Raw genomic sequence first — 115,343 nt, forward strand, 5'->3', positions numbered from 1 at the left:
GGATTGCAGCGAGGTGCGCTCGGCCGGATCGTCGGTCATGGCTGCAGCCATGGCGCCATAGGGGATGTTCACCCCCGTGTAGAAGATCATCAGCACCGTATAGGCGACGAAGCAGTAGATCGCCGTGCCGGGCTCGCCCAGGTTCGGCGTGGCGAAGGTCAGCACCGCCGAGGCGCCGAACGGCAGGGCCAGCCAGACCAGCCAGGGCCGGAACTGACCCCAGCGGCTGCGCGTGCGATCGGCCACCGCGCCCATCACCGGATCCAGCACGGCGTCGAACACCCGCACGACCAGGAACAGGGTCCCGACCAGGGCCGGCGCCAGGCCCACGACGTCGGTGTAGTAGAAGGCGATGAAGTTGACGATCGTCTGGAAGACGAGATTGCTGGCCGCGTCGCCCAGGCCGTAGCCCAGCTTCTCGACCAGCGACAACCGGCCGCTCCCGGCGGCGCCTGCCTGGCTCATCGTCCCTCCCCGTCCGGCGCTCTCGGCCGGTTTCATTCGCTATGGCCGATCCAAGCGGCCCGGCTCAAGTCTCGTCGAAGGTCTGGTAGTCAAAGCCCGCGAAATCGGCGGGCGCCCGGCGGCCGGTCAGGTCCTGGGCGCACATGCCCACGAAGGCGCCGGTGAAGTTGGCCCCCTCGCCCTTGCCGGCCTCGTCCGACAGAACCGAGGTGTCGAGCTCGGGCCCGATGCGATGCCAGGGACCGTCCTCCAGCGCCCAGCTGAAGACCAGGCGCTCGTGATCGACCTCGACCTTCAGGCGGACGGGCTGGTGCCGCGGCAGCGGGACCCGCGCGCCCTCCAGCGGGAAGGTGTTGGTCAGCGACAGGTCGCCGGCGCAGGACATCAGGCCCAGGTGCTTGCCCGCCACCTCGTCCCACGAGACGTAGAGATAGTGGTGCTTGTGACCGTTGTAGTAGGCGACCAGGCCCGCCATCTGCTGGAAGCTGTCGGGCTCGAACGCCAGGCTTGTTTCAGCGACGTAGACGAACTCGGTCTGGCGGCGCGCCACCAGGGCCTGGCTGAACAGGCCGCCGAGAGCCTCACGCCCCCGCAGCCGCAGAAAGCCTGGGCGCTCGGTCAGCGAAAACACCTCGTCGGGGTCAGGCGTGCGCAGCCATTGGAAGTCCGGATCCAGCGGCCGGTCCGCCAAGAAGGCGTAGGCCTTTCGCTCGCCCCGGGCCTTGGGCGCCCTCGCCTCTCCCCCGACCGCGCGCAGCCAGCCGTCGTCGCTCCAGGCGCAGCGGGTGAGCGCGCTCTCGCGGCCCATGGGACTGCGGCGCAGTCCAGGGATCGGACGGCTGCACAGGTGCATGACCACGGGCGATCCGTCCGGCGCGGTCGTCAGGCTGCCGTGACCCAGGCGTTGCAGCGCCGCGTCGGCGTCCAGGCGCGCCGAGATCATCGGACCGCGCGGGTCGACCGCGTAGGGGCCACCGATCTCGTGCGAGCGCGCCATGGTGACGGCGTGATCGTAGCCGGTGCCGCCCTCGGCGACCATCAGGTGATACCAGCCGTCGCGGCGGTAGAGGTGCGGACCTTCGGTCAGGCCCAGGGCGCTGCCGGCGAAGATGTTGCGGATGGGACCGACAAGATTCTCCGCGGCGGGATCGTATTCCTGGAGCAGCACGCCGCCGAACGAAGTGCGGTCGGGCCGGTGGTCCCAGACCATGTTGAGCAGCCACTTGCGGCCGTCCTCGTCGTGGAACAGCGAGGGGTCGAAGCCGCTGCTGTTCAGATAGACGCGCGGGCTCCAGTCGCCGTCGACCGTCTCGCAGGTGGTGACGTAGTTGTGGGTGTCCTTGAACACCCCGTCGAACCGCGTGACGACGGTGTAGACCAGCCAGAACCTGCCGTCGGCGTAGGACAGGCACGGCGCCCACACCCCGCAGCTGTCGGGAACGCCGCGCATATCGAGAAGATCGGGCCGGTTCAGCGGCCGAGCGACCAGGCGCCAGGACTTCAGGTCGCGCGAGTGGAAGATCTGCACGCCCGGGAACCACTCGAAGGTCGAGGTGGCGGTGTAGTAGTCGTCGCCGACCCGCACGATGCTGGGGTCGGGATTGAAGCCGCGCAGGGCCAGTTCGCTGGTCATGGCGAATGCGGTGCTTTCGGAAAATCTGGAAAAAAGAGGCGGCCGCGACGCGCGCGGCCGCCTTGGGAAGGCCGCCGGCCCGCGACAGGCCGGCGGTAGGAAGGTCGATCAGAAATAGACGCCGGCCCGGACGCCGTAGAAGGCGGGCGCGTTGAAGGCGTAGCCGGTGACGAAGTCGTTGCCGTTGCGGCGATTGAACGTCGCGTAGGTCTCGCCGGTCACGTTCGTGCCGTAGGCCTCGGCGTACCATTTCTTGTCGCCGGGGGCGTAGCGCAGCGACAGGTCGACCGTGGCGTAGGCCTTCTGCTTGTCGCCGTTGTTGCAGACCTGGCCGCCGCCGGCCGCGATCGAGGCGTAGCAGTCGACGTTCCACAGCGAGAGGAAGTAGCTGCTGGAATAGTTCACCTGGGCCCAGGGCGTGATCGTCGCCCCCGAGGCCAGGTGGAAGTCGTGGCTGTAGGACAGGTTGGCTGTGAGCTTCGGGGCGAACGGCAGCTTGTTGCCCTTCAACGCCGTGATCGGCGCGCAGCCGGCCTGGCGATCGCCGCAGGCCAGGGCGTCGGTCAGGATGAACGGCAGACGGCTGGTGTCGATGTCCTCGACCTCGTTGGCCAGCATGGTGGTGACGAAGCCGCTGAAGCGGTCGTTGGGCGTGGGGGCCCAGCTGAACTCCACCTCGATCCCGCCGATCCCGGCCGAGGCCAGGTTGATCGGCACCAGCTCGGTCATGTTCTGCATGGCCGGGGTGTCGAACAGCGGCTGGGCGCAGCTGGCGATCTGCTGCTGGGTCGGGTTGTTGCGCAGGGTGACCGGATCGAACACCGTCTGGCTGAAGATCGGCACGCCGCCCAGGCCCGGCACGAAGCTCTCCACGAAGCCGTCGCCGTCGAAATCGCCGAAGGTGTAGGGGCAGAACTGGTCGCCGAAGTCGACCAGGATGGCCTCCTGCTTGTCCTTGTAGTCCATGTAGAAGGCGCTCGCGGCCACCTGGGCCGGGCCGCCGCCCAGCTCGAAGCGCTGCTTCCAGCCGACCTCGTAGCTGGTCAGCTTCTCCGGATCGAGCACCGGCGTGTAGACCTGATACGAACGGGCCTGGAAGTAGGTGTCCTGGAAGGTGCCCGACTTGTAGCCCGTGGCGACGGTTCCATAGAGGTAGGTCTTGTCGTTCGGCTCGTACGACAGCGTCAGGCTGTAGTCGGTGTTGGACCATTCGTGGTCGTTGAAGAACAGGCGGTCGAACGGCGCGGCGGTGACGCCGTTGATCGCCGCGATCTGGGCGCCGGCCGTGCCAGGGGCGGCCGGGAAGCCGGTGATGCGCGAGATGCCCTGGTAGGTGGTGTTCCTGCCCGAGCGGTAGTCGGCGTCTGAGATGCCGTTGGCGACCAGATAGTACGGCACGCCGAAACGGGCCTGGGCGCCGTCGCCGGGGAAGGCGTCGTAGCGGCTGCCGCCGTGGTCGGTCTTGCGGTCCTTGGAGTTGCGCACCCCCAGCTTGAGCTTCAGCTGGTCGGTGACGTCCCAGTCCACCGTGCCGTAGAAGGCCTCGGACTTGGCCACGCGGCTGGGCTGCCAGAAGTCGATCAGGCCGTCGGCCACCAGCGGCAGGTCGATCCACAGGTTCCGCTCGGTGTCTTCCTTGAAGTTGAAGTAGCCGAGCACCCACTGCACGGGGCTGTCGTAGGTGGAGGTCAGCTGCAGTTCGTGGCTGCGCGAGATGGTGTGGAACGGACGGTCCCAGAAGTACTGCTGGTCGGTGCCCGGCGCGGTCGATGGCCGGTAGCGCGAGACGCCCGAGTCCAGGTCGATGACCATCTCGTGCTCATAGTCCGTATGGCCGTAGGTGTACTTGGCCTCGACGGCGCCGGCGAACTCGTACTTCACCTCGCCTCTCAGGGACTCGATGGTCATGTCGGTGAGATTGGGCGTCGACAGCCAGGCCTCGTACTCGTGGCCGCGCACGGTCAGCGGGGCGGCCGGCGACTTGGACTGGTAGTTCTCGTATGTCAGCAGGATCGAGCCTTGCTCGACCGGCTTGAACAGGGCCGACAGGCGCACGGCCTTGTGGTCGACGCTGCCCGCGCCCTTCGACTTCGAGGCCGGATCGCCCAGGTTCAGATAGGGGTTCTGGGCCGGCGTGGCGCCGTTGCGGGTGTCCAGGTGCAGGTCGTAATAGGTGTCGCGCTTCTGAGCGAAGGCGGTGGCGCGCAGGGCGATCTTGTCGCCCACGGGGATGTTGATCGCGCCGCGGATCATGCGGTCGTCATAGTTGCCGTACTGGCCCTCGACCTTGCCGCTGAACTCCTCGAGCTTGGGGCGCGAGACGATGACGTTGATGGCCCCGACGGTCGAGTTGCGGCCAAACAGCGTGCCTTGCGGGCCGCGCAGCACCTCCACCCGGTCGACGTCGAACAGCAGGTTCCAGGCCGCCTGCGGGCGCGACATGTAGACCCCGTCGACATGGAAGCCGACGTTGGGATCGCCCTGCTCGGTGAAGTTTGAGTTGCCGATGCCGCGCATGCTCATCTGCAGCGCGCCCATGCCCAGGGTCGACTGGTCCTGGACCTTTAGGTTGGGCACCAGCTTGTCGAGCTGCAGGGCGCTGGTGATGCCCTGCTTCTCCAGGGTGGCGGCGGTGACGGCGGTGATGGCCACCGGCGTCGTCATCAGCTGGGTCTCGCGCTTGGTGGCCGTGACCACGACCTCTTCCAGGGCAGCTTCGGGCTCCGCCGCCTGCCGAGCGTAAGCGCCAGCGGCGCTGAAGGTGGCCAGGGCCGAGACGCCCATCATCAAGGCGCGCCGAGCGCGCCGGTCGAACCGGATCATGTTTCCTCCCGCGCAGAGCCTTGGCGGCCCCGCTCCCCTTCGTGCGCTCTGAACGGCGCGTTGCGTTAGCGCTAACATTCATGCGGCTGCGTTAGCGCTAACGCAAGTGGTTTCTTCGACGGGATGGACGAAATTTTCGGGTAGCAGGTTTCAAGGCGCCGCGGCGGACTCGCGCACGACCAGCGAGAACTCGGCGCTGACGCTGGCGGGCGGCGGCGAGCCCCCGGCCCGTCGGGCGCGCACATGCCCCAGCAACAGCTCGATGGCCGCGCGGGCCATGTCGCCGATCGGCTGGCGGATCGTGGTCAACTCGGGCCAGCTGGTGGTGGCCAGCAGGCTGTCGTCGAAACCGACCACCGACACGTCGCCGGGCACGTCCAGCCCCCGGCGATGAGCGATCGACATCACGGCCGAGGCCATGTCGTCATTGGCCGCGAAGATCGCCGTCGGACGCTCGTCCGCGTCGAGCAGGCCGATCGCCGCGCCGATGCCCGAGCGGTAGGAGTAGTCGCCCTCGGCCACGGCGTGCGGCGACAGGCCGGCGTCGGACAAGGCGTCACGGAAACCGGCGAGGCGCCGCTGGGCGGCCAGTTGCCCCGCATCGCCGGTGACGAAGGCGATCCGGCGGTGCCCCAGAGCCAGCAGGTGCTCGGTCATGGTGCGGGCGGCGGCGTAGTCGTCGAGCCGGACGGCCAGCACGCCCTTGTCCTGCCGAGCGGTGGCCACGGCCACCACCGGCTTGCCGGCCTTGGCCAGCAGGTCCAACGCGCGGTCGGAATCGCACAGCGGCGGCGGCAGCACCACGCCGTCGACCCCCTCCTCCGCCAGTCTGGCCACAGCGGCGTCGATCGCCTCGGGGCTGTCGCAACGGTGCAGCAGCAGATGGTCGCCGGTGCGGCTGATCTCGTCCATGACGCCGATCAGGAACTCGCTGAGATAGGCGCCGCTGGGGTTGGTGTAGAGCAGCCCGATCCGCGTCACCGCGGCCGAGGCCAGGCCCCGGGCCGCGGGGCTGGGCGCATAGTTCATCTCGCGGATGATCTCGCCGATCCGAGCCCGCGTCTCTTCACTGACGCGCCCCTCGCCGTTGATGACGCGCGAGACGGTCATGATCGACACGCCCGCGCGGGCGGCAACGTCGGCGATGGTCACGCCCTGCAGGCGACGACGCTGCGGTTTTTCCGGCGCACGGCTCATATCCCGCCATCGCGGGGAAATCGCATGAGCGCAAGCGCCAAGTGCACGCGCTACTGACCGCCGCCGGCCCGATGGCCACCCCGGAAGGGATGCTTTGTGAAGTATTCATAAAGTTTCGGCGCGCCCCGGCCATGGCTGCGTCCCTTGAGATCAGGGGCATATCCCAGCCTCTGTTCAGGGCCTGTGGTCGATGAAAACGCTATCGTTCAAAACCAAGCTTCTCGCGTCCTCGGTGGCGCTCATCTCCTTGCTGGGCGCAGGCCAGGCCTTGGCCGAGGACGCGCCTGCCTCCTCCACGGCCGACGCTGCGGAAGTGGCCACGGTGACCGTAGTCGCCACCCGCAACGACGCCATGCGCACCCAGATGGCCAGCGACAACGCCGTCAGCGTGATGTCGGCCGACGACCTGGAGCACACCGCCGTGCACAACGTCGCCGAGGCCCTGGCCCTGCTGCCCGGCATCAGCGTCCAGAACACCGGCAACTCGTTCTTCGGCGGCGTCGACGGCGCCTCGCGCGGCGAAGGCATGTTCGTGGGCGTGCGCGGCATGAATTCGGAATTCACCCTGGCGCTGATCAACGGCGTCAACGTGGCCCAGGGCATGCCCTATTCGCGCCAGGTGCAGCTGTCGCTGCTGCCGCCCTCGGGCCTGAAGACCATCGTGGTCAACAAGAACTCGACCGCCGACATGGACGGCGACGCCATCGGCGGCACCATCGACTTCATCACGCCCTCGGCCTTCAGCTTCCGCGACGGCTACGCCTCGCTGTCGGTCGCCGGCCGCGTCGAGAGCCGCGCCCGCGACTATGACGAGGACGGCCTGGGCGGCGGGGTCAGCGGCGAATTCGCCAAGCGCTTCGGCTCCAGCGATCAGTTCGGCGTCTATGTCAGCGCCTTCTACGACAAGCGCACCTTCGCCAACTCGATGGTAGCAGCCCTGATGAACGCCCAGAACGACGGCGGCTGGGCCTATCTGCATTCGGCCACCAACTCGGCGGAGGGAACGAACCCGGCCGGCATGGACAAGGAGGCCAACCTGGCCCTGACCGGCCTGAACGTCGGCGTCTCCACCGGCTACACCAAGCGCTACGGCGGCAACTTCTCGCTCGACTGGCGTCCGGACGACAGCCTGGACGTCTATCTGCGCGGCTCCTACGCCGTGGCCGAGACCCAGCAGAACTCGACCCTGAACCAGTTCGTGCAGAACCGCGCGCGGGTCTTCAACGCCGCCACCGGCCTCTACGACCTGAACCTGACCAACTCGTCGGTGCGGATGTGGTACACGACCAATCCCGAAGACGCCGACCTCAGCACCGTGACCCTGGGCGGCGTGAAGCGCCTGGGCGCCTGGACCCTGTCGCCGTCGGTGTTCTACTCGTACGGCGGCAACGACCGGCCCGACCACATCGAGGCCTCGGTGCGCAACAACCAGTCGGACAACTACAACACCGGCTCGGTGCTGCCCTACAGCGGCCTGTTCATCGGCTACGACAAGAACGGCTATCCCATGCCGCTCCTGACCCAGGCCCAGCGCGACCTGATCAACAATTCGGGCAGCGCCCTGCTGGCGCGCCGGGCCGGCCAGCTGACCGAGCAGTTCTCCAACCAGCAGAAGGTCGGCGGCCGTTTCGACGCCCAGTATGACCTGGCCGACGGCGCCCTCTCCTACGTCAAGGCCGGCGCCAAGTTCGTCACCAGCCATCGCCGCGTCAGCAGCCACGACTGGACCAACGACCACTTCGCCAACATCGTGGGCCGTCCGGGCGTGACGTGGAACGACCTGGGCCTGGTCTCAGGCTACTTCGACTCCGTCTATCCGGGGCTCTACGACATCCGCGCGCCGAAGGTGAACCACGACCGGCTGCTCGAACTGTTCCGCCAGAACTTCAACGCCAGCGCCGCGGCCGCCGACCTCTGCTACCGCAACTGCAACACGCTGAAGGGCGACGAGAGCGTCTCGGCCGCCTACGTGACCGGCAAGTGGGACCTGGGGGCCTTCGAGGTCATTCCGGGCCTGCGCTTCGAGCACACCGAGATCGAGAACACCTACTGGAACAACGACGACAAGGCCAAGCGCTTCGAGTCCAACTCGACCAAGTACGACGAGTGGCTGCCCAGCCTGTTCGTCAACTACCGCCCGACTGACGAGGCGGTCTATCGCGCCTCGATCACCCGGTCCTACATGCGCCCGGCGCTCGTACAGCTGGGCGGGGCCGAGACGACCTCGCGGGGTGACAACTCGATCACCGTCACGCGCGGCAATCCCGACCTGAAGACGCTGAAGTCGTGGAACTTCGACGCCTCGGCCGAATGGCGCAGCAGCATCGGCGGCTACGCGATGGTCGGCGCCTACTACAAGCGCCTGTCGGACTACATGTACGACAACGGCTCGACCACGGTGAACGGCGGCGAGGCCGCGGGCGGCACCCAGTACAACGGCGAGACCTTCGACCGCGTGACCATCGTCTCGCCGACAAATGGCGGCGGCGGCTATGTCCGGGGCCTGGAGATCCAGCTCTATCAGAAGTTCGACATGCTGCCGGGCTGGCTGTCGGGCTTCGGCGCCGGCGCCAACTACACCCGCCAGTGGACCGAAGTGGACATCGGCGACGGCGAGAAGAAGCGGATGCAGAACGCGCCGGACGAGCTGGCCAACGTCAAGCTGAACTATGCCTGGCGCAATTTCACGATCGACCTGAACTGGAACTATGCCGGCGAGACGGTCATGGCCTACAACCGCGTGGCCGGCCTCGACTACTGGACCCGTCCGACCCGGCGCACCGACCTGCATGCCGGCTATGACTTCGGCAACGGCGTCAGCGTCGACCTTTCGGTCTCGAACCTGTTCAAGAACTACAGCTACTGGTCCCACGTGGGTAAGGACAGCCTGGCCATCTCGGACGTGGTCAACTCGGGGCGCACGAGCCTGCTGACGCTGAAGTACGCCTTCTAAGCGTCGGCAAAGGCCCGGGTCGCCCTCCCCTTGCGACCCGGGCTGTTTGCTTCGGTTCTAGAAAATCGAACGCAGGCTGACGACCGCCCGTCGGCCGGAGTCCACCACGTCGGACAGGGCCGTGCTGTCGCGGCCGACATGGGCCCAATAGCTGTACTCGCCAGTGAGATTGGTCATGATCAGGTCCAGCCGCGTGCGATCGTCAAACCGCCACCGGACACGGGCGTCCAGGCGCGCCGCGGGGCGGACCCACAGATTGTCCCAGTCGCCCGCCGCGCCCAGCACATCATAGGCCGACAGATAGGCGCCGGTGTAGTTCAGGCTCAGATAGACGGAAGCTCGGCCCCGGCTGTAGGCGAGCTCGGCGTTACCCAGCCAGTTCGGCGCATTCAGCATGGGCTGGGACCGCCCGAGCGCTTCCCCAAGATCGACCCTCGACCATTGCCGGCTGAGATTGACGTCGAGGCTGGCCCGCCCGCCTAGGGCGAAGAGGTCGCCCAGGGGCTGAAACCACTCGGCCTCCAGCCCCCGTGTCACGCCATCGCCGCCATTTCGCGGCATGAGCACGCGAACGGCGCCGTCCTCCTGGGGCGTGGCGCCGACGTCCAGGTCCGAGCCGCTTTCGTAGAGGTAGTGGTCGATCCGCTTGGCGTAGGCCGACAGGCTGACGGCCCCGCCGCCCGGCAGCCAGCGCTGGTGCGACAGATCCAGGTTCCAGGCGTCTGCGCTCTCAAGATCCGGATTGCCACGGGTGATCGTCGTCACCCCGTCCAGCGTTTCGGTGCGCGTCCCTCCGCCCAGTTGCATGAAGGCCGGGCGGCTGTAGGAGCGCCAGGCGGCCGCCCGCCAGATCCCGCGATCACCCTGGCGGTAGGACAGGTTCAGGCTGGGCAGAAGCTTGGCGTAACGGCTGCGGCTGGCGCCCCAGGCGCCCGGCGCTTCGCCGCCCGTGACTTCCGGCATGACCCAGAACCGGTTGTCGATCCGCGTGCGCTCGCCCCGCAGGCCAAGCTGGATCTCCCAGGCCCCGGCGGCATGCGTCGCCATGGCGTAGACAGCCTGCACCGTCTCGCTGCCCGACTGGCTGTTGCAGTTGAGATTGTTGACGTGGAGCGCGCCGCAGCTGTCGAAGCTTTCGGCCGTGCGATGGGCCTCGAACAACGCCTCCAGCCGGTCGTGATCGACCCGGGGGATCGACCAGTCATAGAGGCCCGGAAAGACCTGGGCGTAGGTTCCGCGCGTAATCCCCAGCGCGTCCCAGGTCAGGCCGGCGGTCTGGTAGATGTCGGCGAAGAAGGCGTTGGTCCAGTTGCGGTCGGTCAGGTCCCGATCGCTGCGGGTGATCTTCGCGCCCACCCGAAGGCTGCGCCAGTTTCCCTGTGTCGGCAGGAAGGTCAGGCCGAAACCGGCGCCATAACGCAGCTGCTCGCTGAACTGCTCCGTGCGCTGGCCGGCCCGGCGCGCCAGCAGGGTCGGCCCTGCCGCGTTGAGATCAGCGAACACGCTCTGTGGCCACAGTGGGACAGGCAGGCCGTCGCGGTAGGTCACCGTCACGCCGCCGAACGCCCGGGGAGCCTGTCCGATGTTGTAGCCATCGGCCTGATTGATCCAGGCCGACGCCTCCAGGTGATCCGGGCGCGCGCTTTGCCCATGACTGGCGAAGAGATAGGGCGCCAGGCGCCAGCGGCCGGAAACCGCCTCGGCGGCCAGGCTCAGGGTCGACAGCGAAACCTCGTCGGGATTGGTCTCGTACCAGACCCGTGTCGACAGATCCCGCACCGACAGCCGGTAGAGGCCCGCGCCGTCTGCGATCCAGCTTTGCGGTCCGCCGACCACCTGGCTGAAGGTCGAGTTCTGCTCGGTCCGCGCCTGGGCATGGGTCGCGCTCAGCCGGATGTCGAAACCCGGCGCCGCGCGCCAGTCTAACGCCAGGGCATAGTTGCGCAGCCGGCTGCCTCCGCTGGACACTCCGACATTCATGCTGGTCTGGACGAGGTTGTCCTGCGGGCGGCTTGGATCGACCGGGCCGCCGGCCGCGGAGCTCGACACGCGGTAGGCCCAGCCTCCGTCGTTCTGCGCGGCCATGACCCCGGCCAATTCGGAATTGACGAAGCCTCGGTTCTCGTAGGCGGCGGCCACATAGAGGCCGAACCGGTCGCCGGCCCCGAAGCGGCGGCCATGCTCGATCCGGGCGCTGTCGCCAACGCCCGACCTGCCGTAGTCACGCGCACGGGCTTCCACCCGGCCGCCGACGGTGATCGCGGTCCACGGCGCCCGCGCGGTGTCCGCGGGTCCAGGTGTGCGGAAGTCCAGCGCCGCGCCGATGAAATCGCCGTCCATGTCGGCCCGACCGGTCTTGTGCACCACCACGGTCTCGAAGGCCCCCGGGGGCAGCAGGTTCAGCTGGATCCCGCGCGAGTAAGGCAGGCCCTGGGCCACCGAGACGCCGTTGATCATGCTGAGATTGTACTCGGCGTTCAGTCCCCGATAGGCCGCATACAGCCCCTCGCCGCGCGACGCGGAGTCGATGCCGCCGATGAAGGAGCGCCCCGTGTTGATCACCGTCATGCCCGGCAGGTCGCCCAGGGCTTCCGACAGGTTCTGCGCCGCACCCCGCTCCATGTCGTCCCGCGTCAGCCGACGGACCGGCGCGGTCTCGGCCAGATCGGCCGCGATGCGGCGCTCGACGTCGTCGGTCTTCCAGCGCGCGCCGGTAACCAGCACCGGCGCGAGTTCGGCGGGCGACGACTCGGCGGGGGGCTTCACAGGCTGGGGCGGACGCGGTCGCGCGATGATGACGAAGGTCCGCTCGTCAACCCGGCGCGCCTCGAAGCCGGTCTCGGATAGCGCCAGGTCGAAGGCGCTGCGGACCTCGATCCGGCCGGTAACGGGGCGGCTCCGGCGTCCCTCCAGACTCTGGGCCGAGAACAGGACCTGGACCCGCCCCTGCCGCGCCAGCTCGCGCAGGGCCAGAGCCAGGGACTGGGCGGGAACGTCGAAACTCTGGACCGCGCCGGCGGCCTGGGCCGCCGAAGACGGAAGGGCCGCGATCACGGCCGCGCCGCCCAGAACTCGTAGAAAAGCGTGACGGCCGCCACGGCCCATCTGAGACGATCCGTGAAAGAGCTCCGCGACTGCGGGGCTTCTAGGGGGCGGCTGCAATGGAATGATGACATCGGCCACGACTAATTTGGCGGCCTGTCGACAGGCCCGCGTCTCTTGATTAGAGGCGTGAGCGAGTTCGGATGTTTGACGGCGTCGCCCCATCGATGACAGCTTCCCGCAAGCCTGCCGATCCGGCCGCCGAGATCATGGCCGAGCTTGTCGAGCGCTTCGACGCGCGCCTGCGCCGATACCTCGGCCGCTTCCTCGTCGGCCCCGACGTGGAGGACGCCTTGCAGGACATCTATCTAAGGCTGACCCGCCTGGCGGCGGGCGTGCCGCCTCCCAGCTTCAACGCCACCTATGTGTTCAAGACCGCCGACAGCGTGGTGCGCGACCTGCGCCGACGCCGGCTGGGCCGGGGCGGCGACCGCCACGTCGAGCTTCCCGACGACCTAGCGCACGATGCGCCCTCTCCGTTCGACGAGGTTCGCTGGCAGCAGAACGCCGACCTGCTGCGCCGCGCCATCGCGTCCCTGACCCGCGAGCAGCGGATGGTTCTGATGATGCACCGGGTAGAAGGACTGACATTGGTCGAGATCGCCGAACGGCAGCGCATCCCGCTGCGGACGACCCAGCGCCTGCTGGCCGACGCGCTCGGCCGCTGCCGGCACAGGCTCAAGGATTGTGGATGGTTCGAGAAGTGACCCCGTTCCGCCCGCCCGCGCGGGACGCCGAGGCCGACGCCTTCGTCGCCGCCCGCCTGGGCGAGGAGCAAGGCGGTAACGCCGCGCCACGCCTGGAGGTGGGCCAGATCGCGGACGTCTGGGACGCGCTCGGGCAGCTCGAGGCCGAGGACTTCGCCGTCGAGGAGGCCCGGCCGAGCGTCCAGCACTTCGTGAGCCGCCGCGCCTGGATCACCGGCGGCGCGATCGCCGCAGGCTTGGCGGCGGGCGGCGTGCTGGTATGGCGCGGACAGCCGGTCGTCTACGAGACCGCCGTGGGCGAACGACGGACGCTCGCCCTGCCCGATGGATCGCGGGTAACGCTCAATACCGCCACCCGCCTGTCGGCGCGCTTCGGCGGCGGCCGGCGGCAGATCGTGCTGGAACGGGGCGAAGCGTTCTTCGACGTAGCCCACGACCAGGGCGCGCCGTTTGACGTGCTGAGCGACGGCGCCCGCGTCCGCGTCACCGGCACGCGCTTCAACGTCTATCGCCAGGCCGGCTTCACCGAGGTCGTTCTGCTGCAAGGCGGCGTCGAAGTGGGCCCGGCGAACGGCCCGCAGGCCTATCCGGCTACGCGGCTCCGCGCGGGCCAGTCCGTGCGGGTCTCGCCCGAAGGACAGACGGACCCGGTCGTCGCGGCCCAAGCCGGGCGGATCGACGATTGGCGTCAGGGGCGGGTCAGCTTCAACCGCACCCCCCTCGCCGTCGCTTGCGCCGAGATGAACCGCTACAGCCGCACGCCCCTGCACATCCGGACGCCCGCGCTCGAAAGCCTCGAGATAGACGGCGTGTTCGAGGCGGGCGACACCGCGGCGTTCGCCAAGGCCATGGCTCGGCTGCACGGCGTGTCGGTCAGGTCCGACGACGGCGCGCTGATCCTCTCGCGGCGATCCTGACGGCCGGCTCCCGCCACGAGATGCAGGAACCGGCCGAGGCGGATCAGTCCTTGACCGCCGGATCCGGCGTCCAGCCGAAGGCGTCCATCATCACCTTGAAGAGGTGGGTGTTGGGGAAATAGCCCCGCACGGCCTCAGCGCCTGGACCGATCGCCAGCGCGGCGACCTCCTCGGCGGTGTGGGTGCGGTTGATCTGGACGTTCTTCAGGCGAACCAGGTGGTCGTCCTTGCCGGTCGCCTTCCAGGCGTCGTAGCCCTCCAGCAGCGGCTCGCCGCGGCGCCCGTCGTCCACTTGCAGGCCGAACGAGTGGTCGGCGGTGAACAGCATCAGGGTGTCGTTCAGATCGACCCGCCCCTGGATCTCGGCCACCAACTTGTCGAAGTCCACGACGTTCTGAAGACCCTTGCGGACGTCGTCCGTGTGGGCGTCCCATTCGACTACCAGCAGATAGCCCTTGGGCGAGGCCTGCAGCAGGTCGAGGGCCTTCAGGGTCGCGGCGCGCACGTCCACATGGTCGCTCACGACCACCGGGCGGGCGTTCGACGCCGGGACCTGGTCGAGTTGGGCGTAGATCGGCCGGCTATGGGCCTTGCTCAGCTGATCAAAGCCGCCGCCCGCGGCGGCCATCTGCTCGCCGATCTCCTTGCGGCCGGCGCCGATCAGCACGTCGACCCCGTCGCCGAAGCGCGGCGCGAAGGCCTGGGGAAAGATCTCGCCCCACTTCTTGCGGTCGTTCGAGTGGGCGTAGGTCGCCGCGGGGGTGGCGTCGGCGATCGACTCCGAGGTGACCACGGCGGTGCGCAGGCCGTGCTGCTCGGCGTACTCCAGCAGGGTCTTGGTCGGCTGGCCGTCGCGCTTGCCGCGCTCGGCCGCCGGCGACTGGCTGATCACCCCGTTGCGCGTCTTCACGCCCGTCATGATCGACGACATGCCGTTGGCCGAGTCAGAGACGAAATGGTCGACGGGCGAGGTCTCGCTTAGGCCGAGGTTCGGCCAGGCCTGGACGTGCAGCTTCAGCGGCTCGCCATAGCCCAGAAGGCTGGCGGCGTTGATCGACGGAACACCGCCGGCGTCGGCGAGGAACAGGATGACGTTCTTGGCGCGCGGCTGCGCCTTGGCGGCCGCCGACGGCTTGGGCGACGGGGCCTGCGCCCAGGCCGCCGGAGCGAGCATCGAGAGCGAGAGCGACAGCAGCGAGGCGCAGGCCAGAGAGCGTTTCAGCACGTCTTGAATCTCCCAGGGCGGAAACTGCCCTTCGAAACCAGCGCTTCTAGCGGCAGCCCCCCGGGTTTTGTGTGAAATGACTATTACAATGCAGGCCGCGCGGCCTGGCCGGCTGTCAGTTCAGCCGCGCCTTCAGCAGCGGCCGCAGAAGATAGCTCAGGACGCTTCGGCGTCCGGACTGGACGTCGACCTCGGCGACCATCCCCGGCCGAAGCGGAAGCTCCTTGCCGTCGCGGACGAGATAGCTGCGCTCGGTGCGGACCAGGACGTTGTAGTAGGCCGTCTTGCCGCGCGGGGTGTCCTCCTCGATCGTGTCCTCGCTGATCTGCTCCACCTGCGCCTTCAGGTCGCCATAGACCGTGTAGTCGTAGGCGGTGATCTTCACCCGGGCCGGCATGCCCTGGCGGATGAAGGCGACGTCACGCGGCAGGAAGCGGGCCTCGACCAGCAGCTGATCATCGATCGGCGTCAGCTCCATGATCGGCTCGCCCGGCTGGACGACGCCGCCTCGCGTATTGACCCGCACGTCGTTGACCCGCGCCTTCATCGGCGCCGCCAGACGCGTGCGCATCAGCTGGTCCTGTCGCTGGTTGAAGATCTGGGTCTGGGCGGCCAGCTCGGCCTTCTTGGTCGCCAGTTCGGTATAGGCTTCCTGCATGTAGGTGTTGCGCACCTCGGTCTGCCGCCCCTTCAACTGCGCGACCTCCTTGCCCAGCCGCAGGGCTTCGACCTCGCTGACCACGCCCTTGGCCGCCAGGGGCTGCACCATCGCCAGCTGGCGTTGGGCGTAGGCGGTCTCCTCACGCAGGGCCTCGAGGGTGGCGTTCAGGTTCTGGCGGCGCGCCGCGAACAGCGCACGTTCGGAGGCGATCACCGGATCGTCCGCGGGGATGGCGGGCGGAAAGCGGATGGCGCCCTCGCCCAGCACCTCGGCTTCCAGCCGGGCGATGGTCGCGGTCAGGGCCAGGACCTGGGCCGAGGTCTCCATCGTCGAGGCGGCGAACCTCTTGTCGTCCAGCTGGGCCAGCGGCTGGCCCGCCTGGACGATGTCGCCCTCCCTGACCAGCAGCTCGCGCAGGATCCCGCCTTCCAGGCTCTGGATCACCTGAAGGCGGCTGCTGGGGATGATCTTGCCCTCGCCGCGCGAGACCTCGTCGATCTTGGCCAGCGAAGCCCAGGCGACGAACAGCGCGATCAGCCCGACGCCGGCCCACAGCACGGGCCGCGCGGCCGGATGCGCCGAGCCGTCGCGTCCGTCGGCCAGCTCGCGGCGCAGGCGCTGCTCCACAGGCCCTGCCCCATCAGCCATGGACCTGCCCTCCCGCCGTAGCGCCCGACGGGGCGTTGGGCCCGTCGCCGACCAGCCGCCCCTCGGAAAGCGCGATCACGCGCTGGGTCAGGTCGAGGACCGCGCGTCGATGGGTGGCGACGACCAAGGTCCGCCCCTCGGCCCAGCGGCGCAGGAAGTCGACGACGCGCCGCTCATTGGCCTGGTCGTAGGCGGCGGTCGGCTCGTCCATCAGCACCACCCGCGGATCCTGCAGCAGCAGCCGCGCCAGGGCGATGGCCTGCCGCTGGCCGCCCGAAACGCTCTGCGAGCCGGCGATCTGCAGGTCCAGCCCCCGAGGGTGGGCCCGCACGAACCCGCCCAGACCGGCGGCGTCGAGCGCCTTCAGCAGCTCTTCGTCGTCGCGGCGCTCTCCGTCCAGGGTCAGGTTCTCGCGCAAGGTCCCGTGGAACAGCGCCGCGTCCTGCGGAAGGTAGCCTATGGCTCGCCGGCGATCCGCAGGCTCGATCTGCGACAGGCCGACGTCGTCCAGCAGGATCCGTCCCGCCGTCGGATCGCCGAACCCCGACAGAGCCCGCAGCAGGGTCGACTTGCCCGCGCCGTTGCCGCCGATAATCGCGACCCGCTCACCCGCCGGGATGTTCAGCGAGGGCAGGACGAGGATCGGGGGGGCGTCCGGCGCGGGGCGAACCTCCAGCCCCTCGACGCGATAAGCCCCGCGGACCTCGGGCTTGCGGGTGAAATGACGATCGGCCGGGCGCTCGATCGGCGCGGCCATCAGCTGGTCCAGCCCCTCAAGCGCCACCTTGATGTGCTGCCAGCGGGCCAGGATCCCGCCGAACTGCGCGGTCGGCGAGATGGCGCGCGACACCAGCAGCGAGCAGGCCACCAGGGCCCCCATCGTCATGTGGCCGGCGGCGATCTGGAACACGCCGATCACCACGGCGCCGACATAGGCCAGTTGCTGGACGGCGGCGGAGGCGTAACCGAGCGTGGCGGAGATCGACCGGCTCTGCGCGCCCGTATCGGCCAGCTGAGCCGACAGCAGGTTCCAGAGGCGCAGGTTGCGTCCTTCGGCCCGTGCGGCCTTGACCGCCTCCAGATTGTCGACGGTCTCCAGCAGAAGCCCGTGCTTGACCGCCCCCTCACGCAAATTGGCCCGTGACAGAGCGCCGAGCCTGCGTTGCAGCAGAAAGGCCGGCGCCAGCATCAGCAGCACTCCGGCCGCCGGGGCCAGGGCCACCGGCCCGCCGAGCAAGGCGATGACGGCCAGGAAGGCCAGAATGAACGGTGCGTCGCTGATAGCCGCCACCGTCGACGAGGTGAAGAACTCGCGAACCGTCTCGAATTCCCGCACCTGGTTGGTGAAGGCCCCCGTCGAGCCAGGCTTGGCCGACAGACGGATGGACATCACCCGCTCGAACAGCAGGGACGACAGGCGCAGGTCGAGGGCCTTTCCCGTCACGTCCAGCAGATGCGCGCGCAGCAACCGCAGGCCAAGCTCCGCGACGATGGCCAGGACTACCCCGCCGGCCAGCACCCAGAGGGTCGGGAAGTTGGAGGTCGGCACGACCCGGTCGTAGACCTGCATGGCGAAAAGCGACGAGCCGATGGCCAGCAGATTGGCGAAGACGGCCGCCACCCCGACCTCCACGAAGGCTGGCCACGCCTCGCCGACCACCGGGTGCAGCCAGTGCCGGCCCGGCTGCCTGGCGTAGGCGCCCGCCCGCTCATCGCCCTGATAGATCGGCCGCGCGAAGACGATGGCGCCTTCGTGCAACTCTTTCAGCGCCTGGCGCGGCAGGGTCTCCTGGCCGCCGCCGGCCTCGGGAACCAGCAGCACCGCCGCCTCTTCGTCGACCCGGACCAGGATGCGCGTCTCGCCGCCACGTAGCACCACCAGCGCCGGCAGCAGGGACGCCGGCGCCTCGTCGATCGACATCCGCGCCACGCTCGCCGAAAGGCCCGCCCGGCGCATGGCGGTGCGCACCTCGGCCAGCGGCAGGCGGCCGCGTTCCAGAGGCAAGCCGTCGCCGAGCTGGGCGACCGAGGCCGGCCGGCCGAGCATCGCAGCCAGCAGGCTGAGGCCCTCCCTCAGCGGATCGCGCGCCGGGGCCGAGATGTTCAGGCTCACGGCCGTCATCGGGCGGCCTCTTCAGCTTCAGCTGCGGAAGGCGCCAGCGCCTCCGCCAGCAATCCCAATTGCGCCGCCGCCCTGTAGCGCAGCCGGAACCGCTCGATGGTCAGTTCCGTGATCTGGCGCTCGGCCGTGACGTGCTCGGTTTCCATCACCACGAGGTCCTGGATTTCCCTGCGGCCTACGAGAAACTGTTCGCGATAGACCCTGCGAACCCTGTCGGACTCCTGAGACTGGTCGGCGAAGGCGTCGATGCGGCCGGCCAGGGCCGCATCGAGCGCGCGAAGCGACCCCACGACCCGCCGCAGATCGCGGGCCACGCCTTCGGCGTTCATCTCCGCCGTTCGGCGCCGCTGCTCCTCGAGCTTGGGTCGTTCGAAGCCGGCCAGTCCCTGGACGCCGAGGCGCAGGCGCAGGGCGACCGCGCGATCCTCGATCAGACGTCCGCCGATCTCCCGTCGGTCGACCGAACCCTCGAGGGCAAGACGAGGCCAGCGCCCCGCCTTGGCCTGGCGGACGTCAGCGTCGGCGGCGCGCACCGCAAGCGCCGCGCGCTGATAGAGGGGTGAGGCCATGATCGCCGCTTCCAGCCCCGGCCCGCCCGCCAGGGGCTCCAGGAATCCGGGAAGCGGCGGCAGCTGGATTCCGTCGGGAGCCGCGTCGACCAGAAGGCGAAACTGGTCCATGGCGTCGGTCAGTTCCCCCCGCAGCCGGGCGCGCTCGCCCTCCGCGCCGGCCACCGCCACCCTTACCCGGGCCACCTCGGCCTGGTCGGCATAGCGCCCCTCCACCCGCGTCCGCGCCATCTCGGCCAATTCGCCCAGCCGCTCGAGGTGCGCGTCCAGCGCGACCAGTTCCACCCGCCGATCGGCGATGTCGAGATAGACTTCCACCACCTGCAAGGCGGCGTTGTCGCGGACCACGCCCAGGTTGGCGCGCTTCTGATCCAGCACGGCCCGCTTGCCGGCGACCGAACTCCTGACCTGCCCGAAATCGTAGAGCGTCTGGGACAGCGTCACGTCATACTCGACCCCGCCGCCGGCCGGCCCGGTCGAGGCGTTCAGGGACGGCAGGTAGCCGTTCCGCGCTATCGACACGTCGGCGCGGGCCTGGGCGACCTCGGCCTCGGCGGCCTGGACCTCAGGCTGGCGGGTCAGGGCGAGCCTGACTGCTTCCGCGACCGAGATCGCCCAGCCTTCGGCGGGAACCAGGACGACGCCGCACATCACGCAAACGGCCAGATGAACACCTCCCCGCCGGCGGGTCTGCTTCATAGGGGAGCCGAGGCGAGGTGGTCTTCGAGGGTCTGGCCGGGGATATGCAGGCCGTATGGCATGGGGGTGTCTACGCCCCCCACATCCCCTCGGTAGACGCCGGGCGCGAGGAGCGCGTCGTCTTCGCCGAAATCGATGACCAGCGCCGACCGGTCTTCGACGAACGTGTCCAGCATCACCGGGTCCAGGCTGCGCAGACCCGTCGCTTCGCTGTCGTACGACGGCTCGGGCGGCGATATCAGCTCCCCCTCCCCCCATTGCGCAGACCCGATCATCGCGACCTGCTCGTCGGCCGAGAGCGCCGCCAGGCCGACGGGATCAGGGCCATCGAGGCTGTTGAGCAGGTTGACGTTCAGCACGCTGCCAAGCGCCGCCGAGCTGGACAGGCCCTGGGCGTCGTGCGCCGTGATGGTCATCGCATTCAGCAGGTCCACGCTGAGCAGGCTGCTGCTGAGCAAGCCGCCCGACGTGTCGGTAAGATGGACCGTCTCCAGGAAGCGGTTGATCTCGACATTGTCGAGAATCCCGCCGTCCAGCGCCGTAATGACGATCCGCGCGGTGGGCGCGACGATCCCCAGCAGGCCCGACGAACGGGTCACCTGGACCTGCAACCCGTAGCTCGCCGCCAGGGTGGCGTCGAAGCCGAAGGTCAGCGGGCTGAGGTTCACGGCCACGAGCGGGGCGTACTCGACCTCCACGCGGTTGAGATTGCCGTTGGCGTCGGCCGCCAGCAGGTCCTGGTTGTTGAGGTTCAGGCCCAGCGCGCCAAGGCCCAGGAGGCCCAGCACGTTCTGCGCCTGTAGCTCGACCGCAGGCGCGACATTGCCGGCCAGCGGCGGCGTGGGCTGCACGCCTGATCCGTTGATCGACACCGTGGTCGAAGCCCCGTCGCCATCGCCGTCGATAACCGAACCGCCGACCACCAGCGTCGGCGACGCCGTGGAGCCGTCCACGGTCGAGGTGTCGACCACCAGCTTTCCGCGGGTCAGCAGGTCGGCCAGGATCGCCTGGTCAGACGTGAAGCCCGACGTCAGGTCGACGTTCTGCAACAGGATCGTCTGGTTGGCCGTCCCCGAGGTGGATGAGCCGAAGCCGCCGACGAAGCCCCCTGAGGTGCTTATGTGGATCAGCGTACCGTTCGCCGTCTGCTGGAAGTGGATGTAGTTGGTAAGGTTGCCTGCGCTGGCGCCGATCCTCCCCTCGCCTTGCAGCAGGCTGGAAAGGTCCAGCACGTCGCCGCCGAGCGTCAGGCTTGCGGTGTTGAAGTCGCGGATCACGTCGGCGGCGCCTCCCGAAACGCCTTGATCTCCCGCCTCCCAGCGAAAGACGTCCTGGCCCGCGCCGCCGGTCAGGATGTCGTTGCCCGTGCCGCCGATCAGCAGGTCGTTGCCCGCGCCGCCGTTCAGCGTGTCGGCGCCGGCCCCGCCCCTCAGCAGGTCGTTGCCGAGGCCGGCGTTCAGCGTGTCGTCGCCTCCATAGCCATAGAGCCGGTTATCGAGCGCCGCCCCGCTTCCCGCATCGCTGGCGGTGATCGTGTCGACGCCCGCGCCGCCGGTCAGGATCTGGCTGGGCTGGGAGCCGCCCAGCAGCGCGGCCGCCACGCCCAGATCAGCCAGGGTGCTCTCGGAATCGATGGTCACCCGGCCGCCCACGTCGCGGGCCTGGATGCTCAGGGTCTGGGCCACGTTGAGGTCGAGCAGGCCCGACAACCCGCCGCTGATCGTTATCGAGCCCAGAAACTCGTTGAGCTTCAGGTTGTCGATCGCCCCGCCGCTGGTCGCCTTGATAGTCAGTTGCGACGACCCCGGCAGCAGGAAGGTGTTCGCCTGGGTGACGGTCAGTCCGAGTTCGGCCGCGAGGGCGGCCGAGAAGCTGAAGGTCTTGAGCCCCAGGCCGACGGCCGCCGAGTAGCGCACGATCACTTCGGAGATGTCGTTGTCGACGTCAGAGGCGGTGAAGAACTGCTGCTCATCGAGCTGTATGAGCCCCAGCACATCGGCGTCGATCAGACCCAGCAGCCCCTGCCCGCCCCCCAGAGCCACCGTGGGAGCGGCCTGGGTGGCTGGCCGTGAGCCGACGCCGGTGACATCGATGCGATAGTCGCCCGTCGCGAAATCGACCACGACCGTTTCGCCCCTCACCGTGGTCGCCGTGAGCCGGCCGCCGGCCACGCCGTAGGAGACGATGGTGCTGCCGGCGCCGGTGACGGCCACCGCGCCGCTGGTGGTGTTGTAGGTGAAGGTGCGGCCGTCGATCGTCACCGAGGCCAGACGATCCCCGTCCGCCGACGGTGTTTGAACCAGGCTTCCGACGATCACCGCAGGCTGCGTCGGGGCCAGGACCACGGGCGCGGCAAGGGCGGGCGTGCCGTCCGTCACCGTGACCAGGAGGGTCCCGGCCGACGAGCCGGTGCTGTCTGTGACAGTGACGCCGATCGGCAGCTGCAGGATATCGGCCCCGGTCGTCGGGTGGTCGAGGGCGTCCAGCAGCACGACGCTGTAGGCGCCTGCGGCGTTGACCGTGATCCGCGCCACCGCCCGCCCGCCCGCGGAGCCCACCAGCGCCCCGCCGGCCTCGGTCGCCCAGGTGACGAGCTGGCCATGGGAGGTGAAGGTTCCGGCCGGCGCCTGCAAGGAGACGCTCACCGCCCCGGTCGCCCCGGCTATGGCCAGGGTCCCGGTGGCCGGCACGCCGAGCGCGGCCTCGCTGACGCCCGAGGCCAGGCTGCCGACGCCCAGCGCCACCGCATCGACCTGGAAGGCCAGTACGGCCGATGGCGCGGAGGTGTTGCCCGACGCATCACGGATCACCGCCGAGGCGCTGTAGGCGCCGTCGACGAGGCTTGAGCCCATCGGCAGGGTCACCGTTCCGGCGGCGACGTCGCTCGCGGAAAGCGTGACGCTGAACGTGCGCGGCGCACCGGCCCCCGAGAGGGTCAGGACGACGGTGTCGCCCGCGATCGCCGATGGCGTCAGGGTCACGGTCGCCGAAACGCCGCTCGACAGCTCGCCGGGCGAGACGAGCCCGTCAGCCGCCGCGGCTATGGCCAGACCGGGCGCCTGGGTTCCCGCCGCTCCGCCGGGTCCGATCAGGTCGGCGCCATAGGCTCGCACCCCGGTGATCACGCCCACATTGCCGGCCGCATCGCTGGCCTGGACGGCCGCCTGGACCTGGCCGCCCGCCGCGAAGGCCGCGCCCGGCACGCCGACAGAGAAGGCGCCGTTGGCCGCCACCGTCGTGTTGACCGTTGCGGCGCCCACGGTGACGATCACCACGTCGCCCGCCCGGAACTCGCCGCTGACCGACCCCGTCACCGTCACCGTTCCCTGGGCTTCCACCTGGTTGACGATGTCATCGCTCGCGATCGGGCCGATGGCCACGCTGGTCGTCGAGCCGTCGGGCGGCGTCAGATCGATTGCCGGCACGGCCGTCGCGGTCGAGGGATTACCCGCCGGATCGACGGCGACCACCTGGCCGCTGAAGCCGGGCGGCACGCCGCCGAAGAAGGCCGAGGCCGGAATGGTCCATCCGCCGCCGGCCGCCACGGTCGCGATGATCGGCTGACCGGAGCTTCCCACGACTGGCTGTCCGGCGCCGGTCTGCAACTGCACGGTCGCTCCCGGCTCGCCCGTCCCGCTCAGGCCCAGGGCCCCGGCCGAGGTCACGACCGGCGGCGCGGGCGGCTGGGTGTCGACGGCGAAGCCGTGCTGCACCGTGACGGAACCCGCATTGCCAGCGGCGTCCGCGCTGGTGACCACGACCGACAGCCCCTGAGAGACCGCCAGATCGGCGCCGGCGAAAGTGACCGCCCACGCGCCGGCGGCGTCGAGGGTCGTCGTCTGCTGCTGCCCATTGGCCAAGGTGACGACGACGGTGTCTCCCGTCCGGTGCTCGCCGGCCACCGAACCCGTGACCGTCACGCCCGCCAGGCCTGACTCGGCCAGATTTACGATGTTGTCGGCCGTCACCGGATCGACGGTGATCGCAAGGTTCAGCACGCCGTCCACCGTGGCCAAGGGGGTGACGGCGACATTGCCCGCCGCGTCCACCGCCTGCAGCGAACCGGAAAGGCCGTTCAGATCCGCCTGGATGTCGGCGGCGGCCATCGTCCAGACCCCCGTCCCATCGGCGACCGCCGAGCCCAGGGCCTGGCCGCCGGTACCGCGCAGGGTGATCAGGGCGCCGGCCTCGGCCGTCCCGGAAATCCCCGCGCCGTTCGCTGAGGTGATCACTGGAGCCGTGGTGGAAATATCCACGGTGTAGGGCTGGACGTCGCTGACGGTCACCGTGTTGCCGACGTTGTCTTCGACGGAAGCCGAAACCGTGACGCCGGTCGCGCCCGCCAGCTGCGCGCCGGTGAAGGTGACCGACCAGGCGCCGTTCGCTGCAAGGGTGGTGGTCGCGAACACGCCGGTCGACAGCTCCACCCGCACGACGTCACCGGGCGTGAACTCTCCAATGGCCCCGCCGCTGACCGTCACGGCGGCCTGGGCGGCCTCGGCGCCGTTGAGCACGTTGTCGGCGGTGACCGGATCGACCGACAGGGTCAGGCTGATGGTTCCATCTATGGGTCCTACCGGGGTCGACGCGGTGTTGCCGGCGGTGTCGATGGCCCGCACCTGTCCTTGGAAGCCGTCCAGCCCGCCCGGCAGCAGCGCCGCCGGAATGGTCCACGACCCGTCCGCCGCCACCAGAACCGTGATCGGCGCGCCCAGGCCGTCGGTGACGGCTGCTCCGCCCACGTCCAGCAGCGCGATCGTGGCCCCTGGCTCCCCCTGGCCCGACAACACCGCTCCGTTGGCCGCCAGGATGACCGGAGCCGGCGTGTCGCCGTCCACAGGCCCCACGGCTCCGAGGGCCGTGTTGCCTGCCGCGTCGGTAGCTCGGATCAATCCGGTGAAGCCGTCGATCCCCCCCTGCAAGGCCGAGGCGGGTATGGACCATGCCCCGGAGCCGTCGGCGACGGCCGTCACCGGTACGCCGCCCGCCCCCAGCACAGGAGCGCCGTCCGCCCCCAGCAGCACGATAGCCGCGTTCGCTTCGGCCAGGCCCGCCAGGCCCTGCTCGTTGGCCTGGACGACCACGGGCGTGAGGGTCGAGCCGTCGATCGGCCCCACCGGGGTCGCCGCGGTGTTGCCTGCGGGATCGCCGGCCGTCACGCTGCCGGTGAAGCCGTCCAGCCCGCCCGGCACGGAAACGCCCGGTATGGTCCAGGTCCCGTCCCCGGCGGCGGTGACCGTCGCCATCGGATCGCCGTTGGCGTCCACCAAGGTGATGACCGAGCCCGCCGTCGCCGTGCCGCCCAGCCCCGCGCCGTTGGCGGTGATCACCACCGGAGCCGCGGGCGGCGTGGTGTCGACCGCATAGGCCTGGGTGTCCGACACGACCGCGGCGTTGCCGGCCTGGTCGGTCGTCGACACCGTCGCCGTGACGCTCGTCGCAGCGGCCAGGGCCGAGCCGGCGAAGCCCGCCGACCAGCGTCCGTCCGCACCAAGCACCGCCGTCGTAGCCACGCCCGTCGAGAGACTCACCGTCACCGTCGCGCCGACCACGAAGTCACCGAATACCGCGCCGCTGACTGTCACCGTCCCGGTCGCAGCCTCGGCCGCGTTGACCGCGTTGTCGGCCGTGACGGAGTCGACATTGATCGACAGCGTCACCGAGCCATCGACCGGCCCGACGGCGGCGGCGGCCGAGTTTCCGGCCGCGTCGCTCGCCGTGACCGTCCCCTGGAAGCCGTCGAGCCCGCCGGGCACGGCGCTCGCAGGAATGTCCCAGACGCCGTTCGTCCCTGTCACGACCGTGGCCACCGTCGCGCCGCCCGCGTCGCGCAGCACCACCGTCGAGCCGGGTTCGGCCGTGCCCTCGATACCCAGGCCGTTGGCCCCGGTGACCACAGGGGTAGCGATGGCGCCGTCGATCGGACCGACGCCAGCGGTGGCGGAGTTGCCCGCGCCGTCGGTTGCCCGGACCACGCCCAGGAAGCCGTCCAGCCCCCCGCCGACGCTCGCCGCGGGAATGGTCCAGGCGCCGCCTGGGCCGGCCGTGACCGTGGCGACCGTCACCCCGCCGGCGCCCAGCAGCAAGACCGTTGCGCCGGCCTCGGCCGTGCCGGCTATCGCCGCGCCGTTCGCAGTGACGATGACCGGGGTCGTCGTGGAGCCGTCGATCGGCCCGACCAGCGTAGTCGCCGGATTGCCGGCCGGATCGACCGACCGTACGGCGCCGCCAAAGCCGTCAAGGCCACCGGGCACGACCGACGCGGCGAACGAGAAAGCGCCGTCGAAGGCCGCCACCGTCGAGGCGATCACGGCGCCCGAGCCGTCCAGCAGGACGACGGGCGCGCCGGTCTCGGCGAACCCTGAGATACCCACGCCGTTCGCCCGCGTGATCACGGGCTGCTGGCCGTCGAGATCAACACCGTAGGTCCGCGTCGACGTCACCGTCGCGGCGTTGCCCCCCGCGTCCGTGACCGAAAGGCTGACAGAGATCAAGGACGCTCCGGCCAGGGTCGCTCCGGACGCGGCGATGCTGAACGAGCCGTCCGCCGCCAGGGGGGCCGTCAAGGTGGCGCCCCCCGGCAGGGTGACGGTCACGGTCTGGCCGGCGGTGAACTCGCCGATCGCGCGGCCACTGATCAGCACCGATCCCAGCGCTTCGGCCCCGTTGATGGTGTTGTCGGCGGTCAGCGGGTCAATCGACAGGGAAACCAGGACCTGGCCGTCGATCGGCCCGACGGCCGCGGCCGCCGCGTTACCGGCCGCGTCCACGGCGGTCACCGAGCCGGTGAAGCCGTCCAGCCCTCCGGGGACTGCGCCGGCGGGAAAGCTGAAGGCGCCGTCGGGGCCGGCGGCGACGGTCGCCAGGGAGGCGCCGCCGGCATCGCGCAGGGTGACCTGGGCGCCGGGTTCGGCCACGCCGCTGATCCCGCCGCCATTGGCCGCCAGTATGACCGGCGCGGCGATAGCGCCGTCGACGGGTCCCAGCGGCGCAATGGCGACATTGCCCGCGGGATCCGTCGCCCGCACCGCGCCCGTGAAGCCGTCGAGACCGGCGGGAACCGAAGAGGCCTGCACGGTCCAGACGCCGCTCGGGCCCGCCGTCACCGTGGCGACCGGCCGGCCGTCCGCGTCGAGCAGGGTGACGGTCGCGCCCGCCTCTGCGGTCCCGCTGATGTGCACGCCGTTGGCTTCGGTCACCACCGGGGCCGCGATCGAGCCGTCGATGGGTCCCACCGGGATACGGGTCGGGTTGCCGGGCGGATCGGTCACCACCACCGAACCGGCGAAGCCGTCGAGCCCGCCGGGAACCAGAGCGGCCGGCAGGGTCCAGCGGCCGTCGGGCGCGGTGGCGACGCTGGTGATCGGCGTTCCCCCCGCATCGAGCAAGGTGATCGTCGCTCCCGGCTCGGCGGTGCCCGACACGCCCGCGCTGTTGGCGCTGGTGATCAACGGCGCCGGCGGCGGTGTCAGGTCCAGGCCGTAAACTTGCGTGTCGGAGATCGTGACGGCGTTGCCCGCCAGGTCGGTGGCGATGATGCGTGCGGTCACGGTGGTCGCCCCGGACAGTTGCGCGCCGCTGAAGGAGACCGCCCAGGTTCCGTTCGCGTTGAGACTGCCCGTCGCCGTCTCGCCGTTCGAGAGGGTCAGGGTGACGGTCGTTCCGGCGATGAACTCGCCGAAAACCGCGCCGGAAACGGTCACCGCCCCCGCCGCGGCCTCGGCCAGGTTGATGATGTTGTCGGCGGTGACGGGATCGATATTGACCGACAGCAGGATCGAACCGTCGATCGGTCCGACATTGGTCGACGCCGTGTTGCCCGCCGCGTCGGTCGCCCTGACGGCTCCGTCGAAACCGTCGAGCCCGCCGGCGACCAGCGACGCGGCGATGCTCCAGGCGCCGGTCGGGCCGGCCGTGACCGTGGCCGCCACGGCGCCCGCCGCGGTCAGCAGGACCACCGTCGCGCCGGGTTCGGTCACCCCGCTGACGCCCGCGCCGTTCGCCCCCGTTATCAGCGGCCGGGCTATCGATCCGTCGACCGGCCCAATGGCCGAGGACGCCGCATTGCCCGCAACGTCGGTGGCGCGAACCGTTCCCTGGAAGCCGTCGAGCCCGCCCGCCACGACAGTCCCCGGCACCGACCAGCTTCCGTCAGCGCCTGCCCTGACCGTGGCCACGGTCGCCCCGCCGGCGTTCAGCAGCGTGATCGTCGCCCCGGCCTCGGCCGCGCCGGTGATCACCGCGCCGTTCGCGGCGGCGATCGTCGGAGCAGCCGTGGCGCTGTCGACCAGGAAGGTCACCGCCTGGGAAGGGGCCGACGTGTCGCCGTCGTCCCGCCACACCGTCGCCGTGGCCGTATAGCTTCCGTCGGGCATGGCCGGCAGCGTGAACTGCAGCACGCCCACATTCGCCGCGCCTGACGTGACGGTCGCGGTCCAGGCCTGGGGCCCGACGGTCAGGGTGACATAGTCGCCCTCCTGCACGTCCGGAGCCAGCAGCACGCGCACCTGTATGCCGTCGGCGACCTCGGCGGCGCTGACGCCGTTGGCCGCCTCGGCGACGACGACCGTCGGCGAGGCCATGCTGTCGGGGGTCTGCGGGTTCAGATCCGGCGCGGCCGCGGTAACGGCCGGGGACGGGTTGCCGGCCGGATCAGTCTGCACCACGCCGAGGCTCTCGCCATCCACCTGCGGCGGCGACAGCAACACGGTGAAGCCGCCGTCCGCGTCTACCGTTCCCTGGCCGATCACCCCGCCGCCCGGACCCGTGACGGTGATGGTCGCACCCGGTTCCCCGACGCCTGAAAGGCTCGCGCCGTCCCCGCTGACGACGAGGTTGGTCGCGACGGCCGGGGGCGTCGTGTCCGGAGCCTGAGCCGTGGTCGCCGCCGAGGTGTTGCCCGCGCCGTCCCGCAGCGTCACCGTCACCGTCTCGCCGTTGGTCAGAGGCGAGGACAGGGCGACCAGGAACGCGCCCGAACCATCGACCGTCCCCGTACCGAGCACGGCGCCATCGGCTCCCCTCACCGTCACCGCGGCGCCCGGCTCGCCGCGCCCGCTCACGCTGCCGCCGTCATCGGCGACGTCGACGGCGCTCGACGCGGCGGGCGCAGTGATGTCGGGCGCCGTCACGGTCGCAGCGCCGGACACGTTGCCGGCGGCGTCGGCGAGCGTCACGCTCAACGCACCGCCGTTGGCCTGGGCCGGCTGCAGCGCGACCGAGAAGGTCCCGTCAGCGCCGACGGTCGCCGTGCCGATCACCGTCCCCGCGCCGTTGCGGACCGTCACCGTCGCCCCCGCTTCGCCCCGCCCCGTCAGGGTTGTCCCGCGCGCATCCACCGCCAGACCGGCCGGAATCGCCGGCGCCGTGGTGTCGGGCGCCGGCGGTTGGGGCGGGCTGGGGGAACCGCCGCCACCTCCACCGCCCCCGCCCGCCGCGGCCGCGGCCAGTCCACCGATAGCCGCGACGCCGCCGAGAACGCCGGCCGCGCCGATCCCGCCGCCCGCCGCCGTAGAACCGGCAATCGCCGCGCCGCCGGCTTGCGTCAGACTGACGAAGGGCGAAAGCTCGGTCAGCGGCGTCGTCACCAGCGCCACGGGCGCTTCGGAGGCCACCGCGGCGGTGTCGACCGCGGCCAGTCGGTTGTTGTCGCCTTCCAGGAACAGGCGCCGCGGCGTATCCCCCGAGAAGAACCCCTGCAGGCGCAACGCCGTCCGGTCGGGGCCGACCAGGACCAGATCCGCGCCCTCCCGGTAAACGCTGCTCACCTGGGCAGCATCGAGGTCGAGATAGACCTGCTGGGCCGTCCGAACGTCCAGCACCCCGCTCGCATCCAATGTCGGCGCCTGGCGTGGCGGGAGGTCGCCGCGGGTCAGCTTGGCTTCGACGGAAAGGGTTTCGCGAATGGCGGCGTCCTGCAAAGCGGCCTCCTCCGAACCAGCGTCCACGGAGGACCAAATCGCCTCCACGGCCTTGCTTTCCATTCAGGATTGTAGCCGGCGGCGCCGTGCGTCTTCGGTAGAATCCCTGAGGAACGATCCGGTCGGAGCCGAGGAGCCCGAAACCGCGTTTTGTCCCGATCGGGGTCTATCCACGGCATGTCGAAACCCGCCATTTTCCGGTGCGGGGCAAAGCATTTCCGCACTAAGTGCGTTTGCGAACACAACGTAAGGGTGATTTACTCGCCGACAGCTCGTTATTCAGTTGATCGGCGGCGCTGACATCAGAGATGGCGGCGTCGGTTCGGCCGATGGAGGGTAGAGTACGATGAGGGCCTCGTCGGAGCCCAAGTCCTTCCGCTCGAACGGTGATCCGGCCGTTCTGCACCTGCACGCCGCCGGGCGTTGCGCCGACCTGATCCGCTCCCTCCCCTGGGAAGCGACCCCGCTAGGCCCGATCGGCCAATGGGATCAGGGCCTGGTATCGGCCCTCAACCTGATGCTGGGCACCAAGTTCTCGATGTTTCTGACCTGGGGAACCGAGAACTCGCTCTTCTACAACGATGCCTACGAGCCGGTGCTCTCCGGCAAGACGCTCTGCATGGGCCGATCATTCCAGTCGGTGTTCCCCGAAGCCTGGGCGCATGCGGGTCCGCTGCTGCAACAGGCGCTGCAAGGCCAGTCCGTCTACCTCGAGGATTTCCATGCGCCGCTCGAACGCGACGGCGCGCTTTCCGACACCTGGTGGTCGTTCTGCTATTCGCCGCTCCGCTCGGAGGCCGGCGAGATCCGCGGCGTGCTCGGGGTCGTCCACGAGACCACTCGGCGCGTGCTGGCCGAGCGAGCCATGCGATCGAGCGAGGCGGCCCTGCGGTCGGTTACCGACAAGGCGCCCGCCCTGATGTGGCGCAGCGACCCCCACGGTCGGCTGGAATGGATGAACCAGCGGCTGGAGGCGTACGCGTCGGCCAGCCAGGCGCCCGGCGCCCATTGGAACGACCTGGTCCATCCCGAGGATCGCGCCCTGGCGCCGGCCATCTACCAGGCCTGCATCGCCGCCGACCGCCCCTTCGAAGCCCAGCAGCGGCTTAAGGGCGACGACGGCGCCTATCGATGGCATGCGGTGCGCGCACAGCAGGTCTTCGACGAGGCCGGCCGCCTCTCGGGCTGGTGCGGCTCGGCCGTAGACATCGACGACTGGCGCACCGCCGCCGCCGAGATCGGCGAGCGCGACGCGCGTTTCCATGAGATTTCCAGCGCCTCCAACGGCCTGATCTGGTCGGCCGACGTGACGTCCAGACGGATCGAGGGCCTGAACCCCCGCTTCCGGGCGGCCTGGGCCCTGCCTTCCGACGGCGCGCCCATCCGTTGGGAAAGCTGGGTCGCCACCCTGCATCCCGACGATCGCAGCGCCATGCTCGGCGTGTTTGACAAGGTGGCCGCCGGCCAGACCATCCAGGGCGAGTTCCGGGCCGAGGCGCCCGACGGTTCGCCGCGCTGGTTTCATGCCACGGCGTTCCCCATACCCGACACCAGCGGGGTGATCGGCAAGATCGGCGGCCTCCTGGTAGAGGTCGCGCGGGCCACCGACGCCCGGGTGTATCTGATCGGCGTCCGGGATGACGACGCTGCGAGCCCCGCCTTGCCACGCGACGCCTACAAGATCCGCCGCTTCGAGGATCTCGCCGCCTTCCTCGATGTCAGCGACGACCTGGTCCCCGGGGTCGCGGTGATCGGCTGGTCGATCCCCGTGCGGGAGATTCTGGATGCGGCGCCGATTCTGAAGGCGACCGCGGCCCGCCTGCCCTGGATCGTGGTCGGATCGCTCGACAATCAGCTCGGCGAGGTCGTGCAGCTGATGAAGTACGGCGCGGCCAACGTCCTGCCCGACGACGCTCCGGCAGAGACATTGCGGTTCGCCGTCCAGGCGGCGCTCCCTCTGCGCGAACGCTCGGCCGCGACGCCCGGCGACCCGGCGGCGCGACAGCGGATCGCCGAGCTGAGCGCGCGCGAGCGTCAGGTGCTGGAGGGGCTGACGGCGGGCGGCACCAACAAGTCGATCGCGCTGCAGCTTTCGCTCAGCCCCCGCACGGTGGAGACCTACCGCGCCCAGCTGATGGATCGACTGGGCGTCCGCACACTGGCCGAACTGCTTCGCCTGGCTGCGGACGCCGCTGCGCCTGTTCGTCAGTAGCCGCCCTGACGGGCGTTCAGGCCGATCAGACCGCGATCACTTCGATGGCCAGCGCGTCGCCGCCGACGGCGACAGCCAACAGGCGGTCAACATTCGGGTGCGCGCCCGGACGGTTGCGCGCATCCGCCGTGTGTTCGGCGAACACCGCCAGTCCATGCTCGGCCGCCTTGGCGTCCAGAGCGCCGAAGACCTGCTTGAGATACTGGTAGACCGCGAGCGAGCCCTGCTTGCCCGGCTGGTTCTCGATGCTGGCGACCACGACGCCGTCGGAACCGACGAGATCGATGCGCTGCACGCCGTCGACGGCCGGCAGCTGCTGAAGGTTGTCCTTGAAGGTCGCGCCCAGTTGAATCATCGCCAGTTCTTCTCGAAATCCTGAGTTCATCGCGCGCGGCCTCTAACACCCTGCGCGGCCGTCCGCCATTGGGAAGACGTGAAGATCCCTGCACGGATCAATGCCCCACGCCGTCGCAAACACTTCATATAAAAACCTGTCCCCGATGACGCTCCAGCGCCCTCCCCCGCCTGACGACCGGCGGGGAAACCTCCCTGCCCCGTCGCAGACCGCAAGGATCGGGGCCATGAAAAAAGCCATCAAGTTCAACCTTCTGACCACGACGGCCCTGTCCGTCGCGCTGCTGGGCGCGGCCCAGGCCCATGCGGCCGAAACGCCGGCTCCGACGAACGAGCCGGCCGTCGACGAGGTCGAGGCCATCGTCGTCACCGGCTTCCGCGAGAGCCTGCTGAAGGCCAGCGACATCAAGCGCCGCGCGGTCGGCAGCCAGGACGTCATCGTCGCCGACGACATCGCCGCCTTCCCCGACCTGAACCTGGCGGAATCGCTGCAGCGCATCTCGGGCGTGACCATCTCGCGCGACGCCGGCGAAGGCCGCCAGATCGCCCTGCGGGGCCTTGGCCCCGACTTCACCCGCACCCAGCTGAACGGCATGGAGGTGCTGACCAACACCGCCTCGGGCATGGATAACCGCGGCTCGGTCAGCCGCTCGCGCTCGTTCGACTATTCGATCTTCGCCTCGGAGCTGTTCAACAAGGTCGTCGTCGAGAAGTCCTACGCCGCCGAGCAGGACGAAGGCGGCATCGGCGGCACCGTCGGCCTCTTCACCGCCAAGCCGTTCGACTACGCCGGCTTCAAGGCCGTGGCCTCGATCAAGGCCATGAACAACGCCAACACCGACACCACCACCCCGCGCGTGGTCGGCCTGATCTCGAACCGCTGGGGTGACTTCGGCGCGTTGTTCTCCGTGGCTTACGGCCAGAACGACATCAACGAGTACGGCTACCGCAACTGGAACTGGACGCTGATCAACGCCGGCGCGGCCAATGTCGGCCCAGGCGTTTCGGCCGCCGACCGCGACCGCCTGGTCAATGCTACGGGCAACAACCGCGTCCGCGCCTCCCAGGCTCAGACCTACTCGACCTGGTTCAACAAGCGCGAGCGCCTCGGCCTGACCACGGCCCTGCAGTACCATCCTGGCGAGCGCCTGACGATGGACCTGGACCTGATGTACGGGACCCTGACCAACGATCGCGACGAGTTCCAGATGACCTCGGCCGGCGTCAACGCCCTGACCGGCAACATCACCGGCACGCAGCGCCTGAACTCCGTGGTGATCCAAGGCAACAGCCTGGTCGCCGCCGATGTCAGCGGCGTCGACATGCGCAGCGAGCACAAGTTCTCGCACGACAAGACCACCTTCACCCAGGCAGTGTTCAACGGCGGCTACCAGGTCAGCGACGCCTTCAAGATCAAGGCCCTGCTCGGCTACTCGAAGTCGGAATTCGAGGAGCCAATCTTCGACAAGGTGTTCCTGCAGTCGACCAACAAGTCGATAGCTTACGACTTCCGCGGCGGCCGCATGGGCAAGAACACCTACAACTTCGACCTGACCGATCCGGCCCAATGGGGCCTGATGCGGGCCGACACCCGCGAAGACTACATCAGCAGCGAGTACAAGACCGCCAAGCTGGACGGCGTCTACGACTTCGGCGGCGGTTCGATCCTGAAGGCGGGCGTCGAGTACAGGAACTTCGCCAACAACGGCTTCCAGCGCTATCAGCGCATCGACTGGTACAACAAGCCGGTCGTGCCGCAGGCGGTGAAGTACGTCGTCAACGAGAAGTCGGTGATCCCCTACATCGTCGCCGACATCGACGGCACCTACGCCAGCACCGGCCAGCTGCGCGACCTGACCACGGCCAACGACCAACCGGGCTCGAACTACCAGCTCGAGGAAAAGACCACCTCGGCCTTCGTGCAGTACGACCTGGACGCCACGGCCTGGAACTATCCGGTGCGGGCCAATGTGGGCGTGCGCTACTACTCGACCGACCTGACCTCCGCCGGCACGGCGACGCAGGGCTCGGTGCTGCTGCCGGTGGTGATCAAGAGCAGCTACGACGGCTTCCTGCCGACGCTCAACCTCGCCGTCGACGTGCGCGAGAACCTCGTCGCCCGCTTCAGCGCCAACCGCAACATCAGCCGGCCCAGCCTGTCGGACCTGCGGGCGGCCGGCAGCGTCAGCTTCACCCCGTTCGGCGGCACGATCTCGGCCGGCAATCCGAACCTGAAGCCGTTCCTGGCCGACTCCGTCGAGGGTTCTCTGGAGTTCTACCAGGGCAAGAGCGGCTACATCGCGCTCAGCGCCTTCTACAAGAACATGGACAGCTTCATCACCAGCGAGACCTCGCTGGTGCCGTACGGCTCGACCGGCTACCCGACCCAGTTCCAGGGTCCGGGCCAGGACGGCTCGACCATGTACAGCTTCAATCGCCCGGTGAACGGCGACGGGGCCACGATCAAGGGCGTCGAACTGGCCTTCCAGCGCGACTTCGACTTCCTGCCGGCCCCGTTCGACAAGTTCGGCTTCGTCGGCAACGTCACCTACGCCACCGGCAAGTCCAACGTGCTGATCGACGGCGCCTCGTACTCGCTTGACCTGATGCAGCTGTCGAAATGGACCTCGAACGCCACCCTCTACTACGAGACCGACAAGTGGGGCGCGCGCATCTCCAGCGCCTATCGTGACGGCTATCTCGACGGCGCGGGCGGCAACGGCAACATCGGCTCGGGCTACCACAGCACCAACAACATCGACTTCGCCGCGCACTACAACGCGCCGAACGGCCTGAAGCTGGTGGTCGAGGGCATCAACCTGACCAACCAGGCGATCGATCAGTACACCGACATCGCCGCCGACCGGGTGCTCGCCTACACCAAAAGCGGCCGCACCTTCACCTTCGGCGTGACCTACGAGTTCTAGGTCCCGCCTTCCCCTCCCCTCAACTTGCGGCCGCCGTCCAGCTCGGACGGCGGCCTTCTTTTTGGACGCCTTCAAATTAGTGACATGCGCGCTTTGTAGGGGTCTGGCCAAGAGGCGTCCGGATTCTGCTCGGCCGCCGCGCTCGGGGATTTCGATGGCGGCACGGCGCGCCTGGCTGGCGCGGTCCGGCTCCATCCTAGGCTTGGCCGCTGGCCTGGCGACCGCCATTGCCGTCGCGCCCGCCGCTGCCGAGGCGCCCCGCCGCTTCGCCATCGACGGCGGCGACCTTTCCCAGGCTCTCAACACCTTCTCCCGCCAGGCCGACGTGCCTGTGATGACCCTGGCCGACATCCGCCACCGCACCAGCCGCGGCGTTCGCGGAACGCTGACGCCGCGCGAGGCTCTGGAGCGCCTGATCGCCGGCCAGAACCTGCGCGCCCTGGAGGCCGGCGGCGGCTATGTCCTGCGCGAGGCCGCCCCGCCGGCCTACGCCCCCGCGCCGCTCTCGCGACAGGTTCCGCCGCTCGAGGCGCCGATCGAGGTCGAGCCCGTGGTCGTCTCGGGCTTTCGCGAGACGATGGCCCACGCCCGCGATCTCAAGCGCCGGGCGCCGGGGGCCCAGGAAGTGATCCTGGCCGAGGACATCGCCGCCTTCCCCGACCTCAACCTGGCGGAATCCCTGCAGCGCATCCCCGGCATGACCATCTCGCGCGACAGCGGCGAAGGTCGGCAGATCGCCCTGCGCGGTCTTGGCCCGGACTTCACCCGCGCCCAGCTGAACGGGATGGAGGTTTCGGCCTCGACCGCCTCGGGCATGGACAATCGCGGCTCGGTCAGCCGCACCCGAGCCTTCGACTACTCGATCTTCGCCAGCGAGCTCTTCAACCGGGTCACCGTCTGGAAATCGTACGCCGCCGACCAGGACGAAGGCGGGATCGGCGGCACGGTCGAGCTACGCACGGCCAAGCCCTTCGACTATCCCGGCGACAAGCTGGCCTTCTCGGCCAAGGCCCTGACAAACGGCGCCACCGACACCGTGAGCCCGCGGTTCGCCGCGCTCGCTTCCAGGCGCTGGGGCGACTTCGGAGCCCTGGTCTCGGTCGCCTACAGCGAGAACGACGCCAACGAGTACGGCTATCGCAACTGGGGCTGGTCGCCCGTCACCTTTGGTGCGGCCAATGTCGGGCCGGACGTGCCGCGCGACGTCGCCGACCGCCTGATCAACGCCACCGGCAACGCCCGTGTCGTCGCGCCGATGGCGGCTAGCTACTCGACCTGGTTCGACCATCGCACGCGCCTTGGCCTTACCTTCGCGGGTCAGTACGAGCCGGGAACCCGCATGAAACTCGGCGTCGACCTGCTGTACGGCCGCCTCACCAACGACCGCGACGAGTTCTCGCTCGCCGCAGCCGGCGACAACCCGCTGACCGGCGACGTGCGCGGCGCCCAGCGCCTGCGTGCGGCCGAGATCCGGGGAAACAGCCTCGTCTACGCCGACTATTCCAGCGGCGTGGACCTTCGCAGCGAACACAAGCGCTCCGAGGACGCCACGGTCTTCGTACAGGGCGCGCTGAATGGCGAGTTCCGGGCGGGCGAGCGCCTGCTCCTGCGCGGAATGGCGGGCTGGTCGCGGTCGGACTTCGAGGGGCCGGTCTTCGACAAGGTCTTCCTTCAAGCCCGCGACAAGGCCTTTTCCTACGATCTGCGCGACGGCGACGAGGCGGCCGCCAGCACCTACGGCTTCGATCCCGCCGATCCGGCCGCCTGGAGCCTGATGCGGGCCGACGTGCGCGAGGACCGGGTGATCAACGCCTTCTCCACCGGGCGTTTCGATCTCGACTACCGCGCCGCCCCCGCCCTCTCTCTGCTCGGCGGCGTGCAGTACAAGGCCTTCCGCAACGACGGCTACAACCGGCGGACCCGAACCGACTATCCGGCCGTCGGCGCGCCGCAGGCGGTGACGCGGCCGATCTTCGAAAAGTCACTGCTGCCTTACGTCGTCGCCGACATCGATGGGACCTTCGCGCGTCTGGGCCTGGCCCGCGACCTGTCCGAGGCCGACGACCAGCCGGGCTCGCACTATACGATCACCGAAAAGACCTGGTCGGCCTATATCATGGCCCGCGCACAGGGCGTGGTCGCCGATCGGCTCTGGCGCGGCGACCTGGGCCTGCGCTGGTACGCCACCGACCTGACCTCGGCGGGCATGGTCAACACCGGCAGCAAGCTTGAGCCGGCGGTGATCCGCAACGACTACGACGGCGTGCTGCCGGCCCTGAACCTGGCCGTGGACGTCTCGCCGTCGGTCGTGGTCCGGCTCTCGGCCAACCGCAACATCAGCAGGCCCAGCCTTGGGGACCTGCGCACCGCCGGAAACGTCAATTCGGCCCCGTTCGGCGGAACCATCTCGTCGGGCAATCCGAACCTGCGCCCGTTCCTCGCCGACGCGGTCGAGGCCGCCGTCGAGGTCTATCAGGGCCGGGCCGGCTACCTGGCGGTCAGCCTGTTCCACAAGCGGATGGACTCGTTCATCACCACGGCGACCAGCGCCGTGCCCTACGGGTCGACCGGCTATCCGCTAGCCTTCCTGGCGCCCGGCAACGGCCCCGACACGGTCTACACCTTCGTGCGGCCGGTGAACGGCGACGGAGCGTCGATCAAGGGGATCGAACTGGCCATGCAGCGCGACCTGACCTTCCTGCCCGCGCCGTTCGACAAGCTGGGCGTGGTCGGCAACGTCACCCGCGCCGCCGGCCGCTCCAACGTGCTGATCGAGGACCGCGCGGTGGCGCTCGATCTTTTCCAGCTGTCGCGCTGGACCTCGAACGCGACGCTCTACTACGAGACCCCGCGCTGGGGGGCGCGGATCTCGTCGGCCTATCGATCGGGCTATCTGGACAGCGCGGGCGGCAACGGCGCGGTGGGGGCCGGCTACAAGGCCAGCAACAACATCGACTTCGCGGCGCACTACAACGCGCCCGGCGGACTGCGCATCGTGGTCGAGGGCGTCAACCTGACGAATGCCCCGACCACCCAGTATTCCGACATCGTCGAAAAGCGCCTGCTGGCCCGCACGGTCAGCGGCCGCACCTTCACCCTCGGCCTGACCTACGAGTTCTAGGCGCCGCGCATGAAGAAAATTCTCCTGGGCCTGTCCCCGTTCGGCCGCTCAGCGCCTCTACCATCCATGGACGCGCGCACGAGCACCGGAAGCGCCATGACCGACGTACTCGCGGCGCTGCGGCCCCACGAGCGCAAGCTCGCGGCCTATATCGTGCGCCGCTGCAAGGATCCGGCACGGGCCGAGGACGTCCTTCAGGAGACCCTTCTGACCGTGATGCGCCAGGCCGGCAAACAGGAAATCTCCCAGCCTCTGGCCTACGCCTATCGGGTGGCGGACTCCCTGATCTACGCCCAGGCCCGCCGCGACAAGCGCGAGGAGCCGATCGGCGACGAGGACTTCGGTTGCGACCTGCCGTTGCCGGACGCTGTGCTGGAACACAAGCAGCGCGCGGCCGTGTTCGAGGCGGCGCTTAAACGCCTCTCACCCCTGCGCCGCGACATATTCATCCGCCGTCACCTCGACGGCCAGTCACGCCAGGCCATCGCTGACGATCTGCGGATCAGCGTCGAGGCCGTCAAGAAACACCTCGTGCGGGCCATGGCCGAGCTGGCCGGCGCGATGCAGGACGCGGCGGTCAACGCCGCGCGAGAAGGGAGCCGCGGCGATGCGCGCTAACGACAACTGGCGCCTGCCGTCCGACGAGGACCTCGAGATCGCCGCCGACTGGGCCGACCGCCTGGCCGAGCTCTCTCCTGCCGAGCGCGCCGAACTGGAGGCTTGGCTCGCCGCCGCGCCGAACCACGCGGCCGCCTTCGCCCTGATCCGCGGCACCCAGCGCGACACGGCCCTGCTGGACGCCGCCGAACGCATGCGCGCTACGCCCGCCAAGGCCAGCCGCGCGCTGCGCCTGGGTCTCGTTGCGGCCGGCGTGGCCCTGGTCGCTGGCCTGGCGGGCGTCGCCGTGGTGCGCCCCTACCTTGCCTCGCCTGCGCCCGTCGAACTCGCCACCGCCGTGGGCGCGCGAGCCGAGCATCGGCTTAGCGACGATTCCGTCGTCACCCTGGCGGCGGCCTCCGGCGTGACGGTGCGCTACGGCCGCAACGCACGCGACATCAGCCTGACGCGAGGCGATGCGATGTTCGACGTGAGGAAGGACGCCAAGCGTCCGTTCCGCGTCCAGGCCGGCGACACCGTGGTTACGGCCATCGGCACCACCTTCGAGGTCGAGCGGGTCAGCGACGCGGTGCAGGTGCGGGTGTTCGACGGCGTGGTGCGGGTGGCGCGCGACGGCGTCGAGCGTCGCCTGGCCAGGGGCGAGTGGCTGATGCTGGCCTCGAACCAGGCCCCGGTCGCCGGCCGGCTCGAGGCGGGCAGCTACCAGGCCTGGCGCTCGGACTGGCTGGACGCCGACGGCCTGCAGCTGAAGTACGTGATCGCCCGCCTCAATCGCTACACGCCCCAAACCGTGGCGCTGCACGACCCCGCCCTGGGCGAGCTGAAGGTCACCGGGCGCTTCAAGCTGGACCGTCCGGCGGAATCCCTGAGCATGATCGCCGCCCTGCTGGAGATGCAGCCCCGCTCCGAGGGCGAACGCATTTACCTCGCGCCGCGCGGACCGCGGTCCTGACGCCGGCCCTGCCCGCCTACCGTAGGATCGTGTCCCATTCGGCCGAAGACAGCCCGGATCCGGCGTAGGCGCTGGAGAAGTAGGCCTTGAGATCGCCGGCGAACGGCCAGTCCGAGCCGGCCACGAAGCGGTCGGGTCGGATCCTGCGCACCAGCGCGGCCATCTTCGCCCGCTGGTCCTGCGGCGCCTGCTTGTTAAAGACCTGGGCGAGATCGAAACGCAGGTTGCGGACCGAGGCCGGATTATTCTCGAAGGCCTCGGCGAAGGCGCCCAGCGCATCCAGCGTCACGGCGTCGATGCCGCCCCACCCCGCCGCGTGGGCGATGACCACCGGCCCGCCGCCGGCGGCGGGCAGCACCTCATCCAGGAACAGCCGGACGTCTCGCGCGCCATAGTCTGCGGCCCGCGTGCGCATGTGGATCATGATGATCAAGCCCGCGTCGGAGGCCGCCCGGAACACCGCCGCCAGCCTGGCCGTGTCCGCCGGATCGCGCAGGTCGACATCGGAGTTGGTCAGATGCAGCTTCAGCCCGGTCACGGCGCGGTCGCCCTTCCAGCGGGCGATCTCGGCAAGGGCGTCGGGCGCGTTGGGATTGACGCTGACGAAGGCGGCGAAGCGATCGGGACGAGCCCGAGCCAGGCCTACGGTGAAGTCGTTGGCCGCGTGCACGACGTTACCGGCGTTCGGCAGAGGATCGGCCAAGGGACTTTCGGCCAGATAGGCCGTCGACATGAGCCAGCCCTGCCCGATGCCGGCCTGGTCCATGGCCTTCAGCGCGTCGTCGGCCGTCAGGGGAGCGGTGAACCGGGGATCGCAGGGGCTCTTGCGCTTGGGGCTGTCGCAGTAGGCCGGCAGGATCTTGAGGATCGCTGGCGAATGCACGTGCATGTGGTGATCGACCGGGATCGCGGTCTGGGCCTTCACGGTTGCAGGCGACGCGGCCGCCAGGGCCACGGCCAGGGCCGCGCCCCGCCGGTTTAGATTGAACCTCACGAGGCTCTCCGTTCCTGAAAAACAAGCGGGGCGCGAAACCCTGTTCCGCGCCCCTGCCCCGCCTTACTGACCGCCCTCGCCCAGGAGGGTCTTCCGCCAGAACATGATGCTGGACCAGAAGTAGTAGTCGGCGTTCTCCTTCTTGCGGAAAACGTGACCGTCGTTCTTGGCTAGCAGGTGCCAGGCCTCGCCGCCCTTGGCACGGACGGCGGCGATCATCTGGTCGGCTTCCGAAGCCGGCACGCGCGGATCGGTACCGCCGGTCGCCACCAGCAGCGGGATGGTGATCTTGTCGACGCTGGTCAGCGGCGAGATCTTCATCAGCTGGACGCGCTGCTTGGGGTCGCGCTCGTCGCCATACTCCACGCGACGCAGATCGCGCCGGTAAGACTGGGTGTTCTCGAGGAAGGTGACGAAGTTGGAGATCGCGACATAGCAGTTGGCGCCCTTCAGGCGCGGGCTGTAGTGCGTGGCCGAGGCGTAGCACATGTAGCCGCCGTAGGAGACGCCGTTGACCGCGAAGCGATCCGCGTCGAGCGCAGGCTCCTTGGTCAGGGCGTCGAGGAAGGCGCCGATGTCCTTGACCGAATCCTCGCGCTTGAACGGGCCGTTGTCGAGATTGACGAAGCGCTTGCCGTAGCCCGACGAGCCGCGGACGTTCGGGAAGAACAGCGCCACGCCCAACTCGTTGACCAAGTAGTTGTTGCCGCCGAGGAAGTCGGGACGGGTCTGACCTTCGGGGCCGCCGTGGATGTCGACGATCAGCGGGCGCTTGCCGGGGAACTTGGCCGGGTCGGGCTGGTAGAGGAAGCCCGAGACAGTCTCGCCGTCGAAGCTCTTGATCTCGACGAGACGCGGCTCGACGTTCTTGGCGGGGTCGAGGCCGCCGGTCTCGCTATGGGTCCACTGGGTGACCTTCAGCGTCTTGGCGTCGATCGAGAAGGCGTCGCCGGCGACCTTGGCAGAGGACATCGACAGGCCGATCTCGCCCCACGGCGAGATCTGGATCGCCGCGCCGATGCTGTAGGGAATGACCCCGGCCGGCAGGCCGTCGATGTTGCGCACCGCGCCGCTGGTCAGATCGAGCATCCGCACGCGAGACACGCCGGCCTCGTTGATGGCGTAGACCGAGAAGCTTCCGTCGGGCGACAGGGCGAAGTCGGAGACGTCCCAGCGCGCTTCCTTGCTGACGGGCACGAAGGTCTTGGTCTTGGCGTCCAGGCGGCCCAGGCGCAGGAAGTCGCTGTCCTTGTCCGAGGTCAGCCACACAGAGCCGTCGTGGGCGTAGTGCGGATCGACGAACGAGGCCTTGGCCTTCGGGTCGGTCAGCGGAACCATCGCGCCGCTGGCGAGGTCCAGTTCGTAGACCATGGCCTCGTTGATCGACATCCGATTGAGCACCAGGGCCTTTTTGCCGTCGGCCGAGAAGTCGGCGACGTTCCAGCCGCCGCCGGTGACCTTGGCGACCAGGCGGTCGGTCTTGGGATCGCGCGGATCGACCACGTAGAGGTCCATGTCCGCGCCGTTGCGGCGCGACGAGGCATAGCCGATCTGCTTGCCGTCGGGCGACCAGGCGCCGAACCAGTTGCGGCTCTTGCCGTCGGTGATCAGGCGCGGACGGCCGTCGACCAGCAGATAGAGCTGGTAGAACTCGTCGCCGCCGACATCCTTCTGCACCACCAGCGCGTCGCCGGCCGGCGAAAGCGCCGCGGCCAGGATCGGCTCGGCCTCGAAGCTCAGCTGGCGGCGGTCGGCGTCGGGCTTGGCGACCGTGTGGACCTGGTCGGTGCCGCCGAAGCGCGTCTTGATCAGCATCGAGCGGTCGGCCGGGTTCCAGCCCAGGAAGTTGGCGTGGCGGGCCTGCAGATAGGGCGTGGTCGCCGAGACCAGTTCCTGCGGGATCGGCGGCAGGCCGTCGGCGACGATGGCGGCCGGCACGGCGGCCACGGGGGCGCTTTGGGCCATGGCGAAGCCGCCGCTCGACGCTAGCAGGGCGAGCGTCAGGGTAAGGCGCGAGATCATGGGAAAATCACCAATCTGGGGGTGAGGCGCCGCCGGCCCCCGGGGGATCGGCCGGCGGCGCTGGTAGCGGCCGCGCCCGGAGCTTGAGGGTAGCTCCGGGCTGTCGGGGTCGGGCGCGCCCGGCGGGGGCGACGGATACGTCCGACCCCGGCGTCCCTAGAAGCGCATCCGCGCGCCGAGGGTCACGTAGCGGCCGATGACGTCGTAGTACGGCGAGTAGAGCGAGCCGATCGGCGGCTCCTTGTCGAACAGGTTCGTGGCGTTAGCGTAGAGTTCGACGTTGTAGCCGCCCACCTCAGGCAGCTTGGCGCGCACGCCCAGGTCCACATAGGTGTAGGCCTTGATGTGACCGTTCACGAGATCGACGGTGTTGTTGTAGTTGCCCGGCGAAATGTAGCGGGCCCGCAGGTTGGCGCCGAACACCGGACCCGAGTAGTCCAGGCTGCTGACGACCCGGAACTCCGGCACGCCCAGGCCGAACGAGTAGCCCTGCGAGCGGACGTAGTCGATCTCGCTGACGCCGTCGTTGGTGGTCAGGTTGTTGACCCAGGTGCCGACGGTGCGTAGGCGCAGGCGGCCGTCCAGGCTCGAATGCACGCGCGAGGCGTCCATCGAGTAGGACATCTCCACGTCGACGCCGTCGGTCTTGTAGTTCGACAGGTTCACGTAGGTGGAGACGATGCGGGTGATCGTGTTGGCCCCGTCACGGGTGATCCGCGAGCACATGTCCTGGTTGCCGGCGGCGCAGCGGGTGACGATGTCCTGGGCGCCGATCGTGGTGATCACGTCGTCGATGTCGATGTTGTAGTAGTCGACCGAGACGTTGAAGCCCGGCAGTTGCGGCGGCGAGTAGACGAAGCCGGCGGTGAAGGTCTTGGCCGTCTCCGGTTCCAGGGCCTGGTTGCCGCCGCCGTTGGTCAGTACGTAGACGCTGGAGTTGGTCACCGGATCGACGATGGTGTTGTAGCCGGTGGTGCTGGTGGTGAAGAGCTCGGTCAGGTTGGCCGAGCGGATGTCGCGCGACTGGGTGATCCGGCCCCGGAAGCCCGGGAAGAACTCGTTCGTCGCGCCCAGCTTCCACGACCAGATCGAGCCGGTGGTGTCGTAGTCGCTGATGCGGGCGGCGGCGTTGATCTCGAGCTTGTTGAACACCGGCACGTCGCGGACGACGGGCGCCAGCACTTCGGCGAAGGCTTCCTTGACCGTGAAGCTGCCCGACATCGCCGAGAAGCTGAACGAGGTGAAGGCCTTGGCCGTATCGAGGGCGCCGACCGAGCGATCGACCGACTCCTTGCGGGCCTCGGCGCCGACGGCGATCGAGACGGGGCCGGCCGGCAGTTCGAAGGGCTCGCCGCGGAGGCTGAAGCCGCCGACGTCGATCTTGCTGGTCTCGCGCATGCTGGGCGTGCCGGTGACATAGGCGATCGCCTCGGCCGACGGCGCGCCTTCACCGAACAGGTTGATCGGCACGCAGTTGCTGGTCGGATTGGTCAGGGCCACGCGGCAGACGGCCTGGCCGGTGGTCGGGCTGATCACCGAGTCCACGGCGTTGGCGTAGTTCTGGGTCAGCAGGAACCCGGGGGTGTCGATGTTGTTCTCGTTCTCCCCGTGGCTGTAGTAGGCGCTCCAGCGCCAGCCGTCGCCGAACGAGCCGTCCAGCGCGATCGTGCCCTGGGTGGCCACGCGCTCGAAGTCGATGGTCGAGTACGACAGGTCGCTGTTGAAGCGGCCCATGGTGAACTGGGTCTCGCCGGCGTTGGCCAGGGCGGTGCGGACGGCGGTCGGCAGGAAGGCGTTGTCGGCCTTGATCGTCAGGTTGCCGCGGTTGTGGTCGCCGAACCAGATGTAGTCGTTCCACATCCGCGAGTGGCGCAGTTCGGCGGTCAGCTTGACGCTGTCGGTCAGGTCGTAGGTGACGCTGGCCATCGTCGCATAGCGGCGCTGGGGCGTGACCAGGGGCGACAGGTCGTCGTTCGAGGGGCCTTCGCCGCCGATCGAGTTGGTGCCGCTGACCGTACCGTAGTCGAAGTCGCGCAGGCTGCCGTCAGGATTGAAGGCCTTGCCCTTCAGCACGCCCGACATGATCAGGCCGCCATAGGCCGCGTTCGAGAAGCCGACGTCGGGCGCCAGCTTGTAACGGCCGTCGCCGTTGGGAACGGTGGCCCAGCGGCCGATGTTCGGACGGCTGTTCTTGGGAACGACGCCTTCGTTGTTGAGGAACTCGCCGCCGATCACGAAGTGGCCGCGGCCGTCGGCGAAGCCCGTGCCCCAGGCGCCTTCGACCCGCACCTGCTCGGCGTCGTCAAAGGACGAGATGCCGCCCTCGACGCCCAGCTTTCCGCCCGTGAAGTTGCGGTCGATCATGATGTTGGCCACGCCGGCCACGGCGCCCGAGCCCCAGGCGGCCGAGGCGCCGCCGGTGACGACGTCGACGCCCTTGACCAGCACGCTGGGCACCACGTTCAGGTCGTTCTCGCCTGAGAAGCGGCGACCGTCGATCAGCACCAGGGTGCGGCTGATGCCCAGGCCGCGCAGGTCGAGCGGAGCGTTGCCTGCGCCGGTGTTGGTGCCGGTGGTCTGGGCCGAGGTGGTGGCGCGGAACTGCGGCAGGTCGTTCAGGGCCGCGGCGATGTTCGGGCGCGCGCCAACGGCCAGGTCGGCGTCGCTGACCCGCACGGTCGGGGTCGGGGCCTGGAAGCCGGCGCGGTCAATGCGCGAGGCGGTGACGACGATCTCGCCGACGCTGTCGTCAGTGGTCTGGGCCAGGGCCGCGCCGTGCAGGGCCATAGCCGCCGGCAAGATGCTCGCACCGATCAGCAGGGCGCGGCGGGAGTGACGTGAAAATGCCAAGTGAGATCCCCTCTCAAACATGCAGTCGACAGTCGCCCCCGCCCCGGCGCCCATGGGTTTGGACGTTCCGGCAGCCGCGATCCGCCACCGACGCACGACGCGCCGCTCGCGAAACCGCAAGGCGTTCCTCTGCCCCCGCTGTCCTGTGGCCTGAGAGATTCGGTACGCACCGCGCCCTTGCTCCTTCGGCGAGACGCCCCCGTTCGGAGGCGGCTGCTTTCCAGCGTCCTTGTGCTCTGCGGTCCTTTTGCCTGAGCGTTTCCGGGGCGGTTGCGCCTTCGGCGTCGGGTCGAACCTGATCTCTTCCGCGAGAGCCAGCCCAGTACGAATGGTTCGCCGCGGCCGGTCAAAGCGCCGCCTTGCGGCAATATTTTTCCGCATTAGTCGATCGCTAGAAAGAAATTCCCGACGTCGCGCGGCGGCTGTCACCGCCGATCCGCCGCGCGCTGCGACATCGCTGAGCATGACAGGTCGGTGACAGCTTCGCCGAAGTCCGGGGCGTTCAAAAAATGGGCTAAGCTGCGAGTGGATTGCCGAAGATGATCAAGCCACGAGCAATTTCCGCCCACCATTTGAGCAACCGATCACTCAGCGGCCTCGCCGCCCCTCCACCGGGACAGCAGTTCGGCGCGCCGCCCCTGGTCGAAATTGGCCAGCAGGGCCGGGCCGACCCGGATCGGACGCGCGCCCGAGGGCGGGGCCGCGCCCAGCCCGGGACGGATCGGCGTCAGGCGAACCTCCGACAGGACCCGCTGCCCGGCGTCCGACATCAGATAGTCCAGGAACAGGCGGGCCGCGCCGGGATGCCGCGCCACGCGGGTGATGAAGGCGACCCGCGAGATCGACAGGTGATAGTCTTCCGGAACGACGTAGCCGACGTCAGGGCCGTTGTTGCGCACATACCAGTCGGCATAGGATCCGTTGATATCGACGGCCAGCAGGTGCTCGCCGGTCGCCACGCGGTCCAGCATCGGCTTGCCGGGCACGTAGGTGCGCACGTCCACCGCGGCCAACGCGTCGTAGAGCGCCCAGCCGTCAGGATAGAACTGGGTATTGCTGGACAGATAGAAGAACCCCATGCCGCTGCGCTCGGGGTCATACATCGCCACCTTGCCGCGCCAGCGCTCGGGATCGGCGCGCAAGGCGGCCAAGAGGGCGGAGTGGCTGCGCGGCGCCTGGCCGTCCTTCAGGAGTCGCTTGTTGTAGACGAAGACGATCGGCTCGCTGGTGACCCCGAAGCCCTGATCGCGCCATCGCGCCCAGGCGGGAAGCCTACCGGCCTCGGGGCTGCGATAGGTCTGGGCGTAGCCGTCGTTGATCAGCTTGACCTGGGTGTCTATGGCCGAGGTCCAGACGACATCGGCCACCGGCTCGGCGTCCTTCGCCTCCTCGATCACCCGGGCCTGCATGTCGCGCGAGGTCAGCACGACGAACCGCAGCTTCACCTTCGGGAACCGGCGCTCGAAATCCTCGACCAGCCGCTGGTGGACGTCGTTGTTGATGTAGACGACGACCTCGCCTTCTCGCTCGGCCCTGCGAAGGTCCCAGCCGCTGGTCGCCTGTCCCGACGGGCGCGGGGTGCAACCGGCCAGGATCGAGACCAGGGCGACGGCGCCGAGCGCGAGGGCGAAGCGAGCCGCCTTGACCTTGACTGGCAATCGGCGTGGGATGGCCGTGCTCCTGCAATGTGAAGCCTGCCGCTACATCCCCGATGAAGATACTCGTTGTCGAGGATGATCTGCTCCTCCGCCGTTCGCTGATCGCCACGCTCGAAAGCGAAGGTCATGTTCCGGTCTGCGCCGAGACGGGCGCCGAGGCCCAGGCCCTGGCCGCGCGATCCGACTTCGACGCCGTGATCCTCGATATCGGCCTGCCCGACATCGACGGCTTCGAGATTCTGGGCCGCCTGCGCCGCGAAGGCTTCCAGACCCCCATCGTCGTCCTGACGGCCAGGGACGCGGTCCAGGACCGCATCGCGGGCCTGGACATGGGCGCGGACGATTACGTGCTGAAGCCCTTCGATCCGTTCGAGCTGGTGGCCCGCGTCCGCGCCGTGGTCAGGCGCAAGGGCGGCTACGCGGCGCGCAACGTCAGCGTCGGAACCCTGACCTGCGACTGGGAAGCCGGCGCGGCCTGGATCGGCGAGCGCCGTCTCGACCTGCGCCCCCGGGAATGGGCCGTGCTACGAGCACTCGCCACCCGCCCCGGCCGCGTCGTCGACCGGATGCAACTGGCGACCGAGGTCTTCCCCGACGATCAGTCTGTGCTGCCCAACGCGCTCGACGTGCATGTCGGCCGACTGCGACGCAAGCTGCTTCCGGACGGCCCGAACCTCCAGACCCTGCGCGGCGCCGGCTACCGGCTCGATCCGTGAAGCCTCGCCCGCCCAGCCTCGTCGGCCGGCTGCTCCTCGCCCAGATCGTCCCGCTGGCCCTGCTGGCGGCGGCCCTCGCCCTGGCGGGCGTTCTCGCGGCCATGCAGGTGGTGGAGAAGACGTCCGATCGCCTGCTGGCCGGTTCCGTCGCCTCGATCGTCGCCCAGATCGGAACCCAGGACGGCCGCGCCCGGGTCGCCCTGCCCCCGTGGTCTCTCGGCCTGCTCGACAGCCCCGAACGCGACGCGGTCTTCTACGCCGTTCGCGAGGGGCCGCGGCTGGTCACCGGATATGATGACCTCCCTCGCCTGACCCCGCCGCCGCCCAATGAGACCAGCTTCAGCTACGCCCGGATGCGCGGCTACAAGGTTCGGGTGGCGCAATCGACGGTGATGATCCCCGGCGTGCGCGAGCCGGTGGTGGTGACCGTGGCCCAGAGCCTGGATTCCCGGCATGCCAGCGTCCGCGACCTTCTGCCTAACCTGATCGGCCTGCCGGTCCTGCTGGTCGCTGTCGCCGCGGGGCTGGTCGCCCCCGCCGTGCGGTGGGGGCTTGGGCCGCTCCGGCGCCTCGCCGGGAACCTGACGGCGAGAGCCCAGGCCCCTCGCCCCGATCTGGCGCCCGTCACCTCCGCCGACGCTCCGATCGAGCTGTCGCCGCTGGTCGATGGCTTCAACCGACTGATGGGCAGCCAGGAGCGCTTCACCCGGGCGCTCGAACGCTTCTCCGCCGACGCATCGCACCAGCTTCGCACCCCGCTATCGGTGATCATCGCCAACCTCGCCCTGCTGGAACGATCAGCGGCGACGCCGCGCGAGAAGGCTCTGCTGGGCGACTCCAGATCGGCCGCCGCCAACCTGCTTCGGGTGCTTTCCCAGTTCCTTGCCCTGGCTCGGTCGGAGGCCGCCGCCACCGAGGGCTCGACCGATCTGAAGGCGCTGCTGAACACGATCCGCATCGAGGCCGCTCGCGCCTTTCCCGAAGCCGAGGTGCTTGCGCGCGCCCCCGCCGACCTGCCGCCGGCGCGCGGCAATCCGGTGCTGATCGGCGAGCTGCTGCGTAATCTCGTCTTCAACGCCTGCGCTTATGGCGACGGTCAGGTTCGCGTGCTCGTCTACGCTCTGGAGGGGGCGCCAGGCGTGCTGATCTGGGACAACGGCCCGGGCATGGATGAAACAGAGCTGAGGCGCGTGCTGGCGCCCTTCAGCCGGGGGCTCGCAGGCCAGGTCCGCTCTGGAACCGGCCTTGGCCTGGCCATATCGCGCTCGATCGCCGACCGGCTGGGCGTATCCCTCGCGATGCGCGCGCGGCGGCCGCGTCCGGGGCTTGTCGCAAGCCTGACGTTCCGGGCCGCGTGACTCCGGAGCGACAGGTCCACGCGAAGTCTTGCCCGCAAGCTAGGCGGGCCGGTCGGTCGGCGCCAGAACCCGCACGCCCTCGCCTGCGCTCATCGATCGATCTTCCCGGAGGCGGTGAGCCGCAGCTCGTATTCCGGAACGATGCGCACGCCCCTCACCTCGCCCACCTGCCCCCCCGCCGGGATCGCCGCCTTCACTTCGGGCTGGATGTAGAGCGGATTGTCGGCGCGCAGGGGCAGGACCGTCAGCGTCCAGTCCCGGTCAAGACGGCCGCCGAAACGACTGAGCCCCAGCTCCCACCTGGGCCCGTAGTAGAACTGGTCGTCGAGCATCTCGACGCCGTCGAACAGTCGCGCCACGTCGCCGGCATAGTCGATCTCGAGCCAGGCTTCGCTCAGCCCCTCGAGCGCGTCCTTGGGCAGGCTCAGTGTCCACGCGCCTGAGCGGCCATATTGCTCGGCATAGGGCTGGAGCACCGTCTTGGCGCGGCCGCCGATCTCGGGGGGCGGCAACGCCTGGGCTTCGCGCAGCGGCTTGATCTCGGCGGTCAGCGTCCTGGCGGAAGCCCTGGCCTCGAACACCTGGAAGGGACCCTGCGGCTTGGCGCGGCGCAGCGGCAGGCTGGCCCCGGGCGCAGTGTCGAGCGCGGGCAACACCGCCAGGCGGAAGCCCGCATCGGCCTTGGAACGTACCGACCATCCAGCGCCGTCCGCAAAGATCGGGTCCTCGCTGAGCACCAGCCGATCCTTGCCGCCGAACGGCAGCACATAGGCCTGCCTGGCCTGCTCGGCGCTGATCAGCACGATCCGCACCCGCTTGCCGCCCGGTCCGCTGACAGCGAGCTCGCGCACGCCCTCGGGCGTCAAAGTCGGGGTCACCACGCGGCCGCCGGCGGCCTTCAGACGCTTGCTGTTCAGCCTGACCTCGACATCGGCCGAGAAGGCCATCTCCACCGGCACGCCCTTGGTGGCCGAAAAGACGTAGACGGGCCCGTCGGCGTCTTCGAGGCGGGTCAGCGGCTGGGCGCTGGCCCAGGCCAGGTTGGCGCCGGCGAGATCCAGATTGATCGGCCAGACGAAGTAGGCGCCGGCTGGGATGTCGACCGGGCGGCTCGGGAAGGTGACCGCGCCGCCCGGCAGCTTGACCTCGAAGCGGGTCTTGGCCTGGACCGGGGTCTCGAACTGCCGCACGTGGTTGTTGAAGAAGACGAAGCCCCGGTCGCCCTGACTGCGCACCGACCAGCGCGGCGTGGCGACGTCGTCGCGGCCGCTCAGCCTGACGGCGGGCCGCTGCACCTCCATCGGCGCGAGCCGGGCCCCGAACGTTTTCATGAACAGGTGATAGGGCCGCACCGCGTCGGCGACGGGATGGACCTGACCGTACTGACCCAGGGGCGCCTGGAAGTCGTAGTTGATGATCGGCATGCCGTTGTATCCGCCCTGGCGGTCGTCCTCCTCCAAGGTGGTGTGGCCCTGCGGATTCCGGCCGCCGTGGAACATGTAGTAGCCGTAGAGATTGGCGCCCGAGCCCAGTTGCACGGGCAGCATGGCCGCCACGTCGTCGGGCGACAGATGGGGCCGGCGGCGATACATGATCGGCACGCCGCCGCCGAACTCCGCGCCCAGGAACGGCGTGTTGTCCATGTCGCTCTCGATCGTGCCGGCGTTGCGCGAGGCCGTCTGCGCACCGAGATCCCCGCCGACCCGGCTATCGAAGCGGAAGGCGTAGACCTCCTTGGGCGGAAGGCGGCCCTGCCTGGCGCTCCACGGCTCGTCGGCATAGCCGCCGAAGACGGGAATGACCTCGCCCTTGGGATAGACCGCGTTGTCCCAGCCGGTCACCGTGTAGAGCGGCGCGTCGAAGCCGATCTTGCGGGCCAGGGTCTTGAGGGTGGCGATATGCCCGGCCCCCGCGCCCGGCCCGCCGATGTTGTACTCGTTCTCCAGCTGGACCCCGATGACCGGGCCGCCATCCTTCCAGAGCTGGCCCTCGACCTGCCTGTAGATCTCGCGCCAGTAGCGCTCGACGTAGGTCAGGTAGACCGGGTCGTCGCGCCGGGTGGGCATGGCGTTGACCACCCAGTCGGGCGTGCCGCCCCAGCGCACCTCGCCATGCGCCCAGGGGCCGATGCGGATCACCACCAACAGGCCGTTGGCCCTGGCCAGCTCGACGAACCGCTTGAGGTCACGATCGCCTGCCCAGTTGAACTGGCCGGCGCGCTCCTCGTGGTGGTTCCAGATGATGTAGGTGGCCACGATGTCGACGCCCTGGGCCTTCATCTTGGCCAGCTCGGCGCCCCAGTGCTCGGGCGGATAGCGCGTGTAGTGGAACTCGCCCATGACCGGCATCCAGGGCTGGCCGTTGCGCGTCAGGTAGCGGTTGTTGACGCCCAGCGTCTGGCCGTCGGGCGCGGTGGCGGCGCCCATGCGCAGGTGCTCGGAGCGCACCGCGGCGGGCGGGCGGGTCGCGTCCACCGTCAGGTCTGCGGCCTGGGCCGCGATCGCCGCTGCGAACGCCGAGGCCGTGGCCAGGGCGCGGGTCCGGATGCGAAGGGACATGGCTCGTTTCCTGATGGTGTGTGTTCTTGGCGCTTCGGCGGATCAGCGGTCGCGGCGGCGTGACAGCCCGGCCTCGATCTCCTCCAGGGTTCGCCCCTTGGTCTCGGGCACGCGCAGCGCGATGAAGATGAAGCCCGCCAGGCAGACGAGGCCGTAGGACCAGAAGGTCCCCGCCGCGCCCAGGCGCTGGTTGAGGATCGGGAATGTGAAGGTGACCACGAAGCAGGCGATCCAAAGGGCCGAGACTGCGATCGACATCGCCGCCCCGCGGACACGGTTGGGAAAGATCTCCGACAGCAGCACCCAGGTCACCGGCGCCAGAGACATGGCGTAGGCGGCGATGACGCCCAGGGTCAGCAGCAGCACGACGGGTCCCTGGATGCCCAGGAAGAAGGCCGCGCCCAGCAGGCCGTGCATCAGCGCGATCGCCGCCGCGCCCCACAGCATCAGGGTGCGCCGTCCCAGCCGGTCGACCGTGGCGGTCGCCACCAGGGTGAAGGCCAGGTTGATCGCACCGGTGATGACGATGTTGAACATCACCCCGCCAAGGTCGTAGCCCGCGCCGCGATAGATCTCCTCGGCATAGTTGAAGATGACGTTGGTGCCGCTCCACTGTTGCAGGACGGCCAGGCCGACGCCGGTCAGCAGCACGCCCAGCACGGCCGGCGTGAGCAGTTCGTTGGCCGAGCCCGTCTCGGCGCGCTCGCGCTCCAGGCCCGCCTCGATCTCGGCGAGCGCCTCGCGCGCATAGGCCTCGCCGCCGATCTTACGCAGCACGGCCAGGGCGCGGGCGCGGCGTCCGGCCTTCAGCAGCCAGCGCGGGCTTTCCGGCACCAGGAAGGCGCAGAAGAAGAAGATCACCGAGGGAACGGCCACGGCCGTGAACATCCAGCGCCAGCCGTACTGCCCCTGCCAGGTGTCGCGGATGGCCGCGTGGCCCATGGCGCCGCCGACGTCGCCTGCGATCAGCATGTTGACCACCTGCGCGGCCAGGATCCCGACCACCAGGGTCAGCTGATTGAGGGTGACCAGCCGGCCGCGCCAGGCGGCGGGGCTGATCTCGGCGATATAGGTCGGCGAGATGTTGGAGGCGACGCCGATGGCCACCCCGCCGACGATCCGCCAGAGCACGAAGGTCGAGAACCCCTGCGCCCAGCCGGTCAGGATCGACGATACGCCGAACAGGACCGCGGCGATGATCAGCAGCTTCTTGCGGCCGATCCGGTCGCTGACCAGGCCGCTGAACACCGAGCCCAGCAGGCAGCCCAGCAGCGAGCAACTGTTGGCCCAGCCGACCTGGGCCTCGCTGGTGAGGTGGAAATAGGGTTCGTAGAACGGCTTGGAGCCCCCGACCACCACCCAGTCGTAGCCGAACAGCAGTCCGCCCAGCGCCGCCACGCTCGAGATCGTCCAGATGTAGGCGAGGTTCAGATGGCCGGAAACAACCTGCTCATCCTGGCCGCTCGACATCGTGTGCATCCGTACGCGCCCCCTTGTTTCGGCGTGTACCCTCGGAGTCGCGACGGGCCCGCCTTTCGCGGCCATAATCCGCGAGGCCGCTTCGCCGTCAACTCATTTGTATTACTTATTTTCACTGACGACGCTCTCCGCCGACCAACCTCAGGCAATGCGGCGCCCTACAGCCTGGCTTCGGCTCAGCCCATCTGGCCTCTCCCCACCGCCACGCTGATCTCCCGCATTTCTCACCGACCTCATTTGTAATATATATTCTTGACAGAGGCTGGCGCGGGTCGCCATTCAAAGCAACGACAAGGGGATCCGGCGCATTCTCGCGCCGCCCTGCGAGGACGTTCATGTTCCAAGACCCAGCACACGCCACGGCGCAAGCGACGCCGGGCGCCGCCATCAAGACCATCGAGACCTTCCCCGCGCCGCCCCGCTGGCTGTTCGTGCGCGTCGAGACCGAGGACGGCTTGGTCGGCTGGGGCGAGGCCTCGCTCGAAGGCCACAGCGAAGCCGTCGAGGGCGCCTTCGCCTCGCTGCGCGACCGCTTCATCGGCGCTGACCCGGACCGCATCGAGGACATCTGGCAGACCGCCTATCGCCTCGGCTTCTATCGCGGCGGCCCGGTGCTGATGTCGGCGCTGTCGGGCCTGGACCAGGCGCTGTGGGACCTCAAGGGCAAGGCCTTGAAGGTCCCGGTGCACCAACTGCTGGGCGGGCGCGTCCGCGATCGGATCCCGGTCTACGCCTGGATCGGCGGCGACCGCCCCAGCGAGGTCGTCGAGGCCGCGCGCGTGCGCAAGGCGCAGGGCTTCAAGGCCGTCAAGATGAACGGCGTCGAGGACCTGGGCTGGCTGGACAGCCCCGGCGCCCTCGCCGCTTCGGTCGACCGCCTCGCGGCCGTGCGCGCCGAGGGCCTGGACGCCGGCGTCGATTTTCATGGCCGGGTGCACAAGCCGATGGCCCGGCAACTGGTGAAGGCCCTAGAGCCGCTGGGCCCTCTGTTCGTCGAGGAGCCGCTGCTCAGCGAGCACCCCGAGGCCATCGCCCAACTCAGCCAGCAGACCGCCGTGCCCGTCGCGCTGGGCGAGCGGCTCTACAGCCGCTGGGACGTCAAGCCGTTCCTGACCTCGGCCTCGATCGACATCCTCCAGCCCGATCTCAGCCATGCCGGCGGAATTTCCGAGGTTCGCCGGATCGCGGCCATGGCCGAAGCCTATGACGTGGCCATCGCCCCGCATTGCCCGCTGGGCCCCATCGCCCTGGCCGCCTGCATGCAGCTGGCGCTGACGACGCCCAACTTCGTGATCCAGGAGATGTCGCTGGGCATCCACTACAACACCGACGGCCACGATCTTCTGTCCTACATGCTCAACCCCGAAATCTTCGCTGTGAAGGATGGGACGGTCGAGGCGTTCGCCGGGCCTGGCCTGGGCGTCGAGATCGACGAGGAGAAGGTCCGACGCCTCAGCCGTGACGCGCCCGCCTGGCGCAATCCGGCCTGGCGCGGCCCCGACGGCGGCCTGCGAGAGTGGTGACCATGCGCTTCGACGGCAAGACCATCATCGTCACCGGCGCCGGCGGCGGCATCGGCCAGGCCTGCGCGCAACGCCTGCACGACGAGGGCGCCAACCTAGTGCTGATCGATCGGGACGCCGGGGCGCTGGCTGCGGCGCAGGCGACCCTCGCCTCTCCCGACCGGCTGCTGGTTCGCGCGCAGGACGTCAGCGTCGAGACCGAGGCTGCGGCCGCCTTCGAGGCGGCCATCCACCGCTTCGGCCGCGTCGACGGCGTGGTCAGCGTCGCCGGCGCCATGATCTACAAGGGCCTCGACGCGCTCACCGGCCAGGACTGGGAGCGGATCATGGCGGTGAACTTCTACGCCGCGGCCCATTTCACGCGACAAGCCTTCAACCACATGGAGGGCGGCGGCAGCCTGGTCTATGTCTCCAGCATCCACGCCCGCCAGACCTCGGCCCTGGTCGGGCCCTATGCGGCGGCCAAGGCGGCCCTGACCTCGCTGGCCCGCACGGCGGCGATCGAGGGGCGCGCCTGCGGCATCCGCGCCAACTGCGTCCTGCCCGGCGCGGTGGACACGCCGATGCTGCGCGACAGTCCGAACATCAAGTCGGGCCTCGAGGTCCTCGATCCGCAGGATGTCGGCCAGCCGGAGGATATCGCCGCGCTCGTGGCCTTCGCGCTCAGCGACGAAGCCCGCTTCGTCACCGGCGCGGAACTGGTCGCGGACGGCGGCCGGCTGGCCAAGCTCTAGGCGCTCGCCGCCCTGCCCTGCAGCCTCAGCGTCGCTCGCGGCGCAGTTCCTCGTCACGGCTTCGCTGCATCAGGTCGAGCGCGCCACCGATGAGGTCGCGCATGCGGGCCTCGGCCTCGCGCACATGGCCGGCCAGGATGGCGTCGGCGACGCGCTTGTGATCCTCAGCGCTGGCGAAGCGCACGCCCTTCAGGTCGTTGGTCTTGCGGATGCTGAAGCGCAGCGCCGTGTCGATCATCTCGCAGTGCTGGCGATAGAAGCGGTTGCCGCTGGCGCGCAGCACCGCGACATGGAAGGCGATGTCCGACAGGAGCGGATCGTCCTGTCCCTGGTCCGCGGCGAACATGCGCCTGACCGCATGGTCGATGGCCGCCCGCTCCTCGCCGCTGGCGCGCTTTGCCGCCAGGGCCGCCGCGCCGGGCTCTATGCTCAGGCGGATCTCGGTGAACTCGATCAGCAGGTCGAGAGAGAACTCGCGCTGCAGCATCCAGCGCATGACGTCCGGATCGAGCAGGTTCCAGTTGTCCTCGTTCTCGACGATCGTGCCGCGGCGGCGACGGGACGACAACAGTCCCTTGGAGACCAGCATCTTCACGGCCTCGCGGGTAACGGTGCGGGCCGCACCATACTTTTCGGACAGTTCCTGTTCGGTCGGGAACGCCACACCCTGGTAACGCCCCGTCACGATCGCCGCGCCCAGATCCTGGACGATGGTGTCGGTGATGCTCTTGTGGGGGGTCGCTGTCCGCATGGTCCGAATCTCTGCGCTCCCGACTGGCGGCTTGCTTCTTTCTAGCCGCCCGCGGAGCGGCTTTCAGCATTCTTGGCCCAAGCCGAACACCACTCCGGGCGCTCCGCCAGAGGGAATGAAACCCGAAGCCCGATCAAGCGCCCGCCTGCGGGCCTGCGAGCAGGTTTCGAGATAGGCTTATTGGTCATACCACTACATCTCCAGCGCTCCAGAAATTCGCCGGTTTCGCATCCTGCGATCGCCTACCCGCCCACTGAAGGTGGGGTTCAGCCTCTCGGATATCGCTGAAAATGACAGCGCTATACCACTGTTTTTCCTCACAACTTGAGACTTTGGACAACAATAGCATTTGTCTTATGAATAACTTGCCCACTCATTTCGGGCGTGCAATAAGCTGGTCATACACCCTCAGGGACGAGACGGTTTTTCACGGCCCGCGCCGCGCGAAACCCTCGGGATGCACCATCGCGATCAACGCCGATGGAGACCGGCGAACATCGAGCCAGCTCGGCGTTCACGACATAAGAATTGGGAGAGGGAACGATGGAGCGCGTGAGCGCGCGCGGCCAAGCGGCCGTTGATCGGCGCAGCGATTTCGACCCGTCGCGCCGCCGGCACCTGCTGGCGGCCGGTTCGCTGCTGTGCCTGGCGCCGTTGAGCCGCGCCCTGGCCCAGCCGGCCGAGCACCATGCGATCAGGCTGCGCGGCGACTCCGGCGGCGCGCGGTTCGACGGCATCGGCGTGGTCAACGGCGGCGGCGCCACGTCCGTGCTGCTGAAGGACTATCCCGAGCCCCAGCGCAGCCAGATCCTCGACCTGCTCTACAAGCCCAAGTTCGGCGCCTCAGTCAGCGCCCTGCTGGCCGAGATCCCGGGCGACGGCAACTCAACCCAGGGGTCGATGCCCAGCCACATGCACACGCGCGAGGACCTGAGCTACGAGCGCGGCTACATCTGGTGGGTCCTGCAGGAGGCCAAGAAGCGCAATCCGGCCCTGTCGCTGGACGCCACGGCCTGGAGCGCTCCGGGCTGGATCGGCGGCGGCAAGTTCTGGTCCCAGGACGCCGTCGACTACTATGTCAAATGGCTGGAGGGCCTGCGCGGCGCCTACGGGCTGGAACTGGACGCCATCGGCTGCCGCAACGAAAAGGGCCAGGACTACGCCTTCGTAAAAGCCCTGCGTCGCACATTGAACGCCAAGGGCTTCTCCAAGGTGAAGGTCCACGCCTTCGACAACTGGCCCAAGGACAAGCTCGACTTCGTCAAGGACATGACGACCGACGCCGAACTGCGCGACGCGATCGACATCATCAGCGCCCACGTCGTCTACGCCAACGCCCACGCCACCGCCGAGCAGCAGGCGATGGCCAAGGCGATGGGCAAGCCGATCTGGAACACCGAGGACCACGTCTATCTGAAGGGCTTCGACTGCGCGATCGGCATCGTCCGCGCCTTCAACCACAACTGGATCCTCAGCGGCGCGACCAAGGTCGTGAACTGGTACGACATCGCCGGCCTCTATCCGCTCGAGCCCTATTCGGAGGACCCGGCCACGGTGCTAGCCCACGAGCCGTGGAGCGGCCACTACCGGGTGCGCGAGGCGCTGTGGGGCTACGCCCACTACGGGCAGTTCACCGAGATCGGCTGGACCTACCTCGACGGCGGCAGCGGCATGCTGCCCGGGGGCGGCTCCTACGCGACCTTGAAGTCGCCAGGCGCCGACTACAGCCTCATCGTCGAGACCCAGGGCGCGACCCAGGCCCAGACCGTCCGGATCGAGATCGGCGAGGGCCTGTCGCCCAAACCGCTCTGCACCTGGCGCAGCACGGAGGCCGAGCAGTTCATTCGCTTGGCCGACCTGATACCCGTCGACGGCGTGGTGAGCCTGACCGTCGAGCCTCACGCGATCTATTCGCTGTCGACCACGCGCGGACAGCAGAAGGGAAGCTTCGAGGCGATCCCCAAGCCCGCGCCCTTCCCTTTCCCCTACCGTGAGACCTTCGAGACCTACGCCTCCCCCGCCGCTCACGGCTGGCTGCCGCGCTACACCGCCGATATCGCCGGCGCCTTCGAGTTGGCCGAGCGCCCCGACGGCAAGGGGCGCTGCCTGCGCCAGGTGGTCCCGGTCCCGACCATCTCCTGGGCCCCGGACTGGCGGCCCTACACCATCCTCGGCGACGCGGCGTGGGGCGACTACGAGGTGTCGACCAAGGTCTGGCTGAACCCGCGCGACACCGCCGCGGTCATGGGCCGGATCAACCACGTCGGTACGGGCTACGGCTTCATCCCGAAGGGATATTTCCTGGAACTGGCCCACGACGGCCGCTGCCGACTGGTCGCCATTCGCGGCAAGAAGGATCCCAAGGCCCTGATCGGCGACGCCGAGCAGCAGGCCCAGATCAAGGCCGGCAAGTTCGACGGCGAAGGCGGCGAATTGGTTCTGGGCGACACGATGCTGGCCGGCGTCGCACCCGGGCGGTGGATCAAGCTTTCGCTACGGTTCGAAGGCAGCAGGATCACCGGCCTCGTCAACGATCAGGTGGTTTTGAGCGCCGAGAACAGGCTTTACGGCAAGGGCATGGCCGGACTGCTGGTCGGCGCCGAGCGCTCGCGCCTCAGTACGCCTTGGTTCGGCGAACTGGCGATCGCCCCGGTCGGCGGGCCCGCGCCCCGCCCGGCCCGCGCCCTTCCCCGCCAGACCCCGATCTACGCAGCCCACAAGGGGGCTCGACGCTCCCGGCGCGACTGATGCGCGACGCCCCAGGACGAAGCCCGAGCAGCGGCCCGCCGCCGCGGCCTTCAACATGGGCATCTCGGGCTTCACCCGCCGCTCGATGGCGACATCCGGGAAGATGGCCGGATCACCGTGAAGGCGGGCTCGGGCGACTATGATTTTCGCGCCAAACCCAAGGCCTGAAGCATGTTGCGCAAACTCCTGATCGCCTCCACGGCCGCTCTTGCCACCACCTGGCCTTCGCGGAGGACGGCCTGCAGCCGACCGGCCGCTGGACCGCGCCGCGGGTCGGTGCGGCCTCCACCCCGCCCATGGGCTGGAACGCCTTCCGGACCGAGGTGGACGAAGCCAAGGTGATGGGATCGGCCCAGGCCCTGCGCGACACGGGCCTGGCGAGGCTCGGCTACCGCTATGTCAATCTCGACGACGGCTGGTGGCTCAAGCGCCGGGCCTCGGACGGACGCCTGGAGATCCGCACCGCGCTGTTTCCCAGCGCTGCGCCCAAGGACGGCGGCGAGGCCTCGTTCAAGCCCTTCGTCGACCGCCTGCACGCCATGGGCTTCAAGGCCTCGATCGGAGGGTTGAAAACGCTCGAGCTCGTCGCCGTATCGGAGGGAAAGGCCGCTCCTCCGGCGGTCGTATGGGGCGACGCGCGCCTGACGCGCTAGCCTTGCCGATCCACTACGGTTGTCACGAAAAGCTCTCAAGCTGGCCCGCCGCACGAGGATCGAAGCTCTTGCCGACCAGCCTGCCCTGGATTGTCGCCGCCCTGATGGCCGCGCCCTTCGTCGGAAGCTTCATCGGCCTGCTGACCCTGCGCTTGCCTGCGGGGCGGCCGTGGATCGTCGTCCGCTCGGCGTGCGGCGGCTGCCAGCGCAGACTGAGCCTTCCGGATCTGGCGCCGCTCGTCAGCTTCCTGGTCACGAGGGGGCGATGCCGCACCTGCCGCGCGTCCATTCCGCTCCGTTATCCGCTCATCGAGGCCGGCTGCCTGGTGATCGCTCTCGGCGGCGTGCTCACCCAGACCGGCGCGATGATCCTGGCCACCGCCTTCTTCGGCTGGTTCCTACTGGCCGTCGCCATCGTCGACGCCGAGAACCTGTGGCTGCCGGACGTGCTCACCCTGCCGCTAGGGATCACCGGCTGGCTGGTCGTGATCAGGCTGGGGATCGCCTCGCCGCTGGAACCGTTGATCGGCGCCGCCGTCGGTTACGGGGCCCTGGCGCTGGTCGGCTGGGCCTACAGGAGATTTCGCCATCGGGAAGGCCTGGGCGGGGGCGACCCGTTCCTGCTAGGCGCGATCGGCGTCTGGGTCGGATGGGAAGGCCTGCCGGCCGTGCTGCTGTGGGCGTGCGGCCTGGGTCTGGCGACCGCGCTCTTCCTGGCCGTGCGCAGAGGTCGACGACTGCTCGTGACCGAACCCCTGCCCTTCGGAACATTCCTTGCCGCCGGAGCCTGGCTGACCTGGATCTTCAACACGACGCCATACCTGTCTCGGGGGCTTTAGATGCTTGAGAACGTCAGCAATCGTCAAAAAGAAATCACTATGGTTTTGTGAAGAAAATTTCTCACTTCCCACCCTTCTGAGAGCAGATCGTTTAATGTACTGAAACTCGGGCTAAGGGGCTTGCGGCTATTTCAGGAAATACGCCATGAGCTATGGGAACGGCACTGCCGGCGACGATCAGGTCATTCTGGGAACCACCCTGACGCCGTCGATTATCTATAACGCGCAAGCGGGCAACGACACCGTCATCGGCTCGGCCGGCTTCAACCTGATCCAGGGCGGCGCGGGTGACGACCACCTGGACGGCCGGGGCGGCGCCGACATCATCCTTGGCCAGGACGGCGCCGACGTGATCCGTGGCGGCTCGGGCATGGACATCGTCGACGGCGGCGCCGGCAACGACACCTTCGTGTTCCATGCCGGCGACCTCACCGGCTCGGCGCTGCTGCCCGACGTGATCCTGGGCTTCAAGGGCGCTGGCAACAGCGACGCCGGCGTGGAGCAGGACGTCCTGGTGCTGCACGGCTTCTCGGCCGGCTCCACCCTCGACTTCGTCGGCACGGTCGGCGGCGCGACGAACCAGCTCTACAAGGTCAACGATGCGGCCAATCCCTCGGCCAGCGGGTATGTCCTGATCAATACCGACAGCGCCGCGCACCTGACCGCGGACGACGTTCGCTTCGCGCCCAAGCCGACCGAAGCCGTGACCCTGACGTTCGAGGACATCGACCCCTCGTCCGAACCGGTCATTCTCGACGGCTATCATGGCTTCAACTTCAGCCTGCCCGGCGTGGAATTGAACGCCGTGAACAAGGACGACTTCCCCGTCTCGGGCTACGCTACGGCGATCGACGGCCAGATCGGCGCCTACAACCCCTTCGCCGCCGATCCGCTGGTCATCACCCGCGCCGACGGCTCGGACTTCATCTTCGACAAGGTCCAGATCGCTTCCGCCGCCGACGCCCAGCAGGTCGTGACCTTCAAGGGCTACATCGACGGTTTCGAGGTGGGCACGATCACGGCCACCATCACCTATGGCGTGCCGACCATCGTCGACGCCGACTGGGGCCTCATCGACACCCTGGTTATCGACCGCGTCTCCACGACCGGCGACTACAGCCCGTTCGACGACGTCAACGGCTCGCAGTTCGTGGTCGACAACTTCCAGTTCGTCGTCTCGGGCGACTTCCACTAGGCCCGGCTCGCCGTCGCCCGCCCAGGGCGACGGCGTACTCCCCATTCAAGCGCGCAAGCTGACCAGGCCGTGGCTCACGGCGATGGCGACAGCGTGGATCTTGTTGGCGGCCCGAAGCTTCTCGGTGACGTTCTTCAGGTGAAACTCGACGGTGCGGCCGGTGATGCCCAGAATGGTCGCGCTGTCGGCTACGGTACGCCCCACTGCCGCCAGCCTCAGGCACTCGATCTCCCTCACGGTCAGCGCCCCACCCGCGGTCGCTGCCGGGCGCATGCCGGCCAGGGCGGCCTGATGCAGGTCGGCCGCCGCCAGCATCAGCGCCCCGGCGGCGCTGGAAGCCAGCGCCCGGGCGAGGTCGAGATCCTGGCCGATGAGGGCCACAAGACCTGGCCCCGCGGCGTGATCCTGCACGGGAACCGACAGTCCCACATGGCGCCCGGTCAGGCCTGGCAGGCGCTCCTCGACGCTGGTCCAGGCGAACGGGCGATGGGCCGTAGCGGCCCGCCGCGCGACGCTGCCGCTGGCCAGGGCCGCACCGTACTGCCTCAGCGCGACCGGCGAGGAAGCGATCAGCCGCGACGGCGGTACGCGATCCTGGCCTTCCCCCACCGGCGCATGGCCCAGATGGAGATAGAGGCCGCTGTAGAAGCCGTGGCCTTGGGCCAGCTTCCGCAGCCGCTGATCCAGCCCCCCGGTTTCCCGCTCGCCGAGCACGGCGGCGCGAAAGCCCACCCCCTCTTCCACAGCGGGGACTCGATTCAACTCGAGGGCGGCTAGAGACATGGCGAGACCTCGCGAAGGGTCGTCGAAACGGCGCTCATCGGACGACGTCCTCGATGAGCTGAAAGGCGATCTGGAAATGCTCGGTCCACCCCGCGCCCTTCCAATCGGCAAGGCGCGCCTGCTGGGCGCGTCGGCGCGGGGAGTCGGGTTGGGCGTAATCCCGAAGGGCTCGCGCCCAGGCGGGGCCGTCCAGGGGATCGAGATAATCGGGCGCCGCACCGCCGACCTCGCGGTGTGCGGCGATGTCGCTGGCGATGACAGGCGTACCCAGTTGCAGCGCCTCGGCCACGGCCAGGCCGTAACCCTCGGCGAACGACGGACAGAGGACGGCCCGTGCGCCAGCCACCAGCGACCGCGTCGCCACGTCGCCCAATCCGCCGCGCTCGTCGACGACACGGCCGAGGACGGGACTGCGGTCGAGCAGATCGAGGATGTTCTCGTTCTCCCAGCCCCTCCGGCCGACGACGACGAGGTCGGGCGCAGCCTCCGCCCCTTCCTGCTCGACCCAGCGCCGCCAGATGTTGAGCAGCAGCAGATGGTTCTTGCGGGGTTCGATCGTACCCAGCACCACGAAATAGGGCTTTTCGCGCCGGCCGCGCCTTCCGGCCGGAGCAAGCGACGGCACACCCAGCGGAGCGATCCTCAGCATCGTCTGGCGACCGAGCCGGGCCAGGTGAGCGCTGGTGGCCGTCGCCGTCGCCTGGGAGTTGACCAGCACGCCGTCTGAGAGCTTGGCGAGGGTCTCCAGCTTGCGGCGAAACAGCGCCGCCCCGCCCTCGCGCACGAACTCGGGATGCTCCAGCGGGATCAGGTCATGGACGAAGGTGACCATCCGCGCGTGTTCGCGCTTCAGCGCCGCTTCGTAGGCGCGCAGTCGCTCCAGCCCTCGCGGCGACAGGTGCAGATAGGCCCGCGGCCGTCGCCCCGCCCCGCCGGGCGTCGGACGAATGTCGAGCATCGCCAGGAACGCCAGGCGCCCACGCCGCGCCCCGTCGCCGCCCTCGCCCAGCGCCCACATCTCCTGCGTGGCCTCCAGGTAGTCGCGAACGACAGCGGTCGGGAACCGCGCATAGCCTCCGCCGGGACGAAGCCCGCCGAACGCCAACCGTTCGGGGTCCCGCTCGATCAGGGCCTGGGCATAGGCCATCTCGACCCGGTCTATCCCCGTCGGCGTAGCCTGCCGCCACCGCGACAGCAGGCCGGAAATGTCCATGACCACTTCCGCCGGCCCAGGGGCGCGGGACGAAGCGCCGATCGGGGCGACGGCGGCCGATGGGGCTAAGACGCTCATTCCGCGGCCATCATGCAGGGCTCGGCCGGCAGGTCCGCGCCTGCCGCGGCCACATGCACGCCGCCGAGAATGCGGTCGGCGGCGCTCTCGACCAGCAGCGTACGGGTCTGGCTGGCGTAGAACCCGCCCCAGAGCAGGCACCGGGCGGCCAGCACGCGGCGGAAGGCCTCGTACAGTCGCAGGTCAGGACGCTCCGGCGTCCGCCAGAAGGTGTCGAGAGAGCCCTGATGCGTCAGCCCAGGGATGTCGTAGACCGCGCGGCCGAGGGTGACCACGGGCACGCCGGCCGCCAGAGCCAGGGCGCCGGTCGTGCTGTTGACCGTCACCACCCCGCGAGCGCCGCCGACCAGGGGGTCGATGTCGCCCGCCTCCAGGAAGAGGACCCTGCCCGCCACGCCCAGAGCGCGCGCGAAGTCCAGGGTGCGCCGGCGCCAGTCGCGCAGTCCGTTGTCCAGGGGGTGGCGCTTTACGGCCAGTTGAGCGTCCGGCGGCGCGTGGCGAGCGAACGAGACGATGACCTGCGCCAGGGCCGGCTGCATGCCTTCGAAGTCGGAATGCGTCCGCAGCTGATAGTCGGAGTCCAGTTGCAGCGGCAGCAGGAAATAGGACGGACCCGGCGCCGGGTCCCGTCGCCGGAGCAGTCGGCGCGCGACCGCCTGCCGCACCCAGCCCAGCGCCTCCAGCGCCGGCAGCCAGGGCCGATGCGTGCGATAGCCGGGATAGGCCGGAGCAGCGAGAAACGCCGCGAGATAGTAGGCGACCCCTGCTCTTCCGCGATGGCCGATAGCCGAAGGCAGGGTCGGCCTGTCCGGGCACGGGTCCAGGTGACGCACGGCCTGGAGATACCATTGCGGATCGGCAGGCAACGCCGAGAAGCCGTTGACACCGCCCCGTTCGAGCGTGACCCAGTCGGGACGGATATAGCCTTCCTCGAAGACGTGGACCGCCAGCCCCATGCCCCCGGCCACCGCGCGCGCGGCGCGATGGATCGGGCGGCAGTCGCCGAACAGAACCACGTCGGTCACGCCGCGCGCGATCAGGAGCCGGGCCAGAAACCCAGGCCAGCCGCCGGCTCCACCACGGTAGTCGACCGCCCTCCCCCGCCAGTCCAGTCGATCGCCGCCGTTGAAGTTGACGCGATGAACGCCGTGACCGCGAGCTCGCAGTCCCAGGGCCAGATCATGGAAGAAACGCCCAGGCGGCCCTTGCAGGAAGAGGATCTCCCGGCGCTCGACGCGCCCTTCCCCGCAGCCGGTCACGCTCACGGCCGACACGCCGACGCCCCGTCGACCGCTCTCGCCTCGGCCGGCGCCACCACCAATGGCTCGACGCCCTCGAACAGCCGACCGACGGCGGCCGCCACGGCCGTTCGGGCTCGCTGCAAAGCCGCCCCATCGGCTACGTCGCGCGTCGAGCCGACCTCGGGAGAGCGGCCGGTGTTACGGCGATAGATCTGATGGAAGCGTCCGAAATATCCGAAGCCGCATACCTGGGCGACGGCCCGGGGACTGAGCGCCGGATCGGAGGCTAGCGTCAGGTCGACCAGTTCGACGCGCAGCTTCAGGAGCGCGCGATAGATCGACTCGCCGTGAACCCTCGCGAAGGCGGTCCGCAGGGCCTCCGTCGAGACGCCCAGCGCCTCGGCCAGCACCTCGTCGACCAGCCGGCGCGGCAGGGCGGCGGCGACGCCGTACTCGGCCCGCCGCACCAGATCCCTGGCGGCGGATGCGGTATTGAACAGTGACGTCGACGACGTTCCGGTGCGACCTGCCGGCGGAACCGGACTTTGGACTTCTTCGTACGCCATCGCTTCTACCACCCGAACGGACAGGCGCGCCTCACAGAGGGTGGATAGCGGCCAGCCCCCGCAGCCCCGCCAGCCAAGCCCCGTGCGTGGCCAGCGCAGCTGGTCAGCACACGGATGACAATGCATGGCGGAGCGAAGGTCTGGCGCATTCCCCCCTCGCGCGTTCCTCGAGTTCTAAGACAAAGACGACCGGCGCCGGGCGACACGGCGTTTTGTTAAATTTTTGCGTCAACCTCCAACCTGGATCACACCGGTAACACTGACGCGCTTACTTGCGCACGTCTTGGCGCGATGCTGCGAAAACGCCCCGCCCACACCGTCGACCTACATGAAAGGTTCACGAACTTCCGTGTCGCCCGGTCGCCCTCCCACCTGTCTTCAGGGGGAACGGCGACGGGATCAGGTCGCCGAGGAGAACTCGACGCCATGGCCAGTGGGGAAACATCCGCTCAGCCGACCAGTCGCGACCAGGGAGCCCCCCGTTGATCCCCGCTCGCGCCCTGTCGACGCCCGAGACGCCGCTCGATCCGCAATCGGCCTTTCGCGCGGCCCTGGTCCAGGCGGCCGAAGCCTGCGGCTTCGCTCACGCGGCCTATATGCATCTGGGCTACCAGCTGACACGCGCGAGCCAGGAACAGGCCACCCCGCAGGACGACCACACCGCGACCAAGACGCCGAGCATGCTGGTTTCCAGCGGCGGCCTCGACGAGGCGCTCTATCGCAAGCGCGGCTATCTGGCCTTCGACCTCCTGGCCGAGCGGGCCGCCACGGCCTTCACCCCGTTCTGCTGGAGCCTGGCCGACCTCGCCGCCCCGAGCGCCAGGCCGCTGGCGCGGGCGCTCGACGCGTGGGGCGTCAGGGCGGGCGTAATCGCGCCGATCCAGGACTCGATCGCCGGCCCGGCCTTCGTGAACTTCTTCGGCTCCGGGCCATTCGAGCCGTTGCTGGCCGACCGCGAAATCCGTGACGGCCAGATCCTTCTGGCGGCTGCGCGCCTGCATGCGGCGGCGCGGACGACCCTGCCGCCCTCCAGCCCGGCCGAGGGCGAGTTGAATGCGCGGGAGATACACGTACTGCGCCTCGCGGCCCAGGGCCTCACCGAGATGGAAACAGCCACCGAGCTGCGCCTCAGCCGGCGCGGCGTACAGTTCCATCTGTCTCGGGCGGGGGCCAAGCTCGCTACTCCCAACAAGACCGCAGCCGTCGCACGCGCGATCACCCTAGGACTGATACGATCGCAGTAGACAGCATCACTCAGGATCAATTCTAACAAGAACAGTCGACGCCATAACTATATTTGAACCAAGCGTCACACCACTTACACAATGTATTATTGAACAAATTGAGCTCAAGTAATTGACTCAAAATTGCCGCTCAATATAGAAACGAGAGGCAACCACAACCGCCGCGAGTTTAAATAAACTTCGGACAGTGGAAGCCCACAGACCAGATCTAGCAAATAACTAAAGTTGAAAGCCTATTCTTCGTCAAACAATGGACGGAGCGAGGCGTCGCGAGCCTGCGGGCTCATTTCAGACAGACAAAGGATCGCACCCATGTCTATCAAACTGCACGCCATGATGGGCGTCAGCACCCTGGCCGCCATCGCGGCCTTCGGTGGCGTGGCCCAGGCCCAGATCAACGGCGGCGGCTCGTCGCTGGTCGCCCCCTATCACCGTCAGGTCGCCGACTGCTACGGCGTCGACCGCCCGCTCTACGCCCGCGGCACCCCGCCGACGCCGATCAACACCAGCGCGCCCTACACCCCCTACATCCAACCCTTCGCCGGCTGCCCGACCGCCCTGTCGACCAGCAACACCGTCGAGTACATCTCGACCGGTTCGGGCACCGGCATCGCCGCCGTGTACAGCCACGACCCCCTGCGCTACGGCGACGTCGACCCGGCCGCTGGCACGCAGAACTATCCGTCGGTCCAATACGGCCTGTCGGAAACCGCGCTGTCGAACGCCGACGTCACCACCTACAACAGCGGCGGCGTCATCCAGGGCGTCACCCTGACGGCCAGCCCCTCGGGCGCCAACCAGTACCCGATCCCCGAGCCGCTCTACGGCAAGCTGGTCCAGTTCCCGGTCGCCGTGGCCCCGGTCGCCCTGGCCTATGACCCGGTCTACAAGAAAGTCGCCGACGCCAGCGGCGCCGTCACCTCCTACCGCTTCGCCGTCAACGCGGCCTTCGCTCGCGCCAACGGCGGCCTGCGCCTCAGCCAGGCCACCTACTGCAAGATCCTGAACGGCCAGATCACCGACTGGAACGACGCGGCCATCACCGCCGACAACGGCGGCGTGTCGCTGAAGGATCCGGCCGATCCGGCCTCGTTCAGCGTTCCGATCGAACTGGTCGGTCGTTCGGACAGCTCGGGCACCACCCAGGTGACCACCCGCCACCTCGCGGCCGCCTGCGGTTCGCTGGCCGGCAACGCCTTCACCGCCGCCGCCGGCACCTCCACCCTGCCGCCCGCCCTCATCGGCAACGCGGTCGGCGGCGCGCCGATCTCGGGCAAGTTCACCGTCGCCAGCGGCACCAACGGTTCGGCCGCCTATCTGGGCTTCACGGCCACGCCGGCCGCCAGCAGCAGCCTGACCCAAGGCCGCCTGGGTTATCTGGGCGCGGACTACACCCTGCCGAACTCGGCCAACAACAGCCTGCCCTACGCGCTGTTCACCGCCGACCTGCAGAACGGCGCCGGCGCCTATCGCGCCCCGACCGCCGCCAACGCGACCACCGCGTTCGGCGCTAACCGCCCGCCGGAAACCGCTACGGGCGCTTCGGGCGACTATGATCCGACCGTGACCGCCTGGGGCGTCCGCTCCAACCCGGCCGACTGGACCCGCGTCGGCAACCTCGCCAACCCGACCCCGGCCCAGGCCTACCCGATCGTCGCCACGGTCAACTGGATCGGCTACACCTGCTACGCCGCCGGCAACGTCGACGTGGTTCGCACCGCCTCGGCTGGCGGCCCGGTCGGCTACCTGAACTACTGGTTCGACGATGCGATCGTCGACACCAGCAGCCCCAACATCCTGGCCAACGCCGGCCTGGCCGGCCTGCCGCCCGCCTGGCAAGCCGCGATCAAGAACACCTTCCTGACGCCGACGACCACGGGCGCCAACCCGACCGCCCCGCTGAACCTGGGCATCGCGACCGCCGGCACCGGCCTGACCGGCACCAGCGGCGTGACCAACTCGACCTGCAGCAGCAAGGTCGGCGCCTAATCTTTTCAGGCATCACCGCAACTGGGGGTCTCGGCGAAAGCCGAGGCCCCTTTTTGCAGCGCCAGATGTGTTTAGTCACAGCGACACGCCTAGGTCGCCCGCCTACCGTCGCGCCAACCCGTCGATCGCGCCCCGAACCGGCGCCGAGCCAAGACAAGATCAAAGGAGAGCGCGATGCCCGCCTTCAACCCCGGCGTCCTGGAAAGCCTGGTCGGCGTCACCTTCGCGGCAGGGAGCCGCCTCACCTTCAGCGCGCCGACTTCGGCCAACGCCGCGGCCGGCACCCTCACCATCTCCGACGGCAGCACGCTGACCAACTCCAGCGCGACGGGCGAGACAGTAACGGCCGTCAACAGTTCCTACACCGCAGGCTTCAGCGCCTACGATCCCTCCCAGTACGCCTATATCTATTACTTCCCAAGTTTTGGCACGATCAACTTCGGCGGAACGCAATACTATATCTTCGGCGCCACGGAGAACGGACTCGTACTTTCCCTGAACCCGTTCTTGATCCAGAATCCCGACGGCACGCTGTCGGAACCGATCACCATCCTCAGCAATACCCCCAACCCGACCTACCCCCTCAACTTCGACAACGACGCCAGCGCCTATGCCGCACCGGTGTGCTTCGTGGAAGGAACCCGCCTGCTGACCACGCGAGGTCCGGTGGCGGTCGAGAATCTGGTCGAGGGCGACGAGATGGTCACCGCCGGCGGCGGCGTGCGTCCGGCGATCTGGATCGGCAGCCGTCAGGTGCGCTGCGACCGCCACCCGCGTCCAGCCGAGGTGCAGCCCATCCTGGTACGGGCCGGAGCCTTCGGCGAGGGCCTGCCCTCGGCCGACCTGCGGCTTTCACCGGGCCACTCGGTCCACGTCGATGGCGCGCTGACGCCGGTGGGCCTGCTGGTCAACGGGGCCACGATCGTCCAGGAGGCGGTCGAACTGGTGCGCTACTTCCACGTCGAGCTGGACGCCCACGACATCCTGCTGGCCGAAGACCTGCCCTGCGAGAGCTACCTCGACGACGGCAACCGCCAGGTGTTCGGCAACGCCCCGGGGCATCTGGCTCTCTATGGTCGCCTCGACCCCCAGGACTGGGACAAGGCCTGCGCGCCGGTGCTGCGCGAGGGCCCGAAGTTCGAAGCGCTGCGCGCCGACCTGAGGAGCCGAGCCCTGGCCTTGGGCTGGACCTTCAATCGCGACGCCCAGGTCAGCCTCGAAGCCGACGGCGTCTCGCTGGCCCCGGTGTTCTCCAGCGACGACCGCTTCTGGTTCCTGGCGCCGCCCGCCCAGCGGCTCGTGCTGCGCAGCCCGGCCACCGTCCCAGCCCTCGCCGCTCCGGAGTATCGGGACCGCCGCCTGCTGGGCGTGGCCGTCAGCGAACTGCGCATCGGCGGCGCGACGGTGGACCTGGCGTCCGAAGCGCTGAACTGCGGCTTCCATGCCCTGGAAGTCTTCGAGGCCGAGGGCCGCCGCCAGGCCTGGCGCTGGACCGACGGCGCCGCTGAACTTCCCCCGCTCCAGGCCCAGACCATGATCGAGGTCACGGTGGCGATGGTTTCTCCCCGTTGGGTCGCGCCCGACCAGGCGCTCAATCAGGCAAGCCCTTTAGCACCCCGCCTGCGCCTGGTCGAAGCGGGCTGATCCGACCCCGGCCGTCGCTCCAGGGCGGCGGCCGGGCGCATCCGATCCGCAACTTCCCCCTCCTGCCGGCCCCGAACATGGGGTCCGCGCGTTTTCGAGGACGCACCCGATGGCGCTCCTTCCGCCCGCGCCTCTGGTCGCCGCTCTGAGGGCTTGCCGCCCTCACCTGCTGGCCGCCGGCGCGTTCAGCGCCCTGATCAACATCCTCTTCCTGGCGCCCACCCTCTACATGATGCAGGTCTACGACCGCGTCGTGCCGACCGAAGGGCGGCTGACCCTGCTTTACCTGACCCTGGTCGTCGCCTTCGCCCTGGCCGTACTGGCGATCCTTGATGCGGTCCGCTCGCGATTGCTGGTGCTCGCCAGCCTGCGCCTGGACCGACTGATGGCCGGCGGCGTACTGCAAAGACTGATGAGCGCCGCCATCCCGGGCGCTTCGCAGCAGGGCATGCGCGACTTCGACCTGGTTCGCCAGACCTTGTCCGGCCCCGCCGCCCTGGCCCTATTCGACGTTCCCTGGGCGCCGGTCTATGTGCTGGCCGCTTTCCTGATCCACCCGGCGCTGGGCGCGATGACGATCGTGGGGGCCGGACTGCTTATCGGCCTGGCGGCTCTGAACGAACGGTCCACCCGGGCCCGCACGCGCGAGGCCTTCGGCGCCCAGGCCAAGGCCTACGCCTCGCAGGAAGCCGCCGCCGCCAACGGCGAGGTCGTGCGGTCGCTGGGCATGCGCGGCGCCCTGTGCGAGCGACAACTGGCCGACCGCCGCCTGGGCCTGGACCTCTCGGCCAGGGCGCAGTTCGTCGGAGGCGGCTATGCTGCGCTGACCAAGTTCGTCCGCGTGTTCCTGCAATCGGCCGCCCTGGGGCTGGGCGCCTGGCTGGCGGTCGAGAGGCAGATCTCGGCCGGAGCGATCATCGCCGCCTCGGTGCTGATGAGCCGCGCCCTGCAGCCGATCGAGCAATTGGTCGGTTCCTGGAGCGTGGTCGGCCAGGCCCGCGTCGGGCTGAACAACCTGATCAAGCTGTTCGCGTCCTCCCCCGAGATGGCGTCGGCCGCCACCCAGCTGCCGCCCCCGAAGGGCGTGCTGACCCTGGAGCAGATAGTCGTACGCGCGCCGGACGAGGGCCCGATCCTGCTGCGCAGCCTCTCCCTGCGCCTGGAGCCGGGGGAAATACTCGGCGTCATAGGCCCCAGCGGCGCCGGCAAGACCACCCTTGCGCGCGTGGCGGCCGCCGCGATCACGCCCGACGCCGGCACGGTGCGGCTGGACGGCGCCAGCCTGGCCGACTGGGACGGCGATCGCCTGGGTCGTCACATCGGCTATGTGCCGCAGGATTCCGGCCTGCTGGCCGGATCGATCAAGGACAACATCTCGCGCTTCGCCCTGTGGAGCGGGGCCGACCCAGTGACTGTCGACGCCCAAGTCGTTGCCGCCGCCCAGGCGGCAGGCGTGCACGATCTCATCCTCCGCTTGCCCAAGGGCTACGACACCGTGCTGGCCGTCGGCGGGCGCGGACTCTCGGCGGGCCAGGCTCAGCGCGTGGCCTTGGCGCGCGCTCTCTATGGCGAGCCGTCGCTGCTGGTGCTGGACGAGCCGAACTCGGCCCTCGACGCCGAAGGAGAAGCAGCGCTGAACCACGCCCTGCTGGCCGCCAAGGCCCGCAACGCGGCGATCCTGATCGTTGCCCACCGGACCGGCATCCTCAACATCGCCGATCGCCTGCTGGTGCTGCGCGACGGCCAGCTCGACATGCTCGGCCCGCGGGCCGACGTCATCGCCCGGATCACCCCGCCAGCCAAGGGCGTCACCCCGACCAGCGGCGCGGTCGCCGGCAAGCCCGCCTCCTCTACGGTCGCGCTGCAGGCTACGCCATGATCCGCTCTCCACTCCCCTCTCCGGCGCAGACCTCACGCAAGCCCGTCAGCGAGGAGGCTCCGCCCCGACTCTCCGACGATCCGGCCTGGGCCATCCGCGCCGGGGCCGGCGTGGCCTGCCTGTTCTTCGCCGGCTTTCTGGGTTGGGCGGCGCTGGCGCCGCTGGACGCCGGCGCCTATGCCCAAGGGGTGATCGCGGTCGCTGGCAATCGCCAGGCGGTCCAGACCCGGGAGGGCGGGGTCGTCACCGCCATTCGGGTGGTCGAAGGCCAGCAGGTGCTCAAGGGCCAGGTGCTGGTCGAGTTGTCCGCCTCGGAACTGCGCGCCAGCGAACGAGGCATGACCGGCGAGGTCCTGACGCTGCTGGCCCAGCGCGCGCGCCTGATCGCCGAACGCGATCGCCTGTCCGGCGTGGTCGCCCCGCCGGAGTTCGCCGCCCTGCCCCCCGAGGACAGGCCCTTGGCCGAAGACGCCCTGCGCCTGCAACGCCAGCAGTTCCAGGCCCGACGAGGGTCCCTGCAGACCCAGCGCGGCGTGCTGGACCAGCGGGTGCTCCAGTTGGACCAACAGACCAGAGGCGCCGAGCGCCAGCTGGAAGCCAACCGCGAGCAACAGAGGTTGATCGAGGAGGAACTGCGAGGCGTGCAGGAACTGGCGGTCAGGGGCTACGCCCCAAAGACCCGGGTCCTGGCCCTGCAACGCAGCGCCGCCGCGCTTATCGGCGAGGATGGGAACTATCGCGCCCAGATTGCTCGCTCCGGCGAGGCCATCGGCGAGGCCCGCCTTCAGGCTCTGTCCCTGGAGCGCGAGATGATGGAAGAGGTCTCCGGTCAACTGCGCGACGTCCAGGTGCGACTCGACGACCTTCAGCCCAAGGTGCTGGCCGCCCGCGAACAGCTGGCGCAGGCCACGGTCCGCGCCACGTCCAGCGGCAAGGTGGTGGGGCTGAGCCTATTCACCGTCGGTGGGGTGGCCGCCCCAGGCCAGACCCTGATGGAGATCGTGCCCCAGGATCGCCGTCTGGTCATCCAGGCGAAGATCTCGCCCAACGACGCCGACGACCTGAGACCCGGACAGAAGACCCAGATCCGCTTCACCTCACTGCACGAGCGCGACCTGCCCCTGCTGAACGGCGCCCTGACCGAGCTGTCGGCCGACAGCTTTACCGACGAAAAGACCGGCGCCTCGTTCTTTCGGGCAGAGGTCGCTGCCCCGCCGCAGGAACTGGACAAGATCAGCAAGCTGCGCGGCGGGCGTTCGGGCCTCCAGGCCGGCCTCCCGGTCGAGGTGCTGATCCCGCTGCGCAAGCGAACGGCCCTCACCTACCTCGTCGAGCCGCTGTCGCAGACCTTCTGGCGTACGGGACGCGAGCACTGACGAACGGCGCGGCCTCACCACTGTGCTTAGGCTCATTGCCGCCTCGGCGATCGCTCGTCACGAAACGCTGCGCCCTCATCGGTCACAGGAAACTCCGCCATGTCGCTGCTGGAAGCCGATCGCCCGCAAGCGGGCGCAGTACGCTCGACGTCGGCCTGCCACTGCGGCTCGGGCCTGGAAGGGCGGCTTTGCTGCTCGCTCGATCCGGCCAAGGCCGCACGCACCTCTATGGATCCCGAGTTCGGCGCGCTCCTTGCCCAAATGGCGCAGGCCTATGACGACGGGGAGCTGACCCTGGCCGAGCATTTCGCCCATGCCGCCCTGCGCCTGGCGCCGGGGCATCGCGACGCGCTCGGCGGTCTCTACAACGTCTGCAAGGACACCGGCCGGATCAAGGCCGCCGAGACCCTGGTCCGGCGGATGGCGACCCTGCACCCCGACGACGCCATGACGAGGGCCAACGCCGCCCTGTTCTTCCACGCCCAAGGCGCAATGCACGAGGCCGCGCCGCATGCCCGCGTGCTGCTGCGCCTGGCGCCGGACGCCCATCCGGCCCAGGCGACCATGGGACTCGTCTTTGGCGGCCTCAGCCAGCCGGTGAACGCCGAGCACCACCTGCGACGCTCCCTCGAACTGGGTGGTCCGGCGGATCTGGAAACACTGGGCGCCCTGGCCAGCGCCGTTCGCGCACAGGGACGTTTCGAGGAAGCTCGTGAGCTTTACGCCCAAGCGCTCGAGGTGGCCGGCTCCGAGGCTGGCGAAGTTCTGATCGCCTGGGCCGACATGGAGGAAGCCGCCGCTCGATTGGACGCCGCCGACGCCCTACTGGCGCGCGCCGCCGCCATCGCGCCCGACGACGGACGCATAGCGGTGGGCCGGGCGACCGTGCTGCGGCGGCGCAAGGACTTCACCGGCGCCCTGGCCGTTCTCGAGCGGATTCCGTCCGGCGCCGGTCAACGTCCCTTCGAGGCGCTGGCCCATAAGGAGCGCGGCCAGAACCTCGACGCGTTGGGTCGCCACGACGAGGCCTTCGCCGCATTCGCCGCATTCAAGCAACGCATCGGCGAGGTGACCGGACACGCCTACGCCGCCGATGCCGCCGGCCATCAGGCTTCCGCCCTGAAGGCGTTCTTCACCGTCGGCCGAACGCCCCTGCTGCCGCGCGCCTCCGTACGCCCCGACGGCCCCCAGCCCATCTTCGTGGTCGGCTTTCCAAGGTCGGGGACGACGCTCGTCGAACAGACCCTGGCCACCCATGCCGCTATCTCGGCCGGCGATGAATTACCGATCGTCGCCCAGCTCACCGAACGCTTGGGCGGCCTTCTGAGCAGCCAGGGCGCGTATCCCCAAGCGCTCAGCGAACTCTGGACCGGCGATCGCGCAGGCATGATCGACACCTTGCGCGACCACTATCTGAACGAGGCCGCGCGCCTGGGCGCGGTCAGGCCCGACGCGCGCTGGTTTACCGACAAGATGCCGCTGAACGAGACGCATCTGGGCCTCATCCACCTGCTCTTCCCGCGATCACCGATCATCCACCTGGTGCGTCATCCTATGGACGTCGTGCTGTCGGTGTTCTCCAACGGCCTGAGCCACGGCTTCCACTGCGCCTCCAGCCTCGACAGCGCGGCCCGGCACTTCGCCTTGACGGCCGACCTAGTCGAGCACTACCGCGCGGTGCTGCCGATGCGTTACCTGGCGGTGCGCTACGAAGACATCGTCTCCAACCAGGAAAACGAGGTACGCCGGCTGTTCGACTTCATCGACGAGCCCTACGATCCGGGCAGCCTGGCCTTCCACGAGAACCGCCGCCCCGCCCGAACCGCCAGCTACGCCCAGGTCACCGAGAAGCTGTACGACCGTTCGCGCTTCCGCTTCCGGAACTACCGGCGCCACCTCGCGCAGGTGGAGCCGATCCTGCGGCCGTGGATCGAACGCCTGGGCTACGGCCAGGTGTCGTGAGCCGGCGCTAGGACAGCAGGCACGGCCCGGCATCGGCGGCCTCGCATGCAGCCAGAAGCCGTGCGACCGCCTGCTTGCGGGCGTCGAAGGCCAGCCGTCGCTGGAGATCTGAGGCCGGAACTGAGGGTCCGGCCTGCGCCGGATCGACGGCGACGCCCCGCAACCGCACTTCATAGTGAAGATGGGGACCCGTGACCTGGCCGCTGGCGCCGGTCCAGCCGATCACCTGCCCCTGGGAAACCAGAGCGCCCGGGGCGGCGCCGGAAGCCATGCCGGACAGGTGAGCATACAGCGTCTCAGCGCCCCCCGCATGGCGTACGACCAGGCGCCGGCCATAGCCTCCGGCCCAGCCGGCCGCCACGACCGTCCCATCGCCCGCCGCCAGCACCGGCGTACCGGGGGCGGCGCTGAAATCGACGCCCCCATGCATGCGCCCATATCCCAACAGCGGATGCAGGCGCGGCCCGAACCCCGAGGTGATCCTGGCGATCCGCAGCGGCGTACGCAGCAGGAAGCGGTCTAGGGGGACCCCGCTTTCGTCCAGATAGGCCTGCGAGCCCCGCCCTTCGCCGTCCTCGCGATAGAGCCGAACCCGCGCCGAGGCGCCGTCGAGTTCGGCATAGTCGAGCTCGACCGCCTCGCCCGAACGCTGGCGGACCAGCAGCCGCACTCGGTCGCCCAGAGCGATATCACGTGTCACGTCCAGCCGATGAGCGAAGAGGTCCAGCGCCTTGGCGACAGCCGCCCTGCGGGACGGGTCGGATTCCGGTGCGCCGTAGAGCACCTCCTCAACCGGCCCCTCAAGCAACCGCGTCTGGGCGGCGGGACTGGAGGGCGCGTCACCGAGCAGCACCGGCAGCGGGGCGTTGTCGCGAACGGCCAAGGCCGTCGCCTCGGCCCCGGTGCGCGGCGCCCCTGCGACGACGCGCACCGCACCGCCGGTCGGCGGGGCGACGTTGGCGGTCGAGGCGGCCGCCAGCAAGATCATGCCCAGCGATAGGGCCGTGACCGCAAGCCGACCGCCGCGATGCATCTGCGCGCCTCCTGCTCAGCGTTTGCAGAGAGGATCGTTGGGGTCCTCGCAAGGCTCGTCGCCGAAGCCGAGCACCTCGACCGTGATGATCGAGCGCTCGGTCCGATCACGTCCGCCGACCGCCTGCTGGGCGGCCTGGGTCGCAGCGGAGTTGGCGGCCGAAGCCTCGGTCCCCACCGCCGGCGGGGCTGGCGCGGTCGGCACGCCGATCACCGAACCACCGGCCTTGAAGTTGTCGGCGTTGGCGACGGTCAGGGCCGCGACGAACAGGTTGCCCGCCACCCGCACCCCGGCGTCGCCGGCGTCGACCGTGCCGCGCGGCGCGATAAGGTAGACGTCGGGCGCCGCCACGCCGAGCGCCGGCTGGAAGGCGGCGATGCCCGCCCCGCTGACCGCGCTGGCCTGGTCGAGCTCGACATAGGCGTTGTCGCTGACCTTGACGACCGCCGGCGGGAAGTTGGCCGAGGTCTTCGGCCCCTGGCCCGCGTTCAGGTCGCCGTTCGACGACCACATCGCCACATCGCCGCCCTGCTGGGTGAACAAACGGCTCTGGTTGAGGATGAAATCACCGTCTGTGAAGCTGGAGATGCTGCCGCCGCGCAGGGTCAGCACCCCTTCAAAGCCGATGGGAATGGCGCTGATCTGCGAGATGTACCGGTTGCCCGAGATGATCGGCAGCACCGCGGTGTACAGGTCGCGACCCGTGAAGTTTCGGCGCGCGGCCTGCTGTGCCGTGCTGACCGTGGAACCGGCCAGCACCCGTCCGCCCGGACCCAGGATGGAGATGTCGCCGCCGCGCGCCGTCTGGAGCGTGGCCAGGCGCAAGTCCAGATCCCCGGTCCAGACCTGGCGATTGGCGCCGTTGGAACCGCCGGTCAGGTCGTTCGCCGTATAGCCGAGCGCGGCCGGGAAAAGCGTGTTCACCGCCGTATAGCCGCGAGAGTACTTCTGGAACGACGCCCCGGGAGTGGAGGTCTGGGTCAGCTCGTTGAAGTAGACCTGCTGCAGGAAGCCCCGCTGGCGCAGGGCCGACAGCCGAGTGAAGGCCTGATAGGCCTGCTCGTAGGTGACCGTCGTGGATCCGAAGGCTGCGGCCAGGGCCGATGCCTCGTTGGCGCGCATCCATTCGATCAGCTTGGGCCCGTAGATCGGCTTGGACTTGTCGGCGACGAAGACGCCGTGCTCGTCCTCTGTCTGCACGAACAGATAGTCCGGCGCGCTCTGCAAGTTCGCGGGATTGACGTAGGTCTCGCGCACGGCGTCGAAATTGGCGCCCTTGGCGACACCGAACTGGAGCCACAGGTCAGCGCCCTGCGCCGCCAGCCAAGGGTTCCATTCATTGCCGACCGACATCACCCCGCCGCCGAAGACCAGGCTGTCCGGCAGACCAAACGCAGGCTGGCCCTTGTAGCTGTCGATCGCGGAATTGAGGAATGGCCCCAGGTCTCGACCGGCCTCGAGCGACAGCACGCCCGGCCCGCCGATCACGAAGGTGTTTCCCTGCAAGGTCGGGCGAGCGGGAGACGACGCCACGTTAGTGCCGACCAGGACAGGTGCGGCGGTGAGAAGGGTCGTGGCGGTGATGTCACGCCCCGCGACGATGCGAGTGACATCGCGAGCGTCGAGGTTCTGGCCGAAGAACATCATATTGACGATGTCGCGCCCCGCGCCGATCCGGGTCTGCTTGGGGGTCGCCACGATCATGTCGAGGATGTCGCCGCCGGCATAGATGCGGTTTGGCGTCTGGTCGCCGAGATGGGGTGTGAGAGGATTGTGCTGAGCGCGGCGCTGAGCCAGCGACGTACTCGACAAGACCGACGGGAAGTCGAAGGGGCGACCGGCGTTGACCGTGTCGGCCTCGACGCTGAAGCTCGAGAAGACGCCGGGTACGAGGCCCGGGTCCTCGTCGAGCATCGCGATGTTGACCGGCGAGATGTCGCCGCCCGCCGCAAGGACCAGCGTTCCCCTGGCGGTGGGATACAGCAGCACGGCCGCCTGGTTCTTGGCGCCGAACGAGAGGTCTCCCGAAAGAGCGACGGCCGTCAGAGATCCGGGATAGATGGCCTCGTTGTTGCTGGTCCTGCCGATATTGTTCACCCCGCCGACGCTGACGGCCTCGGGACCGCTGTTGCTGATCGTCACAGCGCCGTTGGCGAGGATCGAGACACCCGCCTCGGCCGAGTAGAAGGCCAGCGCGTTGGCGTTGCTGGTGTCGGCCGCGAGTCCGCCCGTCAGCGTCATGTTCCGCCGCACGCCGAGGGCGGAGATGCTCTGAATGGTCGCATCACCACCGACCGAGAGATCGATGGTCGCGTCGGTCAGGCGCAGCCGGAGAGTGTTGGCCGCCAGTTCCACCGCCTGCGGGGCCGTGGTTCCGGTCTGGGTGAGGCCGGCCGCCCCAAGGTCGCCACCGACCCGGATGCGGGCTGCGCCCGCCCCCATGTCGATGCGCCCGCCCAGCATGTCGCCGGCGACATCGACACTGATATCCCCGCCGCCGAAGGTGAGCAGCGCGCGCCCCGGTCGCAGGAGGCCGTCAGCGGCGCGAACGTCGGCGGTGGTGACGGTGGTGTCGGCCACCATCGAAAGGTCCGACAGGTCGCCGCCGACCGAGACGCGGATGTCGCCGCCGCCCAGCGTGCCGAGCCCCTCCGTGAACAGTTGCGGGTTGATCCGGATGTCGGTGACCATACCCACCTGCCCCATCCGCCAGGGCTGGCGGATTGAGCCCATGAAGGCCAGGGCGCCGCTGCTGTTGAGGGCGTTGGACACCGCGCCGGTATAGGTGTCGCGCCGACCCAGGACGTCACCGCCCGCCGTCAGGGAGACGTCGCCCCCGCCCGAGGCGTAGACGGGCTGGTTGCGCGCGACGCCGCGCACCACGCCGCCGGCGATCGCGAGCGGCTGGCTGTACGCGCCGGGATCCAGCGTCAACGCAGCGCCGCTCACAGGATCGAGGGCGTCGAGAGCGCTCGGAACAACGCGATGGCCGGCCGTGTAGACCGCGACGCCGCCGACCTGATAGCCGGTCGTGGCCGTGGCCAGGGCGCCGGTCGTCGGGTTGCGGTAGATCGGCGTCGCGCCATTGCGCAAGTCGATATCGCCCGCCGCGGTCAGGCCGATCGAGCCCGTCCCCGTTCGAATGACCGGAGCGGTGACGACAGTGGTTGCGGACGGCGTGGCCGGACGCGGCGGGGTGTAGGCGGACTTCAAGCCGGCCCAGTCATTGGCGACCGAGGCGAGGAACGCACCGGCCAGTTCGAGGCTGGTCGATACGCCGGTCGGAGCGTTGGCCGGTCCGGTCAGGGTATAGGCTCCCGGATGGCCGGCGAAGAAGGCGGCCGCGCGCTGGGCCAGGGCCGTCCGGACCGCGACCGGCGCGGCGCTGAACACCAGCCGCGTGTACGACGAGGCGGTCAACAAGCGGTTCTGCGCCAGCTGCGCCTGCACCCACTGGTCGGCCGAGACCTGCCCGCCGTTGGCGACGCCCAGCAGCAGGGTGTTCGAGAAGCTCGTGACCGGCGCGCCCCCCCCATAGCTGTAGCTACCCTGTCCGGCCACGGTGATACCGGCCGTGGAACCGGCCTGCACCCGGGTCGGGTCCACGCTGAAAGCGCCCGTATCCGAGACGCTGGCGCCGGCGGTGACCTGATATGACCAGGATTGCACGGCCTGCTGGCCCGCCGACATATCGATCAGCGGGAACAGCTCGGCGCTGCCGATGGGATCGCCCGCGCCGCTGACGCCGTTCCCCAGCGCGGCCGCACTGTTGGCGGCGGCGTTGTAGGGGGCCGGGTTGCCGGTCGTCACCTCGACGTTGGGCAGGCTGGCCTGGGCCGGGAAGGTCACGGTCAGCGTCGTGGTCGGCGCCGTACCCGTCGTGAAATCGCCGACCACGCATCCGCCCGGGCACGTGGAGGCCAGATAGCCGTTGTAGGTTCTGACCCCGCCGCCCACGGCCCGGGTCAGGAAAGCAGGATCGCTCTGGTCGGCGAAGGTGAAGAAGCCGTCGGTGACGCTGCCCTTGATGTCGACGTCGCCGCCGGCCCGCAGCGTCAGTACGCCGGCCTCGCCGCTGGCCTTGCCCCCGACGCGATAGGTCATGGTCGTGTAGTCGGCGAGGATCCGTCCCTCTGAGCCCGGCAGCACGTAGACCGCCCCCGAGATGCCCGGATGCGCCGCCATCAGCCCCGCCGCCGTCGCGCCCGCCACGTCCACCGTACCGGCTCCGAAGTTCCAGTTCGAGGCCAGCACGATCGAACCGGCATGGTTCAGCTCTACGCCGGGTCGGGCGTGGAAGTTGGCCTGCCCGGCCAAGCCGCCCAAGCGACCATAGGCGGCGGAGAGGTCGAAATCCTGGATGAAGTCAGCCAGGGTCCCATCGGCGCGATCGGCCAGGAAGTTGACTCGGCCGGCCGCCGTGGCCGTTACGTCGAGGGTGGCGACGGCGCCCGAGATCGACACGCCGGTGAACCGGCCGTCGCCGGCCACGGCCGCCAGATCGAAGGCGCGATAGCCTTCCAGCACCACGCTGTCCGCACCGGAGACCACGCCGCCGAAGTCGACGTTCACCGTCTGGCTTCCAGCCAGATCGAGCACGGGCGCGCGCAGCACCAGCTCGCCGCCGCGGTCGGCCTCCACCCGGCGATAGTTGGTGACGCCGTTCTCGACCGTAGCCACCAGGCGCGACGCCGTCCTGCGGGCGCCGAGCTCGATCCTGGCCCCCGCGGCGACGCCGATCGTCCCGTTGCCCGCCGTACCGAGGCGGACCGTCCCGCCCTCGGCCACTCGGGTCGACGTATCCGCATAGCCCAGCGCGCGCGCGTCCAGCACGGCCTTGGAGCCGAGGGTGACGCCCGACGCGCCGAACAGTCCGATCTCGCCGCCGTTCACTCCCGAAGCGTCGATCGATCCGGCCACGATCACCGCGCCGCCGTCCGCGACGAGCGCGACGTTGCGCGCCTTAAGGCCCAGCCCCTCGGCCAGCACCAAGTCGCCCACGCCCGTCTTGGCTGTGAGGCCGCCGTCGAACCCGCCCTTCGTCGAGCGGACAAAGTTGGAAAGGTCGAAGGCGCCTCCGGTGTCGAGCTCGAAGCGCGCGCCGCCGTCCGGCGTCGTCGCGTCGATGGTCCCGGCGAACGTCGCCGATCCCCTGCTCGCCTTGACCGACAGCAGTCCGCCGGCGCCGGCGCCGCCGCCCACCGAGACGGTGGATCCCGAGCCCAGCACGACGTCGCCCTGCGTCGAGACCAGGGTCAGCGATCCGCCGGGCGCGGAAACCGAATAGGGGTCGGTCGCATCACCGAACGCCTTGCCGTAGCCGGGCGTCTGCAAGATCGCCCCGGCCCCTACATTCAGCCCTTCCACCGCGGTCAGGGTCAGCTTGCCGGCCGTAGCGCGCAAGTCGACGCCGCTGATGGACAGGCTTTGGCCAGAGATCGACAGCCCGGCGCCCGCCACGCCAGTCACGCTCGGGCGGGACGCGCCGCCGAGATTGTCGACCACAACGGCGCCGGTGGTGGCCAGGACCAGGCTGGGAACGACCTTTAACGGCGCTCCGGACGGATCCTTGGCGGCACGGTCGCCGACGAACGGCGTATGCAGGGTCAGGGGCGCTGCACCGACGTCGAACGTCGCCTTGCCCTCATAGAAGACGCCCTCGCGGGCGGTCAGCACGACCCCGCGGCCGGCGCCGTAGGTCCGCAGGCTCCCATCCCCGAACGAGATGGTCCGGGCCTCCAGGGTCAGTACGCCTGCGCCGCACGCCGCGACACAACCCGTCAAGGCAGAGGCGTGGTTCTCCAGCCACAGTCCGTTGGCTAGGATCCGAACGGCTCCGCCGGGATTGGAAAGCGCCAGACCCGGCGTGCTCAGCGTAAGATCGCCGAACCGATAGTCGCCGTCCGCGAACTCGATCACGCCCGCTGTCCGCAGGGCCAGAGCCTTCGAGCGTGCAAGGGCGGCTTGCAGTTGCGGCGTGAGCACCAGGCCGCCGGATGCGCCCTGCGCGTCGGCGAACCGGATGGTCGAGGCGCCAAGTCGCAAGGTGTCGGCGACAAGATCGGCGTCGTTGTCGATCGTGAAGACGTCGCTCGAGTCGAGAAGGATCGATCCGCCCTTCAAATCGACATCGCCGACTTTCAGCACGCCGCCGGCGCCGGGATTGGCGCGGGTCACGTCGCGATCAGCGCCGCTCGCCACACGAACAAGGGCGCCCTGCCCCGTAGCCCCGCCTCGAGCGTCGATCACGTAGTCGCCGGTGCGCTGGCCTGCACGCCCGCCCGAGGCGAGAATGGCGGCGCCGTCCTCGAGTGTGATGGTCGCGCCATCTCCATCGACGGCCAGAACGATCTCGGCCCCCGACAAGGGCGCGGCGGCGTTGTTGGCCACAGTGATGCTGCCGGCGGTGACTTCCAGCGCCGTCGTGCCGTCGGCCCTGTCGGTGCGGGCTCCACCGATGAGCAGGCTCTCCATGCCAAGAGCGCTGAGCTGGCGGGCGTCCAGTTGCACCACCCCGGCCGTCGGCGTTCCCAGTGACGAGACGATCTCGATGGCTCGGCCGCTGATGTCGGCCTGCCCGCCGCGTCCGCCCTCGGCCGGCGCGGCCAGGAAGCGGCCATTCAGATCGATCGACGCCAGCGGAGCCAGGACGAGACGCCCCGCATCCCTCACCAAGGCCGGAGCGGTTTCGCCGCGCTTGGCCGCCGCAGCCGCGAACACGGCGTTGGCCGAAGTCAGCACGATATTGGAACTGGCCCGGATCGTGGTCTGGTTCTGAACCTCAAAGACGCGAACCGTCGACTCCCCGGCGCCGCCCAGGCCGCCATAGCGACCTGTGGTCACCACCGTGCCGTCGGGGCGGGTGGTGACGCCGCCCACCGCCGGGTTGTCCGCTCCGGTGTTCTCGACCACCCGCATGCCGCCCGGCAGCATGGCGTACTGCGCCGGCAGCAGAGTGTACCAGCCCGCCGCCAGTCCGGCGCCGCCGTCAAGATAGACACGGCGTCCGGCGCCTCCGGCCTGATAGAGATCGCCATAGTTGGCCGAATAGAGCGGGTCGTAGGCCGCCACCGCGGCGTTCGAGAGACCAGGAACAATAGCGTAGACCTGGCGACCGTCGGCGTACTGGTAGCCGCTCTTGCTGCTGAAGGCGTCGGTGTTGTAGCGGCTGAGCACATCGCGCGAGCCGCCCGGCCCGGGAATGAACTCGTAGGCGTAGACATCGCCGCCGCCGCTCAAGTCCACGGTCGCGCCAGCCTTGGTCGCGACCGTGGCGCCGGCCAAGGTCAGGACCCCGGTCGGCGGCGCGGTGAGCGGACTACCGTTGGTCGGCGTGAAGAAGTATTCGGTCTGGTCGGTGGTCACACCGTAAGGGATCGAAAGCCCGCCGGCCGAAACCGAGGTGATCCCGCCGTCGCCGAGCGTCACCGAGCGGGTGACCGGCGCGAAGGTTGCGCCATTCGTGGTCAAGGCCGTGTTCGAACCGAGGGTCAGCGCCCCAACCGGCGCCCGCAACACGCCGTTCTGAACGATGGTGTCGGCCTGCAGGGTCAGGCGGCTGCCCGCGGAATAGGGCGTGACGGGCGTAGTCGCCGATGCGCGCTCTATCCTGAGCACGCCGTCGGAGGCGGCCGATGTCACCGAGAAAGTCGAGCCGGTGGTGGCGTAGACCTGACCAGCTTTCAGCGTCAGATCACCGTTGACCGCCAGTTGACCCGCCAGGCTGGGGGTCGCGTCGCCCTGGTCGAAGCGCAGCTGGTAGGGCGATACGCCCGACAGTCGCAGGTCGCCGGCGACGTCGAAAGTGGCGCGCGCCACCGAACGGTCGAACAGCACCGCGCCCGACACGTCCATGGTCTCGGCGCGAAGGGTGACCTCGCCGGCTCCGGACGCTCCGACCTCGGGCGTAAGCAGGCTTTGGAAGGCGCCGTCGAGGCGCACGTAGGAGGCGGCGATATCCAGGCGCCCGCTCGCGGAAAGCACGGGCGACAGGCTCTGGCGATAGGCCGCGTCAGGCAGCCTGGGGGAGCCGTCATAGACCCTCGAGGCGAGCACGAAAGCGCCGTCGAGCACCAGGTCGACATCACCCTGCGCGCCTAGCGTCCCCCGAACCACCAGGGTGTCGAACCCGGCCGCCTGGATCTGGTCGGCCGAAACCCGGTTGCGGACCGGCGCGCCGGCGTCGGTCTGGACGAGGGTCGCATCGACCAAGGTCAGCATGCCCCCGGCCGCCGTCGGCGCGCCGCCTCGGGCGTTGATCCGCGCGCCGGCCAGGACGGCCCCGCCGCCCAGGGTCAAGGCCCCGCCGTCGCTCCACTGGGCCGCCTGCACGTAACGGCCACCCGCCTGGAGCTGGTCGAAGGTGTCGGACGCGCCGGAGAGATCGAGGGACGCGCCCGGCGTCGCGATCAGGTCCGCCGCCTGGGCCGACGTCTTGAGAATGACGTCGGCGAGGGTGAGCGTCTGGGCGCTGCTGAGGAACGTCGCGTACGCCCCGGTCGAGAACGGCGAGAGAACGACCAGATCGCCGTCGAGCTGCCGCGTGGAGGCGGTGCTCAGCGTCCCGCCGCCATAGATCCGCCCGTTCACCACTCCGCGGCCCTGGGTCGTCGCCGTGACGTATGGGTTGCGGACGCTGATCCCGGAAAGATCGGTCACGCTGCCGGCGTCGAGACGCACGCCGACGTCGGCGTCCAGGTCGGCGGTCAGATAGATCGGAGACTGGGCGGCCACCTGGCCATTGGTCCGCGACGGATCGATCTTCGAGGGCGCGCTCTCGTCGATCAAGCCGTCCGGCCTGATCGTGAAGATCTCCGCCAGACTGGACGCGGTCACCACGGAGCTGCGTCCGCCATCGCGCGTCGGCCCATACAGCGAAGGCAAAACCTTGACCTGATTGATCGCGCCCCCGGCCAGGCGGATCGTCCCCTGGTTCAGAATTTGCGCAGCGCCAATGGACGAGCCCGGCGCACCGGTGACCTGCCCGCCCTTCTCAACCTTCAGCTCGACCAGCCCGCCGAAAGTCAGGCTGACGGGCAGTTGGTCCCAGGCTTCCGCCGGCTTGCCCGCCGTCAGGACCGAAGTCAGCTTGCCGCCCGTGCCCAGAGCTCTGAGCGCGCTGCTTTTCTCACCGTCGAGGCGCGGCAGGTAGCGGCTCTGCGAAAGGTCCAGGACCTGCCCTTCCCCGATCGTCACCACCTGGGTCGCCAGGACCGCGTTGTAGCCTCCCTGTCCATTGGCGAAGACATTGGAAGACAGGTTCGTGGCGTAGGACTTGATGGCGTAGGTCGAGAAGCCGGCAGTCGAGAAGAAGTCGAGCGGCAGGGCCGTACCGGTGGCGGCCTCGCCTTCGCCCAGGCTGATGGCCGGCGTCGTCAGGGCGAACGTTCCGCCCCCCGCGAAGCCATGGGCTTTGATGACGCCGCCGCCGAGCGCGACCCGCGCCGTGATCCTGTCCGGATTGGCCTGGACGCCCGCGGCCGCGCCGCTGACCCTGAAGGCCGAGGCGTAGGTCGAGCTCGGGCCGATTTGGAAATAGTTGGTGTCGCTGGTCAGGGTGACGTCGCCGCCCTTCGCGGTCAGCACCAGGCTTCCATCCGTGGCGACGTAGCCGCCGGACGACACGTCGATGGCCGAACGCGGCCCGTTCACCAGGATGTTGCCGCTGATGTCGGTGTGGCGCACGACGCCGTCGACGGTGGTGGTCAGCAGTTCGCGCGGCGCGGCGATGATCTCGACTGCGCCGCCGTCGACGAAGGCCGAGCCCAACACGGTATCGGGACCCGCGCCGAGATCGTTGGTCCAAAGGCCCGCCGTCGACAGCCGGCCGTTGACGACGACGTCGTAGCTTCCCGCGCCCGCGGCTTCGCTCTTGAACACCGAGCCCTTGCCGGCGTTCACCGTCTCGAGACGGATGAGCCCCGAGGCGGCGGTAATGTCGCCGTCCAGTTTCTGGCTGCGCCCCGTGGTCGCCGTGAACACCCCGCCCGGGCTGAGGGCCAGTTCAGCCCCGCGCTCCAGCGTGAGGCCGCCCGAAGTGGATAGCGACAATTGACCAAGGCCCATCGCCGACAGGGTGTCGGCGCCGAGGACCAGCACGCCGCGCTCGCCAGCGGCCAGCATGGAGCCGATCGACCGGGTGGGAACCTTCAGGTTTCCTTCGGCGTCGATCTGGATGGTCTGCCCATAGTCCAGGCCATCGCCCCGCGTGGGGGTCGCGCCGTCGCTGATCACGATATCGCCGCCGCCGCTGACGCCGTTGGCCGTCAGGCCCAGTTCCTGGATCGACAGATAACCGCCCACCGGCATCTGGGAGGATACCGCCTGGACCGCCCGGCGGTCTCCGTAGAGGACGGTCTTGCCAGTGCCGCGCTGGGCGTTCAGCCGCTGCAACTCGCCCGGGAACGCATCAGCGTAGACCGTGCCCTCCAGCAAAGGCTGGGACGACTTGATGGTCAGGGAGCCGGCGTCCGCGCCCTCGCGGTAGGAGCCCGCGAAGCCGTCTCCGTCGAGAATGAGATTGGTGTAGGTCCTGACCAGGCCGAAGCGCGGCTGGACGTCCACATAGCCTTCGTAGATGCCGATATAGGTCTGGTCGGGATCGGCATAGCCGATGTCGACGATCGCCCCGCTGGCGTCGACAAGCCGGGTGGAGCGGATGCGCCCCGCTTCGAAGGTGCGCCAGCCGCCGGAGATGTCGATGCTTGCGCCGCGCTTGACGATGACGTCCGGCGCCTGTGACACGCCCGTCGCAGAGGTGCTTCCGGCGGCGACGCCGAGGGTGACGTTCCCGCCCTTGGTCATCAGCTCGGAGGCGGTGACCCCCACCTGCAGGGCATAGCTCTCGGCCGAGATCAGCGGCGAGCCCACCCACGCCACGCCGTCCTCGCGTACGCCGGAAAGGCGCGGGTCGAGATAGACCGTAGCGCCGTTGAGGAAGCCCTTGCGCAGCAGCGGCGAGTCCGCCAGTTCGTTGCCCTTGACCGGGTCGATGACGATGGTGTTCCGCGAGGCCGCGACGCTCACGTTCTTCAGGCCGGCCGCGTCGATGACCGCGCCGCTGTCGATGAAGATCCGCGAGGCTCCTGGCGGCGTGGAGGCGTTGAATTCGGTCGCGATGCCAGGCTTGGCGCCGATGTCGATCGTGGCGCCAGGCGCGTAGATCAGGCTTCCGGCCCCCACCTCGATCCGCGTCTCGGTGTCGCCGAGGCTGATCTTGGACGGCTTGAAGTTGGCCAGCGAGGTGGCGTCCTGCGGGATTACGCCCGTATCGTCGGGCGTAATGGCGATCACGCTGGCCGGAGCCACACGGACGTCGGCACCGTTGAGCAGGACATGGCCGTTGCGCGACACGCTGGTGGTGGCGGTGATCACGCCCTCGTTGATCGCCGCGCCCGCGGCCTTGGAAGCGTTCAGCGAAACATAGCCCTCGGCCGAGCGTATCAGGCCGGTGTTGCGAACATAGTCCTGCACGGTCGGCGCGCCGCCGATGCGCCCGGCGGCGTTAGTGGTCTTAACGACGAGGCCCCGGACATTGGGATCGACGCTGGTGGCGGCCCCTTCCGACGCTGTCAGCAGCACCGACCGCCCCGAGGCCAGGCTGACCTGACCGCGGGTGGCCGAAAGGCTGCCCGCATTGACCACCTTGGGACCGACCAGCAGGATAAGCCCGCCATCAGCGGCGGTGATCTGCGCTCCAGCCTCCACCGTGACGGCTCCCTCGGCCACCACGGAGAACCGGCCGTCTGCGCCGGTCAGGGCCGAGAAAGTCTGCAGACCGGTGGTGTTGCTGTCCTGGGTCCCGATGCCCAGGAGGCCGCCGGTCAGGAATTCGGCGTTGCGGTCGGCGATCGACGTGTCCCGGACGACGCTTCCGATCAGGCGGGCGGGCCGACCGACCTCAAGGCTGCTGGCGATCAACGACCGCGTATTGATCTGGGCGGTCCCGCCGAACAGGACGCCGTTCTGGTTGATGACCAGCACCGTGCCCTGGGCCTTGATCGCCCCCAGGATCTGACTGGGGGTCATGGCCTGGGACGGATCTCGCAGCCCGGTGACAGGATCCAGCCCGCCGGTCACCCGGTTAAGCACCACCCAGTCGGGCTGGGCGACGCCGTTCAGGCTCTGGTCGAAGTTGAGGGTGGTCTTGGTCCCGACGTTGAAGGTTTCCCAAGACAGGATCGCCCGGGAGTCGGTCTGCTTGATGTCGACCTGGATCTGCCCCGAGGCCGAGGTCGTCTGGGTCGGGGCCTTGGCGCCGTACCAGAGCGACAGGCCCGATCCCGTCGTCCCGGAACCAGCGGGATTGAGACCGCCCTTCCCCAGGCCGTCCGGCACGGCGGCGCCCAGAGCAGCGGCGGCTTGGCGGGCGGCCGCCTGGGCCTGGACCGAGACATTGACCGCCTTCTGAGCGTTGGTCGCGTTCAGCAGGCCGCGCGTCGCGGCCGCCGAAGCACCCGCGTTCGGCGTGACGCCGGGCACGACGGGCGCCGCAACAGAGGGAACGCCTGCGCCGGTGGCCGGCACCCTCGCTCCGGCCCTGAGGGCCGTCAGCCCATCGGCCGACGCCTGGCCCGCCGCACCCGCCGAAAGCATGACCATGACGCTCGCGCCGCAGAACAGCGCGCGGCGGGCCCGTCCGATCGTGGACAGCGGAAGCTTGGATGTGGCGACCATGGTCATGCTCGTATCTTGGGTGACGAAACTGCGCCGTCTGGCGCGTTACTGGGCCTTGGGAGGTGTCGGCGGGACGTCCAACCGTGCGCCGTAGAGCCGGTCAGCATAGGCCTGCTCGATCGTTTCGATCTCGACGCGCTTGCGACCGATGAAGGGTTCGCGACGGGCGACGACGTCGGCCAGGCCGACCCGCTCGTAGGCGTCGAGAACCTCGCGGGCGACGGCGAGGGCCTCGGCGTTCTTGGCGCGCGCGACCTCGGCGGCGGCCTTGGCCTCAGCCAGGCCTTCCGCCAGTTTCCGCCTCTCGGCCTGCTCCTGCTGAACCTGCAGAGACAGACGCGAAACCTCGGCCTGGGCCGCGGCCAATGCCGCCTCGGTCTCGGTCTTGGCCTGCATGGCCTGGTCGGCCTGAGCCTTGTAGCGCGCCAGTTCGGGACCGGCGGTGTCACGGCGCGCCGCGCGGGCCTGGGCCTCGGCCCCCGCCACACGGCGGCGCAGGGCGTCGCGCTCCGCCTCGGCGGCGGTCTTCTGGGCGACCAGGGTAGCCTGATCGTTCTGCAACGCCTGCAATCGGCCGTTGACGGCGACGAGCTGGCTGCGCAGGCGATCTTCCAGGCTTTGGGCCTGGGCGGCCCCGGCGAAGCCCAGGGCCAGGGTCAGGGCGATGACCGTGCGGCGCATGGTCAGAACCTCACGTTGAAGTCAATCTGGCCGACGTCGATCGACAGCGGCGGGCCCGCCACCTCGTTGGCGCTGAACCAGCGGAATTCGAGGTTGGCGCCGTTGAACAGCCCCATGCTGGCGTTGAGGAAGTAGCCCTTGGCGTTGGTTCCCCCGAGGTGGAAGTCGGAGTCGGTGTAGCCGTCGAGCATCGCGTCGGCTTCCACTCGCCTGTAGCCGCCAGTGACGCTCCATTGGCCCCAGCGATATGGGTTGAGGTGGCCATAGACCACCTTGCCCATGTAGGCGTTCGGCCCGGTGGCCAGTCGCGAGCCCGCCTGGCCGGCCGCCGGCGCGGGACAGGGATTGGCGTCGATGTTGTTGTTCACCGGCAGGCCGAGCTCGTTGTAGCGGCAGGCGTCGCCGCGATCGAAGGCCAGGTTGCGTGCGTAGGCGCCGACCAGCAGCAGGTGACGCTGATTGGCCAGCTTGACGTCGACCGATGAGGTCAGGTCCAAGACGTCGTAGTCGAAGCTCAGGCCCGCATACTGCGGCACCGGATAGTCGGTGACGCCGGGCGGCGGCAGGATGTTGCGGATGAGGAAGAGCGTGTTGCCCTTCTGCATAAAGGACGGCCGGGTGAAGTCGGTCGAGCATTCGGTGAGCCCGGTGTAGAGGGCGCAAGGCTCCGAAAGCAGGCCGCGGTCGTACTGGAACTGGTAGAAGCCCAGGCTGGCGCGCCAATCTACGCGCGGGGTCTTCCAGTCGACCGCGCCCTGCCCGCCGAACATCCACTTGGTCTTTGTGCTGGCCTTGTTGACGCTGGTGTCGGGGAAGTCCCCATCGCGGTAGTCGAGCAGGAAGGCGCCGGCCGTGCCCGACACGCTGATCCCGTGCTTGGGGAACAGGTCGTAACGGAGGCCGCCCGCCAGGCCGTCCAAGGCCAGATCCTCGTCGTAGATCAGCTCGGAGAGCTTGTGGCCCTCGATCTCGGCGACGAACGGGTTGGGCATCCGTCCCAACGTACCGCTGATCCAGGACGCCGGCTTTACGTCAATAAAGGCCTGGTCGAGCCAGATGTCCTTCTTGGTCAATCCGCCGCCCAGCAGTTGGGTGGTCGAGATCGGGCTGTTGTTGCGGCCGCTGGCCAGTCTCACCGTGGCGGTGATCGTGTCCGAAATCTCGGCGCGCAGCTTCAGGCGAGCGCGGACGGACATCTGGCTGCCGCGGTCCTGCAAGGTGTTGAGCAGCGGAACCCCAGCGGGGTTGGTGTTGGGGTTGAGGTCCGTCGGCCCCCTGGCGTTAAGCGCCGCGAAGTTGACCAGGATCGGCACGTTGCCCTCGTCATACTGGTCGAACTGGTCGCGAAAGCGCAGGTCGCCGCTCAGGGTGATGCGCTGGGTCCATTCGGGGATCGCATTGGGCTGGGCCCAGTTCTCCGCCTTGGCCTGCTGGATCACTTCTTGCCGGATTTCGTCGCGAAGCTGCGCCTTCACGGTTTCCGGCACGTACGGGATGCGTGTCGTCCCGGGCGCAGGCGGCGGCAAGGCGGGCGCGGTCGCCTGGGCGGAAGCGGCCTGGGCCGACGCCGTCTGACGCGCGGCTTCGGCCATAAGCTGATCGGCGGCGGCCTGGCTGATCACGCCCTGCTTGACCAGAAGCCGCGTCAGATTGACCGCCAGGTCGGCGGACGGCGCCGACTCCGAGGCGGCCGCCGGCCCGGCCGCAGCGATAGCCAGAAGACCCGCCACGGCCGCGCCCCCCAGGGCGCCTCGGCCGGGCTTTAGGGTCGAGGGTTCAGACATCGAAAATCCCCTGTCGGTTCGTCTGTGCGGCGGGAGGGTCATGCCCTCCGTCCCCGCAGGGCCACGCGGGCCGGAAACTTCAGTTGCGGCGGCGGCGGATCCAGGCGCGGCAAGCCTTGCAGCGCGGCGACCAGGGCGCGGTCGGCGCGCTCGTCGCCGCTGGACTTGGAGATCACGACCGAGCCGATCGCCCCGTCCGCCCTCACCCAGATCCGCACTTGGGCGTTGAAGAACAGCTTGTTGATGCGGTCGTCGGCCTGGACAGCGCTCTGCAGGGTCGAGCGCAGATAGCGCTCGTAGCTGGCCTCGGCGAAGCCGCCTCCCCCCAGGCCGTCGGAACCGTTCGGATCCCCGCCGACCGCGACGCCCCCGCCCTTGCCGGCGGCGACGCCGAAAGCGTCCGACCCGGCCTGAGCCGGCCCGTTGATCGTCAGTTGCTTGGGCGCTTCACTTTTCTGCGGCGCCTCGGGCTTGGGCTCGGGGCTGGGCGATGGAGTCGTCTCCTTCTCCGGCTCGGGCGGCTGCTCCCTGGGCGGCGGAGGTGGAGGCGGCGGAGGCGGCGGCGCCAGGGCGATCATCGGCGGCGGCGCGGCCGGACGGTTCACTCCGTCGGTGTCGGTCGCAAGGCGCCAGACACCGACGCCCAGCGCGACCAGGATCACGATGGGGACGGCGATCCGGGCGATCGCGCCCATTCTCCGGAAAAGGGACTGGCCGCTCATCTGGCCGGTCTCAAGACGCTTCCGGCCGGCCGGTCACCAGGCCGACCTGGTTCAGGTCTAGCCGGCGCAGCAGGTCGAGGACGTCGGTGACGCGCTGGTACTGGACCACTGCGTCGCCCTTGACGACGATCGGGAACTCCGGCTCGGTCGCCTTCAGGGTGCGCAGGCGCGCCTCCAGTTCGGGCAAGGTCACCGGATAGGCGTCGAGAAAGACGTCGCCATTGCTGTTGATGGTGATCGCCTTGGTCTTAGGCTTGGCCAGGCTGGTCGCCGAGCTCGCCTTGGGCAGATCGACCTTGATCCCCTGCACCGAGGCCGTCGTCAGGATGATGAAGACGATCAGGAGCACGTAGGCCAGATCGAGCATCGGCGTGATGTTGATGTCGTCGTAGAGACGGTCGTCGTCCTGCACTTGCATGGCGTGTCCCCCTCGCTGCGGCCGCTATTCAGCGGCTTCCGCGAAGGACGAAGCGCTGTAGCGCTCCGACGCACGCGTGATGAACTCGTCAACGAACACGAGCATGTTCGCCTGGACCGACTTGTTGCGGGTGACGACGTAGTTGTAGCCGAACAGAGCCGGGATCGCGACGCCGAGGCCGGCGACGGTGGCCAGCAGCGCGGCTGAAATCCCGGGAGCGATGGCGTTGACGTTGACGTCGCCAGCAGCCGCGATGGCCGCGAAGGTGATCATCACGCCGACGACCGTGCCCAGCAGCCCCAGGAACGGGCCGCCCGAAATGGCGATGGTCAGAACCACCAGCGACTTGGCCAGGCGCTGGTTCTCGCGCACCAGGGTGGCGTCCATCAGGGCGCGGATCACCTGGATCGCTTCGGCCCGCAGGATCGTCGAGCCATGCTGGCGACGTCGTTCGATCTCGTCGGCGCCGGCGCGGTAGATGCGGTAGATCGACGAGCTCTCCACCGTCTTGGCCTCGGAGCGGCCCAGCCGGTCCGGATGGCTGAGGGCCAGCAGGTCGTCTCCGTGCTCGCGGAACAGCTTGACGAAGCGGTCATTGGCGGCGTCTACGCGGCCGACATAGACCGACTTGCTCCAGATCACCCAGAACGACGCCGCGCCCATCAGGCCGAGGATGGCGATGATCACCCAGGCGTCGACGGTCACCGACTTGACGATCACGCCGAAGGGACCAAAGCCCGCGCCGGACTGCTTCTCGTCACCCACGACCGTGGCCAGCCGCGATTCCGCGCCCTGCGAGGCGGCGTCCATCTGGATCAGGGCCGGCGCGCGGACGGACTTGGAAAAGCGAAGCTCGTCGATCGCGCCGACAAAGCCGGCCAGGCCTCCCCCAGGCGCATCGGCGCCAACGGCGATGGTCGTGTTCAGCGCCGGCGTGCCGGCCGCTCCTGAAACCGCCTCCCGGCCGTCGACGTAAAGCACCGCCGTCCGGCCGTCGGAAGCGACCGCCAGGTGGCTCCACTTGCCTTGCCCCAGCGCGGCTGGAGCAGCGAGCCTGCTTGCGCCGATCTCGACGAAGGGCACGCCCTCCTGCAGGCCGATCACCAGGCCCTGCGCGCCCTCGCGGCGGGCGACCAGCGCCGTCGAGCCGGCGATGGCGTCGGGCCGGACCCAGAGGCTGACGGTGAAAGGCGCGCCGGCCGCGAGCGCAAGCGACGGAGACGCGGCGAGGGCCATCGGCGCGCCGCCAGCGAAACGACCGCCGCGGCCGATCACCGAGCCCTCGTCGGTCGAGGCCGGCGGGGTCTGGGCGTTGTTGGCGTTGGCCGTCTTGTCCTTGGGCGCGACGCCCGTGGCCGCGTCGAAGTGGAAGACGGCGGCATAGTCGGCGTCGAAAGTGGCCGCCGTGTCGACCGCCGCCGTCGCATCCTTGGCGCCGTAGTACATCCAGATCGAGCGGCTCGCGCCCACCGGGAACTCGGGAATGTCGACCCAGACGGTCGCCACGCCCAGCAACGGATCGAAGCTCTCGATATGGTAGGCCAGCGGCGTCTTGTCGTCAGCGGCCACGAAGCGAAGGTCCGCGCCGTTCTCGGCAGCATCCTCGAAGCGGAAATTGCCGCTGTGCAGACGAAGCAGCAACGGCGCCCGCCCGATCGTTCCGTTAATCGCCACGCCCTTGGCGGTCGTGTCGATGTCGATCTTGCTGCGATAGGCCCAGGTCTTGTCCCACCACGCCGAAGCCCCCGTGGGCGCCGCAGCGGCGAGCGCCAGCAGTGCTGCGAAGACGAAGCCTTTCAAACCGCCCCCAAGGGCTCGCGCGCCGCGCATCCTAGAACTCCGCTTTCAGGCTGAAGGAGAAGTACGGCCGTCCGGTCGTCCGGTTGGGTCCGTCTCGCAGGGGGAAGGCGGCGAAGACGTCGCCGTCCAAGTGCTTGAACAACTGCAGCCGCGTGCCCAGTCCGGCGCTGTAGAGGAAGAACTCCTCGCGCTGCTCAGGCAGTGGCTGGCTGACCCAGAGGCCAGCGCCGTCGAGGAAGGCGTAAGCTTTCCAGTTGTCGAGAACGCCGGGCGCACTGGCCAGCAAGGGTGACTGCAACTCGATCGACCCCATCACGCCGCCGTCGCCCACGGCCTCGGCCGACAGGTAGCCGCGCACGCTGCTCAGGCCGCCGGCCGAGAATTGCTCGGCCGAGGGCAAGGCCGTGTCCGCGATCTGGCCTGAGAACCGGAGACTGGCGTCGAAGCCGCCCCCCACCGGGCGAAGGTGCTGAAGGTCCAGGTTCATGTGGACGAAGTTCGCGCGCGCGTCGGCGCGTCGCTCCTTGAAGCCGCCATCGTCGTCGCCGAAGCCGCGGATGTTGGCGGTGACCGCCAGACTGGCGGAGGTGACGGACGCGCCCTGCCGGCGCCAGGTGTAGGTGGCGTTGAGCGGCCAATATTCGATCTGGCCGTCGCTCACCGCCGTGGTGTCGAGCCGTACGAACTCGAAGTACTTCTTGTAGTCGATGCCGGCCGACAGGCTCTGGCTGACAGACTCGGCGGACGGGAACTGGTAGATGAGCCGAGCGCCGACCGTCGTGCCCTTGCCCAGGACCGACACCCCGCCGACCGTCGCCACGTCGCTGTTGGAGCGGAAGCCGTAGAGCAGCGCCGTGAAAGGCGTGTTCCAGATCGGCGCGACGTACGAGCCCGCATAGACCTCCGTGTCGGAGCGGCGCTCGGGCGCGAGCTGGTAGGTCAGCGACAGGCTGTGCCCGCGCTGCCAGAGATTGTCGTAGCGCAGATTGGTCGAAAGACGCAGAGGCTTGGTCGAGGCGCTGTGGTCGTTGTTGAGCTCGACGCTGCCGTGCAGCGGCGCTTCCTCGGCCACCTGCAGGTCGATGTCGACCGTGCCTGGCGCTGCGCCGGCGCGGACGATCGGGGTGACCTGCCGGTCGGGCAGCCTGTTGGCTGCGGCGAGCTGGACCTGAGCGGCGTTGAGGTCGGGCACCTTTCCCTCGGCCAGGGCCGGCACCGCTTCCCTCACCGCCTCCAGCGAATGGTACTTCGAGCCCACCACGCGCAGGCGCCCCACCGGCGCCTCGACCACATGCAGCTTGACCACGCCTTCCGAGACGTTCTGGCGCGGCACCTCCACGACCACGGTCTGGAAGCCCTTGGCGTGATACGCCGCCTCCAGCGCCTTCTGGGCCCCGGCGACGTCCGCGCGGGTCCGTCCCGGCCCCATGAACGGATAGATCGCCTTCTCCAGCGTGACCTGGTCGAGAACGGTGTTGCCGTCGATGTCGATGGCCTGAATGTCGAAGGTCGGCTCGGGTTGGCCCGAAGCCTCCTGGGCGGTTGCGCTCGAAGCGCCCAGGGCGCAGGCCGTCGCCAGGGCGCCCAGGGCGACCTGCAGCACCCGCGCAGGCGACATCATGCGTCCCTCGCGCATCAGTTCACGCGGCGGCCTGCCGCTCGCGGGACACGACGTCTGTACAGACAAAGATCAGACCCCCAGACACAAGTAACCATCTCACTTCGGCGCGGCGCACTCACGGCACGGAAGAGTTTCGGGGGTATCGAAGCTTCGGTCCTAGCAACCGAACTCGGTGCACGATTGAATTCACCCGCCCACCTGCTGAGGTGGACGAGTTCAAGCCCTACGAAATGTAGGGCCGCGCCGCTTTCGACGCCCCCGTTTGTGTTAGAGACAGCTCGGACGGGGCGATCGCGACAAGAAATTGGATGAAGTTTTTGCGTCGGTCCGGGAACCGCCCGCGCCCCTCATCGCAGCAGCACGACGCCGCCCGGAAGATCGACCAGCCGCGCGCCGGTCAGGTCTCGGATCTGCTCGATCGCAGCCTGAATCTGGCTGGTGCGGAAGACCCCGTAGACCGGACGACGCGCCAGGGCGTCGCCGACAAGCAGTATTTTTCCGGGCCGGTAACGGTTCAGTTCATCGACGACGCTCTGCAGCGGCGTGTCGCGGAAGATCAGCAGTCCTCTGCGCCAGGCCGAAGTGACCAGGGTATCGACCGCCACGGTCGCGCCCAGGCCGTTCTGGCCGTAGCGCACCTGGCCGCCGGTGGTCAGCCGCACACCGCCCCCACGATGCTGGAGCTCCGCCTCGCCGCCCAGGCAGGTCACGCAGACTTCTGCGCCGTCGTGGCGAACATTGACCTGTCCCTGGCTCACGAGGATACGGCCCTGGGCGGCGCGGACCAGGAACGGGACCTCGCCCCGCCTATCGGCGCTGATCATCGCCTCACCCGCCTGTACCTCGATCCCTTCGGCGGTTCCGGCGGCCTTCAGCAGCGAGACCCTGGTCTTGGTGTTGAGCTCCAGCGAGACGCCCCGCGCAGGCGAGGCCGCGTCGCGCTCGCCCACCGCCGTGCGGTAGTCGGAAGTCATCAGGCCCAGGCCGTCTGTAAACACGTCGGAGCGGACGTAAACCGCATAGCCGGCGGCGGTGGCCGCCGCGGCGCTTCCGCCCACCAGCATCGCGCGGCGCCCCGGATCGAAACGGCCGCGCATGGCCCGGCCGCGAACTGCCGACGGCGGACGAAGGACGCCCGCGTCCCGCGCGCGCACCGCCGCCCGCACGCGACGCTGCAGGCTCACGGCGTCAGCAAAGGCGGCCTCGTGGGCAGGGCTCTGGCCGCGCCAAACCTGAAACCGCTCCGCCTCGTCCTCGGTGACCGCGCCGGACAACAGCCGGTTCAGCCAGGTCAGCGCTTCTAGCGCCAGCGCGTCGGAGACGGCGCTTTCGTTCAGATCGCTCATAAACGGCATGACCCAGGCAAGGAAGCTCGGCCCCAAAGGAGTGGACGACACTCTAGAGACAATCAACGATGGGAATTGCGACGCGAGGCGCGATCTTTTTCTTTGCAGAACCGCCGAACATGTTCGGCGGCCAGCTCGAGTTCTCGCTGGATTGTTCTCAGATGGACGTTGTGCGTCGCCGCCAGCGTTGCATGAGGCACGCCGCCCGCCCAGGAAGCCTCGAAGATCGCTCGCCGTCGCGGCGGCAGTTCCGCGAGAGCGCGCACCAGCAGCGCGACCTCCGATCGGCTTTCGGCCACGCGCGCCGGATCGGGGGTATCGTCCGGGATGCCGACCAGGGCCTCGGTCTCGGAAAAGGTCAGGTAGCGGCTTTCGACCTTGCGCTTGTTCTTGGCGATGTTGATCGCCGTGCGGAACAGATAGGCGTCGAGATTGCGCACCGGTTCGGAAGGATCGGTGCGCTGCAGGCGCAGGAAGGTCTCGTGCACGGCCTCACGCGCGAGGTCCGCCGACCCCAGGCGACGGGTCAGCTTGCGAACGAAATCGTCATACCGGTCGAGCAGGCGCTCCCGCAGACCGGTCCAACTCGAGTCGGACATCGAATATCGCCCCAACGCATTGGCCTAGCGGGAAAACCCCGCTCGCCCACTGCAACAACCGCCCTGAGACGGCCCCCTACCGATCCGTCCGCGCCTTCACGATGGACTGAATGAAACCGGAAGCTGCACCGCCAGCGGCGACGGCAGCCCGGCGGGAACATGCGGCATAGGCTGCGCCCGCAAGACCGTCGCTACGGCCTCGGCGTCGAGAACCTCGAAGCCGGAGCTGGCCTTGACCCAGACGCCGGAGACCTTGCCGTTCTGCTCAACCATGAACAGAATCTGCGCGACACCCCTGGCGTCCAGATCCTGCGCCCTGGCTGGATAGCGCCGGAACGGCTGTATGTGCGCCAGCAGGCGCGCGCGATAGTCCGATCCCGTCGCCGGATCGATCGAAACCGCCTGCACGCCACCGACGGCTCCGCCGTCCCTTGCTGCCTGCTGGCGATCTTCTCTCCCCCCGCCTTCGCCCTGCGCCGACGCCGCCTGGACGAGCACGGCGTCAGCACGGGCGGTCGCCGCCATCGGGGGAACGGCGGCCGGCGCCGCGCGCTCCGCCTTCGCCGGCGCTTCCGAGACCAGGCTGACCAGGATTGCTCCGGCGCCGTCCTCCGCCACCACCGGCGCGGCCCCTTCTTCGGGCGCGAGAAAAAGAAGGGCAGCGGCGAAAAGCCCGTGCAGGATCACTGCTCCGGCAAAACCCAAGACATTGAAATGCCGGGGATAAGCACGCAATCGCCCAACCAATCCAATTGCTGCCGCGACCGGAAAAGGGCCTGGCGTTGACGTTCAGCCCCAGGCCCGCAACGGAAGCGAGCGACGACCTCGCCATCAATCTAGGGCGCCACCGTAAAGGTAGCGTGACAGAACCCACACTCAATCCGTGTGGAAACGATGACAGGACCCGGCGGCTTTTCCGGCCGATCTATCCCGCCGGCCGGGAGGTGATGGTCAAGACCACAGGCTGGGGAAGTCCTTCGGGCGGCGGTGCGCTGATCCTCAAGCCACGCATCGCCTCGGCGATGGCGAGATCGCGGCGCGCGTCCCCGGACGAGTCCGCGGCGGCCATCTCGGTCACAAGGCCTCGGGGATCGATCCACAGTCGCAACGTGACACGGTACGAGCCGCCGGTGGCGTAGCGGGGGTTCAGCAGGGCCTGATGGACCGCACTACGGACGAGCCCGCCGTAGAGCTTGAGGTCCAGACGCGTCCCCTCCTCCGCGATCGTCGCGACGCCGCGCACGTCCAGCGTATCGAGCGGCAGCACGGCCACGCCGGCGGGCGGCGGTCCGAACGACGGCGGCGCAGCGGCCGGCCTGCTGGGTCGCAGCACGACGCTGTGGCTGCTGGTGAACTCCGGTTCCAGCCCAGTGTCCGTCAGCAGCAGGCGCAAGGCGGCCTCGGGCGTGTACACGCCCGAAACGCCGTGTGAACGCAGCGCTTCGCTGCTGGGGCGATCGTAAAGAACCTGTATTCCGGTGGTGAGCGCATAGGCTTCGATGGCTGCGCTGAGCGGACGGGCGCCGATATCGAAGGCCAGACCGGCCGGCCGAGACGCGACCTGCGGCCGGGCCTGGACGGCTCCCGCCGAGGAAATAGTCAGCAGCCAGACGGCGGCCGCCAGCGTGCCGCACGCCAGGCTGTCGCCAAGCGACATCCGGCGCCGCGAACCTAGCGGGAGGGATCGCATGCTAATCGTCGACAGCTCCCCACCCGGACGACCACGACCCCATCGTCTCGCGCCGTACGTATCAGCTTCCGGTCCGTTCAGTCCACGGCGCGGATCCAGAAGGGCGTGGCGCGGTTTCCGGTAAGTTCGGCGACGACGGTGCGGCGAAACACCCTCCCCCGCCCATCCCTGGCCGTCAGGCGCAAGGTCAAGGCCCGCCCGACCTGACTGACTGTCGAGACTTCAAGCGCCGTCCGCTGTCCGGCGATCTCGCGCGCACGGGCGATGGCGTCCGGCGAATCCGCGCCGGCGGCCGTCATGGCGGCGAGAGCCAGGGGATGGGCCGTGCGGGGGCTGAAGGGACCATCGCCGAAGAACAGGGTGACGGCTGGCCGGATCGCGTCGAGGAGCGCCGGGTCCACACCGTCGATCTCGGCCAGTTCGTCCACCGAGCGGATCGGCCCCAAGCGGGGACGAACGCCGCGCTGGGCGTTGCGCAACGACTGCCCGGCCACGCGGTCGCCGTTGTCCCGCCAGTCCATCACGCCGTCGACCAGCCGATCGAGACCAGGCCCGGGCGCGCCGGCGGCCTCAAACAGGCGGCGCAGTTCGGCTTCGCCCATGAGGTTGATCGGCGCCTTTCCACGCTCGTCCTCGACCGATACGACGACTTCGATCCCCTGCACGTCCAGACGATGGGGGCGCCCGTCGATCGACCAGCGGCGCGCCGCATCGCGTGACGCCAGCCGATGGATCGCCGTGGCCACGCCGGCGTCGGCCGCCGCCTCCAGGCGCGCGGTCGAAATCTGTGCGTCGAAACTGGCCGTGGCGCCACGGTCGGCCGCCAGGACGGCGTAGGCGAGATATGAGAATATCAGTACACTGACCATGACCGGAACCAGGGCGGATCCTTTTCGTCCACCTCGATCCAGCTGCTGGGTCACGGCAGGAACTTCGGAGGCGCGGGCGCGATCGAGCGGATCTTCTCGCGCAGTTCGTCGGTCACCGCCTGGATCTCGACGCTGTTGCGCAGGACGCGCGGCGTCAGCATCACCAGCAGTTCAGTCCGCTCGCGCCTGTTGTCGCGCGAGCCGGCCAAGGCCCCCAGAACCGGCACCGCGCTGATCAGCGGCACGCCGTCGCGCGTCTTGCTGTTCCGATCGCGGATCAGCCCGCCCAAGGCGACGGTCTGGCCATCCTGCACGGCGATCGAGGTGGCGATCTTCCTGACCGAGATGGTCGGTGAGTCGATCGTCGAACTCGAGGTCTGGGAGACGTCGCTGACCTCCTGGACGATGTCGAGCAGCACCAGGCCGCCGCTGTTGACCCGGGGCGTCACCTTCAACAGCACGCCCGTGTCGCGGTAGTCGATGGAGCTGATCACGGAGTCGTTGTTCAGCGCCGATCCGGTGGAGATCGGGACCTGGTCGCCGACCTCAAGCGACGCCGTGTGATTGTTCAGCACCATCAGGTTGGGAGCCGACAGGACCTCGATGTCAGTGACGGTGGACAGGGCCGTCAGCGTGGCGGCCACCGAGCCGCTGTTGAGCAGGTAGGCGAACCCCGGGAAGTTGGGCGCGGCGGCCTGGGTCTTCCCTTGGCTGAGGATCGCCTGGTCGTTCCCAGACTGGATGAACCACTGGCTGCCGTAGCGCAGCGCGTTGTTGAGGGCGATCTCGGTGATCACCGCTTCCACCACCACCTGCATCGGCGCAACGTCCAGCTTGCGCAGGGCGTCCTCGATCAGGGCGTACTCACGCGGCGTGGCGAAGGCGATGACGGCGTTGTTGGAATCGTCGCCCGTCAGCACCAGGCCATCGGCTAGCCCGCCTCCTCCGGGCGAGACCGGGGTCGGTGACTGGCCTGGCAGCGTCGTTCCCGCAGGCGGCGACGCGAGCAGCGGAGAACTCGAGGGCCGTAAGCCCGAGCGGCTTTCCGAGCGGCCGTCCGCTCCCGTTGCTGGAGCAGAAGCGGTCATCCCCCGGCCGAAGGCGGCGCTCAGCACCCGGGAAAGATCCGAGGCCCGTCCGTTCTGAACGCGGTAGACGAAGAGGCGCCGCTCGTCGGACTGCCCCTCGCGATCCAGGATCTCCACCCAGCGGCGGATGTCGTCCAGATGCTGGGCCTGCGACGACACGGCCATCACGCCGTTCAGCTTCTCCATGGCGATCAGCTTGACCCGCCCCGCCATCGGCGAGTCCGGCGCGTTGATCAGGCGATCAAGTTCCGGCGCGATCAGCCGCGCATCAGTGTTCTTGGGCACGTAGAGGCCAAAGCTCATGCCCTTCAGCCAGTCTACGTCGAACTGCTCGACGAGATCGCGGACCCCGCGCCTTTGGCCGGAGGCGCCGGAAAGCACGATCGTGTTGCTGACCGGGTCGGCGGCGGTGATCACCCCGGGGGCGATGGGTTCAAGCAGGCTCTTGAGCGCCGCGGGACTGGCGAACTTCAGCTGGATAGTTTCGGTCCCGAAGCCGGGCTGGCCGCCCGTGACCGGTCCGCTCTGGGCGCGGGCCTCGGCCAGGCTGACGATGGTCTGCACGCCGTCGCGCACGACCAGAGCCAGGCCCGCGCCGCGCAAGGCGTCTTCGGCCAGAGGCAGTACATCGGCCCGCGCGACCGGCCGGGGCGTAACCAGAGTCACCACGCCGGACGCCGAGGGCGCGACGGCGTAGGGCGTGCGCAGGATGTCGCCGAACACCGCCTTGGCGAACTCGCCTACGCCGACGCCCGGAAGGTTCAGAGCGACCGGGCCCGGACGCGGACGCCACGGCGGCCGGACCGCCGACGATCCGGGATAGGTTTCGGCGCCACGCAGGATGGTCGAACGCACTCGGTCATCGGTCGGGGATGGCTCCTGCGCAGGCCTGGCCTCGATCCGGGGTGCGGCGGCGCTGCGCGGACCGGGCGTCGGCGCCGACGAGGACGCGCAGCCGGCCAGGGTCAGGCCCGCGCACGAGACGGACAGGAAGGCGCGAACGCGGCGGGTCATGGGCGAGCTTCCTGTGGTGACGACGTGGGAACGGAGGTCGAATGGGGCGATCCAGCGCCGCCGAGCGCAGCGGTGACGCGACCTCCGGGGCCATCGAAGGTGGCGGTCCGCCGGCCGACCGACACCAGACGCCAGCCGCGCCAGGTTTCCCCCACCCGCACGACACCCGCCGCACCGTCGCCGCCGCGGACGACGGCGCTGCCGACGCGCTGATCGCTGACGACACCAACGAGGATGGGCCCCTGCACGTCGGGCGCCGTCGCGTCGCCACCGCCCGCGCCGCCGGCCGTGCGCCGATCGGGTGAGAACAGCGGCCGCGAGGTCAGGGTCTCGTAGTCGGGAACGGGCGAGGCGATCGGCGACCGCGGCGTTGGAACAGAGCCACGCTCACGCGGAGGAAAGGCCGTCTCGACCGGCCAGGCGACCTGCGCCGCCAGACCCGCAAGCAGGACCGCGCACAGCGACGCCGGCGTGAATGCGCCGCTACCGGGCCTGGGGAGGAAGGACATGGAGAGCCGAGATCTGGAGCCGGATGGCGAGCGGGCCTGGCTGGCCGGTGCGGGCCGCCTGCTCGGCATTGATGGAGACGTAGTCGACGACGACATAGGGGGCCTCGTTCTCGATGCGCCTGACGCCAGCGTTCAGTTGCGCCAGGGTCAGCGTCGCGTCGGCGCGCACGCTGACCCAGCCGGCGGGCGTTTCGGCCCGAACCTCCTCGGCAGGCCCGACCACGGCGCCCTCCTGTCCGAGGCTGCTGGTCAGCCGTTGCTTCAGAGCATCGATCGCCAGCCCCCGGCTGGGCGCAGTGATCTGGAAGGCGCGGCCGGTACGCTTCTGCTCGGCCAGGGCCTTGCGCAGGACAGGCAGGCTCGCCAGCAGCCGCTGATCGCGCGCTTGCCGCTGCAGCGCTTCGCGCCGCCGCTCGCCCCGGACATGGAAGCCCTCCAGCACGGGCGCGACAACCGCCAGCCAGCCCAGGCCTACGAGCGCGGCCAGCACGCCGAGAGCCACGATGCGTCTTTCCCGGACCGTCAGCGTTCTCATCGCCCCCCCCTCGCGGTCGAGTCGGCGATGACGTCGAAAGGCTCTACCCCGCTGGCGGTCCTGACCGGCATGTCCGACAGCAGCGAGCGCGGATTGGTCAGGGCCGGCGTCTGACGAAGGGCCGCCGGCACGTCGAACCCTTGGGTCTTGAAGCCCGCGATCCGCACCGCGCGCCCATTCCACTCCAGCCGATGAACCCATTGGCCGTCAGGCAGAACCTTGCCGAGGGCGTCGATAATCCGCAGCGGCTCGTTGCGCGACCGTCGGGTCAGGAGGTCAAGGCGCATCCGCTGACCCTCGGCGACGGCCTGGCGGAGCCTCGCGGCCGCCATCACCTTCGGCTGGTCGGCCGCGACCGCCGCCTCCAGGCGACGCACATCCCGCACGTCCATGAAAACAGCCGCCGCCACGTTGAGCGCCACGAGCCCCGCGCAGGCCGACCACCAGACCGACCGGCGAAGATCGCGCCCCCCGCCCTGCTCGTCCCTGATCGCGGTCATGAAGTCGATGTCGCCCCTGCCCCCCTCAGCCTCGACGCCGAACCGTTCGACATCCAGGCCAAGGACCCGCGCCTGCTCCATCACGGCCTGGGCCTGCGCTCTCGGGATCACGGCCAGACGCAGGCGACGACGGCCCGCATGGCCGCTCTCGCCCTCCGCCAGCACATCGAAATAGACGCGGTCCGCAGGAAACGGCGTCAGGCGGTCCATGTTCTCGGCCAGCATCCGCCGCAGGTCGCGGGAGGAAAGAGGGGGAAGGTCGATCCGGCGCACCAGCACCGCCTGCGCCGGAAGCAGAATATCCGCCCGCCGCGGTGTGTGGCCCGACCAGGCCTCGGGAGGGATCAGGCGCCCGTCACGCCAGAGCCGCATAGCGCCATCGGCGCCCACCCGCGCCGTCCAGGGCGCATGGCGCGGGCTCGCGGAGCGCCACCGGGCCGGAATCGCATCGGCCAGCTCGTCGAGCCACCAGGAAAGGCCCTCGCGGCACCAGCGCGCGATCGTGGCTAGGTCGGCGTTGAGGATCTTCTGGAGGGTCATCGCGACCTGCATCCGCCGGTCTGCACGACCAGCACGCACTCAGTGTCGATATCGGCCAGGGGATGCACCACCAGGTCGGGCCATCGCCGCTCGTTCGGGTCGGCCGGCTCGATACGGATCCTCACCAGCGACGGCATCCGCGGCCGTTGCCGCCAGTTGGAGCGCCAGTGCGGATTGGGGTCGGGCTCCACTCGGCCGAAATAGCTGATGTCCAGCGCGCCCACGCCGCGCAGCAGCACGTCGCGACGCTCCGGCCGGTTGGGATTTAGGGCGACGTCGCTGACGGACTCCAGAACGAGGTCGCCGCCAGCCTCGAGTAGCAGGCGATAACGGCGCAAGGCGCCCCGGCCCTGGCGTTCGGCCGGCGGGGCCAGGAAGGTCAGCCGTGCGGCCTCGCCGTCGAAATCGGGTCCCGCGGGCCGCATGTCGTAGCGCGTGGCCGGGACGGCATGTTGCAAGCGCCCGCGCAGGAGGCTGAACGCGGCTTCGACGGCCTCGCCGCGGCTGGTGGCGCGATCCATCCGCAGCCAGGCGTCGCCCCGGCCCGAAAGGCCGGACAGAAGCAGCACGCCCACCAGGGCCAGCACGCCAAGAGCGACCAGGAGCTCGACCAGGGTGTAGCCGGAACGCGCCATGATCAGCCTTCCGGCGCCAGGCGACGGCTGGCCAGCACCACGACCGGACCGGTGGCGTTCTGGGGTCGTACGGTCACCGTCACGCAGTGAAGCCTGCCGGCGGCGCTGTCGCCTTCCGCATCGTTGCAGAGGTCGGCCTCGAGCCTCCAGATGAAACCGTCCTGCTCGCCCGCCGCCATGCCGCCCGTCAGGGGGCTCTCCAGGCCCACGGCGGCCAGTTGCGAGCGCGCCACCATCAGGGCGGCACGGCGGGTTTCGATGTCGCGATGCCGGGCCCGGCTGTCGCGCGTCACCTGGGCGACGCCAGCCATGACCAGCGTCAGGATCGCCAGGGCGACCAGGGCGTCGATCAACACCGAACCCGCGCGAGACCGCCGCATCACAGGGCGTCCACGACGCCGGTCGCGGGATCGACCATGATGTCCAGGCCCCGCCGCCCCGTGGTCAGCCGCAGCCGTCCGGCCTGCGCCGAGCCATCGGGAAAGAAGCTGGTCGAGGAACCGGCGGGCGCCAGGCGTACGCCCCCCATCAGGCTGCGGCGGGGGCCGGGCGTCCAGCCGTAGCCCGCCCCGTCCTCGGCGATGACGAGATCGACCCGCGCGCCGCTGGTCCGGGCCTGGGCCCGGGCGATGCGAAGGTCGGCCCGCAGCCCCGCGGCCGCCTGCTGAACGCGCGCCCATGCAAGGCCGGCCCTCATCTGCGGAAAGGCGATCACGGCGATCATGGCGGCGATGGCGACCACGACCATGGCCTCGATCAGCGCGATCCCGGCCCGGCGATCACCAGTTGCCGACATCTTTTGCCTCTTTCGAACCGCCTTCGGCGTTGTCCGAACCGAGGGTGTAGACGTCGACGGCCCCCTTCTGCCCCGGGCTGCGATAGAGGTAGGGCCGCGACCACGGATCCTGCAGTGCGTCTGCCTTCTTGAGGTAAGGTCCGTCCCAGCCGACAGCGGAAGATGGCGCGGTGACCAGCGCGGCCAGCCCCTCTTCCTGGGTCGGGTATCGGCCGACGCCGATCTGGAAAAGGTCCAGCGCCGCCTCGATGTTCTGGATCTGCACCTTTGCGGTCTGGCTGCGCGACGAGCCCAGATATTTCAGGACCTGCGGCGCCACGATGGCCGCCAGCAAGGCCATGATCGCCAGCACCACCAGCAGTTCCAGCAGGGAAAACCCCGCGCGGCGGCCCGTTCGGCCGCGAGGCGCCGGTCGACGGTTCGGACGGTGGAGGATGTTCCTGTGAAGGGTCATGATGCGAGGGCCATATCGTTGAAGCCGAGGATGGCGGACATGATGGCGGCGATGATGCCGCCCACGGCGAGGCCCATCACGATGGTGATCGCCGGAGTGAGCAGGGCCACGAAACGCTCCAGAGCGGTGCGCACGTCGCGGTCGAGGACGTCGGCCAGGCGGCCCAGCATCTGAGGGAGTTGGGCGGTCTCCTCGCCCGTCCGCATGAAACTGATGGCGACGGTCGGAAACAGGCCGGTGGCCGCCAGCGGACGGGTCAGGCCCCCGCCCTCCTTGAGCCCCGCCACGACGCGCTCGACGGCGCCGGCCATGTGGCTGTTGACCAGAGACCGACGCGCGATCGCCATCGCCGTGGGCAAGGGCACCCCGCCCTCCACGAGGCTGCCAAGGACCCGGGCCAGGCGGGCGGTTTCGGCGGACTTGATCAAGGGCCCCAGACGCGGAACGGACAGCAGCAACCGGTCCAAGGCCAGGCGCATGGCCGGCTGTTTCAGCCAGCGCCAGACTCCCGTTCCCGCCACGACCCCCGCCAGCAGCACCGCCAGTCCATGGGCGCGGACCAACTGGCTGGCCGCCATCACCACCCGGGTGGCGACGGGCAGTTGCGCGGCGTTGTCGGAGAAAAGGCTTTCGAACTGCGGCACGACGAACAGCAGCATCATCAGGATCACGCCGCCGGTGACCGCGGTCAGCAGGATCGGATAGACCATCGACGAGACGACGGCCTGGCGCAGGGCCTCGGCCCGCTCGAGCGTATGGGCCAGGCGCGATAGCGCCAGGGCCAGCCGGCCGTCAGCCTCGCCCGCCTCGACCATGGCGCAGGCCATCGGCGAAAACAGCCCGCCGGCGCCGGCCATGGCGCGCGACAGCGGCGCGCCCTCCTTGACCTGCTTCTGAAGTTGGACAAGCGCGGCCTTCAGCACGGGATCGGCTGCGTTCTCGACCGAGATCGACAACGCGCGGTCCAGCGACAGCCCGGCCGTCAGCAGCACCGAAAGCTCGCTCACCGCGTTGACCAGGGCCCGCCGCGCCGCCGCGCCCGGCGCCTTTAGCCTGACCTCACGGGCGGCGGTCTCGACCGCGTCGATGGGCGTCAGGCCCGATCGACGCAGGCTCTCAATCGCCTCTCCGCGCGAGGCCACCAGCAATACGCCCGACCTGATCTCGCCCGTGGGGGAAAGCGCCCGATAGCTGAAGGTGGCCATGACGCTCATTCCTCCCGGGTGACGCGGAGGATTTCATCGATGGTGGTCTGGCCGGCCAGGGCCTTGGCCACGCCGTCCTGCAGCATGGTGCGCATCCCCGCGGCGACCGCGGCGCGCTCGATTTCGCGTGCCTCGGCCCGGGCCAGCACCAGGCGAGCGATCTCGTCATCGACCGGCAGCAGTTCCAGGATGGCCAGCCGTCCCTTGAAGCCGCTGTGACCGCACGCCTCGCAACCCTTTGGCGCCCAAAGCCTTGGCGCGGATCCCAGGCCGCGCGCCGCCGAGCCCAGCGCCGACAGTTCCTTGACCCCGGGATGATGCGGCACGCGACAGGCGGGACAGAGCCGACGCACCAACCGCTGGGCCAGCACGGCGTTCACGGTCGAGCTGATGAGGAAGGGTTCCATCCCCATGTCGACCAGGCGCGTCACGGCGGCGGCGGCGCTGTTGGTGTGCAGCGTCGAAAGGATGGTGTGGCCGGTCAGGGCCGACTGCACCGCGACCTGCGCCGTCTCGAGGTCGCGGATTTCCCCGACCATCATGACGTCCGGATCCTGGCGCAGGAAGGAGCGCAGGGCGGCCGCGAAAGTCAGGCCGATCGTAGGACTGACCTGGGTCTGGTTGACGCCGGCCAGCCGGTACTCGATCGGATCCTCGATGGTCAGGATCTTCCGCGTCGGCGCATTCAAAGCGGCCAGCGCCGCGTAGAGCGTCGTGGTCTTGCCGCTGCCGGTCGGCCCCGTGACCAGCACGATGCCGTGCGGTCTCGCCAGCATATCGAGGAATGGCGGCAATATGCTCTCGTCGAAGCCAAGGTCGGCGAATTCGAGCGTCAGGTTCGAACGATCCAGCAGGCGCAGGACCACGCTTTCTCCATACAGCGTCGGCGAAGTGGCCACGCGCAGGTCGATCTCATGCCCGCGCACGGCCAGCCGCATGCGTCCGTCCTGCGGGAGGCGTCGCTCGGCGATGTTGAGATTGGCCAGCACCTTCACGCGCGACACGAAGGCCGCCTTCACCTGCGGCGGCAGCGTCTCCTGATCCTGCAACACGCCGTCGATACGGAACCGGACCTTCAGCCCGTCCTCGCTGGGCTCGGCATGGATATCCGAGGCGCGCAGTTCAGCGGCCCGGGAGATCAGGGCGTTGACGGCTCGAACCACGGGCGCGTCGCTGGCCAGATCCTTGAGGCGCTCAAGATCGGCCTCGTCAGCTTCGCCCTCGACCGCGGCGGCGTCGTCCTGAGCCGCCCCGTACAGACGATCGAGGGCGGCGTCGACGTCGCCGGCCTTGGCGATCATGGCCTGGACAGGCCGGCCAAAAGCGTAGCCGAGCGCTTGGGACACATAGCCGTCGAACGGGTCCACCAGGGCCACGCTCACACGGTCCTCGTGCAGGGCGATCGGGACAGCGCTCACCTCCCGCAGGAACCGCGGCGACACCAGCTCGCCCCCCACCGGCGCCGGCGGAAAGTCTTCGGCCGCGACCTGCTCCAGCCCGGTGGCGCGGGCGAGGGCTTCGGCCAGGGCGCGTTCCGAGACCAGGCCAAGACGAGTGAGCACGGCGTCGAGCCGATCCCCGCTCTCCCCCTGCACAGCCCTGGCGCGCGACAGCCCTTCCGCCGCCACGATGCCGCTGGCGGCAATAAAATCATGAAACGAAATTTGCTCTACACTCGGCATATTGAGCAACTTTGTCGGAGATCACTATATTTATTTCGAAAGATAAGGATCACGATCCGAGATGTAACTATGAAAATAATGACAATCTCAAGACTGTAAACTTACCGCAGCTACAGCTCTATCAACCTCAATTGCAGAGCAATGACCACGGCGCGCAACTTATTGCTCGCACCGAGCTTGCGCGTGGCGTTGCCGAGGTGGAACTCGACGGTCCGCTCGGTGACGCTGATGCATTGGGCGGTCTCACCGGTCGTCAGCCCCTGAGCGGCGAACCGAATGCACTCGATCTCCCGCGCCGTCAGGGCGGGGATCTCCGACTGGGGCGTGTCGGTTTCGGCGCTCATCTCGACGCCGCAACGTTCGTCGCCTGGGGCTCGGCGTCAGCCGCCGGCGGCGCGACGCGAAGCCGTAGTCGGATCGGAAGCCGCAAACCCGGCGGCGGCGGCTCGGACAGCCTCCGCCCCTCGAAGACCGCCTGCAGATCGGCGTTCGGTTCTGGCTGTGCGAAGACCGGCGCGGCCACGCGGGAAACCAGGCCGTCGGAGCCGACCCACACGCTCAGAGACAGCTCCACGACCTCCCCGCCCCGCTCGGCCCGGAGATCGTCGAGGTAATCGCGCAGGCGGATCGCTGCGGGCGTCGCCTCGTCCAACCAGGCTGGAAAGGTCCTGCCCGCTAGTTCGGCGTACCGCCTCCACGCCTCGGGCGGCGCCTCGGCGGGCGCCGCCGCCAGGGCCGGCCCGCCACCAAGCAGGCCCAGGCCCAGCAAAGCCAGAAGCTTGCGGACCATCGTCCTCACCGGGCCTTGGGCGCGGCGACCGTCTCGGCCGGAAGGGTTTCGCGCGGGAAGGTGATGGTGCTGATCTTCGCATCCAGCCCCTGCACCACCGCAGGCGTCAGGTCCGCGGCCGGATTGCCGCCCATCATCGCCTCGCGCGTCAGCAGCAGGCCGCACTTACGGCTTGCATAGACCTGGGCGATGACCGGTTGAGCCTGGGTCGCGATGCCGCCGAGCGCCTTGACGCGCGTCGCCTCGATCTCGCGCCCGCGAAGCGAGGCCTTGCGCTGAAGAGCCTCCCAGCGCGCGGCCAGCGGCTTGCTGCGCTCTTCGAACTGAGCCGGCGTCAGCGTCGCCTTCTGCGCTTCCAGGGCCTTGAGGTCGGCCTCGATCGGCGCGCGCTCGGCCTCGATCTCGGCCTGGACCTGCTTGGATAGCTCAAGCAGGCGCGCATTGGCGGCCTGACCGACCTTGGCGTTGGCCAGCACCGCGTCGCGGCTGAGCACGCAGACGCCGGGAACCAGCGGGCCGACCAGGGCCTCGCCGGGCGAGCCCGTCGCCCCCTGAGCCAAGGCCGACGAACCCAGCAAGCCCAGGCCGACAGCGGAAACAACGGCGATCGAATGTCGGATCATCGGCCCAACCCCGGAGAAGCAGCCCGCTCGTCGACCCCACGGCCAAGGATGCGCAGCTGCGGCAAAGCAAGCCTGTTCCTAAAGGCTGCTCACCTCACGCGGACCTGTGGGTTTCAACAGGCGACCGAGAGGTCGCCAACCTGTGGGAACCCACAGGGTTTGGCGCCGGGGACTTGTGTCATTGACCAGCACCTTCCCTTCGCGCCGTGAAATCAGTGATGCCGTCCGCGCCCGATCGTTTCCTCGATCGAAACAACGAGCCGCCTGGCCAACCGCCGGTCGTCGTCTGCGTGGGCGTCGCCGGATGGAAGCACAGGGCCGTCGGCCGGCTGGTTGCAGGCCAGGACGCCCATCGCATGCCGCGCTTCGTCCATGACACGGCTTCAGCGATCCGGCTGGCCCGCGCCGGCGGCGGCGCGGTCGGCGTTTGGCCTTCTCGTGCGCCGAGCGACCTTGCCCCCCGTGCACGGACCGCGGGCGTTCCGCTGGTTCGCATCGAGGACGGCTTCATCCGCTCGGCCGGGCTGGGCGCGCAATGCCACGCCCCAGCCTCGATCGTGCTCGACCGGGCCGGCGTGCATTTCGACCCCAGCGCTCCCAGCGACCTGGAAAAGCTGCTGACCGACGGTTGCTTCGCTCCTTCACTGCTGAAGCGCGCCGACCGCCTCGTCCGACAGATCGTCGACCTGGGCGTCACCAAGTACAATCTGGGCGGCGACGCTCCCTGCAAGGCGCTGCTCGAAAGCACGGGGCGCCGCACCGTCCTGGTCGTCGGCCAGGTGGAGGACGACCTCTCCGTGCGCCTGGGCGGCGCAGGCGTCGCCGGTAACCTGGACCTGCTGCGCCGGGCCCGGGCGGCCGAGCCCGGCTCGCTGATCCTCTATCGCCCTCATCCCGACGTGGAAGCGGGGCACAGGAAAGGCTTGCTGTCAGACCATGAGGCCATGCGGCATGCCGACCACGTGGTTCGCGGCCAGGCCTTGCCAGCGCTCTTGGCCAGGGTGGACGCCGTTCACGTGCTGACGTCCCTCACGGGATTCGAGGCCCTCCTGCGAGGGCGCGAGGTGGTGACGCACGGACAGCCCTTCTATGCGGGATGGGGGCTCACGCGAGACCTCGCGCCGCCGCCTCGCCGCGGTCGCCGCCTCTCGCTTGCCGAGCTGGCCGCGGCCGCACTGATCCTCTATCCCCGCTACATCGACCCTCGCAGCGGCGAGCCTTGCTCACCCGAAGCCCTCGTGGCGCGCCTGGGCCATCCGACAGCGTCCCGCCCCGCCCTCCTGCCCTGGTTCCGAGGCCGCCTGGGCAAGGCCCGCCTTGGCCTCTCACGCCTTCGGCTCGCAAGCGGGCAAGCGGCCTCGGCATGAACAGCCTGGCCCCTCACAGTCAGGCCTTCGGGGCGGCGAGCCCGCTGCGCCGCGCCGTCCTCGATGGCCCCGAGATCGTTCTGGATCTTTCACGCCTGTTGTCGCGGGTGCTGCACCCAACCCCGACAGGCGTCGACAGGGTTGAGATGGCCTATGCGCGAACCCTGCTTCAACGCGCTCCCGACCGGGTCCGGCTCGCCGCCACCCACCCTCTCGGCTGGCACGGCCGCCTCCCCCCGCAAGCGGCGCAGGATTTCCTGGAGACCACCGCGCGTCGCTGGTCTGGAGAAGACCACCGCGGCGGCTCCGGCTGGAGCCGCTGGAAAAGCGCTCTCGACGCCAGCTTCCGGCTTGCGCCCCTACCTTACCGCTCCTCACCCCAGGCCGGCCGCGCCATCTATCTCCATCTGTCTTCGAGAGGGCTGGAGCGCACCGAACTGTTCCAGGCGATCCTGCGGCGCGAACGGGCACGTTTCGTCCCCTTCGTGCACGACCTGATCCCTCTGGACCACCCCGAATACGGCCGTCCGGGCGGCGCGGCCCTGTATGCACGCAAGATGGCCACAGTGACGGCGCTCGCCTCGGCCGTTCTCGTCAATTCCGAAGCCACGGCCGAGCGCCTGGGACCGTACCTGCACGCCGCCGGGCGAGCGATCCCTCTGCACGTGGCCCCATTGGCGCCGACCTTCACACCACTCCCTGCCCCTCCGGCGGCCGGACCGCCCTACTTCGTGATGGTCGCCACGCTGGAGCCCCGCAAGAACCATCTGCTGCTGCTGAACGTCTGGCGGCGGATGATCGAAACTCACGGAGCCGACGCGGTTCCGAGGCTTGTTCTGGTCGGCCGGCGCGGCTGGGAGAACGAGAACCTGCTCGACATGCTCGATCGCTGCCCCGCGCTGCAGGCCGTGGTCGTCGAGCGCAACGGCCTCGTCGACCGCCAGGTTCGCGATCTGATCGCAGGCGCCCGCGCCCTTCTGCTGCCTTCCTTCGCCGAGGGTTTCGGCCTGCCGGTGATCGAGGCCCTGGCCTTGGGCACGCCGGTTATCGCCAGCGACTTGCCGGCCTTGCACGAAGCGGGCGGCGGCGTCACCGAGCATCTTGACCCGCTGGATGGCCCGGGGTGGATGCGCGCGGTGCTGGACTATGCGGCGCCCACCTCACCGCGCCGAGACGCTCAACTGGCCCGGATGCGCGGCTGGCGAGCGCCTACCTGGCGGTCGAGGATCGACGAGGTGCTCGACTTCCTGGCTGCGCTGCCATGAGCGCCGGGCATGGCCCCGCCGAGCTGCTCCGGGGGCTGGACGTGCAGAGGCACGTCGTCGGCGCCCTGATCATGCGCGAGCTTCACACGCGCTACGGCCGGGAGAACATCGGCTATCTATGGATGATCGTTGAGCCGATGCTGCTGGCGGTCGCCGTCGCCCTGCTGCACGGCAACAGCGGCGGACTTCACTCCAAAGACCTGCAGCCTGTCCCCTTCGCCCTGGGCGGCTACTGCGTGTTCATGGTCTTCAGGTCGATCATTGGGCGTGCGGAATCGACCATCGAGGCCAACCGCCCGCTGCTCTTCCACCGGTCAGTGACGATCTTCGACATGCTGTTGGCGCGGGCGGTGCTGGAGGGCGTGGCCACCTTCGCCGCCCTGGCGATCCTGCTGGCCGGCGCCTGGGCCCTGGGCATGGCCCAGCCCCCGGCGCGCCCCCTGGTCTTCTTCGCCGCCTACATGCTGATGCTGTGGTTCGCCTTCGCCCTGTCATTGTCGATCTGCGCGGCTTCGTACCTCAGCAAGGCAGTCAGCAAGTTCGTGCACCCCCTGACCTACATCGCCATGCCGATTTCGGGCGCGTTCTTCACCCTTGCCTGGATCCCGGAGCCTTTCCGCGGCTGGCTGGTGTGGTCACCGCTGAACCAGATTTTCGAAATGCTGCATGTCGGACAGTTCCACAGCGTCGACGACGGCTATCTGGCGCCCTTCTACGTCGTCCAGTGGTGCCTGGGCCTGACGCTCGCGGGACTGCTGGCGCTGCGGGCCCTGCGGCCGCGCGTGCATCTGGGCTGACCGATGCGCGCCTTCCCCCTGTTCAAGCGCGAGACCCGATGATGGACGGTTACGCCCCCACGGCCGAGCCCGCAGCGCCGCCCGCATCCAAGCGGCGCGCCTGGACGCCCGAGCGCGCGCCGACGGAACTTCGCCAGAAATCCTGGCGCGCCCGCCTCACGCCCTGGCGCGGCCTTCTGCTGGTCGTGCTGCTGCCGACGCTTCTGGTCGCCGGGTTCGAATATCTGGTCGCCGCCGACCAATATGAATCGGAGGCGCATTTCATCCTCCGCGGCGCCCAGCCGAGCGGCGGCGGCGGCGGTCTTGGCCAATTGCTCGGTCTGGGCGGTGCTGCTCCGAACGCGACCGAGGCCTACGGCGTCAGCGACTACCTGCTGTCCCACGACGCCGTCGCGGCCGCGCGCCGCACGCTGGACTTGCCGACGCT

General features: G+C 69.2%; 74 protein-coding genes and 2 riboswitches (2 of these 76 cut by a window edge). Of the genes, 26 read left to right on the plus strand and 48 right to left on the minus strand.

Annotation, left to right across the window (positions count from 1 at the left end; all coding sequences use genetic code 11):
• The 4 genes from P7A99_RS00495 to P7A99_RS00510 form a co-directional block, all read right to left on the minus strand.
• On the minus strand, window positions 1-465 hold the start of the coding sequence (locus tag P7A99_RS00495; protein ID WP_277791997.1) for a glycoside-pentoside-hexuronide (GPH):cation symporter. 1,050 nt of this gene lie to the left of the window's left edge; only the first 465 of its 1,515 coding nucleotides appear in the window; it begins with the start codon at window positions 463-465; the stop codon falls past the left edge of the window.
• A 64-nt stretch (window positions 466-529) separates the two neighbouring features.
• On the minus strand, window positions 530-2,098 hold the full coding sequence (locus tag P7A99_RS00500; RefSeq protein ID WP_277791998.1) for a glycoside hydrolase family 43 protein: 1,569 nt from the start codon (window positions 2,096-2,098) through the stop codon (window positions 530-532).
• Between the two features lie 108 nt (window positions 2,099-2,206).
• Window positions 2,207-4,921: a TonB-dependent receptor gene (locus tag P7A99_RS00505; RefSeq protein WP_277791999.1), complete on the minus strand. Its 2,715-nt coding sequence runs from the start codon at window positions 4,919-4,921 to the stop codon at window positions 2,207-2,209.
• A 150-nt stretch (window positions 4,922-5,071) separates the two neighbouring features.
• Window positions 5,072-6,118 carry a LacI family DNA-binding transcriptional regulator gene (locus P7A99_RS00510; protein ID WP_277792000.1) on the minus strand — a complete coding sequence of 349 codons (1,047 nt, stop codon included), beginning with the start codon at window positions 6,116-6,118 and terminating at the stop codon, window positions 5,072-5,074.
• 232 nt (window positions 6,119-6,350) lie between these two features.
• Here P7A99_RS00510 and P7A99_RS00515 point away from each other — a divergent pair, with 232 nt between their 5' ends.
• On the plus strand, window positions 6,351-9,071 hold the full coding sequence (locus P7A99_RS00515) for a TonB-dependent receptor (protein ID WP_277792001.1): 2,721 nt from the start codon (window positions 6,351-6,353) through the stop codon (window positions 9,069-9,071).
• 57 nt (window positions 9,072-9,128) lie between these two features.
• On the opposite strand, the gene P7A99_RS00520 is transcribed toward P7A99_RS00515, so the two are convergent.
• Window positions 9,129-12,125 carry a TonB-dependent receptor gene (locus P7A99_RS00520; protein WP_277792002.1) on the minus strand — a complete coding sequence of 999 codons (2,997 nt, stop codon included), beginning with the start codon at window positions 12,123-12,125 and terminating at the stop codon, window positions 9,129-9,131.
• Between the two features lie 215 nt (window positions 12,126-12,340).
• Between P7A99_RS00520 and P7A99_RS00525 the strand changes: the two genes are divergently transcribed.
• Both P7A99_RS00525 and P7A99_RS00530 read left to right on the plus strand, forming a co-directional pair.
• The gene (locus tag P7A99_RS00525) at window positions 12,341-12,880 is read left to right on the plus strand and encodes an RNA polymerase sigma factor (protein ID WP_277792003.1); all 540 of its coding nucleotides are present in this window, start codon (window positions 12,341-12,343) and stop codon (window positions 12,878-12,880) included.
• Complete coding sequence (locus P7A99_RS00530; RefSeq protein WP_277792004.1) at window positions 12,865-13,797, plus strand: FecR family protein; 933 nt, start codon at window positions 12,865-12,867, stop codon at window positions 13,795-13,797. The genes P7A99_RS00525 and P7A99_RS00530 overlap by 16 nt, the downstream gene beginning before the upstream one ends.
• A 43-nt stretch (window positions 13,798-13,840) precedes the next feature.
• On the opposite strand, the gene P7A99_RS00535 is transcribed toward P7A99_RS00530, so the two are convergent.
• The 5 genes from P7A99_RS00535 to P7A99_RS00555 form a co-directional block, all read right to left on the minus strand.
• Window positions 13,841-15,022, minus strand: a complete 1,182-nt coding sequence (locus P7A99_RS00535) for an alkaline phosphatase (protein WP_277792005.1) — start codon at window positions 15,020-15,022, stop codon at window positions 13,841-13,843.
• Between the two features lie 115 nt (window positions 15,023-15,137).
• Window positions 15,138-16,331: an HlyD family efflux transporter periplasmic adaptor subunit gene (locus P7A99_RS00540; protein WP_277792006.1), complete on the minus strand. Its 1,194-nt coding sequence runs from the start codon at window positions 16,329-16,331 to the stop codon at window positions 15,138-15,140.
• Window positions 16,324-18,453 carry a type I secretion system permease/ATPase gene (locus tag P7A99_RS00545; protein ID WP_277792007.1) on the minus strand — a complete coding sequence of 710 codons (2,130 nt, stop codon included), beginning with the start codon at window positions 18,451-18,453 and terminating at the stop codon, window positions 16,324-16,326. The genes P7A99_RS00540 and P7A99_RS00545 overlap by 8 nt, the downstream gene beginning before the upstream one ends.
• Entirely contained in the window at window positions 18,450-19,721 is a 1,272-nt protein-coding gene (locus tag P7A99_RS00550; RefSeq protein ID WP_277792008.1) for a TolC family protein, read from the minus strand. Before P7A99_RS00550 ends, P7A99_RS00545 begins: the two co-directional genes overlap by 4 nt.
• A complete protein-coding gene (locus P7A99_RS00555; protein ID WP_277792009.1) occupies window positions 19,718-29,668 on the minus strand; it encodes an Ig-like domain-containing protein in 9,951 nt (3,316 codons plus the stop codon). Before P7A99_RS00555 ends, P7A99_RS00550 begins: the two co-directional genes overlap by 4 nt.
• Window positions 29,669-29,987: 319 nt before the next feature.
• Between P7A99_RS00555 and P7A99_RS00560 the strand changes: the two genes are divergently transcribed.
• Window positions 29,988-31,853 (plus strand): PAS domain-containing protein, encoded by a 1,866-nt coding sequence (locus P7A99_RS00560; protein WP_277792010.1) that lies wholly within the window; start codon window positions 29,988-29,990, stop codon window positions 31,851-31,853.
• Between the two features lie 25 nt (window positions 31,854-31,878).
• On the opposite strand, the gene P7A99_RS00565 is transcribed toward P7A99_RS00560, so the two are convergent.
• Window positions 31,879-32,208 carry a DUF2322 family protein gene (locus tag P7A99_RS00565; RefSeq protein ID WP_277792011.1) on the minus strand — a complete coding sequence of 110 codons (330 nt, stop codon included), beginning with the start codon at window positions 32,206-32,208 and terminating at the stop codon, window positions 31,879-31,881.
• A gap of 226 nt (window positions 32,209-32,434) precedes the next feature.
• Here P7A99_RS00565 and P7A99_RS00570 point away from each other — a divergent pair, with 226 nt between their 5' ends.
• From P7A99_RS00570 to P7A99_RS00585, 4 genes are all read left to right on the plus strand, one after another.
• Window positions 32,435-35,134, plus strand: a complete 2,700-nt coding sequence (locus P7A99_RS00570) for a TonB-dependent receptor (RefSeq protein WP_277792012.1) — start codon at window positions 32,435-32,437, stop codon at window positions 35,132-35,134.
• 154 nt (window positions 35,135-35,288) lie between these two features.
• On the plus strand, window positions 35,289-38,255 hold the full coding sequence (locus P7A99_RS00575) for a TonB-dependent receptor (protein ID WP_277792013.1): 2,967 nt from the start codon (window positions 35,289-35,291) through the stop codon (window positions 38,253-38,255).
• Window positions 38,256-38,351: 96 nt separating this feature from the next.
• Complete coding sequence (locus P7A99_RS00580; protein WP_277792014.1) at window positions 38,352-38,873, plus strand: RNA polymerase sigma factor; 522 nt, start codon at window positions 38,352-38,354, stop codon at window positions 38,871-38,873.
• Window positions 38,863-39,825, plus strand: a complete 963-nt coding sequence (locus P7A99_RS00585; RefSeq protein ID WP_277792015.1) for a FecR family protein — start codon at window positions 38,863-38,865, stop codon at window positions 39,823-39,825. The genes P7A99_RS00580 and P7A99_RS00585 overlap by 11 nt, the downstream gene beginning before the upstream one ends.
• A 16-nt stretch (window positions 39,826-39,841) precedes the next feature.
• On the opposite strand, the gene P7A99_RS00590 is transcribed toward P7A99_RS00585, so the two are convergent.
• From P7A99_RS00590 to P7A99_RS00605, 4 genes are all read right to left on the minus strand, one after another.
• On the minus strand, window positions 39,842-40,819 hold the full coding sequence (locus P7A99_RS00590) for an amidohydrolase family protein (protein WP_277792016.1): 978 nt from the start codon (window positions 40,817-40,819) through the stop codon (window positions 39,842-39,844).
• A 63-nt stretch (window positions 40,820-40,882) separates the two neighbouring features.
• Window positions 40,883-42,841 (minus strand): S9 family peptidase, encoded by a 1,959-nt coding sequence (locus P7A99_RS00595; RefSeq protein ID WP_277792017.1) that lies wholly within the window; start codon window positions 42,839-42,841, stop codon window positions 40,883-40,885.
• Between the two features lie 156 nt (window positions 42,842-42,997).
• Complete coding sequence (locus P7A99_RS00600) at window positions 42,998-45,691, minus strand: TonB-dependent receptor domain-containing protein (protein WP_277792018.1); 2,694 nt, start codon at window positions 45,689-45,691, stop codon at window positions 42,998-43,000.
• A gap of 136 nt (window positions 45,692-45,827) precedes the next feature.
• Window positions 45,828-45,917, minus strand: a riboswitch (glycine riboswitch).
• Window positions 45,918-45,920: 3 nt separating this feature from the next.
• Window positions 45,921-46,009, minus strand: a riboswitch (glycine riboswitch).
• 266 nt (window positions 46,010-46,275) lie between these two features.
• On the minus strand, window positions 46,276-47,349 hold the full coding sequence (locus tag P7A99_RS00605; protein ID WP_277792019.1) for an ABC transporter substrate-binding protein: 1,074 nt from the start codon (window positions 47,347-47,349) through the stop codon (window positions 46,276-46,278).
• A 53-nt stretch (window positions 47,350-47,402) separates the two neighbouring features.
• Here P7A99_RS00605 and P7A99_RS00610 point away from each other — a divergent pair, with 53 nt between their 5' ends.
• Both P7A99_RS00610 and P7A99_RS00615 read left to right on the plus strand, forming a co-directional pair.
• The gene (locus P7A99_RS00610; RefSeq protein WP_277792020.1) at window positions 47,403-48,065 is read left to right on the plus strand and encodes a response regulator transcription factor; all 663 of its coding nucleotides are present in this window, start codon (window positions 47,403-47,405) and stop codon (window positions 48,063-48,065) included.
• Window positions 48,062-49,423 carry a sensor histidine kinase gene (locus tag P7A99_RS00615; protein WP_277792021.1) on the plus strand — a complete coding sequence of 454 codons (1,362 nt, stop codon included), beginning with the start codon at window positions 48,062-48,064 and terminating at the stop codon, window positions 49,421-49,423. The genes P7A99_RS00610 and P7A99_RS00615 overlap by 4 nt, the downstream gene beginning before the upstream one ends.
• Before the next feature lie 89 nt (window positions 49,424-49,512).
• Here P7A99_RS00615 and P7A99_RS00620 read toward each other — a convergent pair whose 3' ends face one another.
• Window positions 49,513-51,981 (minus strand): beta-galactosidase, encoded by a 2,469-nt coding sequence (locus tag P7A99_RS00620; protein WP_277792022.1) that lies wholly within the window; start codon window positions 51,979-51,981, stop codon window positions 49,513-49,515.
• 42 nt (window positions 51,982-52,023) lie between these two features.
• A complete protein-coding gene (locus P7A99_RS00625; protein ID WP_277792023.1) occupies window positions 52,024-53,460 on the minus strand; it encodes a sugar porter family MFS transporter in 1,437 nt (478 codons plus the stop codon).
• A 335-nt stretch (window positions 53,461-53,795) separates the two neighbouring features.
• Here P7A99_RS00625 and dgoD point away from each other — a divergent pair, with 335 nt between their 5' ends.
• Both dgoD and P7A99_RS00635 read left to right on the plus strand, forming a co-directional pair.
• Window positions 53,796-54,983 carry a galactonate dehydratase gene (gene dgoD, locus P7A99_RS00630; protein WP_277792024.1) on the plus strand — a complete coding sequence of 396 codons (1,188 nt, stop codon included), beginning with the start codon at window positions 53,796-53,798 and terminating at the stop codon, window positions 54,981-54,983.
• 2 nt (window positions 54,984-54,985) lie between these two features.
• Window positions 54,986-55,717 (plus strand): SDR family NAD(P)-dependent oxidoreductase, encoded by a 732-nt coding sequence (locus P7A99_RS00635; protein ID WP_277792025.1) that lies wholly within the window; start codon window positions 54,986-54,988, stop codon window positions 55,715-55,717.
• A 25-nt stretch (window positions 55,718-55,742) separates the two neighbouring features.
• On the opposite strand, the gene P7A99_RS00640 is transcribed toward P7A99_RS00635, so the two are convergent.
• Window positions 55,743-56,468 (minus strand): FadR/GntR family transcriptional regulator, encoded by a 726-nt coding sequence (locus P7A99_RS00640; RefSeq protein ID WP_277792026.1) that lies wholly within the window; start codon window positions 56,466-56,468, stop codon window positions 55,743-55,745.
• 543 nt (window positions 56,469-57,011) lie between these two features.
• Between P7A99_RS00640 and P7A99_RS00645 the strand changes: the two genes are divergently transcribed.
• The 4 genes from P7A99_RS00645 (at window position 57,012) to P7A99_RS00660 (ending at window position 61,903) form a co-directional block, all read left to right on the plus strand.
• The gene (locus tag P7A99_RS00645) at window positions 57,012-59,216 is read left to right on the plus strand and encodes a hypothetical protein (protein WP_277792027.1); all 2,205 of its coding nucleotides are present in this window, start codon (window positions 57,012-57,014) and stop codon (window positions 59,214-59,216) included.
• Window positions 59,217-59,512: 296 nt separating this feature from the next.
• The gene (locus P7A99_RS00650; protein ID WP_347276673.1) at window positions 59,513-59,869 is read left to right on the plus strand and encodes a hypothetical protein; all 357 of its coding nucleotides are present in this window, start codon (window positions 59,513-59,515) and stop codon (window positions 59,867-59,869) included.
• Window positions 59,870-59,937: 68 nt separating this feature from the next.
• The gene (locus tag P7A99_RS00655; protein WP_347276674.1) at window positions 59,938-60,708 is read left to right on the plus strand and encodes a prepilin peptidase; all 771 of its coding nucleotides are present in this window, start codon (window positions 59,938-59,940) and stop codon (window positions 60,706-60,708) included.
• 145 nt (window positions 60,709-60,853) lie between these two features.
• Entirely contained in the window at window positions 60,854-61,903 is a 1,050-nt protein-coding gene (locus P7A99_RS00660; protein ID WP_277792028.1) for a calcium-binding protein, read from the plus strand.
• 45 nt (window positions 61,904-61,948) lie between these two features.
• Here P7A99_RS00660 and P7A99_RS00665 read toward each other — a convergent pair whose 3' ends face one another.
• From P7A99_RS00665 to P7A99_RS00680, 4 genes are all read right to left on the minus strand, one after another.
• Entirely contained in the window at window positions 61,949-62,665 is a 717-nt protein-coding gene (locus P7A99_RS00665) for a helix-turn-helix transcriptional regulator (RefSeq protein ID WP_277792029.1), read from the minus strand.
• Window positions 62,666-62,720: 55 nt separating this feature from the next.
• Entirely contained in the window at window positions 62,721-63,899 is a 1,179-nt protein-coding gene (locus P7A99_RS00670; RefSeq protein WP_277792030.1) for a glycosyltransferase family 4 protein, read from the minus strand.
• 74 nt (window positions 63,900-63,973) lie between these two features.
• Entirely contained in the window at window positions 63,974-65,251 is a 1,278-nt protein-coding gene (locus P7A99_RS00675; protein ID WP_277792031.1) for a capsule biosynthesis protein, read from the minus strand.
• The gene (locus P7A99_RS00680; protein ID WP_277792032.1) at window positions 65,239-65,784 is read right to left on the minus strand and encodes a helix-turn-helix domain-containing protein; all 546 of its coding nucleotides are present in this window, start codon (window positions 65,782-65,784) and stop codon (window positions 65,239-65,241) included. Before P7A99_RS00680 ends, P7A99_RS00675 begins: the two co-directional genes overlap by 13 nt.
• A 482-nt stretch (window positions 65,785-66,266) precedes the next feature.
• Between P7A99_RS00680 and P7A99_RS00685 the strand changes: the two genes are divergently transcribed.
• The 6 genes from P7A99_RS00685 to P7A99_RS00710 all read left to right on the plus strand — a co-directional run bounded on the left by P7A99_RS00685 (window position 66,267) and on the right by P7A99_RS00710 (window position 75,878).
• Window positions 66,267-67,028, plus strand: coding sequence for a helix-turn-helix transcriptional regulator (locus tag P7A99_RS00685; RefSeq protein ID WP_277792033.1), 762 nt, complete (start codon window positions 66,267-66,269; stop codon window positions 67,026-67,028).
• Between the two features lie 312 nt (window positions 67,029-67,340).
• Window positions 67,341-69,017 carry a substrate-binding domain-containing protein gene (locus P7A99_RS00690; RefSeq protein WP_277792034.1) on the plus strand — a complete coding sequence of 559 codons (1,677 nt, stop codon included), beginning with the start codon at window positions 67,341-67,343 and terminating at the stop codon, window positions 69,015-69,017.
• Window positions 69,018-69,191: 174 nt separating this feature from the next.
• Window positions 69,192-70,661 carry a Hint domain-containing protein gene (locus P7A99_RS00695; RefSeq protein ID WP_277792035.1) on the plus strand — a complete coding sequence of 490 codons (1,470 nt, stop codon included), beginning with the start codon at window positions 69,192-69,194 and terminating at the stop codon, window positions 70,659-70,661.
• 109 nt (window positions 70,662-70,770) lie between these two features.
• A complete protein-coding gene (locus P7A99_RS00700; protein ID WP_277792036.1) occupies window positions 70,771-72,540 on the plus strand; it encodes a type I secretion system permease/ATPase in 1,770 nt (589 codons plus the stop codon).
• Entirely contained in the window at window positions 72,537-73,916 is a 1,380-nt protein-coding gene (locus P7A99_RS00705; protein WP_277792037.1) for an HlyD family type I secretion periplasmic adaptor subunit, read from the plus strand. The genes P7A99_RS00700 and P7A99_RS00705 overlap by 4 nt, the downstream gene beginning before the upstream one ends.
• A 99-nt stretch (window positions 73,917-74,015) precedes the next feature.
• Window positions 74,016-75,878, plus strand: coding sequence for a tetratricopeptide repeat-containing sulfotransferase family protein (locus P7A99_RS00710; RefSeq protein WP_277792038.1), 1,863 nt, complete (start codon window positions 74,016-74,018; stop codon window positions 75,876-75,878).
• A gap of 7 nt (window positions 75,879-75,885) precedes the next feature.
• Here P7A99_RS00710 and P7A99_RS00715 read toward each other — a convergent pair whose 3' ends face one another.
• From P7A99_RS00715 to P7A99_RS00840, 26 genes are all read right to left on the minus strand, one after another.
• Window positions 75,886-76,911, minus strand: a complete 1,026-nt coding sequence (locus P7A99_RS00715; RefSeq protein ID WP_277792039.1) for a M23 family metallopeptidase — start codon at window positions 76,909-76,911, stop codon at window positions 75,886-75,888.
• 15 nt (window positions 76,912-76,926) lie between these two features.
• Entirely contained in the window at window positions 76,927-89,592 is a 12,666-nt protein-coding gene (locus P7A99_RS00720) for a filamentous haemagglutinin family protein (RefSeq protein WP_277792040.1), read from the minus strand.
• A 39-nt stretch (window positions 89,593-89,631) separates the two neighbouring features.
• Window positions 89,632-90,267, minus strand: coding sequence for a hypothetical protein (locus P7A99_RS00725; RefSeq protein WP_277792041.1), 636 nt, complete (start codon window positions 90,265-90,267; stop codon window positions 89,632-89,634).
• A 2-nt stretch (window positions 90,268-90,269) separates the two neighbouring features.
• A complete protein-coding gene (locus P7A99_RS00730) occupies window positions 90,270-92,051 on the minus strand; it encodes a putative porin (protein ID WP_277792042.1) in 1,782 nt (593 codons plus the stop codon).
• A 38-nt stretch (window positions 92,052-92,089) separates the two neighbouring features.
• Window positions 92,090-92,773: a TonB family protein gene (locus tag P7A99_RS00735; RefSeq protein WP_277792043.1), complete on the minus strand. Its 684-nt coding sequence runs from the start codon at window positions 92,771-92,773 to the stop codon at window positions 92,090-92,092.
• Between the two features lie 10 nt (window positions 92,774-92,783).
• A complete protein-coding gene (locus P7A99_RS00740) occupies window positions 92,784-93,191 on the minus strand; it encodes an ExbD/TolR family protein (RefSeq protein ID WP_277792044.1) in 408 nt (135 codons plus the stop codon).
• Window positions 93,192-93,215: 24 nt separating this feature from the next.
• Window positions 93,216-95,021, minus strand: a complete 1,806-nt coding sequence (locus P7A99_RS00745) for a MotA/TolQ/ExbB proton channel family protein (protein WP_277792045.1) — start codon at window positions 95,019-95,021, stop codon at window positions 93,216-93,218.
• A 1-nt stretch (window position 95,022) separates the two neighbouring features.
• Complete coding sequence (locus tag P7A99_RS00750) at window positions 95,023-96,612, minus strand: ShlB/FhaC/HecB family hemolysin secretion/activation protein (RefSeq protein WP_277792046.1); 1,590 nt, start codon at window positions 96,610-96,612, stop codon at window positions 95,023-95,025.
• Between the two features lie 347 nt (window positions 96,613-96,959).
• Window positions 96,960-97,958: a FecR family protein gene (locus P7A99_RS00755; RefSeq protein ID WP_277792047.1), complete on the minus strand. Its 999-nt coding sequence runs from the start codon at window positions 97,956-97,958 to the stop codon at window positions 96,960-96,962.
• A 62-nt stretch (window positions 97,959-98,020) separates the two neighbouring features.
• The gene (locus P7A99_RS00760) at window positions 98,021-98,557 is read right to left on the minus strand and encodes an RNA polymerase sigma factor (protein WP_277792048.1); all 537 of its coding nucleotides are present in this window, start codon (window positions 98,555-98,557) and stop codon (window positions 98,021-98,023) included.
• Window positions 98,558-98,653: 96 nt separating this feature from the next.
• Entirely contained in the window at window positions 98,654-99,292 is a 639-nt protein-coding gene (locus P7A99_RS00765) for an energy transducer TonB (protein ID WP_277792049.1), read from the minus strand.
• Window positions 99,293-99,482: 190 nt separating this feature from the next.
• Window positions 99,483-100,214, minus strand: a complete 732-nt coding sequence (locus P7A99_RS00770) for a TonB family protein (RefSeq protein ID WP_277792050.1) — start codon at window positions 100,212-100,214, stop codon at window positions 99,483-99,485.
• Window positions 100,215-100,324: 110 nt separating this feature from the next.
• The gene (locus P7A99_RS00775; protein WP_277792051.1) at window positions 100,325-101,170 is read right to left on the minus strand and encodes a type II secretion system protein GspK; all 846 of its coding nucleotides are present in this window, start codon (window positions 101,168-101,170) and stop codon (window positions 100,325-100,327) included.
• Window positions 101,167-103,218, minus strand: coding sequence for a type II secretion system secretin GspD (gene gspD / locus P7A99_RS00780; RefSeq protein WP_277792052.1), 2,052 nt, complete (start codon window positions 103,216-103,218; stop codon window positions 101,167-101,169). Before gspD ends, P7A99_RS00775 begins: the two co-directional genes overlap by 4 nt.
• Complete coding sequence (locus P7A99_RS00785) at window positions 103,215-103,727, minus strand: hypothetical protein (protein WP_277792053.1); 513 nt, start codon at window positions 103,725-103,727, stop codon at window positions 103,215-103,217. The genes gspD and P7A99_RS00785 overlap by 4 nt, the downstream gene beginning before the upstream one ends.
• The gene (gene gspM, locus P7A99_RS00790) at window positions 103,702-104,262 is read right to left on the minus strand and encodes a type II secretion system protein GspM (RefSeq protein ID WP_277792054.1); all 561 of its coding nucleotides are present in this window, start codon (window positions 104,260-104,262) and stop codon (window positions 103,702-103,704) included. The genes P7A99_RS00785 and gspM overlap by 26 nt, the downstream gene beginning before the upstream one ends.
• A complete protein-coding gene (locus P7A99_RS00795) occupies window positions 104,259-105,302 on the minus strand; it encodes a hypothetical protein (RefSeq protein WP_277792055.1) in 1,044 nt (347 codons plus the stop codon). The genes gspM and P7A99_RS00795 overlap by 4 nt, the downstream gene beginning before the upstream one ends.
• The gene (locus P7A99_RS00800) at window positions 105,299-105,937 is read right to left on the minus strand and encodes a prepilin-type N-terminal cleavage/methylation domain-containing protein (protein ID WP_277792056.1); all 639 of its coding nucleotides are present in this window, start codon (window positions 105,935-105,937) and stop codon (window positions 105,299-105,301) included. The genes P7A99_RS00795 and P7A99_RS00800 overlap by 4 nt, the downstream gene beginning before the upstream one ends.
• A gap of 2 nt (window positions 105,938-105,939) precedes the next feature.
• Window positions 105,940-106,317 carry a hypothetical protein gene (locus P7A99_RS00805; RefSeq protein ID WP_277792057.1) on the minus strand — a complete coding sequence of 126 codons (378 nt, stop codon included), beginning with the start codon at window positions 106,315-106,317 and terminating at the stop codon, window positions 105,940-105,942.
• Window positions 106,317-106,733 (minus strand): GspH/FimT family pseudopilin, encoded by a 417-nt coding sequence (locus P7A99_RS00810; RefSeq protein ID WP_277792058.1) that lies wholly within the window; start codon window positions 106,731-106,733, stop codon window positions 106,317-106,319. The genes P7A99_RS00805 and P7A99_RS00810 overlap by 1 nt, the downstream gene beginning before the upstream one ends.
• Window positions 106,717-107,187 (minus strand): type II secretion system major pseudopilin GspG, encoded by a 471-nt coding sequence (gene gspG / locus P7A99_RS00815; RefSeq protein WP_277792059.1) that lies wholly within the window; start codon window positions 107,185-107,187, stop codon window positions 106,717-106,719. Before gspG ends, P7A99_RS00810 begins: the two co-directional genes overlap by 17 nt.
• Complete coding sequence (locus P7A99_RS00820; RefSeq protein WP_277792060.1) at window positions 107,184-108,392, minus strand: type II secretion system F family protein; 1,209 nt, start codon at window positions 108,390-108,392, stop codon at window positions 107,184-107,186. The genes gspG and P7A99_RS00820 overlap by 4 nt, the downstream gene beginning before the upstream one ends.
• Window positions 108,393-108,397: 5 nt before the next feature.
• Window positions 108,398-110,074: a GspE/PulE family protein gene (locus tag P7A99_RS00825; RefSeq protein ID WP_277792280.1), complete on the minus strand. Its 1,677-nt coding sequence runs from the start codon at window positions 110,072-110,074 to the stop codon at window positions 108,398-108,400.
• Between the two features lie 110 nt (window positions 110,075-110,184).
• The gene (locus P7A99_RS00830; RefSeq protein ID WP_277792061.1) at window positions 110,185-110,418 is read right to left on the minus strand and encodes a response regulator transcription factor; all 234 of its coding nucleotides are present in this window, start codon (window positions 110,416-110,418) and stop codon (window positions 110,185-110,187) included.
• Window positions 110,415-110,864, minus strand: a complete 450-nt coding sequence (locus tag P7A99_RS00835) for a hypothetical protein (RefSeq protein ID WP_277792062.1) — start codon at window positions 110,862-110,864, stop codon at window positions 110,415-110,417. The genes P7A99_RS00830 and P7A99_RS00835 overlap by 4 nt, the downstream gene beginning before the upstream one ends.
• Window positions 110,865-110,869: 5 nt before the next feature.
• A complete protein-coding gene (locus P7A99_RS00840; protein ID WP_277792063.1) occupies window positions 110,870-111,487 on the minus strand; it encodes an OmpH family outer membrane protein in 618 nt (205 codons plus the stop codon).
• Window positions 111,488-111,705: 218 nt separating this feature from the next.
• Between P7A99_RS00840 and P7A99_RS00845 the strand changes: the two genes are divergently transcribed.
• The 4 genes in view from P7A99_RS00845 to P7A99_RS00860 are tightly spaced (at most 41 nt apart) and all read left to right on the plus strand, a layout consistent with a single transcriptional unit that may run on beyond the window.
• Window positions 111,706-112,854 (plus strand): hypothetical protein, encoded by a 1,149-nt coding sequence (locus tag P7A99_RS00845; RefSeq protein WP_277792064.1) that lies wholly within the window; start codon window positions 111,706-111,708, stop codon window positions 112,852-112,854.
• Window positions 112,851-114,119, plus strand: coding sequence for a glycosyltransferase family 4 protein (locus tag P7A99_RS00850; protein ID WP_277792065.1), 1,269 nt, complete (start codon window positions 112,851-112,853; stop codon window positions 114,117-114,119). Before P7A99_RS00845 ends, P7A99_RS00850 begins: the two co-directional genes overlap by 4 nt.
• Window positions 114,116-114,916, plus strand: coding sequence for an ABC transporter permease (locus tag P7A99_RS00855; protein WP_277792066.1), 801 nt, complete (start codon window positions 114,116-114,118; stop codon window positions 114,914-114,916). The genes P7A99_RS00850 and P7A99_RS00855 overlap by 4 nt, the downstream gene beginning before the upstream one ends.
• Window positions 114,917-114,957: 41 nt before the next feature.
• Window positions 114,958-115,343: the 5' end (the start) of a capsule biosynthesis protein gene (locus P7A99_RS00860; protein WP_277792067.1), read on the plus strand. The gene runs 811 nt beyond the window's last position; 386 of the gene's 1,197 nt are visible here — the first part of the coding sequence; the start codon lies at window positions 114,958-114,960; its stop codon lies off the right edge, out of view.

The organism is Caulobacter endophyticus, assembly GCF_029543245.1.
In the GTDB taxonomy this organism is placed as follows: domain Bacteria; phylum Pseudomonadota; class Alphaproteobacteria; order Caulobacterales; family Caulobacteraceae; genus Caulobacter; species Caulobacter endophyticus_A.

Excerpts from the sequence above, each read along its gene's own strand:
- P7A99_RS00500 (WP_277791998.1), bottom strand. The coding sequence starts at position 2,098 with ATGACCAGCGAACTGGCCCTGCGCGGCTTCAATCCCGACCCCAGCATC.
- P7A99_RS00505 (WP_277791999.1), bottom strand. The coding sequence starts at position 4,921 with ATGATCCGGTTCGACCGGCGCGCTCGGCGCGCCTTGATGATGGGCGTC.
- P7A99_RS00510 (WP_277792000.1), bottom strand. The coding sequence starts at position 6,118 with ATGAGCCGTGCGCCGGAAAAACCGCAGCGTCGTCGCCTGCAGGGCGTG.
- P7A99_RS00525 (WP_277792003.1), top strand. The coding sequence starts at position 12,341 with ATGACAGCTTCCCGCAAGCCTGCCGATCCGGCCGCCGAGATCATGGCC.
- P7A99_RS00530 (WP_277792004.1), top strand. The coding sequence starts at position 12,865 with ATGGTTCGAGAAGTGACCCCGTTCCGCCCGCCCGCGCGGGACGCCGAG.
- P7A99_RS00540 (WP_277792006.1), bottom strand. The coding sequence starts at position 16,331 with ATGGCTGATGGGGCAGGGCCTGTGGAGCAGCGCCTGCGCCGCGAGCTG.
- P7A99_RS00545 (WP_277792007.1), bottom strand. The coding sequence starts at position 18,453 with ATGACGGCCGTGAGCCTGAACATCTCGGCCCCGGCGCGCGATCCGCTG.
- P7A99_RS00550 (WP_277792008.1), bottom strand. The coding sequence starts at position 19,721 with ATGAAGCAGACCCGCCGGCGGGGAGGTGTTCATCTGGCCGTTTGCGTG.
- P7A99_RS00560 (WP_277792010.1), top strand. The coding sequence starts at position 29,988 with ATGAGGGCCTCGTCGGAGCCCAAGTCCTTCCGCTCGAACGGTGATCCG.
- P7A99_RS00565 (WP_277792011.1), bottom strand. The coding sequence starts at position 32,208 with ATGATTCAACTGGGCGCGACCTTCAAGGACAACCTTCAGCAGCTGCCG.
- P7A99_RS00570 (WP_277792012.1), top strand. The coding sequence starts at position 32,435 with ATGAAAAAAGCCATCAAGTTCAACCTTCTGACCACGACGGCCCTGTCC.
- P7A99_RS00575 (WP_277792013.1), top strand. The coding sequence starts at position 35,289 with ATGGCGGCACGGCGCGCCTGGCTGGCGCGGTCCGGCTCCATCCTAGGC.
- P7A99_RS00580 (WP_277792014.1), top strand. The coding sequence starts at position 38,352 with ATGACCGACGTACTCGCGGCGCTGCGGCCCCACGAGCGCAAGCTCGCG.
- P7A99_RS00585 (WP_277792015.1), top strand. The coding sequence starts at position 38,863 with ATGCGCGCTAACGACAACTGGCGCCTGCCGTCCGACGAGGACCTCGAG.
- P7A99_RS00595 (WP_277792017.1), bottom strand. The coding sequence starts at position 42,841 with ATGATCTCGCGCCTTACCCTGACGCTCGCCCTGCTAGCGTCGAGCGGC.
- P7A99_RS00610 (WP_277792020.1), top strand. The coding sequence starts at position 47,403 with ATGAAGATACTCGTTGTCGAGGATGATCTGCTCCTCCGCCGTTCGCTG.
- P7A99_RS00620 (WP_277792022.1), bottom strand. The coding sequence starts at position 51,981 with ATGTCCCTTCGCATCCGGACCCGCGCCCTGGCCACGGCCTCGGCGTTC.
- P7A99_RS00625 (WP_277792023.1), bottom strand. The coding sequence starts at position 53,460 with ATGCACACGATGTCGAGCGGCCAGGATGAGCAGGTTGTTTCCGGCCAT.
- dgoD (WP_277792024.1), top strand. The coding sequence starts at position 53,796 with ATGTTCCAAGACCCAGCACACGCCACGGCGCAAGCGACGCCGGGCGCC.
- P7A99_RS00635 (WP_277792025.1), top strand. The coding sequence starts at position 54,986 with ATGCGCTTCGACGGCAAGACCATCATCGTCACCGGCGCCGGCGGCGGC.
- P7A99_RS00640 (WP_277792026.1), bottom strand. The coding sequence starts at position 56,468 with ATGCGGACAGCGACCCCCCACAAGAGCATCACCGACACCATCGTCCAG.
- P7A99_RS00645 (WP_277792027.1), top strand. The coding sequence starts at position 57,012 with ATGGAGCGCGTGAGCGCGCGCGGCCAAGCGGCCGTTGATCGGCGCAGC.
- P7A99_RS00650 (WP_347276673.1), top strand. The coding sequence starts at position 59,513 with ATGGGCTGGAACGCCTTCCGGACCGAGGTGGACGAAGCCAAGGTGATG.
- P7A99_RS00660 (WP_277792028.1), top strand. The coding sequence starts at position 60,854 with ATGAGCTATGGGAACGGCACTGCCGGCGACGATCAGGTCATTCTGGGA.
- P7A99_RS00670 (WP_277792030.1), bottom strand. The coding sequence starts at position 63,899 with ATGGACATTTCCGGCCTGCTGTCGCGGTGGCGGCAGGCTACGCCGACG.
- P7A99_RS00680 (WP_277792032.1), bottom strand. The coding sequence starts at position 65,784 with ATGGCGTACGAAGAAGTCCAAAGTCCGGTTCCGCCGGCAGGTCGCACC.
- P7A99_RS00690 (WP_277792034.1), top strand. The coding sequence starts at position 67,341 with ATGTCTATCAAACTGCACGCCATGATGGGCGTCAGCACCCTGGCCGCC.
- P7A99_RS00695 (WP_277792035.1), top strand. The coding sequence starts at position 69,192 with ATGCCCGCCTTCAACCCCGGCGTCCTGGAAAGCCTGGTCGGCGTCACC.
- P7A99_RS00700 (WP_277792036.1), top strand. The coding sequence starts at position 70,771 with ATGGCGCTCCTTCCGCCCGCGCCTCTGGTCGCCGCTCTGAGGGCTTGC.
- P7A99_RS00705 (WP_277792037.1), top strand. The coding sequence starts at position 72,537 with ATGATCCGCTCTCCACTCCCCTCTCCGGCGCAGACCTCACGCAAGCCC.
- P7A99_RS00710 (WP_277792038.1), top strand. The coding sequence starts at position 74,016 with ATGTCGCTGCTGGAAGCCGATCGCCCGCAAGCGGGCGCAGTACGCTCG.
- P7A99_RS00715 (WP_277792039.1), bottom strand. The coding sequence starts at position 76,911 with ATGCATCGCGGCGGTCGGCTTGCGGTCACGGCCCTATCGCTGGGCATG.
- P7A99_RS00720 (WP_277792040.1), bottom strand. The coding sequence starts at position 89,592 with ATGACCATGGTCGCCACATCCAAGCTTCCGCTGTCCACGATCGGACGG.
- P7A99_RS00725 (WP_277792041.1), bottom strand. The coding sequence starts at position 90,267 with ATGCGCCGCACGGTCATCGCCCTGACCCTGGCCCTGGGCTTCGCCGGG.
- P7A99_RS00730 (WP_277792042.1), bottom strand. The coding sequence starts at position 92,051 with ATGTCTGAACCCTCGACCCTAAAGCCCGGCCGAGGCGCCCTGGGGGGC.
- P7A99_RS00735 (WP_277792043.1), bottom strand. The coding sequence starts at position 92,773 with ATGAGCGGCCAGTCCCTTTTCCGGAGAATGGGCGCGATCGCCCGGATC.
- P7A99_RS00740 (WP_277792044.1), bottom strand. The coding sequence starts at position 93,191 with ATGCAAGTGCAGGACGACGACCGTCTCTACGACGACATCAACATCACG.
- P7A99_RS00745 (WP_277792045.1), bottom strand. The coding sequence starts at position 95,021 with ATGCGCGGCGCGCGAGCCCTTGGGGGCGGTTTGAAAGGCTTCGTCTTC.
- P7A99_RS00750 (WP_277792046.1), bottom strand. The coding sequence starts at position 96,612 with ATGATGTCGCCTGCGCGGGTGCTGCAGGTCGCCCTGGGCGCCCTGGCG.
- P7A99_RS00755 (WP_277792047.1), bottom strand. The coding sequence starts at position 97,958 with ATGAGCGATCTGAACGAAAGCGCCGTCTCCGACGCGCTGGCGCTAGAA.
- P7A99_RS00760 (WP_277792048.1), bottom strand. The coding sequence starts at position 98,557 with ATGTCCGACTCGAGTTGGACCGGTCTGCGGGAGCGCCTGCTCGACCGG.
- P7A99_RS00770 (WP_277792050.1), bottom strand. The coding sequence starts at position 100,214 with ATGTCGCTTGGCGACAGCCTGGCGTGCGGCACGCTGGCGGCCGCCGTC.
- gspD (WP_277792052.1), bottom strand. The coding sequence starts at position 103,218 with ATGACCCGCCGCGTTCGCGCCTTCCTGTCCGTCTCGTGCGCGGGCCTG.
- P7A99_RS00785 (WP_277792053.1), bottom strand. The coding sequence starts at position 103,727 with ATGTCCTTCCTCCCCAGGCCCGGTAGCGGCGCATTCACGCCGGCGTCG.
- gspM (WP_277792054.1), bottom strand. The coding sequence starts at position 104,262 with ATGAGAACGCTGACGGTCCGGGAAAGACGCATCGTGGCTCTCGGCGTG.
- P7A99_RS00795 (WP_277792055.1), bottom strand. The coding sequence starts at position 105,302 with ATGACCCTCCAGAAGATCCTCAACGCCGACCTAGCCACGATCGCGCGC.
- P7A99_RS00800 (WP_277792056.1), bottom strand. The coding sequence starts at position 105,937 with ATGGCGCGTTCCGGCTACACCCTGGTCGAGCTCCTGGTCGCTCTTGGC.
- P7A99_RS00805 (WP_277792057.1), bottom strand. The coding sequence starts at position 106,317 with ATGCGGCGGTCTCGCGCGGGTTCGGTGTTGATCGACGCCCTGGTCGCC.
- P7A99_RS00810 (WP_277792058.1), bottom strand. The coding sequence starts at position 106,733 with ATGTCGGCAACTGGTGATCGCCGGGCCGGGATCGCGCTGATCGAGGCC.
- gspG (WP_277792059.1), bottom strand. The coding sequence starts at position 107,187 with ATGACCCTTCACAGGAACATCCTCCACCGTCCGAACCGTCGACCGGCG.
- P7A99_RS00820 (WP_277792060.1), bottom strand. The coding sequence starts at position 108,392 with ATGGCCACCTTCAGCTATCGGGCGCTTTCCCCCACGGGCGAGATCAGG.
- P7A99_RS00825 (WP_277792280.1), bottom strand. The coding sequence starts at position 110,074 with ATGCCGAGTGTAGAGCAAATTTCGTTTCATGATTTTATTGCCGCCAGC.
- P7A99_RS00830 (WP_277792061.1), bottom strand. The coding sequence starts at position 110,418 with ATGAGCGCCGAAACCGACACGCCCCAGTCGGAGATCCCCGCCCTGACG.
- P7A99_RS00835 (WP_277792062.1), bottom strand. The coding sequence starts at position 110,864 with ATGGTCCGCAAGCTTCTGGCTTTGCTGGGCCTGGGCCTGCTTGGTGGC.
- P7A99_RS00840 (WP_277792063.1), bottom strand. The coding sequence starts at position 111,487 with ATGATCCGACATTCGATCGCCGTTGTTTCCGCTGTCGGCCTGGGCTTG.
- P7A99_RS00845 (WP_277792064.1), top strand. The coding sequence starts at position 111,706 with ATGCCGTCCGCGCCCGATCGTTTCCTCGATCGAAACAACGAGCCGCCT.
- P7A99_RS00850 (WP_277792065.1), top strand. The coding sequence starts at position 112,851 with ATGAACAGCCTGGCCCCTCACAGTCAGGCCTTCGGGGCGGCGAGCCCG.
- P7A99_RS00855 (WP_277792066.1), top strand. The coding sequence starts at position 114,116 with ATGAGCGCCGGGCATGGCCCCGCCGAGCTGCTCCGGGGGCTGGACGTG.